The 111347-nt window shown below is 70.8% G+C and carries 104 protein-coding genes and 2 pseudogenes (2 of these 106 only partly in view); 37 read left to right on the forward strand and 69 right to left on the reverse strand.

The window, feature by feature from the left end; all coding sequences use genetic code 11:
* The 3 genes from R9Z33_RS23625 to hydA all read right to left on the reverse strand — a co-directional run.
* On the reverse strand, window positions 1-4396 hold the 5' portion of the coding sequence (locus R9Z33_RS23625; RefSeq protein WP_318649033.1) for an FG-GAP-like repeat-containing protein. It extends 3176 nt beyond the left edge of the window; only the first 4396 of its 7572 coding nucleotides appear in the window; the start codon lies at window positions 4394-4396; the stop codon falls past the left edge of the window.
* A gap of 210 nt (window positions 4397-4606) precedes the next feature.
* Window positions 4607-5575: a helix-turn-helix domain-containing protein gene (locus R9Z33_RS23630; protein WP_318649034.1), complete on the reverse strand. Its 969-nt coding sequence runs from the start codon at window positions 5573-5575 to the stop codon at window positions 4607-4609.
* 54 nt (window positions 5576-5629) lie between these two features.
* Window positions 5630-7081, reverse strand: a complete 1452-nt coding sequence (gene hydA, locus R9Z33_RS23635) for a dihydropyrimidinase (protein ID WP_318649035.1) — start codon at window positions 7079-7081, stop codon at window positions 5630-5632.
* 91 nt (window positions 7082-7172) lie between these two features.
* Here hydA and hemN point away from each other — a divergent pair, with 91 nt between their 5' ends.
* Entirely contained in the window at window positions 7173-8513 is a 1341-nt protein-coding gene (hemN, locus tag R9Z33_RS23640) for an oxygen-independent coproporphyrinogen III oxidase (RefSeq protein WP_318649036.1), read from the forward strand.
* Window positions 8514-8566: 53 nt separating this feature from the next.
* Here the strand turns inward: hemN and R9Z33_RS23645 are convergent, their stop codons facing one another.
* The 7 genes from R9Z33_RS23645 to R9Z33_RS23675 all read right to left on the reverse strand — a co-directional run bounded on the left by R9Z33_RS23645 (window position 8567) and on the right by R9Z33_RS23675 (window position 15560).
* The gene (locus R9Z33_RS23645; protein WP_318649037.1) at window positions 8567-9205 is read right to left on the reverse strand and encodes an MBL fold metallo-hydrolase; all 639 of its coding nucleotides are present in this window, start codon (window positions 9203-9205) and stop codon (window positions 8567-8569) included.
* 53 nt (window positions 9206-9258) lie between these two features.
* Window positions 9259-10686 (reverse strand): ATP-binding protein, encoded by a 1428-nt coding sequence (locus R9Z33_RS23650; RefSeq protein ID WP_318649038.1) that lies wholly within the window; start codon window positions 10684-10686, stop codon window positions 9259-9261.
* Window positions 10687-10699: 13 nt separating this feature from the next.
* Window positions 10700-11461, reverse strand: coding sequence for a response regulator (locus tag R9Z33_RS23655; protein ID WP_318649039.1), 762 nt, complete (start codon window positions 11459-11461; stop codon window positions 10700-10702).
* A gap of 57 nt (window positions 11462-11518) precedes the next feature.
* The gene (locus R9Z33_RS23660; protein WP_318649040.1) at window positions 11519-12271 is read right to left on the reverse strand and encodes an SDR family NAD(P)-dependent oxidoreductase; all 753 of its coding nucleotides are present in this window, start codon (window positions 12269-12271) and stop codon (window positions 11519-11521) included.
* Between the two features lie 75 nt (window positions 12272-12346).
* Complete coding sequence (locus tag R9Z33_RS23665; RefSeq protein WP_318649041.1) at window positions 12347-13849, reverse strand: tripartite tricarboxylate transporter permease; 1503 nt, start codon at window positions 13847-13849, stop codon at window positions 12347-12349.
* Between the two features lie 23 nt (window positions 13850-13872).
* Window positions 13873-14475, reverse strand: coding sequence for a hypothetical protein (locus tag R9Z33_RS23670; protein ID WP_318649042.1), 603 nt, complete (start codon window positions 14473-14475; stop codon window positions 13873-13875).
* Window positions 14476-14564: 89 nt separating this feature from the next.
* Complete coding sequence (locus R9Z33_RS23675) at window positions 14565-15560, reverse strand: Bug family tripartite tricarboxylate transporter substrate binding protein (RefSeq protein WP_318649043.1); 996 nt, start codon at window positions 15558-15560, stop codon at window positions 14565-14567.
* A gap of 113 nt (window positions 15561-15673) precedes the next feature.
* Between R9Z33_RS23675 and R9Z33_RS23680 the strand changes: the two genes are divergently transcribed.
* The 3 genes from R9Z33_RS23680 to R9Z33_RS23690 are packed head-to-tail and all read left to right on the forward strand — an operon-like array spanning window position 15674 to window position 18590.
* Window positions 15674-16876, forward strand: a complete 1203-nt coding sequence (locus tag R9Z33_RS23680; protein WP_318649044.1) for a M20 metallopeptidase family protein — start codon at window positions 15674-15676, stop codon at window positions 16874-16876.
* A complete protein-coding gene (locus R9Z33_RS23685; protein ID WP_318649045.1) occupies window positions 16873-17652 on the forward strand; it encodes a creatininase family protein in 780 nt (259 codons plus the stop codon). The genes R9Z33_RS23680 and R9Z33_RS23685 overlap by 4 nt, the downstream gene beginning before the upstream one ends.
* Entirely contained in the window at window positions 17649-18590 is a 942-nt protein-coding gene (locus R9Z33_RS23690; RefSeq protein ID WP_318649046.1) for a ketopantoate reductase family protein, read from the forward strand. Before R9Z33_RS23685 ends, R9Z33_RS23690 begins: the two co-directional genes overlap by 4 nt.
* Here the strand turns inward: R9Z33_RS23690 and R9Z33_RS23695 are convergent, their stop codons facing one another.
* From R9Z33_RS23695 to R9Z33_RS23705, 3 genes are read right to left on the reverse strand one after another with little or no spacing between them, the layout of a single operon-like run.
* Window positions 18591-19073 (reverse strand): YybH family protein, encoded by a 483-nt coding sequence (locus tag R9Z33_RS23695; protein WP_318649047.1) that lies wholly within the window; start codon window positions 19071-19073, stop codon window positions 18591-18593.
* On the reverse strand, window positions 19070-19564 hold the full coding sequence (locus R9Z33_RS23700) for a hypothetical protein (RefSeq protein WP_318649048.1): 495 nt from the start codon (window positions 19562-19564) through the stop codon (window positions 19070-19072). The genes R9Z33_RS23695 and R9Z33_RS23700 overlap by 4 nt, the downstream gene beginning before the upstream one ends.
* Before the next feature lie 11 nt (window positions 19565-19575).
* Window positions 19576-20553: an adenosine kinase gene (locus tag R9Z33_RS23705; protein WP_318649049.1), complete on the reverse strand. Its 978-nt coding sequence runs from the start codon at window positions 20551-20553 to the stop codon at window positions 19576-19578.
* Between the two features lie 153 nt (window positions 20554-20706).
* On the opposite strand from R9Z33_RS23705, the gene R9Z33_RS23710 reads away from it, so the two are divergent.
* The 5 genes from R9Z33_RS23710 (at window position 20707) to R9Z33_RS23730 (ending at window position 25022) form a co-directional block, all read left to right on the forward strand.
* Window positions 20707-21264: a bactofilin family protein gene (locus tag R9Z33_RS23710; RefSeq protein WP_318649050.1), complete on the forward strand. Its 558-nt coding sequence runs from the start codon at window positions 20707-20709 to the stop codon at window positions 21262-21264.
* Between the two features lie 74 nt (window positions 21265-21338).
* On the forward strand, window positions 21339-21839 hold the full coding sequence (locus tag R9Z33_RS23715) for a hypothetical protein (protein ID WP_318649051.1): 501 nt from the start codon (window positions 21339-21341) through the stop codon (window positions 21837-21839).
* A gap of 30 nt (window positions 21840-21869) precedes the next feature.
* Window positions 21870-22796: an AEC family transporter gene (locus R9Z33_RS23720; RefSeq protein WP_318649052.1), complete on the forward strand. Its 927-nt coding sequence runs from the start codon at window positions 21870-21872 to the stop codon at window positions 22794-22796.
* A gap of 73 nt (window positions 22797-22869) precedes the next feature.
* The gene (locus R9Z33_RS23725) at window positions 22870-23976 is read left to right on the forward strand and encodes a GGDEF domain-containing protein (RefSeq protein WP_318649053.1); all 1107 of its coding nucleotides are present in this window, start codon (window positions 22870-22872) and stop codon (window positions 23974-23976) included.
* Between the two features lie 74 nt (window positions 23977-24050).
* Complete coding sequence (locus R9Z33_RS23730) at window positions 24051-25022, forward strand: Bug family tripartite tricarboxylate transporter substrate binding protein (RefSeq protein WP_318649054.1); 972 nt, start codon at window positions 24051-24053, stop codon at window positions 25020-25022.
* Window positions 25023-25070: 48 nt separating this feature from the next.
* On the opposite strand, the gene phbB is transcribed toward R9Z33_RS23730, so the two are convergent.
* The 4 genes from phbB to metX form a co-directional block, all read right to left on the reverse strand.
* Window positions 25071-25793, reverse strand: a complete 723-nt coding sequence (gene phbB / locus R9Z33_RS23735; protein WP_318649055.1) for an acetoacetyl-CoA reductase — start codon at window positions 25791-25793, stop codon at window positions 25071-25073.
* A gap of 113 nt (window positions 25794-25906) precedes the next feature.
* Entirely contained in the window at window positions 25907-26506 is a 600-nt protein-coding gene (gene metW, locus R9Z33_RS23740; RefSeq protein ID WP_318651693.1) for a methionine biosynthesis protein MetW, read from the reverse strand.
* Between the two features lie 35 nt (window positions 26507-26541).
* Window positions 26542-27078 carry a DinB family protein gene (locus R9Z33_RS23745; RefSeq protein ID WP_318651694.1) on the reverse strand — a complete coding sequence of 179 codons (537 nt, stop codon included), beginning with the start codon at window positions 27076-27078 and terminating at the stop codon, window positions 26542-26544.
* A 14-nt stretch (window positions 27079-27092) separates the two neighbouring features.
* Window positions 27093-28241, reverse strand: coding sequence for a homoserine O-acetyltransferase MetX (gene metX, locus R9Z33_RS23750; RefSeq protein ID WP_318649056.1), 1149 nt, complete (start codon window positions 28239-28241; stop codon window positions 27093-27095).
* Between the two features lie 78 nt (window positions 28242-28319).
* Between metX and R9Z33_RS23755 the strand changes: the two genes are divergently transcribed.
* Genes R9Z33_RS23755 through R9Z33_RS23765 form a run of 3 tightly spaced genes read left to right on the forward strand, consistent with a single transcriptional unit; the run spans window position 28320 to window position 31117 of the window.
* Window positions 28320-29099: a chorismate mutase gene (locus R9Z33_RS23755; protein WP_318649057.1), complete on the forward strand. Its 780-nt coding sequence runs from the start codon at window positions 28320-28322 to the stop codon at window positions 29097-29099.
* A gap of 2 nt (window positions 29100-29101) precedes the next feature.
* The gene (gene hisC, locus R9Z33_RS23760) at window positions 29102-30190 is read left to right on the forward strand and encodes a histidinol-phosphate transaminase (protein ID WP_318649058.1); all 1089 of its coding nucleotides are present in this window, start codon (window positions 29102-29104) and stop codon (window positions 30188-30190) included.
* A gap of 39 nt (window positions 30191-30229) precedes the next feature.
* A complete protein-coding gene (locus R9Z33_RS23765; RefSeq protein WP_318649059.1) occupies window positions 30230-31117 on the forward strand; it encodes a prephenate/arogenate dehydrogenase family protein in 888 nt (295 codons plus the stop codon).
* Between the two features lie 358 nt (window positions 31118-31475).
* Here the strand turns inward: R9Z33_RS23765 and R9Z33_RS23770 are convergent, their stop codons facing one another.
* The 5 genes from R9Z33_RS23770 to groES form a co-directional block, all read right to left on the reverse strand.
* Window positions 31476-33650 carry a putative bifunctional diguanylate cyclase/phosphodiesterase gene (locus tag R9Z33_RS23770; protein WP_318649060.1) on the reverse strand — a complete coding sequence of 725 codons (2175 nt, stop codon included), beginning with the start codon at window positions 33648-33650 and terminating at the stop codon, window positions 31476-31478.
* Between the two features lie 73 nt (window positions 33651-33723).
* A complete protein-coding gene (locus R9Z33_RS23775; protein ID WP_318649061.1) occupies window positions 33724-34458 on the reverse strand; it encodes a VIT1/CCC1 transporter family protein in 735 nt (244 codons plus the stop codon).
* A gap of 114 nt (window positions 34459-34572) precedes the next feature.
* A complete protein-coding gene (locus tag R9Z33_RS23780) occupies window positions 34573-34776 on the reverse strand; it encodes a cold-shock protein (RefSeq protein WP_318651695.1) in 204 nt (67 codons plus the stop codon).
* A gap of 325 nt (window positions 34777-35101) precedes the next feature.
* Window positions 35102-36748, reverse strand: coding sequence for a chaperonin GroEL (groL, locus tag R9Z33_RS23785; protein ID WP_318649062.1), 1647 nt, complete (start codon window positions 36746-36748; stop codon window positions 35102-35104).
* Between the two features lie 44 nt (window positions 36749-36792).
* Window positions 36793-37083 carry a co-chaperone GroES gene (groES, locus tag R9Z33_RS23790; RefSeq protein WP_318649063.1) on the reverse strand — a complete coding sequence of 97 codons (291 nt, stop codon included), beginning with the start codon at window positions 37081-37083 and terminating at the stop codon, window positions 36793-36795.
* Between the two features lie 292 nt (window positions 37084-37375).
* Between groES and R9Z33_RS23795 the strand changes: the two genes are divergently transcribed.
* Window positions 37376-37648 carry an usg protein gene (locus R9Z33_RS23795; RefSeq protein ID WP_318649064.1) on the forward strand — a complete coding sequence of 91 codons (273 nt, stop codon included), beginning with the start codon at window positions 37376-37378 and terminating at the stop codon, window positions 37646-37648.
* A gap of 181 nt (window positions 37649-37829) precedes the next feature.
* On the opposite strand, the gene R9Z33_RS23800 is transcribed toward R9Z33_RS23795, so the two are convergent.
* From R9Z33_RS23800 to hemC, 4 genes are read right to left on the reverse strand one after another with little or no spacing between them, the layout of a single operon-like run.
* The gene (locus tag R9Z33_RS23800; RefSeq protein WP_318649065.1) at window positions 37830-39080 is read right to left on the reverse strand and encodes a heme biosynthesis HemY N-terminal domain-containing protein; all 1251 of its coding nucleotides are present in this window, start codon (window positions 39078-39080) and stop codon (window positions 37830-37832) included.
* On the reverse strand, window positions 39080-40234 hold the full coding sequence (locus tag R9Z33_RS23805; protein ID WP_318649066.1) for a hypothetical protein: 1155 nt from the start codon (window positions 40232-40234) through the stop codon (window positions 39080-39082). The genes R9Z33_RS23800 and R9Z33_RS23805 overlap by 1 nt, the downstream gene beginning before the upstream one ends.
* The gene (locus R9Z33_RS23810) at window positions 40231-40932 is read right to left on the reverse strand and encodes a uroporphyrinogen-III synthase (protein WP_318649067.1); all 702 of its coding nucleotides are present in this window, start codon (window positions 40930-40932) and stop codon (window positions 40231-40233) included. Before R9Z33_RS23810 ends, R9Z33_RS23805 begins: the two co-directional genes overlap by 4 nt.
* Window position 40933: 1 nt before the next feature.
* Window positions 40934-41938: a hydroxymethylbilane synthase gene (gene hemC / locus R9Z33_RS23815; RefSeq protein ID WP_318649068.1), complete on the reverse strand. Its 1005-nt coding sequence runs from the start codon at window positions 41936-41938 to the stop codon at window positions 40934-40936.
* Window positions 41939-41963: 25 nt separating this feature from the next.
* Here hemC and tsaD point away from each other — a divergent pair, with 25 nt between their 5' ends.
* The 4 genes from tsaD (at window position 41964) to R9Z33_RS23835 (ending at window position 45953) form a co-directional block, all read left to right on the forward strand.
* A complete protein-coding gene (gene tsaD / locus R9Z33_RS23820; protein ID WP_318649069.1) occupies window positions 41964-43010 on the forward strand; it encodes a tRNA (adenosine(37)-N6)-threonylcarbamoyltransferase complex transferase subunit TsaD in 1047 nt (348 codons plus the stop codon).
* Window positions 43011-43072: 62 nt separating this feature from the next.
* Window positions 43073-44290: an MFS transporter gene (locus tag R9Z33_RS23825; protein ID WP_318649070.1), complete on the forward strand. Its 1218-nt coding sequence runs from the start codon at window positions 43073-43075 to the stop codon at window positions 44288-44290.
* Window positions 44290-44940 (forward strand): trimeric intracellular cation channel family protein, encoded by a 651-nt coding sequence (locus R9Z33_RS23830; protein WP_318649071.1) that lies wholly within the window; start codon window positions 44290-44292, stop codon window positions 44938-44940. Before R9Z33_RS23825 ends, R9Z33_RS23830 begins: the two co-directional genes overlap by 1 nt.
* 11 nt (window positions 44941-44951) lie before the next feature.
* A complete protein-coding gene (locus tag R9Z33_RS23835; RefSeq protein ID WP_318649072.1) occupies window positions 44952-45953 on the forward strand; it encodes an aldo/keto reductase in 1002 nt (333 codons plus the stop codon).
* Here R9Z33_RS23835 and R9Z33_RS23840 read toward each other — a convergent pair.
* The 13 genes from R9Z33_RS23840 to R9Z33_RS23900 form a co-directional block, all read right to left on the reverse strand.
* Window positions 45950-46480, reverse strand: coding sequence for a carboxymuconolactone decarboxylase family protein (locus tag R9Z33_RS23840; protein ID WP_318649073.1), 531 nt, complete (start codon window positions 46478-46480; stop codon window positions 45950-45952). The two genes, R9Z33_RS23835 and R9Z33_RS23840, sit on opposite strands and share 4 nt — an antisense overlap.
* 147 nt (window positions 46481-46627) lie before the next feature.
* Entirely contained in the window at window positions 46628-47203 is a 576-nt protein-coding gene (locus R9Z33_RS23845; RefSeq protein WP_318649074.1) for a peroxiredoxin, read from the reverse strand.
* Between the two features lie 120 nt (window positions 47204-47323).
* The gene (locus tag R9Z33_RS23850; protein WP_318649075.1) at window positions 47324-51604 is read right to left on the reverse strand and encodes a DUF4011 domain-containing protein; all 4281 of its coding nucleotides are present in this window, start codon (window positions 51602-51604) and stop codon (window positions 47324-47326) included.
* Window positions 51601-53169 carry a Na+/H+ antiporter gene (locus R9Z33_RS23855; RefSeq protein ID WP_318649076.1) on the reverse strand — a complete coding sequence of 523 codons (1569 nt, stop codon included), beginning with the start codon at window positions 53167-53169 and terminating at the stop codon, window positions 51601-51603. Before R9Z33_RS23855 ends, R9Z33_RS23850 begins: the two co-directional genes overlap by 4 nt.
* On the reverse strand, window positions 53169-53327 hold the full coding sequence (locus R9Z33_RS23860; RefSeq protein ID WP_318649077.1) for a hypothetical protein: 159 nt from the start codon (window positions 53325-53327) through the stop codon (window positions 53169-53171). The genes R9Z33_RS23855 and R9Z33_RS23860 overlap by 1 nt, the downstream gene beginning before the upstream one ends.
* A 64-nt stretch (window positions 53328-53391) precedes the next feature.
* Window positions 53392-53916 carry a GlcG/HbpS family heme-binding protein gene (locus R9Z33_RS23865; RefSeq protein ID WP_318649078.1) on the reverse strand — a complete coding sequence of 175 codons (525 nt, stop codon included), beginning with the start codon at window positions 53914-53916 and terminating at the stop codon, window positions 53392-53394.
* A gap of 19 nt (window positions 53917-53935) precedes the next feature.
* On the reverse strand, window positions 53936-54895 hold the full coding sequence (locus R9Z33_RS23870; protein WP_318649079.1) for a tripartite tricarboxylate transporter substrate binding protein: 960 nt from the start codon (window positions 54893-54895) through the stop codon (window positions 53936-53938).
* A 75-nt stretch (window positions 54896-54970) separates the two neighbouring features.
* Window positions 54971-55246 (reverse strand): hypothetical protein, encoded by a 276-nt coding sequence (locus R9Z33_RS23875; RefSeq protein ID WP_318649080.1) that lies wholly within the window; start codon window positions 55244-55246, stop codon window positions 54971-54973.
* A gap of 141 nt (window positions 55247-55387) precedes the next feature.
* Complete coding sequence (gene hemW, locus R9Z33_RS23880; RefSeq protein WP_318649081.1) at window positions 55388-56542, reverse strand: radical SAM family heme chaperone HemW; 1155 nt, start codon at window positions 56540-56542, stop codon at window positions 55388-55390.
* A 16-nt stretch (window positions 56543-56558) separates the two neighbouring features.
* Window positions 56559-57140 (reverse strand): glycine zipper family protein, encoded by a 582-nt coding sequence (locus tag R9Z33_RS23885; protein WP_318649082.1) that lies wholly within the window; start codon window positions 57138-57140, stop codon window positions 56559-56561.
* 91 nt (window positions 57141-57231) lie between these two features.
* A complete protein-coding gene (gene hpxZ / locus R9Z33_RS23890) occupies window positions 57232-57621 on the reverse strand; it encodes an oxalurate catabolism protein HpxZ (protein ID WP_318649083.1) in 390 nt (129 codons plus the stop codon).
* Between the two features lie 2 nt (window positions 57622-57623).
* A complete protein-coding gene (locus R9Z33_RS23895) occupies window positions 57624-59012 on the reverse strand; it encodes an AtzE family amidohydrolase (protein ID WP_318649084.1) in 1389 nt (462 codons plus the stop codon).
* Window positions 59009-59218 (reverse strand): DUF4089 domain-containing protein, encoded by a 210-nt coding sequence (locus R9Z33_RS23900; RefSeq protein WP_318649085.1) that lies wholly within the window; start codon window positions 59216-59218, stop codon window positions 59009-59011. Before R9Z33_RS23900 ends, R9Z33_RS23895 begins: the two co-directional genes overlap by 4 nt.
* A gap of 169 nt (window positions 59219-59387) precedes the next feature.
* Between R9Z33_RS23900 and R9Z33_RS23905 the strand changes: the two genes are divergently transcribed.
* Both R9Z33_RS23905 and R9Z33_RS23910 read left to right on the forward strand, forming a co-directional pair.
* Window positions 59388-61010, forward strand: coding sequence for a lysine--tRNA ligase (locus R9Z33_RS23905; RefSeq protein WP_318649086.1), 1623 nt, complete (start codon window positions 59388-59390; stop codon window positions 61008-61010).
* Window positions 61007-62923, forward strand: a complete 1917-nt coding sequence (locus R9Z33_RS23910) for a phosphatidylglycerol lysyltransferase domain-containing protein (protein WP_318649087.1) — start codon at window positions 61007-61009, stop codon at window positions 62921-62923. Before R9Z33_RS23905 ends, R9Z33_RS23910 begins: the two co-directional genes overlap by 4 nt.
* A gap of 32 nt (window positions 62924-62955) precedes the next feature.
* Here the strand turns inward: R9Z33_RS23910 and R9Z33_RS23915 are convergent, their stop codons facing one another.
* Window positions 62956-63477 (reverse strand): cytochrome b, encoded by a 522-nt coding sequence (locus R9Z33_RS23915; protein WP_318649088.1) that lies wholly within the window; start codon window positions 63475-63477, stop codon window positions 62956-62958.
* Between the two features lie 33 nt (window positions 63478-63510).
* Between R9Z33_RS23915 and R9Z33_RS23920 the strand changes: the two genes are divergently transcribed.
* Window positions 63511-64458, forward strand: a complete 948-nt coding sequence (locus R9Z33_RS23920; protein WP_318649089.1) for a hypothetical protein — start codon at window positions 63511-63513, stop codon at window positions 64456-64458.
* Here the strand turns inward: R9Z33_RS23920 and R9Z33_RS23925 are convergent.
* Window positions 64448-64780, reverse strand: a complete 333-nt coding sequence (locus R9Z33_RS23925; RefSeq protein WP_318649090.1) for a hypothetical protein — start codon at window positions 64778-64780, stop codon at window positions 64448-64450. The two genes, R9Z33_RS23920 and R9Z33_RS23925, sit on opposite strands and share 11 nt — an antisense overlap.
* Before the next feature lie 248 nt (window positions 64781-65028).
* Here R9Z33_RS23925 and typA point away from each other — a divergent pair, with 248 nt between their 5' ends.
* Window positions 65029-66873 carry a translational GTPase TypA gene (gene typA / locus R9Z33_RS23930; RefSeq protein ID WP_318649091.1) on the forward strand — a complete coding sequence of 615 codons (1845 nt, stop codon included), beginning with the start codon at window positions 65029-65031 and terminating at the stop codon, window positions 66871-66873.
* A 140-nt stretch (window positions 66874-67013) separates the two neighbouring features.
* On the opposite strand, the gene R9Z33_RS23935 is transcribed toward typA, so the two are convergent.
* The 7 genes from R9Z33_RS23935 to R9Z33_RS23965 form a co-directional block, all read right to left on the reverse strand.
* Window positions 67014-67472, reverse strand: a complete 459-nt coding sequence (locus R9Z33_RS23935) for a hypothetical protein (protein WP_318649092.1) — start codon at window positions 67470-67472, stop codon at window positions 67014-67016.
* 203 nt (window positions 67473-67675) lie between these two features.
* Window positions 67676-68629 (reverse strand): acetamidase/formamidase family protein, encoded by a 954-nt coding sequence (locus R9Z33_RS23940; RefSeq protein ID WP_318649093.1) that lies wholly within the window; start codon window positions 68627-68629, stop codon window positions 67676-67678.
* A 108-nt stretch (window positions 68630-68737) separates the two neighbouring features.
* The gene (locus tag R9Z33_RS23945) at window positions 68738-69718 is read right to left on the reverse strand and encodes a magnesium transporter CorA family protein (protein ID WP_318649095.1); all 981 of its coding nucleotides are present in this window, start codon (window positions 69716-69718) and stop codon (window positions 68738-68740) included.
* A 58-nt stretch (window positions 69719-69776) separates the two neighbouring features.
* Window positions 69777-70439 (reverse strand): acireductone synthase, encoded by a 663-nt coding sequence (gene mtnC, locus R9Z33_RS23950; RefSeq protein WP_318649096.1) that lies wholly within the window; start codon window positions 70437-70439, stop codon window positions 69777-69779.
* A 169-nt stretch (window positions 70440-70608) separates the two neighbouring features.
* The gene (locus R9Z33_RS23955; protein ID WP_318649097.1) at window positions 70609-71148 is read right to left on the reverse strand and encodes a 1,2-dihydroxy-3-keto-5-methylthiopentene dioxygenase; all 540 of its coding nucleotides are present in this window, start codon (window positions 71146-71148) and stop codon (window positions 70609-70611) included.
* On the reverse strand, window positions 71145-71756 hold the full coding sequence (locus R9Z33_RS23960; RefSeq protein WP_404830632.1) for a methylthioribulose 1-phosphate dehydratase: 612 nt from the start codon (window positions 71754-71756) through the stop codon (window positions 71145-71147). The genes R9Z33_RS23955 and R9Z33_RS23960 overlap by 4 nt, the downstream gene beginning before the upstream one ends.
* Before the next feature lie 42 nt (window positions 71757-71798).
* Window positions 71799-72080, reverse strand: coding sequence for a twin-arginine translocase TatA/TatE family subunit (locus tag R9Z33_RS23965; protein WP_318649098.1), 282 nt, complete (start codon window positions 72078-72080; stop codon window positions 71799-71801).
* A gap of 301 nt (window positions 72081-72381) precedes the next feature.
* Here R9Z33_RS23965 and R9Z33_RS23970 point away from each other — a divergent pair, with 301 nt between their 5' ends.
* Complete coding sequence (locus R9Z33_RS23970; RefSeq protein WP_318649099.1) at window positions 72382-73386, forward strand: TerC family protein; 1005 nt, start codon at window positions 72382-72384, stop codon at window positions 73384-73386.
* 140 nt (window positions 73387-73526) lie between these two features.
* The gene (locus R9Z33_RS23975; protein WP_318649100.1) at window positions 73527-73709 is read left to right on the forward strand and encodes a hypothetical protein; all 183 of its coding nucleotides are present in this window, start codon (window positions 73527-73529) and stop codon (window positions 73707-73709) included.
* Window positions 73710-73713: 4 nt separating this feature from the next.
* On the opposite strand, the gene R9Z33_RS23980 is transcribed toward R9Z33_RS23975, so the two are convergent.
* Window positions 73714-74685: a Bug family tripartite tricarboxylate transporter substrate binding protein gene (locus R9Z33_RS23980; protein WP_318649101.1), complete on the reverse strand. Its 972-nt coding sequence runs from the start codon at window positions 74683-74685 to the stop codon at window positions 73714-73716.
* Between the two features lie 110 nt (window positions 74686-74795).
* On the opposite strand from R9Z33_RS23980, the gene R9Z33_RS23985 reads away from it, so the two are divergent.
* The 4 genes from R9Z33_RS23985 (at window position 74796) to R9Z33_RS24000 (ending at window position 80587) form a co-directional block, all read left to right on the forward strand.
* Window positions 74796-75752: a Bug family tripartite tricarboxylate transporter substrate binding protein gene (locus tag R9Z33_RS23985; protein WP_318649102.1), complete on the forward strand. Its 957-nt coding sequence runs from the start codon at window positions 74796-74798 to the stop codon at window positions 75750-75752.
* A 5-nt stretch (window positions 75753-75757) separates the two neighbouring features.
* The gene (locus R9Z33_RS23990; protein WP_318649103.1) at window positions 75758-77683 is read left to right on the forward strand and encodes a hydantoinase/oxoprolinase family protein; all 1926 of its coding nucleotides are present in this window, start codon (window positions 75758-75760) and stop codon (window positions 77681-77683) included.
* The gene (locus tag R9Z33_RS23995; RefSeq protein WP_318649104.1) at window positions 77680-79314 is read left to right on the forward strand and encodes a hydantoinase B/oxoprolinase family protein; all 1635 of its coding nucleotides are present in this window, start codon (window positions 77680-77682) and stop codon (window positions 79312-79314) included. Before R9Z33_RS23990 ends, R9Z33_RS23995 begins: the two co-directional genes overlap by 4 nt.
* A 67-nt stretch (window positions 79315-79381) precedes the next feature.
* Window positions 79382-80587 (forward strand): MFS transporter, encoded by a 1206-nt coding sequence (locus tag R9Z33_RS24000; RefSeq protein WP_318649105.1) that lies wholly within the window; start codon window positions 79382-79384, stop codon window positions 80585-80587.
* On the opposite strand, the gene R9Z33_RS24005 is transcribed toward R9Z33_RS24000, so the two are convergent.
* Both R9Z33_RS24005 and R9Z33_RS24010 read right to left on the reverse strand, forming a co-directional pair.
* Entirely contained in the window at window positions 80547-81758 is a 1212-nt protein-coding gene (locus tag R9Z33_RS24005; RefSeq protein ID WP_318649106.1) for an MFS transporter, read from the reverse strand. The two genes, R9Z33_RS24000 and R9Z33_RS24005, sit on opposite strands and share 41 nt — an antisense overlap.
* A 4-nt stretch (window positions 81759-81762) precedes the next feature.
* Entirely contained in the window at window positions 81763-82410 is a 648-nt protein-coding gene (locus tag R9Z33_RS24010) for a glutathione S-transferase family protein (protein WP_318649107.1), read from the reverse strand.
* A gap of 64 nt (window positions 82411-82474) precedes the next feature.
* Here R9Z33_RS24010 and R9Z33_RS24015 point away from each other — a divergent pair, with 64 nt between their 5' ends.
* From R9Z33_RS24015 to R9Z33_RS24035, 5 genes are all read left to right on the forward strand, one after another.
* A complete protein-coding gene (locus tag R9Z33_RS24015) occupies window positions 82475-83704 on the forward strand; it encodes an Hsp70 family protein (RefSeq protein WP_318649108.1) in 1230 nt (409 codons plus the stop codon).
* A 28-nt stretch (window positions 83705-83732) separates the two neighbouring features.
* Window positions 83733-84470: a dienelactone hydrolase family protein gene (locus tag R9Z33_RS24020; protein WP_318649109.1), complete on the forward strand. Its 738-nt coding sequence runs from the start codon at window positions 83733-83735 to the stop codon at window positions 84468-84470.
* A gap of 17 nt (window positions 84471-84487) precedes the next feature.
* Entirely contained in the window at window positions 84488-85462 is a 975-nt protein-coding gene (locus R9Z33_RS24025) for a Bug family tripartite tricarboxylate transporter substrate binding protein (RefSeq protein ID WP_318649110.1), read from the forward strand.
* Window positions 85463-85534: 72 nt separating this feature from the next.
* Window positions 85535-86503 (forward strand): Bug family tripartite tricarboxylate transporter substrate binding protein, encoded by a 969-nt coding sequence (locus R9Z33_RS24030; RefSeq protein ID WP_318649111.1) that lies wholly within the window; start codon window positions 85535-85537, stop codon window positions 86501-86503.
* Window positions 86504-86519: 16 nt separating this feature from the next.
* Window positions 86520-87401 carry a TauD/TfdA dioxygenase family protein gene (locus R9Z33_RS24035; RefSeq protein ID WP_318649112.1) on the forward strand — a complete coding sequence of 294 codons (882 nt, stop codon included), beginning with the start codon at window positions 86520-86522 and terminating at the stop codon, window positions 87399-87401.
* 9 nt (window positions 87402-87410) lie between these two features.
* On the opposite strand, the gene R9Z33_RS24040 is transcribed toward R9Z33_RS24035, so the two are convergent.
* Both R9Z33_RS24040 and R9Z33_RS24045 read right to left on the reverse strand, forming a co-directional pair.
* Window positions 87411-88781 carry an ABC1 kinase family protein gene (locus tag R9Z33_RS24040; RefSeq protein ID WP_318649113.1) on the reverse strand — a complete coding sequence of 457 codons (1371 nt, stop codon included), beginning with the start codon at window positions 88779-88781 and terminating at the stop codon, window positions 87411-87413.
* On the reverse strand, window positions 88778-90589 hold the full coding sequence (locus R9Z33_RS24045; protein WP_318649114.1) for a M3 family oligoendopeptidase: 1812 nt from the start codon (window positions 90587-90589) through the stop codon (window positions 88778-88780). Before R9Z33_RS24045 ends, R9Z33_RS24040 begins: the two co-directional genes overlap by 4 nt.
* Before the next feature lie 97 nt (window positions 90590-90686).
* On the opposite strand from R9Z33_RS24045, the gene R9Z33_RS24050 reads away from it, so the two are divergent.
* From R9Z33_RS24050 to R9Z33_RS24060, 3 genes are all read left to right on the forward strand, one after another.
* Window positions 90687-92402 (forward strand): AMP-dependent synthetase/ligase, encoded by a 1716-nt coding sequence (locus tag R9Z33_RS24050; protein WP_318649115.1) that lies wholly within the window; start codon window positions 90687-90689, stop codon window positions 92400-92402.
* A gap of 63 nt (window positions 92403-92465) precedes the next feature.
* Window positions 92466-93389 carry an MlaD family protein gene (locus tag R9Z33_RS24055; protein WP_318649116.1) on the forward strand — a complete coding sequence of 308 codons (924 nt, stop codon included), beginning with the start codon at window positions 92466-92468 and terminating at the stop codon, window positions 93387-93389.
* Window positions 93386-94282: a hypothetical protein gene (locus R9Z33_RS24060; protein WP_318649117.1), complete on the forward strand. Its 897-nt coding sequence runs from the start codon at window positions 93386-93388 to the stop codon at window positions 94280-94282. Before R9Z33_RS24055 ends, R9Z33_RS24060 begins: the two co-directional genes overlap by 4 nt.
* Before the next feature lies 1 nt (window position 94283).
* On the opposite strand, the gene R9Z33_RS24065 is transcribed toward R9Z33_RS24060, so the two are convergent.
* Together R9Z33_RS24065 and R9Z33_RS24070 are read right to left on the reverse strand one after the other, a co-directional pair.
* On the reverse strand, window positions 94284-95054 hold the full coding sequence (locus tag R9Z33_RS24065; RefSeq protein WP_318649118.1) for a sterol desaturase family protein: 771 nt from the start codon (window positions 95052-95054) through the stop codon (window positions 94284-94286).
* Window positions 95055-95072: 18 nt separating this feature from the next.
* On the reverse strand, window positions 95073-96074 hold the full coding sequence (locus R9Z33_RS24070) for an NAD(P)H-dependent flavin oxidoreductase (protein WP_318649119.1): 1002 nt from the start codon (window positions 96072-96074) through the stop codon (window positions 95073-95075).
* A gap of 121 nt (window positions 96075-96195) precedes the next feature.
* Here R9Z33_RS24070 and R9Z33_RS24075 point away from each other — a divergent pair, with 121 nt between their 5' ends.
* Window positions 96196-97386, forward strand: a complete 1191-nt coding sequence (locus R9Z33_RS24075) for an FAD-dependent oxidoreductase (protein ID WP_318649120.1) — start codon at window positions 96196-96198, stop codon at window positions 97384-97386.
* A gap of 3 nt (window positions 97387-97389) precedes the next feature.
* On the opposite strand, the gene R9Z33_RS24080 is transcribed toward R9Z33_RS24075, so the two are convergent.
* The 14 genes and pseudogenes from R9Z33_RS24080 to R9Z33_RS24140 form a co-directional block, all read right to left on the reverse strand.
* Window positions 97390-98484, reverse strand: coding sequence for a sulfite oxidase (locus tag R9Z33_RS24080; RefSeq protein ID WP_318649121.1), 1095 nt, complete (start codon window positions 98482-98484; stop codon window positions 97390-97392).
* A gap of 54 nt (window positions 98485-98538) precedes the next feature.
* Window positions 98539-99078 (reverse strand): cytochrome b, encoded by a 540-nt coding sequence (locus R9Z33_RS24085; RefSeq protein ID WP_318649122.1) that lies wholly within the window; start codon window positions 99076-99078, stop codon window positions 98539-98541.
* Entirely contained in the window at window positions 99075-99629 is a 555-nt protein-coding gene (locus tag R9Z33_RS24090; RefSeq protein WP_318649123.1) for a YceI family protein, read from the reverse strand. Before R9Z33_RS24090 ends, R9Z33_RS24085 begins: the two co-directional genes overlap by 4 nt.
* A 135-nt stretch (window positions 99630-99764) precedes the next feature.
* Complete coding sequence (gene rpsO / locus R9Z33_RS24095) at window positions 99765-100034, reverse strand: 30S ribosomal protein S15 (RefSeq protein WP_318649124.1); 270 nt, start codon at window positions 100032-100034, stop codon at window positions 99765-99767.
* Window positions 100035-100090: 56 nt separating this feature from the next.
* A complete protein-coding gene (truB, locus tag R9Z33_RS24100) occupies window positions 100091-101032 on the reverse strand; it encodes a tRNA pseudouridine(55) synthase TruB (protein WP_318649125.1) in 942 nt (313 codons plus the stop codon).
* Between the two features lie 86 nt (window positions 101033-101118).
* The gene (rbfA, locus tag R9Z33_RS24105; protein WP_318649126.1) at window positions 101119-101535 is read right to left on the reverse strand and encodes a 30S ribosome-binding factor RbfA; all 417 of its coding nucleotides are present in this window, start codon (window positions 101533-101535) and stop codon (window positions 101119-101121) included.
* Between the two features lie 72 nt (window positions 101536-101607).
* Window positions 101608-104106, reverse strand: a pseudogene (gene infB, locus R9Z33_RS24110) (translation initiation factor IF-2); the annotation flags it as partial.
* A 111-nt stretch (window positions 104107-104217) separates the two neighbouring features.
* A pseudogene (locus R9Z33_RS24825) lies at window positions 104218-104385 on the reverse strand (translation initiation factor IF-2 associated domain-containing protein); the annotation flags it as partial.
* Between the two features lie 22 nt (window positions 104386-104407).
* Complete coding sequence (locus R9Z33_RS24115; RefSeq protein WP_318649128.1) at window positions 104408-105082, reverse strand: RNA-binding protein; 675 nt, start codon at window positions 105080-105082, stop codon at window positions 104408-104410.
* On the reverse strand, window positions 105048-106580 hold the full coding sequence (gene nusA / locus R9Z33_RS24120; protein ID WP_404830695.1) for a transcription termination factor NusA: 1533 nt from the start codon (window positions 106578-106580) through the stop codon (window positions 105048-105050). The genes R9Z33_RS24115 and nusA overlap by 35 nt, the downstream gene beginning before the upstream one ends.
* Before the next feature lie 9 nt (window positions 106581-106589).
* Window positions 106590-107132: a ribosome maturation factor RimP gene (gene rimP, locus R9Z33_RS24125; protein WP_318649130.1), complete on the reverse strand. Its 543-nt coding sequence runs from the start codon at window positions 107130-107132 to the stop codon at window positions 106590-106592.
* A 111-nt stretch (window positions 107133-107243) separates the two neighbouring features.
* Window positions 107244-108224 carry a Bug family tripartite tricarboxylate transporter substrate binding protein gene (locus R9Z33_RS24130; RefSeq protein ID WP_318649131.1) on the reverse strand — a complete coding sequence of 327 codons (981 nt, stop codon included), beginning with the start codon at window positions 108222-108224 and terminating at the stop codon, window positions 107244-107246.
* Window positions 108221-109177: a beta/alpha barrel domain-containing protein gene (locus R9Z33_RS24135; RefSeq protein ID WP_318649132.1), complete on the reverse strand. Its 957-nt coding sequence runs from the start codon at window positions 109175-109177 to the stop codon at window positions 108221-108223. Before R9Z33_RS24135 ends, R9Z33_RS24130 begins: the two co-directional genes overlap by 4 nt.
* Complete coding sequence (locus R9Z33_RS24140) at window positions 109174-110370, reverse strand: CaiB/BaiF CoA transferase family protein (RefSeq protein WP_318649133.1); 1197 nt, start codon at window positions 110368-110370, stop codon at window positions 109174-109176. Before R9Z33_RS24140 ends, R9Z33_RS24135 begins: the two co-directional genes overlap by 4 nt.
* Window positions 110371-110606: 236 nt before the next feature.
* On the opposite strand from R9Z33_RS24140, the gene R9Z33_RS24145 reads away from it, so the two are divergent.
* On the forward strand, window positions 110607-111347 hold the start of the coding sequence (locus R9Z33_RS24145; protein WP_318649134.1) for a DEAD/DEAH box helicase. It continues 978 nt past the right edge of the window; the window shows 741 of its 1719 coding nt (coding positions 1-741); the start codon lies at window positions 110607-110609; the stop codon falls past the right edge of the window.

Consider the following 111347-nt stretch of genomic DNA (forward strand, 5'->3'; position numbering starts at 1 on the left):
CCTCCAGCTCGTAGACATTGTCGCGGTTCGCATCGCGCGGCGCCTCGAAGTCGAGACCGTAGGAGCCGAGCCTGCCGCGCTGCCCTGGCTCGTTGAACATGTAGAAGGCGCCGCTGTCCGGCCCCACCGGCCGGAAGGTCACCTGACCGCCCTCGGGATCGAAGGCGCTGAAGATGACATCCGTCCAGAGGGCGCCCTCGCGGACGGTCAGGTGGGTGACGGTCTGGCTGATGACCGGCGGGTCGTCCTGCGGCGTGACGTTGACCGTGATGCTGTTGCCCGGCGCGGTCTGCACGAGGGAGCGGAAGCTGCCGGTGCCATTGCCCGTCACCACATCCACGAGACCGTCGCGGTTGATGTCAGCGGCCGCGAGGGCCCAGGCGGCATTCCCGCTGAAGGCAGCCAGCGGATTGGCCGTGCCGGTCAGCTGCACATAGCCTTCGCCCGTGTTGCGCCACACCTGGGGCGGCCCGCTCACCATGCCGATCGCGAGGTCGAGGCGGCCATCCTGGTCGAAATCGACGAAGACCGGCGCCCCGATGCCGCCCACCTGGCCCGCGGCGAAAAGCGGGTTGAGCCCATCGGCCAGCCGGACGAGGCCCTCGGGCTTGTTGAGCCAGACCCTCAGATCCGGCGACAGGACCAGGTCCTTGCGCCCATCACCGTCGATATCCACGAAGGCAGGGGCACCCTGCGCGTTGCCCCCCACGGTGATGCCGGCCACCGGGCTCTCGGCAAAGGGGACGAAGCCGTCGGCGGTGTTGCGCCAGGCCAGCAGCGGCTGGTCCGACGAGCCATAGGCGAGGACCAGATCTTCCCGCCCATCGCCGTCGAGGTCGCCGAAAGCGGGCCGGGTGTAGATCCCGGGCGCCGAGATGTGGGCGAAGGGATTTTGCGCGGTGGTCGCGGGGGTGAAGCCGGTCTCGGTGGCGAGGAACACCCGGAGGCCGTTGTTGGAGCCGCCGCTGACCAGGTCGAGCCGGCCATCGCCGTTCACGTCGAAGAATGCCGGCGCGGAGAGGCCCGCGCCGACCGAGAGCCCCGCCACGGGATCGGCCGATGGCGTCGCGAAGACCCGCGCCTCACCCGGCTCGACCAGGTCGAGGCGAAGCTGGCGCGTGGCCGTCGGCGTATCATCCGTCGTCGCGTAGGTGAGCGAGCGCAGCACCGCCTGCGCGGCCGCCTCGGTGACGCCGGTGGTGAACAGCACGGTGAACCGGCCGCCGCCATTCTCGGTGACGATGCCGACCTGCGTGCCGCCGAAGCGGATCGTGGTGCCGTCGAAGCCCAGCTGCCCGGGGCCGTCGCCGGTGTGGAGGATGCCGATCCGGTCTTCCGCCAGCAGGCCCGAGAGCTCGAGCCGCGCGCCGCGCAGGTCGTCGCCCGCCGCCAGCGTCGCGCTGCCGAACAGCACGGCCGGCGCCGCATTCACGGCGTTCTCCGCGAGCGTCACCTGTGCCGGCAGGGCACCGAGCTGCGCCTGCTCGACCGCGTTCTGCACCGTGACGGCGATGCTGGTGCGCGAGCCGCCGGAGACGGCCGTCACCTCGTGGATGTTGTCGCCATCCGCGTCGCGCGGGCGCTCGAAATCGGGCGCGGCGCGGAACCGCAGCGCACCGGTCGCCGGGTTGATCTCGAACAGTGCGGCGTCGGCCCCCTCCAGGGACCAGCCGCCGGCGTTCGGCAGGCCGGGCTGCCAGAGGGTGGTGCCGGTGTTCTCGACCGTCGCGAGCGTCACATCGGCAAGGGGCGGTGCCGGCGGCAGGCTGGCCACCACCGCCACCTCGATGATCCGCGACGTGACACTGCCATCGCGGTCCAGCAGGCTGACCTGGAGATCGCGCGATCGGGGGGGCACTTGCGCCGTGCTGTCAAAGGCGAGGCTCTCGATGAGCGCCTCGATCGCCGCATCGGTGACGCTGGGCAGCAGCGTCACCGTCAGCCATGCGCCGGCACCGCCCGACCAGGTGCCGATCGCCGTCCCGGCGAAGCTGACCTGCGCGCCATCCAGCGTGATGCCGCCCGGCGTCGGCGCGATCATCACCCGGTCGCCCGCCAGCTGCCCGGTGACCACCAGCTGCCGCGGCGCATCGTCCCCCCGCTGAAAGCTGACATCGGCGTCCAGCCGCTGCGGCCCGCCCCGGACGGCGCTCTCGAGGAAGTTGACCCGGCTCTCCACGCCGTCCAGCCGCGCATAGTCCCGGTTGTCGGTGACGGTGATGGTGACGGCCTGGGTGGTGGTCACGCCATTGGCGGTGGCGAGGATCTGCAGGTCATGGACATTGTTGCCGCCGGCATCCCCCGGGACCTCGAAATCCGGCGGGGCGCGGAACCGCACCGCGCCCGTCGCGTCGATCGTGAACAGGTCGCGGTCGGCCCCGGCGAGCGAATAGGTCACGGCCTCGCCCTCCGGGTCCACCGCCTGCGCCTGCAGGACGATGCCGGTGGCGTTCTCCACGAAGCTGACCGCATTGGGGGAGAGGAAGCGCGGCGCGTCATCCTCGGCCGTCACCGTCAGCGTGACGCGCGCGGCACCCGGCGGCCCGTCATTCCGCAGCACGGTGAAGCCGCCGGCGGCGGAGCCCACCACCAGATCGGCATAGCCGTCGCGGTTCAGGTCGACCCCTGCCGGCGTGCTGGATGCGCCCACATCGACGCCGGCGAAGGGATTGGCCGCGCCGGCCCATTCGACGAAGCCGGTGGAGGTGTTGCGCCAGGCGCGCAGCGTGCCCTCCAGGTTGCCGACGACCAGGTCCATCCGCCCGTCGCCATCGACGTCGAGCAGGGCGGGGGCGGCATGCGCGCCGACATCGATGCCGGCGAAGGGATTGGCGCTCCCGGTCAGCGGCACCCAGCCCTCGGCCGTGTTGCGCCAGGCGAGGAGCAGCCCCTCCTGGTTGCCGACCACGAGGTCCGGCCGGCCATCGCCGGTGACATCACCGAAGGCCGGCTTCGCGTAATCGCCGACATCCACGCCGCGGAGGTTCCACAGCCCGGTCGCGTCGCTGCCGACCAGGAAGAAGCGATCGGGCGTGGCGCCCACGCCATTGCTGCCGGAGTGGTAGGTGACGAAGAGCGTTCCATCGAGCCAGCCGAACACCATGTCGGGCAGGCCATCGGCGTTGAGGTCGGTGAAGGCCGGCGCGGCATTGGCGCGCGTGAAGGAGAAGTCGAAGACCTCGAACGGATTGCGGCCCGACCAGGGCTGGAACGCGCCGTCATTGTTCTGGCGGCTCTGGATCCGCCCGGCGCCCTGGCCCCAGATCAGGTCGGCATCTCCATCGCCGTCGAGATCGGCGAAGGTCGGTGCGCTGTCACTTCCGGGGACGAGGGCGGCCAGCGGTTCGTCGGCGAGGGTGGTGAAGCCCGGCGTCCAAGGGCTGCCCAGGCTGCGGCCTGCGGTGTCCACCAGATCGATCGTCAGCACCCGCGTCGCTGCCGGCGTGTCGCTGGCGGTGCGATAGCCGAGGCGGTTGACCAGCGCCTCCACCGCCGTGCCGGTGGCGGCGCCGTTGAAGGTGACGACCAGCGGCGCACCCACGCCGCCGCTGATGGTGCCGAACGGCACGCCGCCGAAGCGCACCTCGCCATTGCCGCCCAGGCTGATCTGCCCCGGCCCGCTCCCCTGCCCGACCACGCCCAGCACATCCCCCGCCACCAGGCCGGAGACGACGAGGCGTGCGGGGATGGCGCCGTTCCCCAGGTTCAATTGCGAGTCGAGAGACAGCAGAACCAAGGCGTCATCCGCCGCGTTCTCGGCCAGGGTCAGGCGCGGGATGAACCCACTCAGGCTCGACGCGTCGTTCACATCCGTCACCGTGATCGCCACCGCGCGGCTGCTGGACAGCGCCCCGTCGGAGGCGGTGACGATCAGGTCATAGACGTTGTTGCCCCCGGCATCGCGCGGGCTTTCGGCATCCGGCGGCTCGACGAAGAACACCGCGCCGGTGGAACTGACCTTGAAGCGCGACGCGTCGGTGCCGCTGAGCGTCCAGCGCAGCGAATCCCCCTCCGGGTCGGTCGCCCGCGCCTGATAGGCGACGACGGTGCGGCCCTCGGCGAAGCTCGCGGTGGCGCCCGAGGTGAAGACCGGGGCCTCGTTCACGTCGAGGACGGTGATGGTGATGTCCCGGCTGTCCTCGCCGAAGGCGTTCTTGGCGGTGACCGTCAGCTGATAGACGTTGTTCCGGCCCTCATCGCGCGGCGCCTCGAAATCCGGTGCATCCCGGAAGCGGATCGCCCCGGTGGCATCAATGACGAAATCACCGCTGTCCGGCCCGAACAGCGCCCAGGACTGGACATTGATCCCAGCGGCTCCCTGATAGGCGATCCCGTTGCCCTCCTCGTCGAATTTGACGGCGCTGGGCGAGGTGAAGACAGGGCGGGAACCGGACATGGGGCGTGCCTTCGGCCTGGAGCAGGACGGATGACGCAACAAGCAGGACGGGCCGCCCCGGGCGCCGCGGGCGCGCCCAAGCGGCCCGTCCTGGCCGATGCTTAAAACTTCGATAAGCTAGCGTTCGCGCCAAAGATGCCTGGAGATGCATCGCAATGCATGCTTATGCATCCGCATGCGTGCGAAGACGCGGCAGCGCCCTGGCATGCGCTACGCGGCGGGGCCGGGTCCGTCCGTGTCGGAGGGCACGAGCAGGCCCCGGACCGCGGCGAGGGCGGCCGCGGCCTCGGGGGCGAGGCCCCGCGCGATGGCCTCGGCATCACAGGCGAGACTGTTCCCGGCGCCGACCGTCAACACCATGGCGCGCTCCGGGCTGGTCGGGCCGAGAAGGAAGCGCCCGACCAAGGAGGCGGGCAGGATATCCCCGAGGCCGCGGCCATTTTCCCAGGCGAGACGCCGCATCGCCTCGCCCTTCCAGGCGGGCTCTGGCTCGTCATCCAGGCGCAGCCCCATCAACCGCGTCGCCGCCACGGGACCACGAAGCGAGGAAGCGGCGGAGGATCCGATGCCATCGATCACCATGGCCTGGCCGGTGATGACGCCGTTGAGCACGCCGAAGGCCAGGCTGTCGCCATGCGCCTCCTCCTCGAGAGCCAGGTAGAGCAGGTGGTGCAGGGGAATGAGCGGCCCCTCGGCCCGCCAGGTGCCATGCAGACCGCCCTGCGCGGCCATCCGCAGCCCCCCCTCGCGCTGCCCGACACTGGCGAGGTAGCCGACCAGGCTGGGCCGTTCCGGCATCAGCACGCTCGCATGCAACAGGAGCCACAGGCCACCATACCGGGCCGTGGCGCTAGCGCCCGCCTCGGCGGCGGCGAAGCCGGGCAGCAACGACCGGGGCGGGGCGGCCGGCGCCTCCGTCGCCCGGGCGTAGCGCGCGGTGAACACGGCCACCGGCAGGCGCCAATCCGCCCGGGTGAAGCCCGGAATGACCTCCGCGATCGCCGCGGTCAGGGCCACCAGGCTGCTGGCGCCCGGCTGGATCTTGCCGGCCACCCAGCGCTGGGCCACCGACTTGTCCACGCCCACGCGCTGCGCGAGCGCCGCGCGGCTCCAGTTGAGACGGTCCAGCAGGACGCCGATCTTCTGCGCGAAATCCTGGATCTCGGTTGCAGGCCCCATGCCTCAACATGACACAATGGACAGGTCTGCCGGAAGGCCCGGCCCCCCCCCGGATCAGGCCTGGAACGGCGGCGCCGCGTCGAAGCCATTGGCCAGGATGCCGCGCGGCTTCACCATGTCATAGGGCCCGCGCGGCAGGTATTGCGCCGTCCCCGGCTCGGCCTGGACCACGCCATCACGCATCACCACCTCGCCCCGGCGGATGGTCATGACCGGCCAGCCCGTCACCTCCATCCCCTCATAGGGCGTGTAGTCGATGGCGTGCTGCATCAGCGCGTTGGTGATGGTGCGCTTCGCCTTCGGATCCCACAGCGCCAGGTCGGCATCGGCGCCGATGGCGATGCTGCCCTTGCGCGGGGCAAGCCCCATCAGCCGCGCTGGATTGGTCGCCGTCAGGCGCACGAAATCATCCAGGCTGATGCGCCCCTTGGACACACCCTCGCTGAACAGGATGGGCAGGCGGGCGGCGAGACCGGGAATGCCGTTCGGGATGTCCCGGAAGGTCGCGTCGCGGCCGTTCTGCGCCTTGCCCCTGTCGCCGCCGAAGCTGAAGGCGCAATGGTCGGAGGAGACGACGTCGAGCACGCCGCGCCGGATCATGTCCCAGATGCGCGCATGCTCGTCCTTGTCGCGCGGGGCGGGGCTGCACATGAACTTCGCGCCCTCGAAGCCGGGCTGGTCCATCTGGTCGGCGGTGAGCGCGATGTATTGCGGGCAGGTCTCGCCCCAGACCTTCACGCCGCGGGTCTGCGCGCGCGCGATCTCCTCCGCCGCCTCGGCGCAGCTGACGTGGAAGACCTGGATCGGCTGGTCCACCAGCTCGGCCAGCGCGATGGCGCGGTGCGTCGCCTCTCGCTCCACGACCGGCGGGCGAGACCAGGCGTGATACTTCGGCGCGGTCATCCCGGCGGCGAGCAGCGCCTCCGTGCGCCAGTTGATCGCCGCGTAGTTCTCGCAATGCACGGTGACCAGACAGCCATGCTTGCGCGCGGTCACCAGCACCTTGATGAAATCCGCGTCGCTCACGTGCAGCGGCTCATAGGTCAGGAACACCTTCAGGCTGCGCACGCCCTTCGCCACGAGTTGCGGGATCTCGCGCTCCAGCACCTCCTCCGTCGCGTCGCTGATGATCTGGTGAAAGGCGTAGTCCACCATGCCCTTCGCCGCGCGCGCCGAGCTGTCGGCGAAGCGCTCCAGCACCCCATGCCCCTTCCATTGCGGCACGAAGCAGACGACGGAGGTGGTGCCGCCGGCGAAGGCCGCGCGGCTGGCACTCTGGAAGCTTTCCTCGTTCACGCCGGAGGGCGAGGGCTCCTCGATGTGGCAATGGCTGTCCACGCCGCCCGGCAGGACGAGCAGCCCGGCCGCGTCCACGCTGGCGCCGCCCGCGGGCAATTGCTCGGCCAGGGCCACGATGCGCCCGCCCTTCACGCCGATGTCGCAGCGCGTGGTGCCGAAGCCCGTCGCCACCGCGCCGCCGCGCACCACCAGATCGTAATCCGTCATGAAGCCGTCTCTCCTCTTGCGCGGCCAGCATGGCGCGGGGAATTGATCCGGCGCAAGGACAGGCGGCGCTGGCCGCGCGCACCCTCCGGGCATGGACACCCTCGCCCGCCCCGCCCCCCCTGTCGCCCTCACGGCGAACCTGCCGCGCTACACCAGCTACCCGACCGCGCCGCATTTCGGGCCGATGGAGGAGGGTCTCTACCGCGAATGGCTCGCCGCCATGCCGCCCGGCTCGGCCCTCTCGCTCTACGTGCACATCCCCTTCTGCCATGAGCTCTGCTGGTATTGCGGCTGCCACACTTCGGTGACGCGCAATGATGCGCGCGTCGCGCGCTATGCCGCCGCGCTGGAGACGGAGGCCGGCACGCTGGCCCGCGCGCTGCCCGCCGATGGCATCGTGCAGCACCTGCACCTGGGCGGCGGCACGCCGAGCGCGCTGGGCGGCCCGCGGCTGACGAAGCTCATGGGCCGGCTGCGCGCCCTCTTCCCCTTCGCGCCCCAGGCCGAGCTCTCCGTCGAGCTGGACCCGCGCACATTGACACAGGAGGTGGTGGACGCGCTGGCCACGGCCGGCTTCAACCGCGCCTCGCTCGGCCTGCAGGACGCCAATGCCGAGGTGCAGGAGCGAATGGGCCGCGTCCAGCCGGCCGAGATGGTGGCCGCCGCCGTCACGCGGCTGCGCAACGCCGGCATCAGCCGCATCAACCTCGACATGATGTACGGCCTGCCCGGCCAGGATCGCGACCATGTGCGCGCGACCGCGGCCTTGGCGGCCGAGTTGGGCGCCGACCGCGTGGCGGTCTTCGGCTACGCCCATGTGCCCTGGATGAAGCCCTCGCAGAAGGCGATCCGCCCGGAGGATCTGCCCGGGCCCGAGGCGCGGCTGGAGCAGGCGGAATGCGCGGCGGAAGCGCTGCGCGCGGCGGGCTTCGTCAGCATCGGCCTCGATCATTTCGCGCGGCCCGGGGATTCCATGGCCCGCGCCAGCAAGGACGGCCGGCTGCGCCGCAACTTCCAGGGCTACACGACCGACCAGGCGGATCACCTGCTGGGCCTCGGCGCCTCCTCCATTGGTGCCACGCCGCGCGGTTATGCGCAGAACATTCCCGATGAGCGCGGCTATGTCGCGGCGGTGGAGGCCGGGCGCCTGCCCATCGCGCGCGGCCTGACGCTGACGGCGGAGGATGTGGTGCGCCGCACCGCCATAGAGCGCGTGATGTGCGACCTCGCCCTCGACCTCGATGCCCTGCCAGCCGCCGTGCTGGCCACCGCGCGGCCGGCGCTGGAGGCGCTGGAGGCGCAGGGCATGGTGCGCCTCAGCGGCGCCTGGCTGACCGTGCCCGAGGAATCACGCCCCTATCTGCGCCATGTGGCGGCCTGCTTCGATGCCTATCTGGGCCAGGGCAAGGGGCGGCACAGCGCGGCGGTGTAACTTGTCGAGAGGATGATTCACCGCTTCGGCGTGCCGCCTTTACGGATCATGCTCTAACCCTGGAGGAAGGGATTGGAGCGCCGCTCCGTCCCGAAATCCGAACCCGGGCCGTGGCCGCAGACGAAGGCGATGTCATCGCCCAGCGGCAGCAGCTTCGTCGTGATCGCGGTGATCAGCGCGTCATGGTCGCCATAGGGGAAGTCGGTGCGGCCGATCGAGCCCTGGAACAGCACATCGCCCACGAAGGCCACGCGCAGATCCTTGCTGACATAGACGAGGCTCCCCGGCGAATGGCCGGGGCAATGCAGCACGTCGAAGGTCTCGCCGCCGATGGTGATGCTCTCGCCCTCCTCCAGCCAGCGGTCGGGCACGAGGTTGCGCGCGCCGCGGATGTCATAGGCGCGGCCCTGCTGCTCCAGGTGGTCGAGCAGGATGGCATCGGCGCGGTGCGGGCCGGTCACGGCGATGCCCGTCTTCTCGCGCAGCTCATCCGCGCCGCCGGCATGGTCGATATGGCCATGCGTCAGCAGGATCTGCGTAAGCGTGACGCCGCGGGCGGCGATCTCCGCCTCGATCCGCGCCACATCGCCCCCGGGGTCGATCACCGTGCCCTGCATGCTCTGGTCATCCCAGACCAGCACGCAATTCTGCTGGAAGGGCGTCACGGGGATGATGCTGGCCTTGAGCGGCATGGTGGGCCTCCTTGGAAGCGCGCGCTGTATCATCCGCACAGGCGCGCGACAAACTACCCGGGCAGCCTGGCCACCACCCGCAGCCCGCCGCCTTCGCGGTTGGAGAGCGTCACGTCGCCGCCATGCGCGCGCAGGATGCTGCGCGCGATGGTGAGGCCGAGGCCGGTGCCGCCCGTCTCGCGGTTGCGGCTGGCCTCGACGCGGCGGAAGGGCTGGAACACCGCCTCCTGCTCCGCCTCGGGGATGCCGGGGCCGTCATCATCCAGGATCAGCACCGCGCCATGGTCGCGCTGCTCCAGCGTGAGCCGCGCCGCATCGCCATACTTCAGCGCATTGCCGACGAGGTTCGCCAGCGCGCGCTTCATCGCCACCGGGCGCAGCTGCAGCACCAGGTGCTCCGGCCCCGCATAGGCGATGCGTCCCGCATGGTCGGGCGACATGTCCACCGCCTCGTCCAGCACCGTGCGCGCGAGGCTCGCGAGGTCCACCGCGCCGGCCGGCTCGTTCGCCGCGTCGTCGCGCGCGAAGGTCAGCGTGGCGGCGATCATCGCCTCCATCTCCGCGAGGTCGGCCAGCATCTTCGCGCGCTGGTCGTCATCCTCCAGGAATTCGGCGCGCAGCCTGAGGCGCGTGATGGGCGTGCGGAGGTCATGGCTGATGGCGGCCAGCATCTGCGTCCGGTCGGCCACGAAGCGGCGGATGTTGCTCGCCATGGTGTTGAAGGCGGCGGCCGCGGTCGCCACCTCGCGCGGGCCATTCTCCGGCAGGGGCGGCGCGTTCACGCCCCGCCCCAGCCGCTCGGCCGCGGCGGCGAGGTCCGTCACCGGGCGCGTCAGGCGCCGCACCGCCCACCAGGTCATCAGCGCGGCGGCGAGCGACATGGCGAGGAAGGCGACGAGGAAGTTATCAGAATGCCAGGGGCGCGGCGGCGGCATCCGGATGGTGAGGTTCAGCCAGCCTTGGTCCGCGAAGCGCATGGAGACGGCGAAGCTGCTGCGCCCCAGCGCGCCCGAATGCACCTCGATGGGCCGGAAGCGGCGCGGCGGTGGCGGCAGCCCGCCGCCATCCAGCCGAAGCCCCGGCGGTGGCGGCCGCGGCGGCCCCTCCCCATCGGGGCGGCCACCCGGTGGCCGCGGCGGGGGGGGTGGGGGCGCGCCATCCAGGCGGAACCAATGCGCCAGCGGCAGCGGCACATGCGGCAGGCCCGGCGGCAGGGTGGAATGGGCGTCATAGGTGGCGATGAGCGTGGCGGGCAGCTCGGCCTCGGCGAGGATGGCGGGCCGGCGTTCGGGCGGTGCGGTCACCAGCGCGCGCCACAGCGCGAAGCTGCGCAGTGCGGTCTCCCGCGCCTCGGCCGCGCGCTGGAGTTCCACCCGGTCGAAGGCATGGATGGTCAGACCCACCGCCTGCACCACCATCAGCCCGAGGATCAGGACCAGCGCGGTGCGGCCGGCCAGGCTGCCCGGCCAGAGCCTCTTCATCGCAGGGGGCGCCTCATTCGGCGGCGCGCTCGGCCGTCTGCTCCGCGGGCGGGCCACGCTCGACCGTCGCCGAGAGGACATAGCCCCCGCCGCGCACCGTCTTGATGACCGAGGGGTTGCGCCCGTCATCCTCCAGCTTGCGCCTGAGGCGCGAGACGGCGACGTCGATGGCGCGGTCGAAGGGCCCAGGCTGCCGGTTGTGCAGCAGGTCCATCAGCATGTCGCGCGTCAGCACGCGGTTGGGGCGTTCCAGCAGCGTCGTCAGCAGCTCGTATTCCCCGCCGGTCAGCGGGACTTCCGCACCCTGCGGGTTGATCAGGCGGCGGCGCGCGGGCTCCAGCAGCCAGCCGGCGAAACGGATCTGCGCGCTGGCATCCTCGCTGTTCTGGGCCTGCGCCTGGGCGCCCTCGGCGCGGCGCAGCACGGCGCGGATGCGGGCCAGCAGCTCGCGCGGGTTGAAGGGCTTGGCCATGTAGTCATCGGCGCCAAGCTCGAGGCCCACGATGCGATCCGTCTCCTCGCCCATCGCCGTCAGCATGACGATGGGGATGTTGGACTGCCCGCGCAGCCAGCGCGCGACATCGAGGCCGGATTCGCCCGGCAGCATGAGGTCCAGCACGACCAGGCTGTAGCGCGCCAGCGGCCAGACCTTCCGCAGCTCCCGCGCGTCCCGCGCGAGGGTGACGCGCAGGCCCTGCTTCTCGAGGAATTTCCCGAGAAGCTCACGGATCTCACGGTCGTCGTCGAGGACAAGGATATGCGGGGCGGGTTCCATGGCGACGATTGTAACAGCCGCCCCCGTGTCAGTCCGTCGCCAATTGTAACGGCGTGATCAATGCGGAAACCGCCGCGTCCCGCCATCCACATGGATCACCTGCCCCGTGATGTAGTGCGCGAGCGGCGAGGCGAGGAAGGTGGCGAGCACGGCCAGGTCCCGCGCCTCGCCGATATAGCCCACCGGCACCTGGCTCTCGGCCCAGGCGCGGCGCGCCTCCTCGGTCGGCAGGATGCGCTGGTCGATCTGCTCGGAGCGGATGCGGCCGGGCGGGATGGAGTTCACCGTGATGCCGTCCCGCCCCAGGGTGCGGCTCAGCGCCTTGGCCCAGATATGGACCGCGCCATTGGGCGCGTTGGCGGCATTGATCATCCAGGCCTCGTCCTGGCCGGTGAGGTTGATGATCCGGCCGAATTTCTGCGCCTGCATCATCGGCACCAGGGCATGGGTGATGCGGCGGCCCGCGTGGAAGTTGATCTCCATCGCATCCATCCAGGCCTCGTCGCTGCCCAGCCCCTCCTGCGGGCGGGAGGAGCCGGCATTGTTCACCAGGATGTCGCAGCGGCCGAAGCGCGCCTGCATCGCATCGCGGATGCGCTCGCCCGCATCCTTCGCGGTGAAGTCCTGCTCGAGGATGAGCGGCTCGGCACTCGCCGGCAGCTCGGCGGCGAGCGTCTCCAGCAGCGGGCGGCGGCGCGCCAGGATGGCGAGGCGGCAACCCTCGGCCGCCAGCTCCTTCGCGATGGCGCGGCCTAGACCGGCCGAAGCCCCCGTGACCAGCGCCACCTTGCCCTGCAATTGAAGATCCACGGCGAATATCCCCCCAAAACGAAAAACGCCGCGGAGGTTGCCCTCCGCGGCGCGTTTGGGGAAGAGCGCCCGGCCTTACTCGGCCAGAGCCTTGTCCTTGCCCTTGCGGATGTTCGGCATGAGCATGAGCGCCAGCGCGAAGGCGGCGATGCCGAGCATGGTCGCCGAGATCGGGCGCTGGATGAAGACCGCCCAGTCGCCGCGCGAGAGCAGCATGGCGCGGCGCAGGTGTTCCTCCATCATCGGGCCGAGCACGAAGCCGATCAGCAGGGGCGCGGGCTCCAGCTTCAGCTTGTTGCACATGTAGCCGAACACGGTGAACAGCACGGTCATGTACACGTCGAACACGTTGTTGTTCAGCGAGTAGACGCCGATGCAGCAGAACACCAGGATCGAGGGATACAGGAAGCGGTAGGGCACCTGCAGCAGCTTCACCCACATGCCGATCATCGGCAGGTTGATGACCAGCAGCATGAGGTTGCCGATCCACATCGAGGCGATCAGGCCCCAGAACAGGTCGGGCTGCGCTTCCACCATGCGGGGGCCGGGCTGGATGCCCTGGATGATCAGCGCGCCCACCATCAGCGCCATCACGGCGTTGGAGGGGATGCCCAGCGTCAGCAGCGGGATGAAGCTGGTCTGCGCCGCGGCGTTGTTGGCCGCTTCCGGACCGGCCACGCCCTCGATGGCGCCCTGGCCGAACATGTGCCGGCCCTTCGACATCTTCCGCTCCATCATGTAGGAGCCGAAGGCCGCGAGCGAGGCGCCACCACCCGGCAGGATGCCGAGGAAGGAGCCGACGACCGTGCCGCGCAGCACCGACGGCGTCGCGCGCTTGAACTCCTCCTTGGTCAGCCAGAGCGAGCCCACCTTGGAGCTGAGCACCGAGCGCGATTCCGGGCGCTCCAGGTTCAGCACGATCTCGGCGATGCCGAACATGCCCATGGCGATGGGCACGAAGCCGATGCCGTCCGAGAGTTCAGGAATGCCGAAGGTGAAGCGCTGCTGGCCGGTCTGCACGTCGGTGCCCACCAGGCCGAGGGCCACGCCCAGCACCACCATGCCCACCGCCTTGATGATCGAGCCCTGCGCGAGAACGCAGGCGATGATCAGGCCTAGTAGCATGAGTGAGAAGTAGTCGGCCGGTCCGAAGCTCAAGGCCACCTGCGTCAGCAGCGGGCCGGAGGCAGCGACCAGGATGGTCGCGACGGAGCCGGCGAAGAAGGAGCCGAGTGCCGCGGTGGCGAGTGCCGCCCCCGCGCGCCCGTTGCGCGCCATCTTGTAGCCTTCGAGCGTCGTCACCACCGACGACACCTCACCCGGCAGGTTCAGCAGGATGGCCGTGGTCGAGCCACCATACTGCGCGCCGTAGAAGATGCCCGCCAGCATGATGATGGCGGTGGTCGCAGGAAGCCCGAAGGTGATGGGCAGCAGCAGCGAGATCGTCGCCACCGGGCCGATGCCCGGCAGCACGCCGATCGCGGTGCCGATCAGCGCGCCCAGCAGGGCGAAGCTGATGTTCTGCAAGGAGAGCGCAACGCCGAAGCCATGCGCGAGGTTGGTCAAAAGCAGTTCCATGGTCGCTATCCCCTATCCCGCACTCAGCTCTGCGGCCACAGATTCACACGGATGTCGAGTTCGTAGATGAAGACCCAGTAGCAAAGCACCAGCAGGAAGACGAGGAGGCCGGCGACGCCCTTCTTGGTGTGGGTGTGTTCGGCCGCGCAGCTCACCAGGATCACCGCGGTCAGCGCGGCGAAGAAGCCGCCCTTCTCGAGGATGAGCCCGAACAGCGCGACGGCGGCGCAGATGATGGCGAGCAGCTTCCACCCGGCGGAGATCGCCAGCACCAGGAAGCCCACGATGATGCCGAGGCCGACCGCGTTGTAGGTCTGGCCGAAGAAGCCCCAGACGGAGGGCGAGAGCTTCCAGGCCAGCGTGCCGGCGGCGATGCCCAGCGCCAGGCTGCCCCAGTCCAACTTCGTCCACTTCTCCAGCGGATCGGGCCCGCTGAACAGGCTGAAGAAGATCACCAGCGCGCCAAGACCGGCCTGGATATAGAACACCATCATGGGCATGTAGCCCGGGCCCATGCGGCGGGCCGTGCCCAGGCTGTGATCCTGGTTGAGGTAGAGCCCCACGAGCGCGACCAGCACCAGGAAGATTCCTGAGGCCAGATCCTTGGCGTTGATCTTCAACTGCATAAGCCAGACTCCCAATCGTCGTGCCGGACCTTCCGGCATTTCGAACGAACTGCCAAGCGCCAAGCGCGCCTGGGACCAAATCTTACGAATCAGTCAGGTTGCGCGCCACTTTCGCGAACCAGCACGGCCCAGCTCGCGACCTCGGCGGTGACAAAGGCCGCATATTCCTCAGGCGAGAATTCCCCCGGCGTGCCGCCGATTTCAGCAAACCGCGCGCGGACCTCCGCCGTCGCGAGGATCGCGCGCACCTCGCGCGAGAGGCGCTCAACCACGGGTTGCGGCATCCGCGCGGGCCCCGAAAGTCCGAACCAGGAACTGGTGACCAGATCGTAGCCCTGCTCGCGCAGCGTCGGCACATCGGGGAAGGAGGGATGGCGCTCGGCGCTGCTCATCGCCACCGCGCGCACGCTGCCCTGGCGGATATGCGAGGCGGCGGAGGGCAGGCTGTCGCTCATCAGCGGCACCTGGCCGCCGATCACCGCCGTCATTGCCGGGCCCGCGCCACGGAAGGGGATGTGGTTGATCTCGCGCCCCAGGATCTGACCCATGCGGACGATGAGCAGGTGGTTGGAGCTGCCCGCGCCGCTGCTCGCCATGTCCAGCCCGCGCGGGCTGGCGCGGTGGATGCGCGCGAAATCCGCCATGTTGGAAATGCCCGCGCGCGGATTCGCGACGAAGACCGAGGGGTTGAGCGTCAGCAGCGCGATATGGCTGAAGTCACGCACCGCATCGTAGCGCATGTTCGGATAGAGCGTGGGCGAGATGCCGTGGCTCGCGATGTTCGAGAGCACGAGCGTGTAGCCATCGGGTGCGGCCTGTGCCGCCAGCAGGCTGCCCACCGTCGCCCCCGCGCCGGGCCGGTTCTCGATGATGATGGGCTGGCCCAGGCGCTCCTGCAGCGGTGTCGCCACCAACCGCGCGATGAGGTCGGTCGTCCCGCCGGGCGCGAAGGGGACGATGAGGCGGATGGGCTGGGCGGGCCAGGCCTGCGTGGCCGAAGACTGGGCAAGCGAAGGCGGCGCCGCCAGCGTCGGCGACAGGCTCGCGGCCATCAGCGCATGGCGGCGCGTCAGCTTCCCGGACATCCTGCACCCCCGTGATTGTGGCCCGATTGAGGCCGATCGTTGCGGGCGCTATCGCACGCGGCCCGGCGCGATACAAGCGGCATGGCTGGACAGCCCGTGAGGCCGGGGAGAGGATGCCGCAACGCAGCGAGGCCCCGAACATGCTCACCAATGATCCCGCCACCCGCATCCGCGAACAGGCCGCAGCCCTGGAGCCCCGCCTGATCGAGCTGCGGCGCGACATCCACAGCCATCCCGAACTCGCCTTCGAGGAGGTCCGCACCGCCGGCATCGTTGCTGCCGAACTCACGCGCATGGGCATCGCGCACCGCACCGGCGTGGGGCGCACCGGCGTTGTCGGCATCATCGAGGGCGCGCGGCCCGGCCCCACGCTCGGCCTGCGCGCCGACATGGACGCGCTGCCGATCCATGAGGAGACCGGCCAGCCCTTCGCCAGCAAGCTCGACGGGAAGATGCACGCCTGCGGGCATGACATCCACATCGTCACCCTGCTGGGCGCGGCCGAGATCCTGAACGGGCTGCGCGAGAATCTCGCCGGCCGCATCGTGCTGATCTTCCAGCCGGCGGAGGAGGTGCTGGAAGGCGCGCCGGCCATGATCGCCGATGGCGCGGCGGATGGCCTCGACATGGCGATCGGCTTCCACAACCACCCGGACAAGCCGGTCGGCAGCTTCGGCTTCGTGCGCGGCCCCTCGCTCGCCGCCTCCGACCGCTTCGACATCATCCTGCGCGGCAAGTCCGGCCATGCGGCGCACCCCTATGCGGCGGTGGACCCGATCGTGGGCGCGGCCCATCTCATCACCCAGTTGCAGACGGTGGTGGCGCGCGAGCAGAAGCCGCTGCATCCCTGCGTCGTCACCGTCGGCATGTTCCAGGCCGGCACGACCTACAACATCATTCCCGAACGCGTTCACCTGAAGGGCACGGTCCGCACCCTGCATGCCGAGGCGCGCGACGTGGCGGAAAACGCGATCCGCCGCCTCGTCGAGCACACCGCCGCCGCGATGCGGATGGAGGCCACCATCACCTATCGCCGCATGGTGGCGAGCCTGGTGAATGACGACCGCGTGCTGGAGCCCGCCATCGCCAGCGTGCGCGCCCATTTCGGCGAGGTGGTGAGCGAGGGCGTGCCCTCCATGGGGGCCGAGGATTTCTCGGCCTTCGCCGAGCGCGTGCCCGCCTTCCACCTCGGCGTCGGCGCCGGCGCGCCGGGCCGCGACGACAAGCTGCACAATGCCAACTACCAGCCGGATGAGCGCTGCATCGCGCTCGGCGTGCAGGCGCTCTCCCGCATCGCGGTGGACATGCTCTCGTGAGGATCGCGGAGCTTTCCGCCCCCGAGGTCGCGGCGCGGATCGCCGAGGGCTGCGCGGTGCTGCTGCCCATGGGCAGCACGGAGACGCATGGACCGGCCCTGCCGATGGGCGACTATCTCTTCGCCGAGGGCATCGCGATGCACATCGCGCGCTCCGCGGGCGATGTGCTCGTGGCGCCGCCGCTGGCCTTCGGCGGCGCGGATTTCTTCCGCGGCGTGCCGGGCGGCGTGGCGCTGAGCACGCCCACCCTCACCGCGCTGGTCACCGAGATCCTGGTGGCGCTGCATGAGGGCGGCGCGCGGCGCATCCTGATCATCAACGGGCATGGCGGAAACATCCCCGCGATCGAGGACGCGCAGCGCGCGCTGCGCCACCGCCATGGCGCCATCATCCCCGTGCTGCACCTCTGGAAATCCGCCGGCGCCTGGCAAACGGAGCTGGGCGGATCGCCCGATGCGCTGGGCCATGGCGGCGATCCGGTGGCCTCGGTGGGCATGCATCTGCGGCCCGATCTCTGCCAGCCGGCGCTGCTGCGCCCGCGCGCCGCGCCCGAGCCTTTCCTCGGCCTGCCGGTCAGCGGCTTCGGCACCATCCGCGCCCCGGCGGGGGATGCGGGCGTGGATTTCGGCGTGCCCATCGAATTGCCGGAGATCGCACCCGGCGGCGTCCAGGCGAAGGATCCCTCGGGCGCCAATCCGGAGCTGGGCGCGCGCATCGTGGCGCGCCATGTCGCCGCCGCCACCGCGCTGCTCGCCGCCATGAAGGCCCCCGCATGAAGGTCACGATCTTCGGCGCCGGCGCCATCGGCAGCCATGTCGCCGCGCGCCTCGCTTCGCGCGGGCGGTCCGAGGTCAGCGTCATCGCGCGCGGTCCGCAGCTGGAGGCGATCCGCGCGCGCGGCATCACCGTCGAGGCGCCGGACGCCACCTTCACCGCGCATCCCCGGGCCGAGCAGGACCCCGCCGCGCTCGGCCCGCAGGATGCGGTGATCGTTACCGTGAAGGCGCCCGCCGTGACCGGCGTGGCGGAGGCCATCGGCCCGCTGCTGGGGCCCGAGACGCCGGTCGTCTTCGTCATCAACGGCATCCCCTGGTGGTGGGGCGAGAACCTCACGAGCCTCGATCCCGGCGGTGTGGCGCGGGCGCGCATCGGCCTGCCGCGCACCATCGGCGGCGTGGTCTGGTCCGCCTGCACCGTGACGGAACCCGGCGTGGTGCGGGTGCAGAGTGCCGCCAACCGCGTGATCTTCGGCGAGCTGGACAACCGCATGTCCCCGCGCCTCCAGGCGCTGGCGGACGCGCTGGAAGGCCCCGGCATGGGCGGCGTCGCCACCACCGACATCCGCACGGCGATCTGGACCAAGCTGCTCAACAACCTGACCAACGGCCCGATCTGCCTGCTGACGCGGCAGGACATGAAGACCACCTTCAGCGACCCGGCGGTGCTCGCCGCCGCCAAGGCCGTGATGCATGAGGGGCTGGCCATCGCCGCAGCCCTCGGCCACCCGGTGCCGGGCGACCCGGAGGCGCAGATCCTCCGCTCGGTCGCGCTCGCGCACAAACCCTCGATCCTGCAGGATCTGGAAGCCGGGCGGAGCCTGGAATTCGAGGCGCTGCTCAGCGTCCCGCTGCAATTGGCGCGCGAGGCGGGGGTTGCGACCCCCACCTTCGAATTGCTGGTCTCCCTCGCGCGCCAGGCGGCGCGCTTCGGGTGATTACCGCGCCTTGACCGGCCGGTTCGCGTGGCTGTCCGCCGGCACGCCGCGCGCCAGCGACATGTGGCTGTGCACCGCGATCCAGGGCTCGGGGCCATCCCCGGGCACGAGGATGAGCGTGGTGCGGCCCGGCCGGTCGAAGCGTGCGCCGTCCGGCGCATAGCCGGTCGAGGTGAAGGGCGCGATGGCGACGGCCATCTTCCCGTCCGGACTGGCCAGAACGCGCGTCACGTCCAGCCGGAAGGTGAAGTCGGTCGTCTTGGGCCAGACCGATTCCCATTGCCGGTCGCGGAACACCTCCAGCCCCTCGACGATGGGCTGGACCGTCCCGAAGGCGATGATGCGCGGGTGCCAGAACGGGTAGGCGCTGCGGTAGTCCACCTCGCGCACCGTGGCCGAGAAGCGCGCGAGCCAGTCCAGGATGGCGTCGCGGATGGCGGGCGGCGCCTCCGGCAGGGAGGGGGTGGGCAGGGCCGCTGTCACGGGCGGGCCCGGCGGGCGGGGGCGGGCCGGTTCAGCGCCGCGAGCGCGGCCTCGATTTCCGACTGCGCCTTGCCCCGGTCATTGGCGAAGAGGGCGGCCCGCGCGGCGGCGATATGGCCCACCGGCCCGGTCTGCACCGGCTGGCCCGCCTGGGCGGGGACGGTGCTGCGGGTCAGCAGGCGGGATTCCGCGCGCTCCAGGAATTCATTGGCCTGGCCGGCGCGGCCGGCGCGCAGCGCGGTGCCGGCCGCGCGAAGCTGCGCCGCCGCGTCATCCAGGCTCGCCGCATCGGCATCCGCCGCGTCCCGGCGCTGGGCCTGCACGCCCGGCGGCACATCCGGGTTGCGGCGCTGGCGCTGCAATTCCTGGATGGAGTCGGGCACCGTCGCCTGCGCCATCAGGTTGGGCGCCGGGTGGTTTTCCCCGTGATGGGCCAGGGCCGGCACGGAGACGGCCAGCAGCAGCGCGGCGGCCAGCGGGAGATGACGCATGGGTGAAGTTCCTATCCGACAAGCGCCTTGAGATCGGCCTGCGGGCGGGCCCCGTAATGGCTGATCACTTCGGCGGCGGCGATGCTGCCCCAACGCCCGGCCTCGGCCAAGGGCTTGCCCATGGTCCAGGCGGCAAGGAAGCCGGCGGCATAGGCGTCGCCCGCGCCGGTCGTGTCCACCACCGTGGTCGGCTGCGCCGGCACCACATGGCGCTGCCCGCCCGAGAGGATGACGGAGCCGTGCTCGCTGCGCGTCAGCGCCGCGATCTCGACATCCTGCGCCACGCGCTTCGCCGCGACCTCGAAGTCATCGGTCTCGTAGAGCGCCAGGATCTCGGCCTCATTGGCGAAGAGGATGTCGCATTCCTCGGCCACGAAGGCGCGGAAGGCGTCGCGGTGGCGGCCGACGCAGAAGGGGTCGGAGAGGGTCAGCGCCACCTTGCGGCCGGCGGCATGGGCGGCCTTGGCCGCGGCGCGGAAGGCGGCCTGGGCGGCCGGCGGGTCGAAGAGATAGCCCTCGAGATAGACCACCTTGGCACGCGCGACCTCGGCCGCATCCACATCCGCGGGCCCGAAGGTCACGCAGGCGCCGAGGAAGGTGTTCATGGTGCGCTGGCCGTCCGGCGTCACCAGGATGAGGCAGCGCGCGGTGGGCGCGCCGGACGCGAGCGGCGCGGTCGGGAAATGCACGCCCGCCGCCTTGATGTCGTGCGCGAAGACCTGGCCCAGCTGGTCGGCCGCGACCTTGCCGAGGAAGCCGACGCGGGCGCCCAGGGCGGCCGCCACCGCGCAGGTGTTGGCGGCCGAGCCGCCCGAGCTTTCCACGCCCGCCGGCATGGCGGCGTAGAGGGCCTCGGCCTGGGCGGTGTCGATCAGCTGCATCCCCCCCTTGGGCAGGCCACGCCCGGCCAGGAAGGCGTCATCAGTGGGGGCCAGGACGTCCACGATGGCATTGCCGATGCCGAGGATGTCGAGGGAGGTGAGGCTCATGCGGGCTGTCTTCCTGGTGAAGCGGAGCCCCCCGGGTAGCCTCCCGCTCCGGGAAATGCAAAGCAGGGCCGGAATCTTCACAGACGGACGTTGCCCGGCCACGGCGGCGCGTTATACACCCCGTCTTCGCTCGGATATTGAAGGAACGCCTGCATGTCGATCTTCGGTCGCAAAAAGGATGACACCCCCGACTCCAACCAGGAGGGGACGAACGGGCCCGCGCAGCGCGATTCGGAACTGACGATGCCGAGCTACCGCGCCCCTGCCGCCAACAGCGCGCCCATGGGCCTGCCGCCCAAGCCCAGCAACGCCCCGGTCCGCCCCGGCGTGCCGGCCCCGGCCGCCATGCCGGCCCGTGGCGGCCCGGTGACGACCAACGCGAATGAGCGCCGGACGCTCATCGTCGGCCGTGGCATCAGCCTCCAGGGCACGGTCGCCGATGCCGAGCGCCTCGTCGTCGAGGGCACGGTCGAGAGCCAGATGATCCAGGCGGCCGAGCTCTCGGTGGCGCAGACCGGCGTGTTCCGCGGCGAAGTCCAGGTCGAGGACGCCGAGATCGCCGGCCTGTTCGACGGCACGGTCACCGCGCGCGGCAACCTGATCGTCCGCGCCACCGGCAAGATCAAGGGCATGGCGCGCTACAAGAAGCTCTCGGTCGAAGAAGGTGGGCAGATCGTCGGCAGCATGGAAATGCTGCAAGGCGAAGGCTGAACCACTTCCTGCCCCGCCGCCCCCGCGGCGGGTTTCCCTGACTTCAGGACACCCCCCGCTCAGGACCCTCGGGCATGGCGCGCCGCCTGATCCTATCCCTCTTCGCGCTCTCCGCCTGCACCGGCGGGCCGGAGCGGGAGCGGGAGGCCGCCGAGGCCATCCTGGACTCGCACCGCGCCAGCCTCCAGGCGCTCGGCGCCCCAGCCCCCGCATCCCGGCCGCGCGCGGCGCCCCTTCCCGTGGGGCATTCCCACGCCGCGGCCTCGCTCCTCGGCGCCTCGCCCGAGGCCGTGCGCGCCGCGTTGGGCGAACCCATGCTGCGCCGCACCGAAGGCCCGGCCCAGGTCTGGCTCTATTCCGGCGGCGGTTGCCAGCTCGACATCGTACTCTACGCCGGCGAGGCCGGGCCGCGCGTCGCCCATGTGCAGGCGCGGGCCGGCGGCCTGGCCCAGCGCAGCGAGACCTCCTGCCTGCGCGACATCTCGGCCCAGGCGGCGAATCCGCGCCGTGCGGCCCCGCCCAGCATCCCCCCCGCGCCCGCCCCTCTCGCCGAGGAAGCCGGGTCGGACGCCTGACCCGGAGCCCATGAAAGGGAATCGGGCGCGATGATCGCCTACCTCGATGCCTTCGTCCCCGCCTTCGGCCTGCTGGCGCTCGGTGCGCTGCTCAAGCGCCGCCTGCTGCGCGAGGACGCCATCTGGGCCGGGATCGAGCGGCTGATCTTCTGGGTGCTGCTGCCCGCGCTGCTGGTCGCCGCCATCGGCTCGGTCAAGCTGGGCGAAGTGCCGGTCTTCGGCATGATGGCGGCGATCTGGACCGCCCTCGGCCTCGGCACCGCCGCCTCCCTGCTGATCGCCCGCGCCTTCCGCCAGCCCCATGCCTCGATGACGAGCGTGCTGATGGGCGGCATCCGCTTCAACAACCTGATCGGCTTCGCCGTGGCGGGTGCGCTGTTCGGGGCGCCCGGCATCGCGCTCGGCGCCGTCGCCACCGGGCTGATCGTGCCCTTCGTGCAGTTCGTGACCAACACGGCCTTCGCCGCGGGGGGCGGGCGGCGCTTCCAGCCCTGGCCGGTGCTGCGGCAGATCCTGATGAACCCGCTGATGCTGGCCTGCGTTGTCGGCTTCGCGGTGGCCTGGGCCGGCGGCCTGCCACCCGGGGTGAAGCCCCTGCTGGAGGCGCTGGGCCGCGCCTCGGTGGCGCTCGGTCTGCTCGCGGTGGGCGCCGCGCTCTCGGTCGGCGCCATGACGGACCGGCTGCCGCTGCAACTCGTCACCGCTGCGCTCAAGCTCATCGTCATGCCGGCGCTGACGCTCGCCTTCTGCCTCTGGCTGGGGCTGGAGCCGCTCTCCATCGCCATGGCGGTTCTGTTCATGGCGCTGCCCACCGCCGCCACCTCCTACGTCATGGCCCGCGCCATGGGGGGCGACGCGCCGCTGATGGCCGCCATCACCTCGACCGAGCATGTGCTGGCCATCGTCAGCCTGCCGCTCTGGCTGCTGCTGGTGAAGCACCTGACGGGGCTGGGCTGAGGGCGGCCGGGCAACGCAATCTTCACGCCTCCGCCGCTAGGGAAGGTTGCGAGAAGAGGATCCGCCGCCGCCCATGCCAAGCACCGCAACCGCCCCCGCCCCTGCCCTTGCCGCAACCAGCGGCACCAGCCCCGGCCGCCCTCTGCCGGCGCCGCGCAAGGATCCCACGCTGCTCCATGCGCATGCCGCCATGGCCTCCATGCTGGAGCATGGCCTGGCGCCCAGCCCGGCCAATTACCTCGTCTGGTTCAGCTTCCACAGCGATTCGGCCCCCGGCCTGCGCGCCGAGGTCGAGCGCCGGCTCGCCGCCCAGCCCCGCGTCACGCAGGAGATGATGGAGGAGCTGCATCTGCAATTCTTCACGGCCGACCACGAGGCGCTCTCCCTGCGGGAGGTGGCGTCGCGGCTGGAGGTGGCGGTGCACGAGGCGATCGGCCTCGTGCAGGACACGCGGGAGGATGCGCTGCGCTATGGCGGCACCCTGGCCCAGGCCTCCGACCGCATGGGCGGCGAGCCGGAATCGCTCAACGCCCTGCTGCGCCGGCTGGCGGCCGAGACGCTCGAGGTCTCCCGCCGCAGCGAGGCGGCGGCCCGCAACCTGGCCGAGACCGCCCGCAAGACGCAGGAGTTGCGCCACGAGCTGGCCGAGGCGCGGCGCCTGGCCGGCACGGACCCGCTGACCGGCCTCGCCAATCGCCGGCATTTCGACCAGGCGCTGCGCGAACAGCTGGGCGAGCGGCGGTCCACCGCGCTGCTCATGGTGGACCTCGATCACTTCAAGGCGGTGAACGACACCCATGGCCACCCGGCGGGCGACCAGGTGCTGTGCCGGCTGGCGGACATCCTGGCCGAGGCGGCCCCCGAGGGCGCCGTCGCGGCTCGCTTCGGCGGCGAGGAGTTCAGCCTCATGCTGCCCTGCGCGATGCTGCGCGAGGCGATGGCGGTGGCCGAGCAGATCCGTGGCCGGATCGCGCAGGCCGCGGTGCAGCTGCCGGGCGGCGCGCAGTTCATCAGCGTCACCGCCTCGCTCGGCGTGGCGATGGCCCAGCCGGGCGAGCGGCCGGCGCAGCTCATCGCCCGCGCCGATGCCGCGCTCTACGAGGCCAAGCGCGGCGGGCGCAACCGCGCCTGCAGCGACCCGCCCTCGCCCTCGCCCAAGGCGGAAAGCGTCTGGAACTGAGGGAAACACCCTTGGAAGGGCGCGGCGGGGGTCGCATGATGGCGCCTGCTGTCCATCGCATGAGAGAGCCCGCCATGCCCTTCACCCGACGCCGCCTCGCCCAAGCCGGGCTGGCGCTTCCCCTCGTGCCCGCCGCCGCGGCCGCCCAGACCTTTCCCGACCGGCCGCTGCGCTGGGTGGTGGGCTATCCGCCGGGCGGCGCCTCGGACACCTTCGCGCGGCTGATCGGCGCGCAGATGGCGACGCGCCTCGGCCAGAGCGTGGTGGTGGAGAACCGCCCCGGCGGCGGCGCGCTGCTGGCCAGCGAGATGGTGGCCCGCTCCCCCGCGGACGGCCACACCTGGATGCACGTGGACAACGGCATCCTGACCTACAACCCCGCGCTGTTCTCCCGCCTGCCGATGAACCCGGACACGGATTTCACCGGCGTGGGCTTCATCGGCCGCTTCCCGCTCTACATCGTGGTGCGGCCCGAGGGTTCGCCGCGCAGCTTCGCCGATTTCCTCGCCGCCGCGCGCACCCGGGCGCCCACCTATGGCACGCCCGCGGTCGCCTCGCCGCATCACCTGGCCATGGAGCTGGTGCGCCGGCGCACCGGGCTCGATGCCACGCATGTCCCCTATCGCGGCGGCCCCGCCGCCATGCAGGACCTGCTGGCGGGCAATGTGGATTCGGTGGTGATCGACACCGCGACCGGCCTGCCCTTCATCCGCGACGGGCGCGTGCGCGCCCTGGCGGTGCTGAGCGACGCGCGCAGCCCGCAGGCGCCCGATGTGCCCACCATGGCCGAGCTCGGCCACGCCAACACGGTCGCCTATGGCTGGCAGGGCATGTCGGTGCCGGCGGGCACGCCGGGCGCGATCATCCAGCGCCTGTCCACCGACATGATCGCCGCCATCCAGTCGCCCGAGATCCAGGCGCGCATGACCACGCTCGGCATCGAGTACCAGCCCTGGACGCCCGCGCAGTTCAACGCCTTCGTCCAGGCCGAGAACGCGCTCTGGCGCCCGCTCATCCGCGAGCTGGGTATCCGGCTGGACGGCTGAGACGGGCGTGGCTGCGGGCGCGTGACAAGGCCACGCGCCCGCACCGCCTCAGTACATGTGCTGGCCGCCGTTGATGGACAGCGTCGAGCCGGTGATGAAATCGGCCTCGTCCGCCGTCAGGAAGACGACGCCCCGCGCGATGTCCTGCGCGGTGCCGAGGCGCCCGCGCGGGATGCGCGCGATGATCTTCTCCAGCACGTCGGCCGGCACGGCGCGCACCATCTCGGTGTCCACATAGCCGGGCGCGATGGCGTTCACCGTGATCTGGTTGCGGGCCCCCTCCTGGGCGAGCGCCTTGGTGAAGCCATGGATGCCGGACTTGGCGGCGGCGTAGTTCACCTGGCCGAGCTGACCCGCCTGGCCGTTCACCGATCCGATGTTCACGATGCGGCCGAACTTCGCGGCGCTCATGTTGTCCCACACGGCCTTGCACATGTTGTAGCAGGAGCCGAGGTTGGTATCGATCACGTCATCCCACATCTGGCGCGTCAGCTTGCGCATCATCGCGTCGCGCGTGATGCCCGCATTGTTGACCAGGATTTCGATCGGCCCGTGCTCCTCCTGCACCTTGGCCACGGCGGCCAGGCAGGCGTCGAAGTCGGAGACGTCGAACTTGATGCAGGGGATGCCGGTGCGCTCGGTGAACTCCGCCGCCGCCGCGTCATTGCCGGCATAGCTCGCGATGACACGCCGCCCTGCGGCCTTCAGGCCCTCGCTGATCGCCGCGCCGATGCCGCGCTGGCCACCCGTGACCATTGCCAAACGTGCCATGTCCAACCCTCCCTGGGATGCGTCCTGCTGTGACGGATGAGCGCGCCGTCCGCCTTGATCTGTAACAAGCGCCGCGGGCGCGCGCCACAGAAACCGGCCGGAAGGCAGGCCGGCTACTTGCGCCGCAACTGGAACAGCGCCTGCTGTCCGAACAAATTGGCGAGGCGCACCGAGCGCTTCCAGGGCGCCTTCAATCCGCGCTCATCCACGGCGAGCCAGCGCTCGATCACATAGCCCTCCATCTCCGCCAGGGCGAAGAAGTCGAGGATGGTGCAGGGATGGATGTTGGGCGTCTCGTACCAGGGGCGGGACCAGGTCTCGGTGTCCGGCATGCGGCCGCCCAGCAGCAGTTTCCACCGCACCTCCCAATGGCCGAAATTCGGGAAGCTCACGATCGCGTGCTGGCCGATGCGCAGCATCTGGCGCAGCACCTCGCGCGGCTTTTCCACGGCCTGCAGCGTGCGGCTCAGCACCACATAGTCGAAGGCGCCGTCGGGGTAGAAGGCAAGGTCGTTATCCGCGTCGCCATGGATGACGGCGAGGCCCTGCGCCACGGCCTCCGTCGCCTCGCGCATGTCGATCTCGATGCCGCGCGCATCCACATTCTTCTCGGCCGCCAGATGCGCCATCAGCGCGCCATCGCCGCAGCCGATGTCGAGCACGCGGGCACCCTCGGGGATCATCTCCGCGATGAGGCGCAGGTCGAGCCGCATGTTCTTCGCGACATACTGGATCGTGCCGTCGCGCATCATCGCCGCTCCGCCCAAAGGTCATCCTCGCTCCAGCCGAGCGCCGCGAATTCCGGCGCGCGCAGATGCGCCTCGCCCCAGCAGTAGAATTCGTCGAGCTGTGGCGCCGCGCGGCCCAGCATGGCGTGTGCCTGGCCGCGATGATGGATCTGGTGCTGGAAGAGATGCAGCAGCAGCCGATCCGTCCGCTCGCGCTGCACGCGATGGCCGCGCTGCACCTCGATGATGCGGCCGAGATCCTTCTCCCGCAGCGCCTCGCACCAGGCGATCAGCCGCCGGTCCACCGCCGCCTGCGCGGCTTGCAGCGAAGCCACGTCCCGGCAGGGCTCGCGATCCGCCCAGGCGGCGGGGCCCAGCGTGCCGCCCTCCAGCGCGTCCACATAGAAGTGATCGATGATGAGGATGTGGTTCAGCGTGGCGCGGAGCGAGGGGAAGAAGCCCGTGCGCTCCTGCTCGAACTCCGCCTGTGAAAGTCCCGCGCAGAATCCCAGCAGGCGATGATTGGCCCAGGCATTGTTGCGCGCCTGCGCGCGCATCAACAGCGCGCCGCTCATACGCCGAGCGCAGCGGCTGCGCCCGCGAGAAACCCGCCCAGCGCACGATGGAATTCCGGCTCGTCCAGCAGGAAGGCGTCATGCCCCTTGTCGGTCGTGATCTCGACGAAGCTGACCCGCGCGGCGGCCGCGTTCAGCGCGCGCACCAGGGCACGGCTCTCGCTGGTGGGGAAGAGCCAGTCCGACGAGAAGCTCGCCACGAAGAAGCGCGTGGGCGTGCCGCGGAAGGCGTTGGCGACGGTGCCGTGCTCATTCGCCAAGTCGAAATAATCCATGGCGCGCGTGATGGTCAGGTAGGAATTCGCGTCGAAGCGGCGGACGAAGGTGCTGCCCTGGTGGCGCAGATAGCTCTCCACCTGGAACACATCCTCCAGGAAGGTCAGCGCGCTCGCGCCCTGCAGGCGGCGGCCGAATTTCCGCGTCAACGCCGCCTCGGAGAGGTAGGTGATGTGCGCCACCATGCGCGCGACCGAGAGGCCCTGCGCGGGGATGCGCCCATCCTCCCAGTAGCGCCCGCCCTTCCAGTCCGGGTCGGAATGGATGGCGGCGCGGCCCACCTCGTGGAAGGCGATGTTCTGCGCCGAGTGATGCGTGGCGCAGGCGATGGGCGCGGCGGCGAAGACGCTCTCCGGGTAGGTCGCCGCCCATTCCAGCACCTGCATGCCGCCCATGGAGCCGCCGATCACCGCCAGCAGCCGCGCGATGCCCAGATGCTCGATCAGCTTCTTCTGCGCGCGCACCATGTCGCGGATGGTGACGGTCGGGAAATCCGTGCCCCAGGGGCGGCCCTGGGGCACGCCGTTCTCGTCCGTCATCTCCTCGCGCGGGCCGGTGGAGCCCATGCAGCCACCCAGCACATTGGCGCAGATGACGAAGAAGCGGTCCGTGTCCACCGGCTTGCCGGGGCCGATGATGGCATCCCACCAGCCATCCTTGCCGGTCACCGGCTGGCGCTCGGCCACATACTGGTCGCCCGTCAGGGCGTGGCAGACCAGGATGGCATTGCTGCGCGCCGGGTTCAGCCGGCCATAGGTGCGATAGGCGACCGCCAGCGGCCGGATCACGGCGCCGCAATCCAGCGTCAGGCCCTCGGGCAGGACTGCGCGCTGGTGCTGGACCTCCGGGAAGGGGGCGATTTCGTTCATGGAAGGCCAGAGATAAGGCCTGCCTTGCCCCGGGGCAACTTGGCGCGCGGCGCCGGCGCCGCTATGCCTCTCGCACCCATGTCCGAACCAAAACCCGACCCCGACACGCTGGAGGCGCTGCGCGCCGAGATCAACAGCCTCGACGACGCGATGCATGACCTGCTGATGCGCCGGGCCGAGGTGGTGCACCGCCTCAGCGCGAGCCAGGCCAAGCCGGCCGGCACCGTGCTCCGGCCGGGGCGCGAGGCGGCGATCCTGCGCCGGCTGCTGGCCCGGCATGCCGGCCCCCTGCCCCGGCCCGCCCTGGTGCGGCTCTGGCGCGAGCTCTTTGCCAGCTCCGTCGCGCAGCAGGGCAATTTCAGCGTGGCCCTCCCGGCCGACCCGGCCTTGGCTCGCCTCGCCGCCGAGCATTTCGGCGTCACCACGCCGCAGCGCCAGCACCCCTCGCTCGGCGCCGCGCTGGCCGCGCTGGGCCACCGCGAGGCGAGCATCGCCGTCCTCCCCTGGCCACGCGAGAGCGACAACGCGGCCGAGGAATGGTGGACGCGCTTCGACGCGCAGCACCTCTCCGTCATCGCCCGCCTGCCCTTCGTCTCCGACCGCGAGCCGCCGCTGGAAGCCGCCGTGATCGGCCTGCACCCGGCCGACCCTTCGGGCCGCGACGCGACTTTGCTGCGCGTGGAAATGCCGGGCGAGCCGAGCCGCTCCGCCCTGGCCGCGCATTGCGGCGCGGGCCGCGTGCTCATCATGCGCCGCGGGCCGGGCTTCACCCGCGCCCTGGTCGAGACGCTGGAGACGCCGCCCGCCGGCGCCACCATCCTCGGCCGCTACGCCATTCCCGAACGAGGGACCAAGTGACCATGAACGCCCTGCTGCCGCGCCCCTCCATCCTCTCCATCGAGCCCTATGTGGGCGGCGAGTCGAAGATCCCGGGCGTGAACCGGATCATCAAGCTCTCCTCCAACGAGGGCGCCTTCGGCCCGCCGCCGATGGCGCAGGAGGCGATCATCGCCAGCGCGCGCGAGGCGCATCGCTACCCCGATGGCGGCGCCACGAAGATCCGCGAGGCGATCGGCGCCAAGTTCGGGCTCGACCCCGCGCGCATCGTCTGCGGCAATGGTTCGGACGAGCTGATCGCCTACCTGATCCTTGCCTATGGCGGCGAAGGCACCGAGCTGATCATGCCGGCGCACGGCTTCGTCATGTATGACCTGACCGGCCGCTATGCCGGCTGCCGCGTCATCAAGGTGCCCGAGAAGAACCTGCTGGCCGATGTGGACGCGATGCTCGCCGCCGTCGGCCCGCGCACCAAGCTGGTCTGCCTGGTGAACCCCAACAACCCGACCGGCGCGCTGCTGCCGCAGAGCGAGGTGAAGCGCCTGCGCGCCGGCCTGCGCGACGACATCCTGCTGATCCTGGATTCCGCCTATGCGGAATACGTGACGGACCCCGATTACGACCCCGGCCAGGCGCTGGTGGATGCCTCGGGCAACACCGTGATGACGCGCACCTTCAGCAAGATCTTCGGCCTGGGCGGGCTGCGCTTGGGCTGGGCCTACATGCCGCCGCAGGTGGCGGACGTGCTGGCGCGCATCCGCGGCCCCTTCAACGTGAACGCGACGGCCATGGCCGCCGGCATCGCGGCGCTGGCCGAGCCGGGCTGGATCGAGCGCAGCGTCGCCCACAACACGGAATGGCGCGCCAAGACCGTGGCCGGCCTGCAGGCCGCGGGCATCAAGGTCTGGCCGAGCGCCTGCAACTTCATCCTCGCCGATTTCGAGGATGTGGCGAAGGCGAAGGCCGCCGATGCGGCGCTGCGCGCGCGCGGCATCATCGTCCGCGGCGTGGGCGGCTACAGCCTGCCCACCTGCCTGCGCATCACCATCGGCACGGCCGAGGAGTGCCAGATGGTGATCGAAGGCCTGACCGAATTCATGAAGAATGTTTGACGCCCTGGCGCGACGTGCGCGTTCGTCGGATCCGCACGCGTGACCGAACCCCTCTTCGACCGCCTCTGCCTGATCGGCGCCGGCCTCATCGGCGGTTCCATCGCGCGGCGCAACCGCGAGGGCCATGCGCTCGCGCGCGAGGTCATCGTCACCGCCAACAGCCAGGCGACGCGTGACCGCGTGCGCGAACTGGGCTTCGCCGACCGCGTCGAGGATGACATCGCCGCCGCCGTGCGCGATGCCGATTGCGTCATCCTCTGCGTGCCCGTCGGCGTCTACGCGCAGGTGATGGCGAAGATCGCGCCCCACCTGAAGCCCGGCGCCATCCTCACCGATGTCGGCTCCACCAAGGGCTCCGTCATCCGCGACCTCACGCCGCTGCTGCCGGCGGGCGTGCATCTCGTCCCCGCGCATCCCATGGCCGGCACCGAGTATTCGGGCCCGGATTCCGGCTTCCCCACGCTCTTCGAGGGCCGCTACGTCATCGTCACGCCCACCGAGGGAACCGACCCCGCGGCGGTGGAGAAGGTGCGCGAGCTCTGGCGCCGCTGCGGCTCCATGATCGAGAGCATGGACCCCGTCACGCATGACAAGGTGGTGGCCATCGTCTCCCACCTGCCGCACCTCATCGCCTTCACCATCTGCGGCACGGCTGACGACCTCAGTGAGGAAACGCGCGAGAGCGTGCTGAAATTCGCCGCCTCCGGCTTCCGCGACTTCACGCGCATCGCGGGCAGCGACGTGAACATGTGGCGCGACGTCTTCCTCAACAACCGCGAGGCGGTGCTGGAAATGCTCGCCCGCTTCACCGAGGACGCGCAGGCCTTCGGCCGCGCCATCCGCTGGGGCGAGGCCGGCTTCATCGAGGACCGCATCAAGCGCGGCCGCAAGATCCGCCACAGCCTGATTGAGCGGAAGCAGGCTTAGTTCACGCCCTCAAGCGCCGGGCGCCGCCTCCGGCGGCTTGGCTTCGCCGCGCCATGGGCGCGCTGGACCATGAGCCCGGTTGGGCGGCGCCGGCCGCGTTGCGGCCGGATGGTTTTGCTGAGCGGCCCCAAGCGCCGGGCGCCGCCTCCGGCGGCTTGGCTTCGCCGCGCCATGGGCGCGCTGGACCATGAGCCCGGTTGGGCGGCGCCGGCCGCGTTGCGGCCGGATGGTTTTGTTGAGCGGCCCCAAGCGCCGGGCGCCGCCTCCGGCGGCTTGGCTTCGCCGCGCCATGGGCGCGCTGGACCATGAGCGCCGGCCGCGTTGCGGCCGGATTCTCCGAGCATGCTGCCTGTCTTGATCACGCCCGCGCCAACAGCTTCGGTGCCGGCGGCACCAGTTCCTCCGGCCGCATCGGCCGTCCCACCAGCCAGCCCTGGATGATGTGGCAGCCCGCGCGGCGCAGCGCGAAAGCCTGGCCCTCCGTCTCCACCCCCTCGCCGATCACCTCGATCCCCATGCCACGCGCCAGCGCCATGGTGGCGCGCAGCACGGCGTAGGATTTCGGATCATCCGGCAATCCCGCCGTGATGGAACGGTCGAGTTTCAGCCGCTGCACCGGCAGGCGCACCACATGCGGCAGGCCGGAATGACCGCCGCCGAAATCATCGAGCGAGAGCGGCACCCCCACCTCCCGCAGCGCGGCCAGGGTCCGCGCCACGCCGGGCAGGTCGCGAATGGCCAGGTCCTCCGGGATCTCGATTTCCAGCCGCGCGGCCTCCACCCCGGCCGCGGCCAGCGCCTCCGCCACCTCGGTGGCGAAGGCCGGGTCATGCAGCGTCGCGATGGAGATATTGATGCCAAGATGCGCCGGCGCCTCCGGCCGCGCGCCCCAGCCGGCCAGCAAGGCCACCGCGCGGTTGAGGACGAAGCGGTCGAGCTGCAGCATCAGCCCCGATTCCGCCGCCGCGACGAGAAGCTCCGCCGGCGGCACGCTGCGGCCGAGCCGCGCACTGTCCCACCGGATCAGCGCCTCGGCGCCGATCAGCCGTCCGCTCTCGAGGTCGAGCTGCGGCTGCACATGCAGCTCGAGCTCGCCGCCCACCAGCGCCTCGCCGAATGCCTCCCGCAGCTCCGCCCGCTGCTCGGCCCGCGCACGCAGCGCGGGCTCGAACAGCGCCACCGCATCGCCGGAGGCCGCCCGCGCCTCGAACAGCGCGAGGTCGGCGGCGCGCAGGAGCTGGTCCGCCTCCTGCCCGTGTTCCGGCGCGCAGGCGACGCCCAGGCTGCCGGACAGCGGCAATTCCGTGCCGCCGATCTCGATCGGCCGGCGCAGCGCCTGACGCAGGCGTTCGGCCAGCGGGGCCGCGCTTTCCGCCCCGGCGCCGAAGGCCAGGACGGCGAATTCATCCCCGCCCAGCCGGCTCACCAGGTCGCCGGGGCGCACCGCCTCGCGCAGCCGCCGCCCGGCCTCCACCAGCAGCGCATCGCCCATCGCCTGCCCGTGGCGGTCATTGGCCGCCTTGAACTGGTCGAGGTCCACCAGCACCAGCACGCCGCGCTGCTCGGCGGCCAGCATCTCCTGCAGGGCCGCGCGGAAGGTGCCGCGGTTGATCAGCCCGGTGAGCGGGTCGCGCTCGACCAGATGCTCGATCCGCTCCTGCGCGGCCTTGAGCGGCGTCACATCCACCACGGAGAGGATGCAGCCCCGCAGCCCCTGGGCCGAAAGCCAGGGCGAGGCGGTGATCCGCAGGCGCCGCTCCGTCTGGCAGGGCAGGGCGAGCTGCGCCTCGCTCTCCACCTCCGTGCTGAAGCCGAAGGGACCCTCCGGATCGGCGGGCGAGGTGAGCACGAGGCCGGATTCCGCCAGCGCCGGCGGGGCCTGGGCGCCGAACAGCGCCGTCAGGCGGCGATTGGCGAAGATCGTCCGCCCCTCGTCATCCAATTGCCAGATGCCGACGGGCGCCATCTCCAGCAGCGCGCGCAGGCGGCCCTCGGATTCCGCCAGGGCCAGCTCGCCGCGCTTCACGGCGGAGATGTCCACCGCGAAGACCGCGACCTCGCCGCCCGGCAGGCGCGTCTGCCGCATGCGCTCCCAATGGCCCTCGGCGGTGAGGATCTCGAAGGGCTCGCCATCGGCGCGGGCGTGCTTCCCCATCCGGCGGGCCATCTCGGCGGCGCGCTCATGGGGCGGCAGATGGGCGAGCAGCGCCTGCATCACGGCGCCCAGATGCGGCCGTGGGCCGAGCGGCGCGACGCGGCGCGTCCATCCCTGCTCGGGCCGCCCATTGTGCCAGACCAGGCGTTGATCGGGCGCGTAGATGGCGACGCGATAGGGCGTGGCGGCCATCACCTGCCGCCAGAGCGAGCCCTCACGGCGCAGGCGGCAGGCCCACCAGCCGAGCAGCCCGAGCGGCAGGACCAGCAGGAGAGCCCAGGGCGGCGCCGGCAGCCAGGCAAGGCCGAGCATCAGCGCCGCGGCCAGGGCGGTGCCCAGGCACAGAAGCGGGAGGTTCAGGCGCGGCGGATGGGGCATGGCACTCTCTTCCAAGGGAAGATAGCGCCGGGGCCGGTTAAGCCTTCCTTGCGGCTCCGCCGGAAAAACCGATTCAGATCAGCGCGATGAGCGCCAGCGCGGCCAGGGCGCCGCCGCCTGTCAGCAGCGCGGCGCGCAGTGCGCCACCCGCGGCCACCTGCCCTTCCGCGCGGGCCAGCAGCCAGCCCGCCGCCGCCACGCCGCCGAGCGTGAGCAGCAGCGAGGGCCAGGCGCCCGGCGCGGCCAGCAGCATCAGCGGCAGCAGGGGCAGGAGTCCGCCCAGCGCCTGGCCGACCGCCAGCGCCGCCGCCTCCTGCGCCGCACGCGCCGGCTGCGGCTCGATGAGGTCGAGTTCGAAGCGCATCATGAAGTCCACCCAGCGGCGCTTGTCGGCGGCGATCGCTTCCACCGCGCGGGCCAGCGTGTCGCCGCGCAGCCCGTAGCGATGCAGCACGGCCGCCACCTCCCAGCGCTCGCGCTCGGGATAGGTCTCGGTCTCCTCCTCCTCGCGGCGGCGCTCGGCCGCGTAGCGTTCGGTGGCGCCGAGCACGGCGAAGTAGCGCGCGAGCGCCGCGACCACGGCGCCAGCCCCCAGCGCGGCCACGCCGCCCGCAAGCAGCGCAGGGCCGGTGACGCCCAGCGCCATGAGCCCGATGACCACCGCGAGCGGCAACACCGGCCCCTGCGCGAGGCCTGTGAGGAAGGGCACCTCGGCACGGCTCAGCAGGGCATGCTGCTCCCCCTCCGGGGGCCCTGGCGGTGCGGGCGGCAATCCGTCGCGATAGGGGTGGGGGGCAGGCTGATCCATGGGGCGATCCTACCTCATCCGGGCATCGCGGCGAAACCTCCGCATGGCGCAACAAAAAAGGGCGCCCGGTGAGGGGCGCCCTTTCGGCTCGACAGTCCCGTGGGACCGTCGAATTCAGCTGGCCTTGAGGTTGACCGCGGACGTCTTGCCGCGCTCTTCCGCCAGTTCGTAGGAAATCTGCTGGCCATCCTTGAGGCCCTGCAGGCCGGCGGCCTGAACCGCCGTGATGTGCACGAACACATCGGAGCCACCACCGGCCGGCGAGATGAAGCCGTAACCCTTGGTCGCGTTGAACCACTTCACGGTGCCAGAAGCCATCCGCTTATTCTCCAAAAGCATGCGCGCGGGAATCTCCGGCGCATTATCACCCACTCCAGCCGGACTTCGCAGGACATGCGCTTCACGCCCACACCTTTCCCGGCAGGGGCACGCGATGTCCGGCGGGTACACATCCAGCGGGTCTGAAGAGAGCTTCTGGGGTCGGCACGGCAAGACGAAGGTGGGAGCACAAGCGCAGATCGGCCGGGGGAAGTCAAACAAAACCGGCAGGCCTTCTGCCATGCACCGGACGCGTGGCGCGCAAAAAGAAAGGGCGGCCCTTGCGGACCGCCCCTCCCGTTACGCGAACCGAGGTGACCTGGACTTAGAAGTCCATGTCGCCCATGCCGCCCATGCCGCCACCGGGGCCACCGGCGGGCGCCGCGGCCTTCGCCGGACGCTCGGCCACCATGGCTTCCGTGGTGATCAGCAGCGAGGCGACCGAGGCCGCATCCTGCAGCGCCGTGCGCACGACCTTGGTCGGGTCGATGATGCCGGCGGCCACCAGGTCCTTGTACTCGTCGAGCTGCGCGTCGTAGCCGAAGGTCCACTCGCCCGAGCGGAGCACTTCACCCGCGATCACCGCGCCGTCCTTGCCGGCGTTGGTGGCGATCTGCTTGACCGGCGCCTGGATCGCCTTGCGGACGATCTCGATGCCGACCTGCTCGTCGCTGTTCAGGCCCTTGAGGCTGCCCAGGTTGGTCGAGGCGCGCAGCAGCGCGGTGCCACCACCCGGAACGATGCCTTCCTGAACGGCGGCGCGCGTCGCGTGCAGCGCGTCGTCCACGCGGTCCTTGCGCTCCTTCACTTCCACTTCGGTGCTGCCACCGACGCGGATGACGGCCACGCCACCGGCGAGCTTCGCCAGGCGCTCCTGCAGCTTCTCGCGGTCGTAGTCCGAGGTGGTCTCCTCGATCTGCGCCTTGATCTGCTCGCAGCGGCCGTTGATCTCGTCCTTCGAGCCGGCACCATCCACGATCGTGGTGTTCTCCTTCTCGATGCGGATGGTCTTGGCCTTGCCCAGCATCGCCAGCGTGACGGTCTCGAGCTTGATGCCGAGGTCCTCGCTGATCAGCTGGCCGCCGGTCAGGATCGCGATGTCCTCGAGCATCGCCTTGCGGCGATCACCGAAGCCCGGCGCCTTCACGGCGGCGATCTTCAGGCCGCCACGCAGCTTGTTGACCACCAGCGTGGCCAGGGCCTCGCCTTCCACGTCCTCGGCGATGATGACGAGCGGACGGCCGCTCTGCACCACGGCCTCGAGCAGCGGCAGCATCGGCTGGAGCTGGGAGAGCTTCTTCTCGAAGATCAGGATGTAGGGCTGATCCATCTCCGCGATCATCTTCTCCGCATTCGTGATGAAGTACGGGGAGACATAGCCGCGGTCGAACTGCATGCCCTCGACGACGTCGAGCTCGGTCTGGATGCTCTTGGCTTCCTCGACCGTGATCACGCCCTCATTGCCGACGCGCTCCATGGCGGAGGCGATCATCTCGCCGATTTCCTTCTCGCCATTGGCGGAAAGCGTACCGACCTGGGCGACCTCGGCGGAGGTGGTGATCTTCTTGGTCTTGGCCTCGAGCTCCGAGACGACCTGGGCCACGGCCTTGTCGATGCCGCGCTTGAGGTCCATCGGGTTCATGCCGGCGGCGACAGCCTTGGCGCCCTCGCGGACGATGGCCTGGGCCAGCACCGTCGCGGTCGTCGTGCCGTCACCGGCGGTGTCGTTGGTCTTCGAGGCCACTTCGCGCACCATCTGGGCGCCCATGTTCTCGAACTTGTCGGCGAGCTCGATTTCCTTCGCGACGGTCACGCCGTCCTTCGTGATGCGGGGCGCACCGAAGGACTTGTCGATCACCACGTTGCGGCCCTTGGGGCCCAGCGTCACCTTCACGGCATCGGCCAGGATGTCCACGCCACGAATCATCTTCTCGCGCGCGGAAGCGCCGAACTTCACGTCTTTGGCAGCCATTTGATCACCTCATATGGGGTTGAAAGCGATGGTCGTTCGGGCCTTTAGGCCTCGACGATGCCCATCACGTCGGATTCCTTCATGATCAGCAGCTCTTCGCCGTTGACCTTCACCTCGGTGCCGGACCACTTGCCGAACAGGATGCGGTCACCCGCCTTCACGTCGAGCGGGCGGACCTTGCCCTCTTCATTCACGGTGCCGGCGCCGACGGCCAGGACTTCACCTTCCTGCGGCTTCTCCTTGGCGGTGTCGGGGATGATGATGCCGCCCGCGGTCTTTTCCTCGGCCGTGATACGGCGAACGAGAACGCGGTCGTGCAAGGGGCGGAACTTCATGTCGGTTCTTTCCTCCTGATGAGTCAGGCTATGGGAACCTCCCCGCGTGCGGCGCCTGTTGGCACTCACTGGCGAGGAGTGCCAGCGACTTAGGCTTGGCCTCAGGCAGAGTCAAGACAGATGGCAGCACTCTCTGAGTGCGAGTGCTAATCCGCTGAATCAACAGAAGATTTTTCTGGCGAAGCCGCTTCCGATCATGTCAGCCTCATGACGTGACCAGCCCGTCGGACGGGCCGGCAGGAGGATCAGCCGGTCCCGCGGGTTGGAAAACGACCCCGAAGGAGGCTGCTTGATGCTGGATGTACTCTCCCCGATGGTCCGCCAGAAGGACTGGAGGCTCACCACCGCGGAAATCCTCTACCACATGCCCGACCACCCGGGCGTCCTGCAGACCTTCATCTGGCAAAAGCACGACCTGGCCCCGAGTTTCCCCGAACTCACCCGCTTCCTCGACTTCTGGAAGCGCGAGATCGAGGGGCCGCTGCATTCCGTTCGAGTCGCGAGCGCGGCGCTGATCCGCCCGGCGGACCTGAAATACGCGAACGGGGTGTTTTTGTTGCATTAATGCCCTCAAGCGCCGGGCGAAGTTTTTGACGCCCTCAGACGCCGGGCGCGGCCTCCGGCCGCTTGGCTTCGCCGCGCGACGGGTGCGCTTGGCCGCACGGGCAGTTGGGCGGCGCCGGCCGCGGTGCGGCCGGATTCGTCAGGGTTCGGCCTGACCTGATGTGTTCGGCGAGCTTGGGGGCTTAGCGGGCGGCCCCGCTCCAGGTGATCGCACCCGCCGTCCCGCAGGCCCCACAAAGCGGCTTCCACGCCGAATGCTCCGCCCCGCAATGCCCGCAGCGCCAGACCGGCTCGACCGGCGCGGCCGCCGCCTCGCGCAGCCAGCCCGCCTCGCGCTCGCGCGCCGCATCCGGCCCGTGCTCGGCGCGCTCCACCTCGCCCAGCAGGGCGTAGCAGCGCCGGTCGGCCTGGCCGGTCTCGCGCCAGAGGTTCAGCTCATGCCGCGCCCGGCCAGTCAGCCCGGCCTCGAAGGCGATGCGCGCACGCAACAGCCGGCTCTCCGGATGGGCCGGGGTGTGGCGGGTCAATTCCTCCACCAGCCGCACCCGGCGGATGCGGTCCGTGTCCAGGCCCAGCAGCAATTCCGCGATGCCGGGATGCGGCGCGGCGTTCCAGCCCTGCTGCAGCACGCCGCGCGCCCGGCGCGGGTGCCCGGTGTCCAGCAGCCGGCTGGCATGGGCGATCACGCCCGGCGCGAAGCCCGGCTCGGCCAGGAAGGCCTGGCGCTCCAGTTCGGCCGCGCGGAGTGGGTCCTTCTCCTGCAGGGCGGCCGCCAGGCTGAGCGCCGCGCGGGGCCCGTCGGCGCCCGAGAATGCCAGCGCCTCGCCCCAATCCTGCCGGCGCCGCGCCACCTCCGAACGCTCGGCGCGCAGCCATTCGGCGCTGGGCTCGGCCGATTGCGCCTCGGCCGCAATCTCGCGCGCGGCGTCCCAATCGCCCCGCGCCTCGGCTTGCCGCAGCAGGCCGCGCAGCCCCAGGAAGCGTGCCTCGGGCTGTGCCGCCAGGGCCTCGAAGGCCTCGGTGGCGGCGGCCTCGTCCCCCTCGGCGCGGGCGGCCTCGGCGGCCAGCAGCAGGAGCTGCGGGCTGTCCCCCATCAGGCGGCGGGCGCGCGTCACCTCGATGCGCGCGGCCTCCGCCCGGCCGGCGGCCAGCGCCACCAGGGCGCGGGTCAGCGCCAATTCGCCCTCGGCCCGGTGCTGCCGCTCCAGGCGCAGCCGGCGCCGCGCTGGCCAGGCCAGCAGCCAGGACCACAGGCGCAGCAGCGCGTGCAGCAGCAGGAAGCCCAGCGCCGCGGCCAGGATGCCAGCGGCCAGCGGCAGCCCGATCCAGAGGTCGCCATGGCGGATCTCGACGCTGCCGCCGAGATCCATCAGCGCCATCACGCCGGCGAAGCCCGCCAGCAGGACCAGCAGCAGCTTGAGGACCAGCCGCATCAGCCGCCGGCCAGGGCGCGCAGGGCGAAGCGCGCCTGGGCGAGGGCCTGGGCCTCCTCCAGCCAGGCGCGCATGCCCTGGCGCAGCGGCTCGGGCAGGCGGCCGAGATGCCCGAGCGCACCCTCCACATCGCCCGCCTCCAGCGCGCGCCGGGCGCGTTCCACATTGGCCTCGGTCGCGTCGCCCCAGACCACCTCCTCGCCCCGGCGGATGGTGAGCAGGCTGTTCAGCCGCGGCAGCGTCCCCTCCTGCGCGGCGGCGCGCGCCTGGCGCAGCGCCTCCTCGAAACCGAGGCGCAGCGCCGGTTCGGTCGGTGGCGGGCTGGTGGCGAAGCGCGCGAGGGCGGGCGGCGCGGGCTGGCCGAGCCGGGCCAGCGCCGGCGCCAGGGGCTGCCCGGCATCGAGCAGCGCGCGCAGGGCATCAATGGCCGCCAGCCGCTCGGTCCGTGCCTCGGCGGCGGAGAGACGCTGCAGGGCCTGCTCGACGGGGGCAAGGCGTTGCGCCGCCAGCGCCTCGATCGCGGCCACGCGCTGGGCGACCAGCGCCTCCAGCGCGGCCAGCCGCTGCAACAGCCCGGTCTCCAGATTGGTCACGCGCTGGCCGAGGCTCGCCTCGCCCGCCAGGCGCGCCTGGTCGAGATGCGCCACGCGCGCGGTGAGCGCCTGCTCCGCCGCCTCCCGCCGCGCCGTAGCATCGGCCATGCGGCCCGTGACGGCCGCATCCAGCGCCGCCGCGCGCTGGTCGAGCCGCGCGGTACCCGCCGCCTCCACCGCTGCCGCCGCCTCGGTGATGCGCTGGCCGAGCGCCGTCTGCAGCGCGGCGATGCGCTCCTGCAGGGCGGCCTCGCCCGCCGTGCGATTGGCCATGACCTGCCGCTCCAGCGCGGCGAGCGCCACCGGGTCGCCCGCCGGACGGTCGCTGAGCAGGCGGATGGTCGCCTCGGCGGCGGCCAGGCGGGTCAGTGCGGCTTCCAGGGCGACCGGCTCCACCACGGGCCGCGCGGCGAGTTGCTGAATGGCAGCCTCAGCCATCGCCACGCGGGCATCCGTGCGCGCGGGGGGCGTGCGGCCGCCGAGCAACCAGAGGATGGCCAGCACCAGCAGCAGCCCCGCCCCCAGCAGTGCCACCCAGGCGGGATCGAGCTTGCGGGTCATGGGAGCAACTCCAAGAGATGGTCCTGGTCGGGCCGCCGCGCCACGCGGATGCGTCGCCAGCGCACCGTCTCCAGCGCCGCCGCCACGCGCGGGCTGATGGCCAGCGCCTCGATGCCCTGGAGCGCCGCGCCAAGCCCGGTGCCCGCGAGCAGCGCCACGCTACACGCGGCGCTGCGCGGGGAGAAGAACATGGCGTGTGACACCTGACCGGCCGCGATGGCATCGCGCGCCGCCTCCGGCAGCGAAGGCGCCTCGCGCGCCGCATAGACGACGCGGCGGATCACGCGGAAACCCCGCGCCCGCAGCAGGGCCGTGAGGTCGAGCGAATAGGCCGCGCCCACCGCCAGCAGCAGCGGGCCCTCCGCCGGGCGCAGCGTCGCGGCGCAGAGTTCCGCCAGCGCCGCCGCATCGCCGCCGGCCGCCCGCACATCGGCGAAGCCCGCCGCGCGCGCCGCCTCCGCCGTCGCGGCGCCGACGGCCAGCACGGGGATGGGCCAGGGGATGAGCGCACGCGCGGCGGCGCGGCTGGTCAGCAGCAGGGCCTGGGCATGGGCCGGTGGGGCGAGCGGGCGGGGGGTCAGCAGCAGCGCCGGCGCGAGGACTGGCGTGAAGCCCAGGGCAGCGAGGCGGCTGGCGGTCTCGGCCGCGCCCGGCTCGGGCCGGGTGACGAGAACGCCCCGGGGGACGTGCCCGGTCATCTCAGCCGAAGATGTCGGCCGGGCTGTCCGCCCGCAATTCCTCGCCGAGCGTGGTGCCGAGCCGCGCCGCATCCTCCGCCGCGCCCTCGATCTCGCGCTTGAGCAGGAAGCTGCCATCCTCGCGCGCCACCAGCCCGGTCAGCCGCAGCGTGCCATCCGGCAGCAGCCGCGCATGCCCGCCGATCGGCGTGCGGCAGGAGCCGTCCAGCGCCGCCAGCAGCGCGCGCTCGGCCTTGGAGACGGCGGCCGCCTCGCGATCCTCGATGCCGGAGAGCAATTCGCGCAGTTCGACATCGTCGGCGCGGGTGGTGATGCCGACGATGCCCTGGCCGGCGGCCGGCACCATCGCCTCGGGCGGCAGCACCACCGCCGCGCGATCCTCCAGCCCCAGGCGGCGCAGGCCGGCCAGCGCCAGAAGCGTGGCCGTCACCTCGCCGCGCGCCACGCGGTCGAGCCGCGTCTGGACGTTGCCGCGCAGGGTCACAACCTTCAGGTCCGGCCGCGCGGCCAGCAATTGCGACTGCCGCCGCAGCGAGGAAGAGCCGACCACGGCGCCCGCGGGGAGGCAGGCATAGGGGTCGGCCGGATCCGGCGTGCCGCAGCCGGGGCCCAGCACCAGCGCATCCCGCGCATCCTCGCGCCGCAGGGTGCAGGCCAGAACGATGCCGGCGGGCATCTCGGTCTCCAGGTCCTTCAGGGAATGCACCGCGAAATCCACCCGGCGGTCCAGCAGCGCCTCATGGATCTCCTTGGCGAAGAGGCCCTTGCCGCCGATCTCCGCCAGGCGACGGTTCTGCACCAGATCCCCCGTGGTCGCGATCGCGTGCTCCTCGAAGGCGTTCACGCCGCGCAGCACCGGACAGAAGCCGGTGATGATCTCGAGGAAGTGCCGCGTCTGCCAGAGCGCGAGCGGCGAGGCACGCGTGCCCACGCGCAGCGGCAGGGCGCGCATGCGGGAGTGCTTGGCCGCTTGGGGAGCGGGAGGGGCGGACGTGGCGGAAGACATCGGCGCGTCATATAGGGCGGGAGTGATGAACGAAACCCGCCCTGATGCATTGCCGATCCTCGGAATCGAGAGCAGCTGCGACGAGACCGCCGCCGCCCTCCTGGATGGGACCGGACAAATCCTCGCCGAGGCGGTCTTCACCCAATCGGCCGAGCATGCGCGCTTCGGCGGCGTGGTGCCCGAAATCGCCGCCCGCGCGCATCTCCAGCGCCTCGCGGGCATGGTGCAGGGCGTGCTGGCGGAGGCGGGCCTCACGCCGCGCGACCTCGGCGCCGTGGCGGCGACCTCGGGGCCGGGGCTGATCGGCGGCCTCATCGTCGGCGCCAGCCTGGGCAAGGGCCTGGCGCTGGGCGCGGGCATTCCCTTCCTCGGCGTGAACCACCTGGAGGCGCATGCGCTGACGGCGCGGATGCCCGGGCTGTTCGAGACGCCGCCCGCATACCCCTTCCTGCTGATCCTGGTCTCCGGCGGGCATTGCCAATGCGTGGCGGTGGAGGGGATCGGCCGCTACCGCCGCCTCGGCACCACGCTGGACGATGCGGTGGGCGAGGCCTTCGACAAGGCGGCCAAGCTGCTCGGCCTGCCCTGGCCCGGCGGCGCGCATCTGGAGCGGCTGGCGGCCGGCGGCGATGCCGGCGCCGTGCCCCTGCCCCGCCCGCTGCTGCGCCGGCCGGGCTGCGACTTCTCCTTCTCCGGCCTCAAGACCGCGGTCGCCCAGGCCGTCGGCAAGGGCTACCGGCGCGAGGACATCGCGGCGAGCTTCCAGGCCGCGGTGGCCGCCGTGCTGGCCGACCGCGCCCGCCACGCCGCCGCGATGCTGCCCGAGGCGACGGCGCTGGTGGTGGCAGGCGGGGTCGCCGCCAACCAGGCGGTGCGCGCGGCGCTGGCCGAGGCCACGCCCCTGCCCCTGCTGGCACCGCCGCTGCGCCTCTGCGGCGACAACGCCGTGATGGTGGCCTGGGCCGGGCTGGAGCGGCTGCGCGCCGGGCAGCGGGACGCCCTGGGCCTCGCCCCGCGCCCGCGCTGGCCGCTCGGCGATCTGGCGCCACCGGCCCCTGCGCCCCAGGCATGAAATGGCCGTAAACCCTGACGCGCCACATTGACGGGGCCCGCCGCCGCGCTCAGTTTCCGCCGATGAGCGAAGCCACCCTCTCCGCCCGCCGCGACTATCAGATCTGCGCCCTGATCGGCACGGGCCACTTCCTCAGCCACTTCTACATGCTCTGCCTGCCGCCGATCTTCCTGCTCTGGCGCGCGGAATTCGACGTCTCCTTCGCGATGCTCGGCGCCTCGCTCGCGCTGATGAGTGGCACGACGGCGCTGCTGCAGACCCCCGTGGGCTTCCTGGTGGACAAGTATGGCGCGCGGCGCTTCCTGGTGGGCGGCACGCTGCTCATGGCGCTTTCCATCAGCGCCATGGCCTTCGTGCAGGATTTCCGGCTGATCCTGGTGCTGGCCGTGCTCTCGGGCATCGGCAATTCGGTGATCCATCCGGCGGACTACGCCATCCTCGCCGGCTCCATCCGCAAGGAATTCGTGGGCCGCGCCTTCGCGCTGCACACCTTCACCGGCAATCTCGGCTTCGCGCTCGCCCCCCCGGTCGTGGCGCTGCTGCTGCTGGTGATGGATTGGCGCGGCGCGTTGCTGCTGGTCGGGCTGCTCGGCGTGCCTGTCGTCGGCCTGATCCTCTGGCAGTCGCGCATCCTGAGCGACCAGCCCAAGGCACGCGGGGCCAAGAAGGAGGGCGGCGTCAGGCTGCTCACCAGCAAGCCCATCCTCGCCTTCTTCGCCTTCTTCCTGCTCTCCGCCATGGCGGGCTCGGGCATGACGGCCTTCCTCATCACCGTGCTGGGCAAGCTCTGGGGCACGCCCATCGCCGTCGCCTCGCTGGCGCTGACCGGGTACATGGCGGGTGCCACGGGGGGCACGCTGGTGGGCGGCTGGTGGGCCGACAAGAAGGGCGGAAACCTGCTCGGCTTCGTCAGCGTGCTGACGCTCTGCGCCGCCGGCCTGATCCTCTCGCTCGGCTTCCTGCCCATGGCGGAATGGCTGCTGGCGCCGGTGGCGCTGGTGGCCGGCCTCTGCCTCGGCTCCTCGCGCACGCCGCGCGACGTGATGCTGAAGGAAGCCTGCCCGCCCGGCGAGATCGGCAAGGTCTTCGGCTTCGTCAGCGCCGGCCTGCCGCTCGGCTCCGCGCTCATGCCGGTGCCCATGGGGCTGCTGATCGATTTCGGCCTGACCTGGCTTGTGCTGCCGGTGGTGGCCAGCCTGCTCGTGCTCTCGCTGCTCTGCGCCGGCAGCGCGCGGGCGATGGCGCCGGTGGCCGCCCCGCGCGTGCAGCCGGCCGAATAGTGCCCGCCTTCGACGCCTGGCTGTACTGGATCGACCACGCGGCCATCGCGGTCTTCGCCATCTCGGGCGCGCTGGTCGCCTCGCGCAAGCAGATGGATGCGGTGGGCTTCATCCTCATCGCCGTCGTCACCGGCTTCGGCGGCGGCACGCTGCGGGACCTGCTGCTGGGCCGCACGCCCGTCGCCTGGCTGAAGGCGCCGGAACTCGTCGCCGTGGCGGTGGTGGCGGCGATCCTCGTCTTCTTCATCGCGCATCTGGTGCAGAACCGCTTTCGCGCGCTGCTCTGGGCCGATGCGGTGGGGCTTTCCATCTATGCCGTGCTGGGCGCCGAGATCGCGCTGCTGGCGGGCGCGCATGCCTGGGCGGCGGTCATCCTCGGCGTCATCACCGCGACCTTCGGCGGCATCGCGCGCGACGTGATCTGCAACGAGATCCCGCTCATCCTCCGGAAGGAGATCTACGTCACGGCCGCAGCGGCCGGCGCCACGGTCTTCATCCTGCTGCGGCTGGAAGGCATCTGGCGCGAGCCCGCCTTCATGGCCGGCGTGCTCACCTGCTTCCTGATCCGCGCGGCCGCGCTGCGCTATGGCTGGAGCCTGCCGGGGTATCGCGCGCGTCCGGGCCGGGACTATCCTGAAGCCGACAGGTGAAGGGAAACGCCATGGAATATCGTGTGCTCGGCCGCAGCGGGATGCGCGTCAGCCGGCTCTGCCTGGGAACCATGATGTTCGGCGGCCCGGCCGATGCCGCGACCAGCGCCCGGATGATCGCTACCGCCAAGGAGGCCGGCTTCAACTTTCTCGACACGGCGGATGTCTATTCGCGCGGCGCCTCGGAGGAGGTGGTGGGCCAGGCGCTGGCCGGCACGCGGAATGACTGGGTGCTGGCAACCAAGCTCGGCAATGCGATGGGCCCGGGCGCGAATGAAAAGGGCCTCTCCCGCGCCTGGATGATGCGCGCGGTGGAGGGCAGCCTGAAGCGCCTCGGCACCGATCACATCGACATCCTCTACCTGCACCGCGAGGACCATGACACGCCGCTGGAGGTGACGGTGGCGGCGCTGGGCGATCTGATCCGCGCGGGCAAGATCCGCGCCTTCGGCCTCTCCAATTTCCGGGCCTGGCGCATCGCGGCGCTCTGCGAGGCCTGCGACCGGCTGGGCGTGGACCGGCCGATGGTGAACCAGCCACTCTATCACGCGCTGAACCGCATGGCGGAGGTGGAGGTGCTGCCGGTCTCGGCGCATTACGGCCTGGGCGTCTTCCCCTACAGCCCGCTGGCGCGCGGCGTGCTGACCGCGAAATACGACCCCGACGCGCCGCCCGCGCCGGACAGCCGTGCAGGCCGCGGCGACAAGCGCATGCTGGAGGCGGAATGGCACCCGGCCTCCATCGCCATGGCGCAGAAGCTGGCGCGGCACGCGGCGGCGCGCGGCGTGGCCTCCGCGCATCTCGCCATCCAATGGGTGCTGAAGAATCCGATCATCACCGGGGCCATCGTCGGCCCGCGTACCGAGGCGCAACTGGCCGACTACATCGCCGCCCTCGACTGCCCCTGGACGGCGGAGGACGAGGCGGTGATCAGCGGCCTGGTCACGCCGGGCCATGCCGCGACGCCGGGCTACAATGACCCGGCCTATCGCATCGAGGGGCGGCCGGCTTAAGCCGCCGCCGCTTCCTCGGCTTCGATCGTCACCGCCGCCGCATGGACGACGGAGGCGATGCGGACCGCGGCCTGCACCTGCTCGCTGGTCAGGCCGGCATGCTTCACCACCTTCTCATGGCTCTCCATGCACATGCCGCAGCCATTGATGGCGGACACCGCGAGCGACCAGAGCTCGAAATCCGCCTTCTCCACGCCGGGCTTCGCCATGATGTTCATGCGGAGCTTCGCCGGCATCGAGGGGTAGTCGCCGCCCACCAGGTGGGTGAAGCGGTAGTAGATGTTGTTCATGCCCATGATGGAGGCCGCGCCCTTGGCGGCGGCGAGCGCCTCGGCGCTCAGCTGCGGGCCGAATTCGGCGAGGATGGCGCGCGTCACCGTGGCGTTGCGGCTGGCCAGGGCGGAGACGATGAAGGTGCCGGCGCGCTGCTGCACGGTGAGCGAGGGTTCGGCCGCGAGCGAACCGAGGTTCAGCTTCTGGTCCTTGGCGTATTCGGGGAGGGCATTGCGCAGGGCTTCCAGCGACATCACGCGGGCTCCAAACAGGTCAGATTGTGGGAAAGGAATGCCCCCGTCGCGCAGCGATCGGGGGGTCCAAAGGGGGGCTGCATGCCCCCCCTTTTGCTGGCCGCGATAGGGCTGGTGTGGCGGCTACCGCGGCAAGCGACAGATCACTCAGGCCGCCTTGGCGAAGAGCTCTTCCGGCTTCAGGGCCTCTTCGCCCTTGGTCCAGTTGCAGGGGCAGAGCTCGTCCGTCTGCAGCGCGTCGAGGATGCGCAGCGTCTCCTGCGGGTTCCGGCCGACATTCAGGCCGTTCACCGAGACGTGCATGATCGTGCCCTCGGGGTCCACGATGAAGGTCACGCGCAGCGGCACGCCGGCGGCCTTGTCGAGAACGCCCAGCGCCGTGCTCAGCTCACGCTTCACATCGGCCAGCATCGGGAAGGGGAGGTCCTTGATGTCGGCATTGTGGACGCGCCAGTTGAGGTGCACGAACTCGCTGTCGGTCGAGACGCCGTAGATCACCGCGTCACGGTCGTTGAACTCGCCCTGGAGCTTGCCGAAGGCGGCGATTTCGGTCGGGCAGATGAAGGTGAAGTCCTTCGGCCAGAAAAAGACGACCTTCCACTTGCCGGCATCGCTCTGGTCGGTGACCTGGATGAAGGACTTGCCCGGGCCCTTCAGGCCCTCGGGGCCGCCCTGCACGGCGGTGAGGTCGAAGCTCGGGAACTTGTCGCCGACGGTCAGCATGGGGGTATCTCCTGCGCGAATGTGGTCACAGGCCGGTCGTTCCGGCCTCGCCTCGATATATTGCGGCGCAGCATGACTTTTCCAATGAATTGTTTTGGATTTTTTGATCGAGGAAGGCGATCATGCCCCCCGCATGAGCACCAGTTGACCCGAACCGACCAAAATCGCGACACGCGCCGCCAGCGCCGGCACCGCCGAGGGGTCGAGGCCCAGCAGCCGCGCGAGGCCCTGGGCCAGCTCCTCCTCATCGGCCTGCGGGTCCAGCTCCAGCACCAGGCGCGCGGCGGCCGCCACCTCCTCGGCATGGATCATGGCTGGGCGGCGCAGATGGGCGGCGGCGGCGGAGCGGTCCCGCGCGATCACGAGGCCGCGCTCCTCCGGGAACCAGAAGCCTGACGCCTCGGTGATTCCGTGCAGCAGCCGCGCCTCGTTCAACGCGCCGGGGAAGCCCTTGGCGTCGGGCGCGGCGGGGCCGAGCAGCAGGCGCAGGCGTTCCTGGATGGAATCGCCATGCACCGGCGCCTCGGTCGCCACGATGGCCGCGATCAGCCCGGCCAGTTCGGCGCGGTTGGCGGGCGGCTTGTCCAGCGTCGCCTCGACATAGGCCGGCGCGAGGCGCGCGGCGGTGACCGGCGCCGCCACGGGCGCAGCGAGGCCCAGCGCCGGGCGCAGCTTTGCCGCGGCGGCCTCGGGCTGGTTCAGCCAGTCGAGCGACCAGCTGCGCGTCAGCGACCAGCCCATGCCCTCCAGCGCCATCTGCCGCCCGCGATCGCGGTCCCGCGCGCAGCGCAGGCCGGACCAATCGGCGCCATCCACCTCCACGCCAAGGTCGAAGCCCTGCGGCCCGCGCGCCGCGACATCGAGGAAGAGCCCCGAAAGCCCCACGCGCGGCACCGCCTCGCGCCCCGACTGCCCGATGAGCTCGCCGATCAGGCCGGCGATGGCCGAGCCCTCGCGCGCGGCCACGCGCAGGCTGGCGCCGCCCGCGGCGAAATCGAGGAAGGTCTTGAGCGCGGCCACGCCGCGGCCCTTGGCGCGCTCCAGATCCACTTCCTCGGCGCCGATGCCGGAGAAGACGATGCAGCGCTTCTTGGCGCGGGTGATGAGCACGTTCAGCCGCCGCTCGCCGCCCTCATTGGAGAGCGGGCCGAAGCGCATGGCGAGCTTGCCATCGCCGCCGCGGCCATAGCCCACGCTGATCATGATGCTGTCGCGCTCGTCGCCCTGCACGTTCTCGAGGTTCTTCACGAAGAAGGGCTCGGCCGGATGGGCGGTGAAGAAGGCTTCGGTCTCCGGGCTCTCGCGCCGCAGCGCCTCCACCGCCTCGGCGATGGCGTCGCGCTGCGTGACGGAAAAGGCGGCCACGCCCAGCGTATCGCCCGGCGTCTCGCGCGCGTGGCGCAGCACCGCCTCGGCCACCGCGCGCGCTTCCACCACATTGGCGCTGCCCTGGAATCTCCCCTCCACGCGCACCAGCGAAAGGCCCAGCGAAGGGCTGCGCGGGCGCGGCGAGGGCAGGACCAGCAGGCGGTTGCCATAGAATTCCGCGTTGCTGGTCGCGATCAGGCTCTCATGCCGGCTGCGGTAGTGCCAGCGCAGCATGGCGTTCGGGATTCCGCGCGCATTGGCGAGGCCGAGGATGCTCTCCACGTCGCGCGCCGCCAGCGCCGTCTCCTCCTCGGGCGCGTCCTCCTCCACTTCTTCCGTCATGCGCTGGAAGAAGCGGGTGGGCGGCATCTGCTTGTCATCGCCCACCACCACCACCTGCTTCGCGCGCGCGATGGCGCCCAGCGCATCCACCGGCTCGATCTGGCTCGCCTCGTCCATCACCAGCAGGTCGAAGAGGGGAAAGCCCGGCTGCGTCGCGTGATGCGGATTGGCCAGGAATTGCGCGACGCTCAGCGGGCTGAGCATGAGGATGGGCTTGGCCTTTCGCACCAGCGGCGCGGCGCGGGAGAGCAGCGTGCGCAAGGGCGCATGGCCGCGCTTGCGCTCGAACTCGCCGCGCAGGAAGGCGAGGCTCGCGGCCTCTTCCCCGTTCCGCAGCGCCTCGACGCGCGCCGCATGAATGGCGGCGGCCTCGGCGCGCGCGAGCCGCACGCGCGCCGCATCGGCCGCGCGGAAATCCAGCACCCAGCGATCCGCGGCCGCACCATCAAAGGCGGCGAGTCCGGGATGCTCGCGCATGGCCATACGCAGCAGCGCTTCCAGGATGGCGAAGTCCAGCGCGCCCTCGGCAGCATCGGGCGGCAGGGCGCCGCTGGCCAGGGCTTCGGCGAGCGGCGCGAGGCTCGGCTCCATTGCCTCGGCCCGCGCCCAGGCCTGCCAGGGCGAGAGCGCCTCAGGCTCGGCCGCCATGGCCGCCAGGCGCTCGGCCGTCGCGGCGAAACTCGCCTCGGGGGCAAGGCCCGTGGCATCGCGGATCACCCCCCAGGCGGCGAGGGCCGCGCGCTGCGCCTCCGTCACGGCGGGCGTGGCGAAGGCGGCGGCGTGCCGCGCCATCCAGGCGAGCTGCGCCTCCAGCGTGGCCGCATCCGGCCCGGCGCCGAGCCGTGCCTTCGCCGCCTGCGCCGTCAGCAGCGCGTCAAGTGCGGGCCCATCCTCCGGATCACGCAGCGCCACGGCCAGGCTCGCCTTCGCCGCGCGCCGCCCGCCATCGAGAAAGCCCAGCATGCCACCGGGCTTCGCCAGGACCTCACGCGCGGCGGCAAGGCCGGGCACCTCCAGCGCGCCGGGCAGCCACCGCGGATCAGGCGTGGCGAGCAGGCGCAGATCGGCGAGCCGCGCCTCCGCCGCCGGCACATCCTCCGGCCGCATCGGCGCCTCGGCGCGCAGGGCTTCGGCCGCCAGCGCGGCCTCGGCCTCCGCCACGCCGCCCGGTGCGGCGGCCAGCGCGCGGATGGCGCGCGGCAATTCTGCGAGCAACCGCTGCGCCGCGATGGCATCAAGCGGCGCCGTCACGCCGCGCCACGGGCTGCGTGCGCCGCCCAGGCTGGCCGCCAGATTCCGCGCCGCTTCGCGCAGCGCACGCAGCCGCGCCGCATCCCAGCCCGTGGGGTCGAGCCGGAAGGGCGGCGGGACCGCGCCCGAGGCGCGCAGCGCGGCGAGCCGCCCCACCACCTCCTGCACCGTCACCCCCGTCTCGCCCACCACGTCGCGCATGGCCGCCGCATGGCGGTTCAGCCGGCCGCGCAATTCGCCCAGGCGTTGCACCGCCGCCTCGCGCTGCGGCGGCACGGGGGGCGGCAGCGCGAGCGTCGCGCGCAGCTCGTCCAGCACCACGCGCTTGGACTGCTTCTCGCTGTGCAGCTCCAGCACGGCAGCACCCAGGCCGAATTGCTCGAGGCGCCGCTTCACCACTTCCAGCGCCGCGGCCTTCTCGGCCACGAAGATCACGCTGCGCCCATCCATCACCGCCTGCGCCAGGATGTTCACGATGGTCTGGCTCTTGCCCGTGCCCGGCGGCCCCTGGATCACCAGCGAATGGCCGCGCCGCACCGCTTCGGCGGCAAGCGCCTGGCTGCCATCCACCTCCACCACATGATCGAGCTTCTCGACCGGGATGGCCGCATCCACATCCGCGTCGTCGGCGAAGGGTGGCGGCTCGGCCACCGCCTGTGCGCCATCCAGCAGGCGCTGCAGCGGCGCATGCGTCAGCAGCCCCGGATGCGCCGCGGGGTCGAGGTCGCGCCACATCAGGAATTTCGCGAAGGCGAAGATGCCGAGCGCCAGCGCATCCACCTCGACGCGCCAGCCCTCGCGCCCCTCGCCGAGGGCGGCCTGCATCCGCGCCGCCCAATCGGCCGGCCCCTCGCCCGCGAAATCCGGCAGCGTGATGCGGAAATCGGTGGCGAGCTTCTCGCGCAGCGAGAGGTTCTCCACCGCATCCTCCGGGCTCGCGCGCAGGCGGAAGCGGGTGCTCACGCCATCGCGCTCCAGCGTCGCGGGGATGAGAGCGAGGGGCGCCATCCGCTCCGTGGCCGGCGTGCCCGGGTCGCGCCAGACCAGCGCGCCGACGGCGAGGAAGAGGCTCGGCACGCCGCTTTCCTCGCGCGCGCTGCGCGCATCGGCCATCACATCCCGCAGGCGGCGCGTCAGCTCCTCGGGCGCGAGCGCGACGCGGAGCTGCGTGTCGCGCCGCCATTCCTCGCGCGTGGCGCTGCCGCTGGCCGTCACCACGCCCTCGGCGCGCTTGCGCCCCTTCGCCTCGCCCGCCACCGCCGCCTCGAAGCCGAAGCCCCGGCCGGCGGCCAGTTGCTGCACGACGAAGCCCGCATCCTCATCCTCGATGCGGATCACGCCGCGCGAACGCCCCTGTGCCGGCAGGCTCAGCAGGCGGTTGCGGGTGGAGAGATCGATCAGCGCGCGCCGCGCTTCTTCCAGCTGTGCCGCGATGCTCATCCCAGCGCGTTCCTCAGGCGGTTCTCCTCGAAATCCAGCTCCTGGCTGAGCTTGGTCAGGAGGTCCTCGGCCAGCCCCTGCTCGGCCCGCAGCGTCAGGATGGCGGTGCGCGCGGCTTCCAGCCCCTCCAGCCGCACGGCACGGCGCGCGGCGCGCTCGGCTGCAACCGCGGCCCCGCCCTGGGTGACGCGCTTCAGATGGCCCGCGCGGTCCACATGCTCGGCCAGCAGGTCCTGCGCGATGGGGCCGTAGAGCACATCGCCCGCGCGGTGCCGGATGGCGCCCAGCATGGCCTCGGCGGCGACATGCCGCGCATGCGCCTCCTCGGGGTCGATGCCATGCGGATGCGGCTGCTGCACCAGGCCGAGGCGCTTGATCAGCCATTCCAGCGTGGTGCCCTGCAACACCAGCGTGGCGAGGATGGCGCAGAAGGCGAGGAAGATGATGAGGTCCCGCTCCGGAAAGTTCAGCGGCAGCGCGATGGCCGCGGCCAGCGAGACCACGCCGCGCATCCCCGCCCAGGAGATCACGACCAGATGCGACATGGGCGGCAGCGGGTCTTTCCGCTGAATGCTCGGGATCAGTCGCGGCAACGCCGCAGCCGGCAGCACCCAGATGAAGCGCGAGACGATGAGCGCGAACGAGATGACAAGCGCCAGCCCCGCCAGCTCCAGTGCGCCACGGTCCCCCAGTCGGTTCACGATGTCATTCAGCTGCAGCCCGATCAGGATGAAGACCAGGGAGGTCAGCACGAATTCCACGAATTCCCACACCGCGCGCGCCTCCAGCCGGGTGCGGGCCGAGAAGACGCGATGCTGCGCCTGCCCCATCATGATCCCGGTGGTGACCACGGCCATGACGCCCGAGAGGTGCAGCGCCTCCGCCGCCAGGAAGGAGGCGTAGCAGGCGAGGAAGGAAAGCGCCGTCTCGAGCAGCGTGTCTCGCAGCCGCGCAATGGCCCAGAGCGTGCCGCGCGCCACAGCCCAGCCCATGGCGATGCCGCCCAGCCCCAGCAGGAGGAAGCTGCCCACCGCCTCATGCGGCACGAAGCTGCCGGCGGCCATGGCGGCGATGGCGAAGCGGTAGATGACGAGGGCGGAGGCGTCATTCACCAGGCTCTCGCCCTCCAGCACCGTCACGATGCGGCGCGGGAGGTTCAACCGTTGCAGCACGGCGGCGGCGGCCACGGCATCGGGTGGTGCCAGGATGGCGCCGAGTGCGATGGCGGCCGCCCAGGGCATTTCCGGGATCAGCAGCCGCGCCACCCAGCCGATCAGGAAGGCGGTAAAGAAGACGCAGCCCACCGCCAGCAGCAGGATGGGCCGCAGATTCCGCCGGAAAGCGTTCCAGTCGGTGCGGAAGGCGCTGCCCTGGAGCAGCGGCGGCAGGAAGAAAGCCAGCGCCAGTTCGGGGCTCAGCGAGATGTCCGGCAGGCCTGGGATGAAGGCGATGGCCGAGCCCGCGAGGATCAACACCACCGCATAGGGCAGCCCCGCGAAGCGCGCCATGACGGCAAGCGCGACGCAGGCGGCCATCATGGCCAGGACGGCCTCGACGAGGGGCATCAGCGCCGCTTGATCAGAGCCGCGGCGATGACGCAGGCGGCGATGATCGCCACCGTCATCATCCCCTGGACGACGGTGTAGTTAGGCGCATCGGGCGCCACGAACCAGGCGGCCACCGCGCCACCCGCCATCATCGCAATCCGCAGCAGCCAGGTCATCGCGGCACCTCCGGTCACAGGATGCCACGGCATCCGCGCCGATGCCAACGCGATGCGCGTGTCTTCAGAGCTTGCGCTTGCCCAGGCCCACCTTGTCGTAGATCGAGTTGATGTGGTCCTTCACCGCCTGGGGGGTGTCGTCCCGCGCGGGGGTGTGGCGCCAGCCCAGCTTCTCGCGCGCGTAGTTCCCCATCACCTCGTCCTGGTCCGAAGTGCCGCCGCTGATGCCATAGGCGCCGACCATCTCATTGCCCTTGAAGACCGGCGCGGCGCCGCCCGAGATGAAGATCTTGCCGCCGGTGAAGACGGCCGCGTTGACCGCAAGCTGCGGGTTGCGCTCGCGCAGCCATTGCTGCGTGACGAGGCCGTCCTGGAAGCGCGGGCTCATCGAGCGGAAGGCCGCCATGGTGAAGGCCTTGGCCGAGGCGGTCTCGGGCGTGATCCAGCCCGCGTCATCCATCCGCTCCATCGCGATGAGGTGACCCTCCGGCCCCACCAGCGCGACGGAGACCGGCACCTGCATCTCCTCCGCCTTCTCCATCACCGCACGGATGAAGCGCCGGCACTCGGCGAGCTTCAGCTTGGCCATGTTCCTGTCTTTCCTCGTCTCAGTTGTTGCGCGCGCCGGAGGCTTCCACCACCCGCGCCCATTTCGCGGTCTCCTCGGCGATCAGCCGCGCGAGGTCGGCGGGCCCGCCCTCCAGCACGTCGAAGCCCTGCGCCGCGAGTTGCGCCCGCGTCTCGCCCGTGTTCATCGCGACCCGCACCGCCTCGGCGAGGCGCGCGATGATGGGTGCGGGCGTCGCGGCCGGCGCCATCAGTCCGAACCAGACGGCGCTGACGAAGCCCGCCAGCCCGGCCTCGATCATGGTCGGCAGCTCGGGCGCGGCCGCCGTCCGCGTGGCCCCGGTGGAGGCGAGGCCGCGCAGCCGCCCGGCGCGGACATGCTGGATCACGGTGGAGGCGGGCGAGAACATGACGCCAACGCGCCCGGCCAACAGGTCCGTCACCGCCTGACCGCTGCCGGGATAGGGCACATGCGTCATCCGCGTGCCCGTCATCAGGTTGAACAATTCGCCCGAGAGATGCGGCGCCGTGCCAATGCCCGAGGAGCCGAAGAAGAGCTGCCCGCCACGCGCCAGCGCCACCAGTTCCGCCACGTTCTGCGCTGGGACGGAAGGATGGACCACCAGCAGGTTGGGCACGCTGACCAGCGGGGCGATGGGCGCCAGGTCCCGCGCGAAGTCGAAGGGCAGGTCCCGCTGGAGGCTCGCATTGATCGTGTTGGCGACCGAGCCGAGGAAGAGCGTGTAGCCGTCCGGCGCCGCGCGCACCGCCTGCTCGGTCGCGATGTTGCTGCCGGCGCCGGGCCGGTTCTCCACCACGATGGATTGACCGAGCGCGGTGCCGAGCGGGGGTGCGATCACCCGCGCCGCCGCATCGGCCGCGCTGCCGGGCGGGAAGCCTAGCAGCAGGCGCGGCGGGCGGGCCGGGTATTCCTGCGCCTGCGCCAGGCCGGCCGGCAGGGCGGCGGCGAGGGCAAGGGCGGTGCGGCGCGGCAAGGGCATGGCGAGACTCCCGGGACGTGGCGCGATTCCCGCGCTCCGCCAGGGACTAGACCAGCGCCGCGCGCGAGCGTCCAGTCAGGCGGCTTCGCGCAGCGCCTCGCGCCGGGTCTCCGTCACGCGGAGCACACCGATCACCTGGCCGAGATTGCCGGCGACGAGATGCACCATTTCGGCCGGCATCGCCGCCATGCCGAGTTCCACGCGCAGCAAATCGCCCTCGCGCCGGGCCAGCATGTGGTCGGGCGTCAGGTCGCGCTTGGCGAAGGGTTGCAACAGGCAGGGCAGCATGCCGGGCTCGGCAAGGGCGTCCACGGTGAAAAGCACATCAGCGGTGCTGGGGGCGGTCGTCATCGGATGGGTTCCTGGAAAGGGGTGTCGCGAAGGCCCGGCGCGGCGGCGCGCCACGGCATCGCGGCGCGGATCAGCCGGCCGGGCGCGTAATTCGCGGAAAGGTCGCCATCAGGAACATGCAGCCAGGATGCACAGGCGCGATCAGCGAAGCAAGGCCGGAAGCAGCGCATCGAGGCGCACCCGCCCCTCGGAGGTGGCGATGAGCCGGCCCTCCCGCCACTCCAGATACCCCTCCTCCAGGCAGGCCGCGAGCATGGCGGGGTCCACCGTGTCCACGAAGCGCAAGCCGCTGCGCGCCTCGATCCGCGCGGGATCCACGCCCTCGGCGAGGCGCAGGCCCATCAGCAGCGCCTCACGTCCGCGATCGCGTTCGGAGAGGGCTTCCTCCTCCACCGCCGCATGGCCGGTCTGCTCCACGCGTATGGCCCATTCCTCAGGGCCGCGATGCCGGCGCGTCGCCCACATCACGCCCTCGCGCAGCAGGCGCTGATGCGCGCCCGGCCCGATGCCGAGATAGTCGCCATAGCGCCAATAGGCGAGGTTGTGCCGGCTCTCGGCGCCAGGCTTCGCGTAGTTGCTGACCTCGTAGGGAAGCAGCCCGAAGCGGCGGGCTTCCTCGGCCGTCGCCTCGTACATGCGGGCCGCGTCATCCTCCTCCGGCAAGGCGAAATCGCCGCGGGCGTATTGGGTCGCGAAGCGCGTGCCGGGCTCGATGGTGAGCTGGTAGAGGCTGAGATGATCGGCCGCGAGCGCCAGCGCCTGGCGCAATTCCGCGCGCCAGCTGGCTTCGGACTGGCCGGGTCGGGCGTAGATCAGGTCGAAGGACAAGCGGGGAAAGATCTCGCGCGCCGCCTCCAGCGCCGCGATCGCCTCGCCCACATCATGCCGGCGGCCCAGGAAGCGCAGCGCCTCCACATCGAGCGACTGCACGCCAAGCGAGGCGCGGTTCACGCCGGCGGCGGCGAATGCGCGCAGCTTGCCGATCTCCACGCTGGTCGGGTTGGCTTCGAGCGTGACTTCCATCCCTGGCTCGGCGTCGAACAAGGCGCGCGCATCGGCGATGAGGGCGGCCACCGTCTCCGGCTCCATCAGGCTCGGCGTGCCGCCGCCGAAGAAGATGCTGGCGAGCGGCCGGCGGCCCAGGCGCGCCGCTTCATGCGCCAACTCCCGGCGGAGTGCGGCACGGAAGCGCGCATGGTCCACGCCGCCTTCCCGCACATGCGAGTTGAAGTCGCAATAGGGGCACTTCGACGCGCAGAAGGGCCAATGGATGTAGAGGGCGAGGGGCTCGGTCACGCGCCCATTGAGCCCATCACCAGCGCCGATAATAGCCCCCATAGGGCCGGCCCCAGCCCCAGCCATATCCCCAGCCCCAACCCACGCGGGGCCCGACATAGACGCCGTAGGGATAGGGCGCGGGATAGACGGGGGGCGCATAGACCGGAACCGGGACGCTCACCTGCAAGGGCTGCACGGTGTTGCCGTAGCTCGCCATGCATTGCGAATAGGTGACGTCGTAGCGGCCTTGCATGCTGAGATTGGTGTTCTGCGCCGCCCCCGCGCCCACCACGCTGCCGGCGATCAGGCCGGTGCCGGCACCGATCGCCGCGCCTGCGCCGGCATTGCCCGTGGCCGCGCCGATCAACCCGCCCGCGACCGCGCCGACCGCCGTGCCGATCGCCGCCGAGCCGATGGCCGCCTGCGCCGGCGCCTGCTCGCTGTTCAAGCCGAGGCTGTTCATCGCCGTCTGCTGGCAGAAGGCGTCCTCGCGCTGGAACTGCCCGAAATCCTTGCCCTGGGGCGGCATGGCGACGACGCTCGGGCCCTGCGGCGGCCCGATGGTGCAGGCACCAAGGCCGATCGTCACCAATCCCAGGATCCAGATGCGTGTCATGCCCAACCTCCGGGTGTCCTTTGGCCCGGAGATATGGCGGTTCCGTGGCGGGGTGCGAGGCCCCGAATTGTAACGCCCCAGTCCGGCGCGCCTACGCCACGCCGGGCGGCAGCAGCGAGACATGCGCGGCGACGATGCGCCACCCCTCGGGCGTCCGCAGCCAGGTGTGGCTCTGCCGGCCGATCCGGTCGCTCCCCTCGCGGCGGAAGCTGGTATTCGCCACGCCGAAATCCCGCCCATAGGTGGTGATGACGGTGCGGATCAGCTCCCGCGCCAGGCCCTGGCTGGGGCGCGCGGCGCGGAAGGCCGCGATCTCGGCATAGGAGAACAGGTTCTCGGTCACGCCGAAGCGCAGCGTGTGCTCGTTGTTGTAGAAGAGCTCGTCCAGCACGGCGACGTCATTGCTCACCAGCGCCTTTTCGTAACGGTAGAAGGCGGCGGAGACCTCCGCATGCACTTCGGGGATGTTGATCTCGTACATGGTCAGGCCTTCACGTCAGGGGCTTTGCAGACGCCGAGTTTCTCCAGCGCGGCGGCGACGCGGAACAGTTTCTCCTCGGCCCAAGGGGCGGCGATGAGCTGCACGCCGATGGGCATGCCGCCGGGGGTGCCGAGCGCCGCCGGGTCAGCGATGGGCGCCGCGATCACCGGCAGGCCGATGCAGGAGATCGGCTGGGTATAGACGCCGAGATTGGGTCGCACCGGGATCATCACGCCGTCCACCTCGATCATCTCCTGGCCGATCTTGGGCGCCACATAGGGCGTCGCGGGCGCGATGATGACATCCACCTCGTCGAAGAGCCGGAGCGCGCGGGCGCGATAGGCGGCGCGCACGCGCTGGGCCTGTTGCAGCCAATGCGCCGGCAGCAGCGCCCCGGCCAGGAAGCGATCCCGCGTCGCGAAGTCGAAATCCTGCGGCCGGGTGCGGAGGTTGGGCAGATGCAGGTTGGCGCCTTCGGCCATGGTGATGAGGAAGGCCGCGGCCCGCCCCAGCGCCGCATCCGGGATGGTCACGCCGCGCGTCGCGCCCAGCGCCTTGGCCACCGCCTCCACCGCCGCGAAGGCCTCGGCATGGCCGCCCTGCGCGAAGTGATCCCCCGCCACCGCGATCCGCAGATCGCCGATCCCGGGCGCCAACTGGACCGGCGCCTCGCCCACCCAATGCTGTGCCGGGTCCTCCGGGTCTTCGCCCTGGAGGGTGTTGTAGGCCAGCGCCAAGTCGGCCAGTTCGCGCGCGAAGGGGCCCAGATGGTCGAAGCTCGCGGCGAAGAGGAAGCCGCCCGAACGCGAGAGCCGGCCATAGGTCGGCTTCAGTCCCCAGATGCCGCAGAGCGAGGAGGGCACGCGGATCGAGCCATTCGTGTCGCTGCCGAGCGTGATGGGAACCAGCCCCCCCGCCACCGCCGCCGCACTTCCGCCCGAGGAGCCGCCGGCGATGCGCGTCAGGTCATGCGGGTTGTGGCAGGGGCCGAAATGCGCGTTCTCCGTGGTGAAGCCATAGGCATATTCATCCATGTTCAGCGCGCCGAGCATGACGGCGCCCGCCGCCTGCATCCGGCGCACCAGGAAGGCGTCGCGCGTCGCGGCGGGCGCATCGCGCTCGATCTTGGCGCCGGCGAGGGTGGTGATCCCCTCCAGGTCGAACAGGTTCTTCACGGCCACCGGCACACCGGCCATGGGGCCGGGGTCCTGCCCGGCCGCCACCTTGGCGTCCACCGCCGCCGCCTCGGCCCGGGCGCGGGCGGCGGTCACCTCGGTGAAGGCGTTGAAGCGCGGATCGCGCGCGGCGATGTCGGCCAGGCGCTCTTCCACCACATCGGCGGCGCGGCGCCGCCCGGCGCGGATCTCGGCCGCGAGGCTGCTGGCGCTCATGGCGCCTTCCGCGCGACATAGACCGGCGCCGCCTCCTCCGCCGGGGAGAGCTTCATCTGCTCGATCAGCCCGGCCATGCGCTTGGCAAGCGCCAGATTCATGGTGATGCCGGGCAGATGCGCAGGGTTGAGCGGCAGGCCGATGGCGGCGGCCGCCTGCTTCGCATAGGCCGCCGGTTCGAAATCGGGCTGGTCGAAATCAGGCATGGCTGGTCCCTCCAGGCCCAGAAGTGACGCAGGCGGCGGGGCGGCGCCAGGGGTTGCGGGCGGTTCATTTCGGCCCGGCCGCCGGCTCTGCGCGCCGCCGGGGCAATCCTGCCCGGGGCTTGGGCATGTCAAGATTGACCCCGCCCGCCGCCCCTGCCATCCCCTGCCCATGACCGCCGATCCGCAATTCCAGAACATCCGCGCCTGGCCCTTCGAGGAGGCGGCCAAGCTCGCAAGCCGCATGGAAGCCACCGGGAAAACCGAGGCGCTGTTCGAGACGGGCTATGGCCCCTCGGGCCTGCCGCATATCGGCACCTTCGGCGAGGTCGCGCGCACCTCCTGGGTGCGGCGCGCCTTCACGAAGCTCACCGGCCTGCCGTCCAGGCTGATCGCCTTCAGCGACGACATGGACGGGCTTCGCAAGGTGCCGGACAACATCCCGAACAAGGAGATGCTGGTCCCGCATCTCGGCAAGCCGCTGACCCGCATCCCGGACCCCTTCGGCACCCATCCGAGCTTCGGCCAGCACAACAATGCACGGCTGCGCAGCTTCCTTGACGAATTCGGCTTCGAATACGAATTCGCCAGCAGCACCGACTACTACGCCTCGGGCCGTTTCGACGCGGCGCTGCTGCGCATGCTGGCGCTGCATGACGAGGTGCGGGAGGTGATCCTGCCCACCCTGGGCGCCGAGCGCCGCGCCACCTATTCGCCTTTCCTGCCCATCCACCCGAAGACGGGCATCGTCATGCAGGTGCCAGTGGAGGCCACGAATCTCGAGGCCGGCACCATCCTCTGGACCGACCCCGAGACGGGCGAGCGGTTCGAGACGCCGGTGACCGGCGGGCATTGCAAGGCCCAGTGGAAGGCCGACTGGGCGCTGCGCTGGCACGCGCTCGGCGTGGACTACGAAATGTCCGGCAAGGACCTGATCGATTCCGTGAAGCTCTCGAGCCGCATCTGCCGCGTGCTGGGCAGCGAGCCGCCGGTCTCCTTCACCTATGAGCTGTTCAACGATGCCCAGGGCCAGAAGATCAGCAAGAGCAAGGGCAATGGCCTGACCATCGAGCAGTGGCTGGAATACGGCCCGCCCGAGAGCCTGGCGCTCTTCATGTTCGCCTCCCCCGGCTCGGCCAAGCGCCTCCACAAGGAGGTCATCCCCCGCGCGGTGGATGAGTGGATCAGTCACCTCACGAAGCTGCGCGCGCAGAACGACCCGGCGAACCCGGCCTGGCACATCCATGCCGGGCAGGTGCCGAACTTCGCCCCGCCGCCTGTCTCCTACGCCACGCTGCTCAACCTCGCCGGCATCGCCAACACCGATGACCCGGAGCGCCTCTGGGCCTATCTGCGCAAGTATCACCCGGGCCTGACCCCCGAGGGCGAGCCCGTGCTGGACCGCATGGTCCGCAATGCCTGCGCCTATTGGCGGGACTTCATCGCCCCCGAGCGCAAGTTCCGCGCGGCCACGCCCGAGGAAGCCGAGGCGATGCGCGGCCTGGCCGCCATCCTGCTGGAGCGCGCGCCGGAATTCGCCGCGCTGCCCGCGGGGGCGGAGCGCGAGGCGGCGATGCAGAACGCCGTCTATGACGCGGGCCGCCGCCCGCCCTTCGCCGTGCCCAATAAGGACGGCTCGATGGGCGTCGGCCGCGCCTGGTTCCAGGCCCTCTACGAGGTGCTGCTGGGCAAGAGCGAGGGGCCGCGCTTCGGCGGCACCGTCGCCGTCATGGGCGTGCCCGAGACGGTGGCGCTGATCGAGAACGCGCTCTCGCGGGAGAATGCGCCGGCGTGAAAGGCGCGCTCGGTTTCCTCAAGCGGCATGGTGCCACCGCCTTCGGCCTGCTGCTCCTGGTCGGCGCGATCTGGGTGGTGCACCGCGAATTCCGCAACCTCTCGGTCGCGGATGTCGAGCGCGCCATGCAGGCCATCCCGGTCTGGGCGCTCTGGTGGGGCGCGGGGCTCACGGTCCTCGCCTATCTCGTGCTCGCCATCTACGACTGGCTGGGGGCGCGCTATGCCGGCCGGCCATCGAGCTGGGGCCGCGCGCTGCTCGCCTCCTTCTGCGGTTATTCCCTGGCGCATAACCTGGGCTTCGCCGCGGTCTCGGGGGCCGCGGTGCGCTTCCGGCTCTACTCCGCCTGGGGCTATACGCCGCTGGAGATCGGCAAGGTGGTGGGCTTCACCTCGCTCACCTTCGGCCTCGGCGGCATGGCGCTGGGCGGCATGGTCCTGCTCATCGAGCCCGAGGTGCTGCCCTGGGCGGGGGACCACCTGCCGCGCTGGCTGCTGCAGCTGGCCGCGGTGCCGCTGTTCGGCGTGGTCATCGCCTATGTCCTGCTCAGCCGCTTCCGCCGGAGCATCCGCGTCTTCGGCCATGACGTGGAGCTGCCGGGCGTGCGCATGGCGATCGCGCAGAGCCTGCTCGCCACCGTGGATGTCGCGGTCACCGCGGCCATCTTCTACGTGCTGCTGCCGCCGGCCGAGGGGCTCACCTTCCTGCGCTTCATCGGCATCTACCTCGCGGCCTATGCGCTCGGCATCACGGCCTCGGTGCCCGGCGGCCTCGGTGTCTTCGATGGCGCCATCATCATCGGCCTCGCCCCCTACATGGGTGCCGCCGAGGTGGTGGGCGCGCTGCTGGTCTTCCGCCTCTACTACTACATCGTGCCGCTCTTCATCTCCGGCGCGCTCTTCGCGAGCTTCGAGATCGGCCAGCGGCGCGATTCGCTGAAGGCGCTGAGCCGTGGCGCCATGCCGCTGGAGGTGCCGATCCTGGCCGGCCTCGTCGCCCTGGGCGGCGCGCTGCTGGTCTTCCTCGGCTCGCTGCCGGTCTCGGCCATGGTCCTGAAGGAATGGGCGGGGTACGAGGCCGCGCTCGCCTCGCAATTCGCCGCCTCCATCGTGGGGTCGCTGCTCCTGGTGATGGCCTTCGGGCTTGCGCGGCGGCTGCGGCTCGCCTGGGGCATGGCGCTCTTCCTGCTGGTCAATGGCGCGCTCATCGCCAGGCTGCGCGAGGAGGCCTGGTGGACCTGGGGCCTCTTCCTGCTGGTCGCGGCCCTGCTCACCACCATGCGCGCGGCCTTCTACCGGGAGAGCCGGCTGCGGCGGGAGCCGCTGTCGAACGAGATGCTGCTGCCGCTGGCCGCCGTCGCGATCTGCGGCCTCGCGCTGGCCACGCTCGCCAATGCCAGCCGCCTCCAGGGCGAGACCTGGTGGGAGCTGGTGCTGTTCGCCGGCGCGCCGGTGCAGCTTCGCTTCACCGTGGGCGTCATGGTGCTGCTGCTGCTGGTGGGGATGGTTCGGCTGCTGCGGCCGGCCCGCATCCGCCCCGGCCCCCTCGACGAGGGCAACCGCACGCGCCTCGAATCGCTTGGCGCCTGCCTGCCCGCCCGGGCCGATGGCGTGATCTGGGGCGAGGCGGGGCGCGCCGGCTTCGCCTTCACCCGCTGCGACGATGTCTGGATCGCCCATGGCGACCCGGTGGGCGACCCGCGGGACGCCGTCTCCGCCATCTGGCGCTTCCGCGACTATTGCGAGCGCAAGGGCGGGCGCCCCGCCTTCACCGGGGTGGGGAGCGAGTTCCTGCGCTTCTACGCCGATATCGGCCTTCAGGCCCTGCCCGAGGAAGGCGCGCCCGGCCGCTTCATCGCCTGCGATGCCGAGCATGACGCGGCCCGCCTGCTGCAGGCGGCGAAGGGCGGCTGAGGGCCGAAGCCACGCCCCCCGGGCGACCGGGATCACACCATCCGGATCAGCGTCCCGTCCTTGCGGATCGCCTGGTGGAAGACCACGGCCCCCACATGCGCCGCCAGCAGCGCCACGATGGCCCAGCCCAGCGTCTGGTGCAGCCAGAGCAGCACCCGGGCCAGCCCCTCCCAGGCGGGCATGAATTTCGGCAGGTCGATGAAGCCGAGATAGGCGGTGGCGCCCTGCATCGGGAAGCCGAAGGCATTGGTGGCGAAGAAGCCCAGCAGGGGTTGCAGGATCAGGGCGCCGTAGAGCGCATGATGCACGCCCGTGGCGGCCCGGCGCATTGGCGCGGGCAGGCTCGCCTCCACCGGCACGGGATTCTTGATCCGGTACCAGAGGCGCAGCGCCGCCACGATGAGCAGCGTCAGGCCCGCGCTCTCATGGATGGCGTAGAAGCCCATCTTGCTCGCGTCCTTGATGTGGCCGATCACGAAGCCGGTCGGCAGCGCGACCAGGATCAGCACCACCGTGATCCAGTGAAACCACTTCGCCAGCGGGGAATAGGCCATGCGCGCCTCCATCCAGGGTCGGGCCATCCTGTCATGGAGATGATCGCCGCGCACGCGGATTGGTCGGTGGCGCCGGGCAAGCGCTGGGCCGCGGTCGCGCGGCGCGGCGCGCAAGGCTGGCAGCTGGAGGCGCCGCGCCCGGTGGGCGACCCCGCCGGCTTTGCCGCCGCCCTGCTCGCAGAGGGGGTCCCGGTGGCCCTCGGGCTCGACCTGCCGCTCGGCGTGCCGCGCGCCTATGCGGCGCAGCGGCCTGAGGCGGGGTTCCTCGAATTCCTGCGCGGCCGGGCCGGCGATGCCCGTTTCTTCGCGGTGAACGAGACGCTGGCCGGCATCGGGCTGGAGGCTCCCTTCTATCCGATGCGCGGCGTGAAGGGCATGACGCGCGCCTCCCATGCCGCCGCCCTCGGCCTGCCCGGCGCCGAGGCGCTCCACCGCTGGTGCGACCGCGCGACGGCCAGCCGCCCGGCCGGTGCGCCGCCCTTTTGGACGCTGGGGGCGAACCAGTCGGGCAAGGCCGCCATCACCGCCTGGCGGGACTGGCTGGCCCCGGCGCTGGCGGCCGGCGCCCCCCTCTCCCTCTGGCCCTTCGAGGGCGCGCTGCACGCGCTGCTGCGCCCGGGCCGGATCGCCCTGGCCGAGGTCTATCCGGCCGAGGCGCTGCGCCAGCTCGGCCTTCGCCTCGCCGGCAGCAAGCGGGAGCGCGCGGCGCGGCTCGCCCTCGCCGAGGCGCTGCGCGCGGTGCTGGCGGGGCTGCGGATCGCGCCCTCGGCCCCGGCGCTCGCGATGATCCGGGACGGGTTCGGCGCGGATGCGGCGGGAGAGGACCGGCTGGACTGCACCCTCGGCCTCGCTGCGCTGGTCGCCGTGCTGGATGGCGTTCAGCCGGATGCGGTCCCGGCGGATGACATGGTGCGGCGATGGGAAGGCTGGGTGCTGGGCCAGGTGGAATGGCCCCGGGGCGTGCCGCCGCTCAGCAGATGAGGGTCACGCCCATGCGCACCCGGGTGGCATCAGCGCGGGCGCGCCCATTCGCCAGGGGAATGACGAGGCTGCCGCGGGGGGCCACCTGGAACATCGTGCTGGCAAGGCGGGGGTCCGGAATGGCGCCGGTCATCTGGAACTGCGCCCGGAAGCGGACGGCCTGGGCGGTGAGGTTGCTGACCTGGACCATGTAGTCATAGCTGCCGGCGGCCGCGTCACGCGAATAGGCGGCATCCACCTGGAGCATGTTGCGGGTGAGGCAGGTGCCCTGTTGCGCCAGGGCGGGGGCGGGGCCGGCCAGGAAGGCCAGGGCCGCGGCCATCATCCATCGGAACATCCGACAAAAGGCCTCCACGCCATCGGTTCCGAGAAAATGCTACACGAAGCCCCTCCCCCGCGGAAATCCCCCGAATCGGGGCGCCCCAACATCTTCGCTGGCAATTTGGCGCGCTTGCGCCTATGTGTGCGCCGCACACACGCTGCCTGTGCCCGCAACCCAATCAATTGATCGCCACGCCGCCCGGCCCGACCACGGTCCCGGGCCTCACACTTGCCCGGAAGTCCTGATCCATGCCCATGCGTAACCTCGCCATCATCGCGCACGTCGACCACGGAAAGACCACCCTGGTGGACCAGTTGCTGAAGCAGGCGGGCACCTTCCGCGAGAACCAGCAGGTCGCCGAGCGCGCCATGGACCGCAACGACCTGGAGCGCGAGCGCGGGATCACCATCCTGGCCAAGTGCACCGCCGTCGAGTGGAAGGGCGTGAAGCTCAACATCGTGGACACGCCCGGCCACGCCGATTTCGGCGGCGAGGTGGAGCGCATCCTCTCCATGGTGGATGGCTGCGTGCTGCTGGTGGACGCCGCCGAGGGCGTGCTGCCACAGACCAAGTTCGTGCTGGGCAAGGCGCTCGCGCGCGGCATCCGCCCCATCGTGCTGGTCAACAAGGTGGACCGCCAGGACGCGCGGCCGCACGAAGTCCATGACGAGATCTTCGACCTCTTCGCCAATCTCGGCGCCAATGACGAGCAGCTGGACTTCCCCATGCTCTTCGCCTCGGGCCGCCAGGGCTGGGCGGATGAGACGATGGACGGCCCGCGCCGCAACCTGGACGCGATGTTCGACCTGATCATCCGCCACGTGCCGGAGCCGAAGGTGGCGCTTGACGCGCCCTTCGCGATGAACGCCTCCATCCTCGAATACGACAACTTCCTGGGCCGCATCCTGACCGGCCGTATCGAGCAGGGCACGGCCCGCGTGAACATGCCGGTGAAGGTGCTGCGCGCCGACGGCACGCAGGTCGAGACCGGGCGCCTCACCAAGCTGCTGACCTTCCGCGGCCTCGAGCGCATCCCCGTGGACGAGGCGGTGGCGGGCGACATCATCGCCATCGCCGGCCTGTCGGACAGCACCATCCCCGACACCATCTGCGCGCCGGAGCAGGCCACGCCGCTGCCGGCCGTGCCGGTGGACCCGCCGACGCTCGCCATGACCTTCCGCGTGAATGACGGCCCGCTGGGCGGCCGCGAGGGCAAGAAGGTCACCTCCCGCCAGATCCGCGACCGTCTGGAGCGCGAGACGGAGGGCAATGTGGCCATCAAGGTCACCGTCTCCACCGAGACCGACGCCTTCGAAGTGGCCGGCCGCGGCGAGCTTCAGCTCGGCGTGCTGATCGAAACGATGCGCCGCGAGGGCTTCGAGCTGACCATCGGCCGCCCGCGCGTGCTGATGCGCGAGAACCCGGAGACCGGCGCCAAGGAGGAGCCCTTCGAGGAAGTGTTGGTGGACGTGGATGACGCCTATACCGGCGTCGTCGTCGAGAAGCTCTCGATCCGCAAGGCGCAGATGCAGGACATGCGCCCCTCGGGCGGCGGCAAGACGCGCCTCACCTTCCTCATGCCCTCGCGCGGCCTGATCGGCTACCACAGCGAATTCCTGACGGACACGCGCGGCACCGGCATCATGAACCGCCTGTTCCACGGCTACCTGCCCTGGGCCGGCGTGATGGAAGGCCGCCGCAACGGCTCGCTGATCTCCAACGTGGATGGCGAGACGACGCAGTATGCGCTGTTCGCCCTGCAGGAGCGCGGCACGCTCTTCGTGGACCCCGGCGCCAAGGTCTATGTCGGGCTCATCATCGGCGAGAATTCGCGCGGCGATGACCTCGAGGTGAACCCAGTCAAGGAGAAGAAGCTCACGAACATCCGTGCCGCCGGCAAGGATGACGCGCTGCTGCTGATCCCGCCGCGCAAGCTCACCCTCGAGCAGGCGATCGCCTATATCGAGGATGACGAGCTGGTGGAGGTGACGCCCTCCGTCGTGCGCCTGCGCAAGCGCCACCTGGACCCGAACGAGCGCAAGCGCGCGTCGCGCCGCGCCGAGGGCCTGCCGGTCAAGGGCGAGGCGGCCTGAGCCTCACCGGACTCCGGTCATGATGGATCCGGCCGCAATGCGGCCGGGTCCGCCCAACCAGGCGCATCACACAGCACAACCGTGCCGCCGCGAAGCCAGGCGCGCGGCGCGCACGCCCGGCGATTAAAAGCAGCCAGAAGCTACCAGCGTGAGGTGATCGAGACGAGGATCTCGGTCGATGAGGCGAAACCGCGGCTGTCCTCGCGCCGCAGGCCGACCACCGCGCGCTCCAGCGTCCATGTCTGGAAGGAGCCGCGGTCGTTGCTGTCCACCGCCGAGGCCTGGGCCTGGGGCAGGCAGCGGTTGATCTCGGTTTGCAGGCTGCGCATCCGCTGCTCGGCGAGGGTGAAGGCGCGCGGCGAATCATCGCGCAGCATCACGGCATAATAGACGGCGCGCGGCGGCAGCCCGTTGCCCGGAGGCGCCACGCCGCGCCGCTCATTCACCGAGCCGTGCAGGTAATGGTTGCCCAGGGGCAGCTCGACGAAATCCTGCGCGGCCGCCTGCACGATCTGGCGCAGGCCCTGGCAGAAGGCGTCCTGCGCCTGGGCGGTTCCGAGAGGAGCAAGCAGGGCGACGGCGAACAGCAGGCGGCGCATGGACGTTCCTTGGCGAAAAAGACACTCCATGAAACGCCATCGGCCGGGGAAATCCAATCCCCGGGCGTGGTACGGCGGCCCTGGACGCCGCTCCGCCCAGAAAAAGGCGGGCCAAAGGAGGATCCGGCCGCACGCGCGGCCGGCGGATTGCTTCAGCAATCCGAAGCCTAGGCGGCGGAGCCGCCGCCCGGCCTTTGAGGGCGTTAAAACAACAACCCCTTCTTCAGCAGGCCATGCACGCCCTTCTCGCCGTTCACCGTCTGCGTCACGTGGAAATCCACGGCCAGCGAGCAGAACTGATAGGCATCGGCGGCGCTGAGATTGGTGCGGCTGGTGATGAAGCCGATCATCTCCCTGAGCGCCTTCTTCATCGCCTCGTCCAGATCCTCATGCATGCCCATGGTGATGTAGTGCGTGGCGGTCTCGGCGCGCGGATAGGCCAGGTTCGCGCCCTTCATCAGCGTCAGGCGGAAATGGCCGGTCAGGCACATCTCCAGCGCGTTGATGCAGACCTCGCCATCGCCCTGCACGCCATGGCCGTCACCGGCCGAGAAATTGCCGCCCGGGACATGCACCGGCAGGAAGAGCGTGGCACCCTCGCCGATCTCCTTGTTGTCGAGGTTGCCGCCATGGGCGCGCGGCTCCTTCGTGCTGATCGCGCCCCACTCCACCGGCGGCGCCACGCCCATCACGCCGAAGAAGGGGCTGAGGGGCAGGGTGATGCCGCCGCCGATCGGCACATGGCCGGTGCGCTTCTCGTGATCCACCGGGATGTGCAGCATGCGGCGATAGGGGAAATCCTCCGGCAGGGTGCCGCCCAGCGGGCGGAAGCCGCAGAAGCCCCATTCGGCGCCGAGCTCGATCTTCTCGATATCCACGCGCAGCACGTCACCCGGCACGGCGCCCTTCACGGCGACGGGGCCGGTGAGGATGTGCGGCCCAAGGCGCGGCGGGTTGCTGGCGTGGATGGCCGCCAGCGCGGGCGGGATCTTCAGGCCCAACGCCTCGGCCTCGGCCACCACGTCCGGCGCGCCGGAGACGCATTGCAGGATGACGAGGTCCCCGCTCTCCACCTCGGCGACAGGCTTGTAGCTGCCGTCGAAGGTGCCCCAGCGGATGGTCTCGGGGGTGGCGGGAATGCGATGGGTCGCGGGCATGGCAGGCTCCTGAAGGGTCGGCCACACATGCCAGTCTGCGGCGATTGGTCAAGCGGTCGGGACAGGTGCCGCGCGCGCGTCCGGTCCGGATTGCCCAAAGCCTGGGCGCTACAGCAGCCCTTTGCGCTTGAAGAACCAGATGGGCAGCACCGCCGTCGCCACCATCAGGCCGAGGGCCAGCGGATAGCCGAAGGTCCATTCGAGCTCAGGCATGTGCTGGAAGTTCATGCCGTAGATGGAGGCGATCAGGGTCGGCGGCATCAGCGCCACGCTCACCACCGTGAAGGTCTTGATGATGTTCGTCTGCTCGACATTGATGATGCCGAGCACGGCGTCGAGCAGGAAGGTCGCCTTGCTGTTCAGGAAATTCGCGTATTCCACGAGGGAGCGCACGTCCCGCACGAGGGTCTTGATGGTGCCCTGGTTCTCCTTCCGCACGGCCATCGCCTTCTCGGCGCTGACGAAGGTGAAGATGCGGTTGAGGCCAAGCAGCGTTTCCGAGGCGCGGGTCGTCACCTCGCCCACCTGGCCCAGCGTCAGCAACGCTTCCTTCAGGTTGCGGTCGCGCTTGTTGGCGGGGTCTTCGACGCCGCGCTGGAAGATGTTGTGGCTCGCGCGGTCCATGTCGCTGCTGATGCGCTCAAGGATGTCGGCGAGGCGGTCCACGATCTGCTCAAAGAGATGCAGCATCACCGCATCCCCGCTGCTGACGAGCGCGGGCGATTTCTGGCAGCGGGCGGTGAACACCGGGAAGGCCTTGGGTGTGGCGTAGCGCACCGTGATCAGCGCGGTCGCGGTCAGCACGAAGGAGATGGGCGTGGAACCGAAATTCCCGGTATCCGCGCCATGCAGGAAGTTCGCGGTGAGCACCAGCGAATCGCCCTCGCGATACAGTCGCGACGAGCTTTCGACCTCCTGCATCTCCTCGCGCGTCGGTACCTCGATGCCGAGCGCCGCCTGCACCGCGTGCTCTTCCTCGAGCGAGGGCTGCAGCAGGTCGATCCAGACCGCACGGCGCAGCGCCTCCGCGTCGCGCACATGGTCGCGGACCGCGAGGTGGCCGTTCTCGACGGTGTAGGTCGTCAGCATGGGCGGTCCTCCGCGGGGATGCCGGTGCGGCCGGTTCTAACGGCGCGCCCGCCACCTGTCACGCCGCGAGAAGGCGGTTCACAGCTTTGAAATCCGCGGCCTCGGGATGGCGGCCGGAGGGCTTTGTCCCATCCTCCGCGCGCACCAGCTGGCAGGTGGCGAAGCCGGCCGCACGGGCCGCATCGAGCTCCTCCGCAACGTCCGAGAGGAAGAGGATGCGGGCGGGTTCGGCGCCCCAGGCTTCCGTGATGCGCGTGTAGCTCTGGGCCTCGCGCTTGGCGCCCATGCGGGTGTCGAAGAAGCCTTCGAAGAGCGGCTCCAGGTCGCCCGCCTCAGAGTGGCGGAAGAGCAGCCGCTGCGCCTGCTCGCTGCCCGAGGAATAGATGGCGAGGTGCAGGCCGCGCGCGTGCCAGGCGCGCAGTTCCACCGCGACATCGGGCCAGAGATGCCCGCGCAGCGCGCCATCGGCGTAGCCCTGGTTCCAGATCAGCCCCTGCAGCGCCTTGAGCGGCGTGACCTTCGCATCCGCCGCCATCCACTCGCGCAGCGTGGTCAGCGGATCGCCCGGCACATCGGCGAGAATCGCCGCGACCTCCGGCTCCTCGCCATGCCGTGCCAGGAACTCCTCCAGCGCCGAGGCCGCGTAGGGGAAGAGGCTGCGATGCACGAAGGCGATGGCGGTGGTCGTGCCCTCGATGTCCGTCAGGATATGCGTGATCATCGAGCGACCCTCTCAGGACGAAGTGGCCCCCCGATCGGCGCCGCGGCTTTGCCGCGGCAACGGAGCAGGCCCATCAGAATCAGCGGAATGGCGCCCCCGCGAAGATTTCGGCGGTGCGGCCGCCGCAACGCGGCGGTTGAGCCGCCGATAGCTTCGCGGGGAGTGGGCGTCAGCCCACCACGACCGGGAAGCGTTCCGCCATGTCGGTGCCGGTGTAATGCGGCGTCCAGCCGCTGGTGTCGGTGAAGACGCGCAGCACGGTGAAGTCCGGCGCATCGCCACTGTCGAACCAGTGCTGGGTATTGGCCGGCACGCTGATCAGGTCGCCCCGGGTGCAATGCGCGTCATAGACGCGGCCGTTCAGGTGCAGCACGAAATTGCCGGCACCCTCATGAAAGAAGCGCACCTCATCCTCGGTGTGGATGTGCTCCTTCAGGAACTTGTCCCGCAGCGCATCCTTCATCGGGTGGTCGGGCGTCAGCTGGATCACATCGGCCGTGCCGGCGGCGGTCTCGGCCAGGAAGGCGTCGAGATGCGGCTTGTAGGCGGCCAGCACCGCATCGGCCGGCGCGCCCTTGGGCAGCGGCGCCACCGGCCAGCGCTCGAAGCGCACGCCCACTTCCTTCAGCGTGGCGGCGATCATGTCCGCGTCCTCGGTGCGGAGGATCTCCTCCTTCGTCGCGGCGTCCCAGACGGTCAAACGGCTCATCGCGGCAATCTCCGTGCTTCCAGCTCGCATGCGAGCATGAATTCCAGGGCCTCCAGGCGCAGCAGCGCGCCCGGCATGTCCTCGGCCCATACATAGACACCATGGCCGCGGATCAAATAGCCGGGCGGATGGGCGGGGTCGGCGTCCCAGGCCTCGGTCACGCGGGCCTGCAGCCGTGCAATGTCCTGGTCATTTTCCAGCACGGGCAGGCGGATCGCCGCCTCATGCGTGGGCAGGCCGGGAAAGGCCTTCAGCAACTCATAACCGGCGAGCGTGACCTGCGGGCCGGCCAGGCGCGAAAGGACGGTCGCCGGCACGGAATGGCCGTGCAGGGCGGCGCCGGCCTGCGGGAAGCGGCGATAGATGCCGCAATGCAGCCCCGTCTCGGCCGAGGGCCGGAGGTTGGACTGCTCCGGGCGACCATCCAGGTCCACGGTCATGACGCCGTCTTCCGGGATGAAACCCTTGTGGAAGCCGGAGCGGGTGATGGCGATGCGGCCATCGGGCAGACGGACCGAGATGTTGCCCGCCGTCGCCGGCACCCAACCACGTGAATCCATCCGGCGCCCGGCCGCGCGAATCGCCTCGGTCGCTTCGGAAGGAATCACGCCGGTCTCCAGGGAGACGCCGGGCCAGGCCCGGCGCGCCGCTCAGGCCGCGGGGCGGCCGGTCGCGGGGGTCGTGCCGCTGGCGGGCTCGGCCGTGGCGGCCGCCGTCGTCGCGCCTTGCGGGCCGGCGATGGTGCCGGCCGGCGGGGCCGATTCGGCCGCCATGGAAGCGTCGGCGGGCTTCTCGTCTTCCTTGATGTTCGCCTTGAAGGATTTGATGCCCTTCGCGACGTCACCCATCAGGCCGCTGATCTTGCCGCTGCCGAACAGCAGCAGAACGACCAGCAGAACCACCAACCAATGCCAAATGCTGAAAGAACCCATCGTCGCGCCTCGATCCCGTGGTGCTTATACTGGCGGGAACCTAGTGTGCGCCCGCTCCGAGCGCAAACTCCCCTCCCGACATGGGCCCTATGTGGGCCGGGGGCGGCCTCGCCGCAATGGGAATTTCATTCAGGTGCCGTTCAGGGCAATCTTGCGTGCCCGTAAGAAATACGCCATATGGCGCTCGTCCGGGCCCCTCTGGCGCGGGTGAAGCGAAACTTCGCCCGCGTGATGTCGGATGTTTTTGCCATCTCGCGGGGCAAAACCATCACGGCCCCGCCCCAGAGGAGTTAGAGATCACATGGAATTCCTGTTGCTCGAATGGGTCGGCAAGCCGATCTGGATGTGGGGTGGCTTCCTGGCCATCGTCATCGCCCTGCTCGCCTTCGACCTGGGCGTCCTCCACAAGGAGGACAAGGAAATGGGCATCCAGGAGAGCCTCTGGCTGTCCGCCTTCTACATCGCCTTCGCCATGGTCTATGGCGCCGCCATCTGGTGGGCCTATGACGCCGGCCACATCACGACGAGTGACGGCACGCATGCCGGCATCACCTACTTCACGGGCTATTTCATCGAGAAGGCGCTCTCGATCGACAACGTCTTCGTGATCAGCCTGATCTTCGGCTATTTCGCCATCCCGCGGAAATACCAGTACCGCGCGCTGGTCTGGGGCATCATCGCGGTCATCATCCTGCGCGGCATCATGATCGCGGTGGGTGCGGCCCTGGTGCAGGAATACTCCTGGATCCTCTTCATCTTCGGCGCCTTCCTGATCGGCACCGGTATCAAGATGCTGATGGTGCCGGAGACCGAGCCCGACATCTCGAAGAACCCCGTCGTGAAGTTCATGCGGAAGCACATGCGCGTCTCCGACACGCTGCATGACGAGAAGTTCTTCGTGCGCGAGCCCGACCCCAAGACCGGCAAGCTGGCGCTGACGGCGACCCCGCTCTTCCTGGCGCTGATCATCATCAACATCGCCGACCTGATCTTCGCGGTGGACAGCGTGCCGGCGATCTTCGCCATCACGACCGACACCTTCATCGTCTACACCGCGAACATCATGGCCATCCTCGGCCTGCGCGCCCTCTACTTCGCGCTGGCCGCCATGGTGCACCGCTTCGAATACCTGAAGTACGCGCTGGCGATGGTGCTGGTGTTCATCGGCGTGAAGATCTTCTGGAACCAGATCTTCGGGAAGCTGGACCCGGCCTTCTCGCTCGGCGTCACCGGCGCGCTGATCGCGGGCGGCATCGTCTTCTCGCTCTACAAGACGCGTGACCAGGCGGGCGGCGCCCACAAGTAACGGGACATCCGGTCCTGAACCGGGGGCGGCGCCGAAAGGCGCCGCCCTTTTTCTTTGCGCGGGGCTTTTTTTGCGCGCACCGCAACCCGGGGCGCGAGGCGACGTTCCTGACCGGGCACTTCGCCCCAAGGCCATCCCCGATGCTTCGCACCCTCCTGCTGCTCCCCCTGCTCGCGCTCGCCGCCTGCGACCCTCCTGCCGGCCCTGCCGAGCGCGCCGGCCAGAGCCTGGATCGCGCCGCCCAATCGCTGCGCGATACGGTGGACCCGCCGAGCGGTCCCGCCGAACGCGCCGGTCGCGCCCTGGACCGCGCGACCCAGTAGGCCCTCAGCTCTCCGGCCGGATGTTCAGCCGCCGGATGATCGGCCCCCAATGCGCCACCTCCGACTGGATCAGCGCCTGGAGCAGGGCGGGCGGCGTGCCCAGCGGCTCGAAGCCCGCCGCCTCCAGCGTCCGTCCCGTCTCGGGGTTGGACAGGGCGCGCCCCGCCTCCTGGGAGATCCGCGCCACGCGATCCGCCGGCATGTTGGTCGGCGCGAAAAGGCCGATCCAGGCATAGATGCCGGCCCCCGGCTCACCCGCCTCGGTCAGCAGCGGCACGTCGGGCAGCTGCGCCATGCGCGCATCGCCCGAGACCGCCAGCGCCCGCACCTGGCCGCCCCGCGCCTGGCCGAGCACCGCGCCGGCCGCCGCCGCCATCAGCTCGATCCGCCCGGCGACGATTTCGGTCACGCTCTGCGGCACCGAGCGGAAGGGGATGTGCGTCATGTCCAGCCGGTGGCGCGCCGCCATCTCGGCCACCAGCATGTGGCCCGTGCTGCCCGCGCCGACCGAGCCATAGTTCAACTTGCCGGGATTGGCCCGGGCATAGGCGATCAGCTCCGCCACGTTGCGCACCGGCACATTGGGGTTCACCGCCAGCACGAAGGGCATGCGCGCCAGCAGGGAGACGGGCTGCAGATCCGTCACCGGATCATAGGCCAGGCCCGGATTCAGGATCTTCGCGATGGAGCCGGGGCCGCCGATCGTCACCCCCAGCGTGTGCCCATCCGTGGCGCGCGCCGCGGCCTCGGCGCCAATGGTCCCGCCGCCGCCCGCGCGATTGTCGATCACGAAGGGCTGGCCGAACACCTGCTGGAGATGCGTGGCGACCGCGCGCGCCGCGATGTCGGGCGTGGAACCGCCCGGGAAGCTCACGATGATCCGCACCGGGCGGTCGGGCCAGGCGGGCTGGGCCTGCACCACGACGGGGGCCGCGAGGGCGGGCAGCGCCAGGACGGCGCGACGAGAGGCTGGCATGGGAAATCCTCCAGGGCTTTGCGCCAGCTTATAGCCGCTCCACGCGGCGCTTGCATGCCGTGACGCGGGTGGCCAGACTTGTCCGAACAGCTTTGCAAGGTGAAGGCAGAATGAACCGACGCGCCCTGGTGCTGGCCACGCCCTTCCTCGCCCTCGGGGCCCAGGCGCAGGAGCTGCCCGCCCGGCCCATCCGCCTCATGGTTCCCTTCACCACCGGCGGCACGACGGACATCCTGGCCCGCATCCTCTCCGAGCATGGCCAGGCCGAATTCGGCCAGCCCATCATCGTCGAATCGCGGCCCGGCGCGGGGGGCGTGACGGGCACCGCCCAGGTGGCGGCCGCCGCACCCGACGGCACCAGCCTGGTCATGGGAACGCCGGGGCCCATCGCCACCGCGCCCGCCCTCATGTCCAGCCTCCCCTATGAGCCGCTGCGGGACCTCGCCCCCGTCATGCTGGTGGCGAATGTGCCGAACCTCGTCGTCGTCAGCCCCTCGAGCGGCATCACCAACATCGCGCAGCTCATCGCCGCCGCGCGCGCCCGGCCCGGCGCCATCCACTTCGGCTCGGCCGGCATCGGCGCCACCACGCATCTGGCGGGCGAGCTGTTCAAGCTGATGACGGGCGTGGACATCGTGCATGTGCCCTATCGTGGCAGCGTGCCTGCGCTGACCGACCTGCAGGGCGGCCAGATCCAGCTCATGTTCGAGAACATGCCGGGTGCCATCGAGCTGGTGCGCTCGGGCCGCCTCACCGGCCTCGCCGTCACCTCGCCCGCGCGCGCGGTGGCCGCACCCGACATTCCGACGGTGGCCGAGACGGTGCCGGGCTATTCCGTCGTCTCCTGGTTCGCGCTCTTCACCGGAGGCCAGGTGCCGGCCCCGGTGGTGCAGCGCCTCAATGCCGGCTTCCGCCGCATCATGGCGCGGCCCGCCGTGCGCCAGCGCATCCTGGAACTCGGCGCCGAACCCGCCGATGGCACGCCCGAGGCGCTGGGCCAGCTGGCGCGCGAGGAGACCGAGCGCTGGGGCCGCGTGATCCGCGAAGCACGCATCAGCGTGCAGTAAGGGGCATGCGTTCGGTCGGAATCGAGATCGGCGGCACCTTCACGGATCTGGTGAGCATCGGCCCCGAGGGGGTGCGCGTCACGAAGGTGCCGAGCACGCCCGCCGCCCCCGATGCGGCGGCCTTCGACGCGCTGGCGGCCGCCGGCCTCGCGCCGGATGCGATGGATGAATTCGTCCATGGCTCCACCGTCGCGACGAATGCGGTGCTGGAGCGGCGCGGCGCGCGCCTCGCTCTGCTGGTGACCGAGGGCTTCCGCGACGTGCTGCTGCTGGCACGGCAGGACAAGCTGCAACTCTTCAACCTGCGCTATCGCAAGCCCGTCCCGCTGGTGGCGCGCGAGGATTCGCTCGACGTGCCTGAGCGCATGCTGGCCGATGGCTCGGCCGCACGCGCCTTCGACGCCGAGGGCTTCGCGCCGCGCCTCGCCGCCTTCCTGGCCGCGACGCAGCCCGGCGCCGTCGCGATCTGCCTGCTGAACGCCTATGCCAACCCGGCGCATGAGCAGGCACTGGCGGCGCTGGTGCGGCAACTGGCCCCCGGGCTTCCCGTCACCGCCTCGCATGAGGTGACGCAGGAGTTCCGCGAATATGAACGCGCCAGCACCACCGCCCTCGCCGCCTATGTGCAACCGGTGCTGGACGCCTATCTCGGCCGGATGGAAACGCGCCTGGCGGAGGGCGGCTTCACCGGCGCCTTCTCGGTCATGCAGTCCAATGGCGGGCGCGTGCCCGCCGCCGCCATGCGGCGCAATGCGGCGAGCGCGCTGCTCTCGGGTCCCGCGGCCGGCGTCATGGGCGCGGTGCGGCAGGCCGGGCGCTCGGGTGTGCGGGACATCATCACGCTGGATGTCGGCGGCACCAGCGCGGATGTGGCGCTGATCGCGGATGGCAGGCCGGAACTCGCGCGCGAGGCGCGAGTGGATGGCCTGGTCGTGCAGATGCCCATGCTCGACATCACGACCGTGGGCGCGGGCGGCGGCTCGCTCGCCTGGATGGATGAGGGCGGCATGCTGCGCGTGGGGCCGCGCAGTGCGGGGGCGGTGCCGGGGCCTGCCTGCTACGGGCGCGGCGGCACGCGACCCACGCTGACGGACGCGCAGGTGATCGCGGGGCGAATCCCCGCCGGGAAGCGATTGGCGGGCGGGCTCGTCATGGATGGCACGGCAGCGCGCGCGGCCTATGCGCCGCTCGCCGCGCAGCTCGGCCTCTCCGTGGAAGCGACGGCGGAGAGCGTGATCCGCATCGCCGTCGCGCATGTGGTGGCGGCCGTGCGCCTCGTCTCCACCGAGCGCGGGCGCGACCCGCGCGACCATGTGCTGGTGCCCTATGGCGGCGCCGGCCCGCTGCTCGCCGCCGCCGTGGCCGAGGAACTCGGCATGGCACGCGTGCTGGTCCCGCCGGGTGCTGGCGTGCTCTCCGCCTATGGATTGCTCGCGGCCGATCACAGCCTGCTCGCCGCGCGCACGCGCCGCCGCACCATCGCGCCGGGCGCCGCCGCCGAGGCGATGGCCGCCATCGCCGAGATGCGCGCCGAGCTGGAGGCGCGCTTCGACGCGCATGGCGTGACCGGCGCGCGGCGGCTGGAGGTGAGCCTCGACATGCGGCTCGTCGGCCAGGCCTTTGAGATCAGCGTGCCGCTGCCCGACGCGGCCTTGGACGAGGCCGCCCTCCTCGCCGCCTTCAACGCGGCGCATGAGCGCATCTACCGCATGCCGGTGGACCCGCGCCGCGCCGTCGAGATCGTCTCCTACCGCGTCGGCCTGCATGTGGCGCGAGAGGAATTGCCCGGCCTCGCCGGGCCGCCCCGCCTCGCCGGCCCGGTGCGGGGCCCGCTGCTGATCGAGGACAGCACGGCAAGCCTCTGGGTGCCGCCCGGCTGGCGTGCGGAAGAAGACGCCGCGGGCAACCTGCTGCTGACGAGGGATGCATGATCAGCCCCGCCGACCAGGCCGTGATCGGCCAGGCCCTCATGTCCACCGCGCGCGAGATGGGGGCCAAGCTCTACCGCTCCGCCTTCTCGCCCATCGTGCGCGACGGCAAGGACGCCTCCACCGGCATCATGGATGCAAGCGGCGCGGCCGTGGCGCAAAGCGATGAGCTGATCCCCGTCCTCGTCGGTTCGCTTTCGATCACGCTGCGCCACTGCATGGCGGCCTGCCCGCCGGAGCGGCTGGAGGAGGGTGATTTCTACATCACCAACCACCCCTATCGCGGCGCGCACCACCTGCAGGACATCCTGATCTTCATGCCCATCTTCGTGGAGCAGCGGATCATCGGCTATGCGGCGGCCGTGGCCCACCACCTCGACATCGGCGGCGGCGCGCCCGGGCTCAATTCCTCCGCGACCGATCTCTATGGCGAGGGCCTCATCATCCCGCCCGCCCGCTGGAACCACCGCCGTGACTGGCTGGAGGGGAATCTGCGCGGGATGATCGCGGCCAATATCCGCGTGCCCGAGCAGACCATCGGCGACATCGAGAGCCAGTTCGCCGCCTGCTTCACCGGCATCGCCCGCGTGCGCGAACTCTGCGCGCGGCACGGAACCGCGACGGTCGAAGCCGCCATGGCCGGGCAGATCGCCTATGTCGAACGTCGCCTGCGCGCCGCCATCCGCGAGCTGCCGGACGGTACCTATGTGGGCGAGGATTTCGTGGATGATGACGGCATCAGTGCCGAGCCGCTGCGCATCCGCGCCACCGTCACCATCGCGGGCGATTCCCTGGCGGTGGATTTCACCGGCACGGCGCCGCAGGTGCGGACGCATCTGAACGCGCCCTATGCCTCTGTCGTTTCCGGCACGCTCGCCGCGCTGAAATCCTTCCTGAGCGACGACGACGTACCCTTCAACGAGGGTGCCGCGCGCGCCGTCACCATCACCGTGCCCGAGGGCACGCTGCTCAATCCACGCTTTCCCGCGCCCGTGCGCGCGCGGATGGAAGCGACCTATCGCGCCTATGACGCGGTGCTGAAGGCGCTCGGCGCCTCCACGCCCGAGCGCGCGGTGGCGACGGGCTTCGACAGCACCACCTCCTTCTGCCTCACCCAGCTGAAGGAAGGCCGCTACCGCGTCTTCATCGAGCTGCGCGACGGCGGCTATGGCGCATCCTCGGAGAATGACGGCTGCGACGCCGTGGCCGGCCCGCTCTCCAACTGCACCAATGTCCCGGTGGAGGCGGCGGATGCCGACTATCCCTTCTTCCGCATCGAGGAATATCGCCTGCTACCGGGAACGGGTGGCCAGGGCCGGCATCGCGGTGGCAACGGCTCGATGCGGCGCTACCGCATCCTGGAGGAGGGGGTGCGCCTCGCCATCTATTGCGACCGCTTCCGCGTGGCCGCGGAGGGCCAGGCCGGCGGTGAGCCGGGCGCGCTGGCCGGCTGCCGCGTGATGCGCGGGGACGCGGTGATCGCCGTGCGCTCCAAGGATGACCTGGTGCTCCAGGCGGGCGACGTGATCGAGATGTGGACCGGCGGCGGTGGCGGCCATGGCCCGGCGGCCGAGCGCAGCGCCGCCCTGCGTGCGGCGGATACGCGGCTGGCGGGCCTTCCCACCATCCCCTGAAACCCGCAACATCACCGGCAAGATTCAGGGCGGAAACGCGAACCAATGACGATCACGACCGAGGCCCATGGCCCGGCCTGATACCGCGACCCTGTTGCGCCTGCTGCGCACGCCGGATTACCGGCGCCTCTGGATGCTGGGCGGCATCGCCAATGCGATGCGCTGGCTGGAACTGCTGGCCGCCACGCTCTGGACCTTCGAGATGACCGGCTCGGCGCTGGCCGTCTCCATCGTCGCCATGGTCCGCGCCTTGCCCATGATGCTGCTGGGTGCGATCGCCGGCGCCCTCGCCGAACGCATGGACCGCCGCCGCCTGCTCATCGCCCTGCAGACCAGCTCGGCGCTGGGCGCGGGCGGCGTCGCCGTGCTTGCGGTGCTGGGCGCGCTGGCGCCCTGGCATTTGATGGTGCAGGGCCTGCTCGCCGGCCTTGCCTGGGCAGGCGAGATGGCGACGCGGCGGCGCATGGCCGCCGATGCCGCACCGCCGGGCGACCTGGTGCAGGCCGTGGCGCTGGACACGCTGACCGGCAGCACGACGCGCGCGGTGGGCCCGCTGCTGGGCGGCGTGATCTATCAGTTCGCCGGTATCTCGGTCGCCGCCGCCATCGCCTGCGCGCTGCACCTGGTGGCGCTGCGGCTGGCCCTGGGCGTGACCACGCCGCCGCGCCGCGTGGTGAGCGGCAATCCCTTCGCCGGCATCGGCGAAGCGGTGCGGCTGGTGATGAGCCTCTCCGCGCTGCGGATCGTGCTCGGCGTGACCTTCGTGATGAACGTCTTCGCCTTCAGCTACAATTCCATCCTGCCCGCCTTCGGCACGCTCGCCTTCTCGGCCTCTTCCGCCGCCATCGGCCTGCTTGCGGCGGCCGAGCCCTTCGGTGCGCTGCTGGGTGGGCTCTGGCTGGCGCTGGGGCGCCGCAACCCGCCCGGCCCGGCGCCGCTCGTCGTGGGCTCGCTGATGTTCATGGTCCTGTTGGTCCTCGTCGCCTTCAGCGGCAGCTATGCGCTGGCCTGGCTGCTGCTCGCCATCGGCGGCCTCGGCACGGCACGCTTCGCCGCCATGCAGACCTCCGTCGTCATGACGGCGGCGCCGCCCGAAATCCGCTCGCGCGTGCTCGGCCTCGTCACAACCTGCATCGGCATGGGGCCGCTCGGCGTGCTGGCGATGGGGGCGCTGGCCGATGGCGTGGGGCCGCGCCTGGCCATCGCGCTGATGTCCGGGATCGGCATCGCCCTCATGGCGCTGCTGCTGCTGAACGAGGCGCGGCGGCGCTGACACGCCGCAGCAGGAACAGTCCCGCCAGCGTGACCAGCGCCAGGTGCCCGAAGGCCAACGCCCAGGCCGCCGGATTGCCGGGGCCAAGCAGGTCCAGCGCCAACCCCACGCCGACCGGACCGACGAAGCCGCCCGCATAGCCGCACATGCTGTGCAGCCCCATGGTGGCGCCCCGCAATTCCGGCCCGGCCGCCTGGACCGTGCCCGCCGTCAACGCCGAGGAATCGAGGTAGATCGCCGCGTTCCACAGCAGCACGGCCAGGGCTGCGAGCGGCGCCGAGACCCAGGCCGACAGCCCCGTCAGCACCGACATCAACGCGCCCGCGGCCATCGCCCAGGCCACCACGCGCGCGCGCCCGAAACGCTGCGCCGTCTCGTTCCCCGTGATCGAGATGGCGATGCCCGCGAGCCCCGCCGCGGTGAAGAGCGCTGTCGGCCCCGGCAGCCAGTCCGGCGCGCCCATGCGCGCGATGGCGAGCGTCAGGAAGGTCACCGCCCAGGCACGCAGCGCGGCCAGTTCCCAGGTGTGGACGGTGTAGCCGATGATCCATCCCGTGGCGGCCCGGTTCCGCAGCACCGGACGGAAATCCAGCAGCCGGCGCGGCACGGCGGGCGGGCGCGGCGCGTTGCGCGGCATCACCACCGCGCCGATGGCAAAGGCGACCAGCGCCGCCATGCCGCTGAACAGGAAGGCCGCCTCCGCGCCCCCCAGCATCGCCCAGAAGCCCGCGACGGCGAAGGAAACGGCGCCCGCGATCCCCACCCCCGCCGCATGCCAGGAGACGGCGCGGGATTGCGCGTCGCCCTCCAACCGCTCGGCGATGACCTTCAGCCCCGGCATATAGCAGCCCGCCCAGCCCACGCCCGCCATGGCGCGCAGGATGAGCCCGCTCCAGAACCCGTCGGCGACGAGCGCGAAGCCCAGATGCGAGGCCGCCGTCAGCCCCGTGCCCAGCAGGTAGATGCGCCGCGCCGGCAGGCGATCGGTCAGCGAGACCAGCACCGGCACCACCACCACATAGGCGGCGAAGAAGGCGCCGATCAGCCAGCCCGCCTCGGTGGCGGAGAGGTTCCAGCGATCGAGATACTCCGGCAGTAGCGCGGGCAGGGTGAAGGCGCCGATCTGCGTCAGCACCTGCGCGGCGATGACGGCGATCGCGAAGCCGCGCATGGGGTCAGGGCAGCCCGTTGCGGATATGCGCGCGATAGGCCGGCCGCTCCGACAGTCTCTCGTAATACGCCTCCAGCGCCGGCATCGGCGTGCGCTCGATGCTCCTCATCGAGAACCAGCGATGCACCACGAAGCCGGCCGGGATGTCGGCCAGGGTGAAGGCCGCGCCCGCCAGGTAGGGCACATCGCGCAGCGCCACGTCGAGCTGCCCCATGCGCTTCGCATATTCCGCCCGCCCCATCTGCACGAAGGAGGCGCGGTTCCAGGGCGTGAGCCCCAGCTCGCCCCCGAGATAGGCGCCGCGCATGGGCATGGACATCTCATAGGCCACCCAGTCCATCCAGGCCTCGACCTTCGCGCGCGCGGCGAGCGGCGTGGGATACAGCGCCTCCGCCCCGGCCCGCGCCGCGAGGTAGCGCAGGATGACGTGGGATTCGCGGATCACCGCCTCCCCATCCACCAGCACTGGGACGGTGCCGAGCGGGTTCAGGGCGAGGAATTCCGGATCATCCGTCGAACGGAAGCCGCGCCCCCAATCTTCCTGCGCGAAGGGCAGCGCCAGCTCGTCGAGGAGCCAGAGCACCTTGCGGACGTTGAAGGCGTTGTGACGGCCCAGGAGCTTCAGAGCGGGCGGGCGAAGCGTGGTTTCCATGCCCCGGAGCGTCACGGCAAAGCCGCGCCTTGCCAAGAGGGCGCCAGGCGGGTTCAAGCGCGCGATGCGCCCCATCATCGGCATCGACTTCGGCACCACGAACTCCGTGGTGACCGCCCTTGGCCCGACGGGCGAGGCCCGCGTACTGCGCCGCGCGACGGAGGAGGTGTTCCGCTCCATCCTCTGCTTCTGGCGCGATGGCGCCGGCCACCTGCGCCACGCCGCCGGACCGGACGGCATCGCCGCCTATCTGGAGGACCCGCTGGAGGCGCGACTGATCCTCTCCATGAAGAGCTACCTGGCGCAGAAGAGCTTCCAGGAGACGCGGATCCTGGGCCGCCCCTATGGGCTGGAAGCCCTGGTCGGCCTCTTCCTGCGCGAACTGCTCGCCCCTTTCGCGGCCGAGATGGCGGGCGCGCGCGTCATCGTCGGCCGCCCCGTGCGCTTCGTGGGCGAGACGGCGGATGACGTGCTGGGCGAGGCGCGGCTGCGCGCGGGCTTCGCCGCCGCAGGGCTCGCCGATGTGCAGGTGGAGCTGGAACCCGCCGCCGCCGGCCACCGGTTCGCCACCAGCCTCACCGAAGCGGCCACCGTGCTGGTCGCCGATTTCGGCGGCGGCACCAGCGACTTCTCCCTGCTCCGCTTCGAGCCCGGCCGCGTCACGCCGCTCGGCCATGCCGGCGTCGGCGTGGCAGGCGATGCCTTCGACTTCCGCATCATCGATCACGTCGTCTCCCCCCTGCTCGGCAAGGGCGGCAGCTACACCGTCATGGGCACGGAACTTCCCATCCCGCCCGGCTGGTACATGAGCTTCGCGCGCTGGCACCTGCTCTCGCTCATGCGCGCGCCGCGCACGCTGCGCGACATCGCCGATGTGGCGCGCAATGCGGCCGAACCCGAACGCCTGCACCAGCTCATCCAGCTCATCGAGGATGAGGTGGGCTATGAGCTGTACCGCGCCATCTCCGGCGTGAAGGCCGCGCTCTCCGCCAAGCCGCGCGCGCGGCTGCAATTCCGCCACGCGGATTTCAGGGTGGATACCGAGATCGCCCGCACGGATTTCGAGGCCTGGATCGCGCCAGAACTCAGGCAGATCGGCGCGGCGGTGGACGCGGCGCTGGCTGATGCGTCCCTCCCCGCCAAGCAGGTGGACCGCGTCTTCCTGACCGGCGGCTCCTGTCTTGTGCCCGCCGTGCGCCGCCTCTTCGAGAAGCGCTTCGGCAAGGCGCGCGTGGTGGCGGGCGGCGAATTCGTCTCGGTGGCGGAGGGACTGGCCCTGATGGGCCGCGGGTGAGAGGCTCTCCCGAAACGGGAGGAAGCCCATGATCGAACACACCCTCGACATCGCGACGCGCGACGGCGCGATGGAGAGCTTCATCTGCCACCCCGAACGGCACGGCCCGCACCCTGCCATCCTCATGCTGATGGACGCGCCCGGCATCCGCGAGGAGCTGCGCGACATGGCCCGCCGCCTGGCCAGCATCGGCTTCTATGTGGTGCTGCCCAACCTCTATTACCGCGCAGGCCGCGACAGCGTCTTCGGCCCCGGCGTGCTGACGGTGGGCGACCCGGAGCGCGACCGCATGCGCGCCATCCGCACGAAGATGACCATCCCGCCCGTCATGTCCGATGTGGCGGCCATGCTGGTCTTCCTCGACACGCAGCCGGCGGTGAAACCCGGCGCCGTCGGCACGCATGGCTATTGCATGAGCGGTCCCTATGCGCTGGCCGCCGCCGCGCGCTTCCCCGGCCGCATCGCCGCCGCCGCCTCGATCTACGGCACCTGGCTGGTCAGCGAGGCCGAGGAAAGCCCGCATCTCACGCTCGGCCAGGGCCGGGCCGAGCTCTACATCTGCTGCGCCGAGCACGACGAATTGGCGCCCCTGCCCATGGTGGCCGAACTCCAGGCGCTGTTGGATGCCTCCGGCGCCGCGGGCGAGCTGGAAATCCACCCCGGCGTGCATCACGGCTTCGCCTTCCCCGAGCGCTGGTGCTTCGACAAGCCCGCCGCCGAACGTCATTGGGAACGGCTGATTTCCCTGTATCGTCGCAGGCTCTGAACGGGAGGAACAAGAACATGACCATCCGCATCCCGCGCCGCGCGGCGCTGATGCTGCCGCTCGCCACGCCCGCGCTGGCGCAACCGAACTGGCCCGACCGGCCGATCAACATGATCGTCCCCTTCCCGCCCGGCGGCACGCCCGATATCGGCGCACGGCTGGTGGCGCCGAAGATGAGCGAGGCATTGGGCCAGGCCGTCACGGTTGAAAACCGCGGCGGCGCGGGGGCCACCATCGGCACGCGCGCCGTAGTCCAGGCGCGGCCCGATGGGCACACGGTGCTGATGGGCTCCATCTCCTTCCTCACCTCGCCACTCACCATGCGGCCCATGCCCTATGATCCGGTGGCGGATCTGCGAGTCATCAGCCTGATCTCCACCTCGCCCTACATCCTCGTGGTGCGGGCGGATGCGCCGCCGCGCGACATCGCGGGCTTCCATGCCTGGACGCGGGCGGAAGGGGCGCGGCTGAACTACGGCTCGGCCGGCATGGGCACGCCGCTGCATCTGGGGGCGGAGCTCTACAAGATGATGATGGGCGTGCAGCTGACGCATGTGCCCTATCGCGGCAGCGGCCCCGCGCTGACGGCCCTGCTGGCGGGCGAGGTGAACATGGTGTTCGCCGATGTGCCCGGAGCGGCCGCGCATATCCGCGCCGGCACGGTGCGGGCACTCGCCGCGATGACCGAGGCGCGCATCAGCCAATTCCCGGATGTGCCGACCATGGCGGAGAGCGACCGGCGCCTCGCGGGATATGACGTCTATACCTGGGCCATGCTGGCCGCCCCCAAGGCGACGCCCGATGGCCCGGTCAACCGCCTGCACGAGGCCGCCATCCGCGCCGCCCGCGCCGAGGATGTGGCACGCCGCTTCGGTGAGTTGGGCTTCGACTATGTGGGCAGCACGCCCGCCGCCGGCGATGCCCGCCTGCTGCGCGAGCGCGACAAATGGCGCGAGGTGATCGAGCGCGGGAATATCCGCGCCGAGGGGTGAGCCGCGCAGCTTCGCCTTGACATGGCGGCCCCCGCGGCGTGACGCTTCGCGAAATTCCCCGGGAGGGAGCCCATGCGAAGCCACCCACGCCGCATCCTGGCCGTTCTGATCCCGCTTGCCCTGGCCACACCGGCCTGGGCCGCCTTCCCCGAACGCCCGCCGCGCATCGTCAGCGGCTTCGCGGCCGGCGGCGGCTCGGACACGCTCTCCCGCCTGGTCGCCGAGGCCATCTCGCCGCTGCTCGGCCAGCGCGTGGCGGTGGAGAACCGCACCGGCGTGAACGGCGCGATCGGCGCGGAGCTCGTCGCGCGCAGCGCGCCCGATGGCTACACCGCCTTCCAATGCCCGATGAGCACGCTCTCCATCACGCCACAGCTGCAAGGCGCCAATCTCCCGCTCGATCCGGGGGCGGAGCTGCTGCCCGTCTCCAATGTGGCGCTCTCCTCCTACGCACTGGTGGTGGCCGCCGGCAGCCGCTTCCAGAGCGTCGCGCAGATCCTGGAGGAGGCGCGGCGCCGCCCGGGCGAGATCACCTTCGCCAGCCCCGGCCCCGGCTCGGCCCAGCACCTCGCGGGGGAACTGATGAAGCGGCTCGGCCAGGTGAACATGCAGCACATCCCCTATCGCGGGGCGGCGCCGGCGGCGGTGGACATCATCGGCGGCCGCGTGGATTTCATGATCACCAATATCGGCGATGTGGCGGGCCAGGTGCGCGACGGAACGATGCGCTTCGTGGCGCAAGGCGACCCGACGCGCGTCACCGGCTACGAGAACCTGCCCCGCATTGCCGCGACGCTGCCCGGCTTCGAGGTGACAGGCTGGTTCGGCCTTTGCCTGCCGCGCGGCACGCCCGCCGATGTGATCGCCCGCTGGGATGGCGCGGTGCGCGCCGCCATGGCCGACCCCGCCTTGCCGCGCCGCCTCGTCGCGGCCGGCTTCACGCCGCTCTACGAACCGCCCGAGGCCTTCGCCAATCGCCTCGCGGCCGACCGCGCCAAGTGGCGCGAGGTGATCCGCGCCGCCGATGTCCGCGCGCAATGAGACCGGAGAACACGCCATGCTGACCGTCACCCCGCTCAAGCCCACATTCGGCGCCCGCATCGAGGGCGCGGATCTCCGCCGCCCGCTGACGGACGAAGAATTCGCCGTGATGGACGCGGCCATCGCCCGCTACGGCGTGCTGGTCATCCCCGGCCAGGACATTGATGACGACCAGCAGATGGAATTCGCCGCGCGCTTCGGCCCCATCGAGCAGACGCGGGCCACGGTGGATGTGGACAAGCAGCGCCTCAAGCATTTCGCGATGAACGACATCTCGAACCTGGACGAGAAAGGCGAGATCCTGGCAGCGGATGACCGGCGGCGCTTCTTCTCGCTCGGCAACCGGCTCTGGCATTCGGACAGCAGCTTCAAGGCCACGCCCGCCAAGCATTCCCTGCTGCACGCCCGCAGCATCCCGCCCGAGGGCGGCGAGACCGAATTCGCCGACACGCGCGGCGCCTGGGAGGCGCTGCCCGCCGCCATGCAGGCGTGCGTGCGGGACATGATCTGCGACCATTCGCTGATCTATTCCCGCGCCATGCTGGGCTTCGCCGAATGGACCGAGGCCGAGCGCCGGCAATTCGCGCCCGTCCCGCAACGCCTGGTGCGCCGACACGCGGAATCCGGCCGCACGGCGCTGTTCCTCTCCTCCCATATCGGCCGGATCCACGGCATGCCGACGCCGGAGGCGCTGATGCTGATCCGTGACCTGCTGGAGCACGCGACACAGCCGCGCTTCGTCTATTCCCACCGCTGGGCGGTGGGGGACCTCGTCATGTGGGACAATCGCTGCACGCTGCATCGCGGCCGCGCCTATGACGACCAGCGCTACAAGCGGGACATGCGCCGCGTCACCCTCTCCGACGTGGCGCCGACGCTGGAGCAGCAGGCGGCCTAGCCCAGGCCCTCAGATCGGCCCCGGCACCCGCGCCTCAGCCAGCGCGGCCGCCTGGCGCTGCGCCAGCTTCTCCTCGCTGTAGTCGGCGATGAGCTCGTTGAACATGCGGTGCCAGTTGCGCTGCGCCTTGAGGCGGAAGAAGACGCTGCCGAGGCCGATCGCCGCACGGTCCATCAGCGGGAATTCGCGCGGGATCTTCACACCGCCGGTGCGCTTCAGCCCCTCATGCACCGCCTGCGCGACCTTGCGGCCATGCGTCGGGTCATCGGATTGCTGGATGAAGCGGACCTTATCCTCCAGCAGCGGCTCGTAGAGGAAATCCGCCCAGGATTTCAGCACCAGCATCGTCTCGCGCGAGAGATTGCGGAAACCCCAGGATTCGAAGGCGTGGTGCGCCTTGTCGTCATCGCCGTCGCGCACCGCCTCGTAGAGGGTGATGACGCCGGTGATGAAGCTCGGCGGGAAGATCCGCACCACGCCGAAATCGAGCAGGCTGATGCCGCCCACCTCGTCATGCACGCCCGGCTGGCGCACCTGGTAATTGCCCAGATGCGGGTCGCCATGAATCACACCATAGCGATAGACCGGTTTGTACCAGGCCTGGAACAGCGCCTCGGCATAGAGGTTGCGCTCCTCCAGCGAGGGCTCCTCGTCCAGCCGCTTCAGGATGGAGCCGCCCTTCAGCCAGGTCATCGTCAGCAGGCGGCGGGTGGTCAGGTGGTCGATCGGCGTGGGCACATGCACGCGCGGTTCATCGGCCAGGATCAGGCTGTAGAGGCGCTGGTGCGCGGCCTCGCGTGTGTAGTCGAGCTCCTCGCGCAGCCGCTCGGCGATCTCGGCATAGGCGTCCTCATTGTCGAGCGCGCTGTCCATCTTGCGATAGAGCTGCATGCCGAGCTTGAGCTGCTTGAGATCCGCCTCCACCACGGAATTCATGTCCGGGTATTGCAGCTTGCAGGCGACCTCGGTGCCGTCCTTCAGCTTCGCGCGATGCACCTGGCCGAGCGAGGCGGCGGCCGCGGCCTCACGCCCGAATTCCGCGAAGTTGGATTGCCAATTGGCGCCCAGCTCCGTGCCCATGCGACGGTTCACGAAGGCCCAGCCCATGGGCGGCGCGTTGGATTGCAGCGTCGCCAATTCGCGCGCGTATTCCTCGGGCAGCGCATCCGGAATGGTGGCGAGGAACTGCGCCACCTTCATCATCGGCCCCTTCAGCCCGCCCAGGATCGCCTTCAGGTCACCCGCATGGGCATCCTTGTTGGTCTTGATGCCGAGGAAGCGCTCACCCGCCACGCGGGCCGCGATGCCGGTGACGGCGCCCGAGGTGCGCGCCATGCGCCGCACCTCGCCGAAGAAGGAGGAGCTTTCGCGGTCGCTCAAGAGGTCTGCTCCAGTTCATCGATGAAGCCGGAAATCACGTCCAGCCCGCGCTTCCAGAAATCCGGGCGCGAGGCGTCGAGGCCGAAGGGCGCCAGCAATTCCTTGTGCCGCAGCGTCCCGCCGGCCTTCAGCATCGCCATGTACTTGCCCTCGAAGTCCGGAACGCTGCCGTCGCGATACACGCCGTAGAGCGCGTTCACCAGGCAATCCCCGAAGGCATAGGCGTAGACGTAGAAGGGCGAGTGCACGAAGTGCGGGATATAGGCCCAGTAGCAGGCGTAATCCGGCGTGAAGTCGAAGATCGGCCCCAGGCTTTCCGTCTGCACCTGCATCCAGATCTCGCCGATGCGCTCGGCCGAGAGCTCGCCATGGCGGCGCTCGTCGTGCACGAGCGTCTCGAACCGGTAGAAGGCGATCTGCCGCACCACCGTGTTCAGCATGTCCTCCACCTTCCCGGCCAGCAGCAGGCGCCGCTTGGCGGGGTCCGTCTCGGCATCCAGCAGGGCGCGGAAGGTCAGCATCTCGCCGAAGACGCTGGCGGTCTCGGCGAGCGTCAGCGGCGTGCTGGACATCAGGTAGCCCTGCTCGGCGGCGAGGCGCTGGTGGACCCCATGGCCCAGCTCATGCGCCAGCGTCATCACGTCCCGCGCCTTGCCGTGGTAGTTCAGCAGCAGGTAGGGGTGCGCGCTCGGCACCGTCGGGTGGGCGAAGGCGCCGCCCGACTTGCCGGGGCGGAGTGCGGCATCGATCCAGGGCTTGTCGAAGAAGGGCGCCGCCAGCTTCTCCATTTCCGGGCTGAAGCCGGCATAGGCGGCGCGCACCTGCTGCACGGCCTGGGGCCACGGGATGGTGCTGTCCGCATCGCGCGGCAATGGCGCGTTGCGGTCCCAATGCATCAGCTTCTCGAGGCCGAGCCACTTGGCCTTCATGCTGTAGTAGCGGTGCGAAAGTCGGGGAAAACTCTCGCGCACGGCGGTCACCAGCGCGTCCACCACCTCGTCCTCGACCATGTTGGCGCGGTTGCGGGAGGAGCCGGGGCGGGGGTGGTTGCGCCACTTGTCCATCACCTCCTTGTCCTTCACCAGCGTGTTGGTGATGAGGGAGAAGAGGCGGATGCGGCTGCCAAACGCCTCGGAGACACCCTTGGCCGCCGCCGCGCGCACATCCCGGTCACTGTCGGAGAGCTTGTTCAGCGCGGCGCTGACCGAGAGCTCTTCGCCGCTCACCGTCACTGTCATGTTCGCCATGGTCTCGTCGAAGAGGCGGTTCCAGGCGGCGCGGCCCGTCACCTCCTTCTCGTGCAGCAGGCGCTCCATCTCGTCCGAGAGCTGGTGCGGCAGCCAGACGCGCAGGTCGCGCAGCCAGGGGCGGAAGCGGGCCAGGGCGGGGCTCGCCTTCAGCTTCTCCTCCAGCGTCGCTTCTGCGATGTGGTTCAGTTCCAGCGTGAAGAAGACGAGGTGGGAGGAGATGCCCGTCACCCGCTCCTGCATGGTCTGGTAGAAGCGGCCATTCTCGGCATTCTGCGCATCGCCCGCGAAGAGCAGCTGCGCGAAGCTCATCACCCGGCCCAGAACCTCCTCGATCGCCTCGTATTCCCGCAGCGCCGCGGCCAGGGCATCGCCCGAAAGCCCGGCGAGCTTGCCGGACAGCCGCTCCTGGAAGGCGCGGGCCTGTTCCTCGGTGCGGGCGAGGTCGGCCGAAAGGGCGGCATCCTCCGGCCCCTTGTAGAGATCGGAGAGATCCCACGAAGGCAGGGAGGCATCGCCGCCGGCGGCGGGGCCAGAGGCATCGAGGGGGGAGCGCAACATTTCAGGGGCGCGGCCTGGGATCATTCGCATCCTTCTCATATATGCGGGTGAGCGCCGCGTCCAAGCGGCCCCACGTCCAAGTTCCGGGATCCATTGCATGCCGCACACCGTCGAACAGGCGACGAGCCTGCCCGGCCTGATCTTCACCCTGGCCGTCGAGGCGCCGGACCGGCCCATGCTGGGCTATTGGCGGGAGGGGGCCTGGCACAGCATGAGCCGCGGCGAATTCTGCCAGAAGGTCGCTGACCTGGCCGCCGGGCTGCGCGCCCAGGGCATCATGCCCGGGGACCGCGTTCTGCTGGTGAGCGAGAATCGCCCGGAATTCATGATCGCGGACAACGCCATCATGGCCATCGGCGCGGTGACCGTGCCCACCTACGTGACCAACACGGTGGCCGACCACGCCCATGTCCTCCGCGACAGCGGGGCGCGGGCCGCCATCGTCTCCACCCATGCGCTGGCGGAGCGGGTGCTGGCCGCGGCCCCCCTGGACCTGCTGGTGGGCATGGAAGAGCTGCCCCCCGCGCCGGCCGAGACGCGGGCCCTCAGCTGGGCCGAGATGACGGCCACGCCCGGCGACCTCGCCATGCTGATCGCGGAGGTGGAGCACATCCCGGCCGGGCGGCTGGCCTGCCTGATCTACACCTCTGGCACCGGCGGCAACCCCAAGGGCGTGATGCTGCCGCACCGCGCCATGCTGACCAATTGCGCCGGCGCCAAGGGCCTGATCGACCGGATCGGCGTCAGGCACGGGCGCTACCTCTCCTTCCTGCCGCTCTCGCACAGCTATGAGCACACGGTGGGCGGCTTCCTCATGCCGGCCTGTGGCTACCAGGTGATCTTCTCGCGCGGCGCGGACAAGCTCCTGGCCGATTTCGCCGAGCACCGGCCGCACCTCATCACCACCGTCCCGCGCCTTTTCGAGGTGATCCGCGAGCGCATCATGGGCGCGCTCGAAAAGGAGGGCGGGCTGCGGCTCAAGCTGTTCCGGCGCGCCATCGCGCTCGGCCTGCGCAAGCTGGACGGCCCGCCGCTCGGCCTGTTCGAGCGCGTGCAGGACGCCCTGCTGGACCGGCTGGTGCGGCAGAAGGTCCGCGCGCGCTTCGGCGGCGCGCTGGAGGCGCTGGTCTCGGGCGGCGCGCGGCTCGACCCGGAGCTGTCCGGCTTCTTCATGGCGCTCGGCGTCACCATCATCCAGGGCTACGGGCAGAGCGAGGCCGGGCCCGTCATCAGCGTGAACCTGCCCTGGGACAATGACCGCCGCAGCGTGGGCAAGCCGCTGCCAGGGGTGGAGGTACGCCTCGCCGAGGATGGCGAGCTGCTGGTCAAGGGCGGCCTCGTCATGGACGGCTACTGGAACAACCCCGACGCCACCGCCCAGGCGCTGCGCGTCCCGGAGGGCGAGAGCGAGCCCTGGCTGCACACGGGCGACGTGGCGGAGCTGCGCGACGGCCGCATCCACATCACCGACCGCAAGCGCGACTTCATCAAGCTGAAGGGCGGCGACATGGTCGCCCCCTCCAAGATCGAGGCGATGCTGGCGGGCGAGGCCGAGGTGGCGCAGGCCGTGGTGGCGGGCGAGGGAATGGCGGGTGTCGTGGCCCTCATCGTCCCCGCCGAGGGCCAGGCGGAGCGCGTGGGCGAAGCGGTGAAGCGCGTGAATGCGCGCCTCTCCAACATCGAGCGCATCCGCCGCGTGCAGACCCTGCCCGAGGCCTTCACGGTGGAGAACGGGCTGCTGACGCCGACCATGAAGATCAAGCGGCGGCAGGTGCTGGAACGCTACGGCGCGGAGGTGGCGGCACTGGGGTAGCGCTTGCCCCGGCGCGAATCCGGCCGCTAGCCTCACCGCGGCCATGGGCGCCGGAGGGCTGGGATGAAGCGATCGGGATGGCTGCTGGTGGCGGCCCTGCTCCTGCCCATGGCGGGTTTCGCCCAGGGTGGTTCCACGCTCCGCGTCCTCCTCCCGCCCGAGGGCACCGCCGGCCTGGAGGCGGGCGCCGATGTGCAGGTGCTGGGCCTGAAGGCCGGCACCGTCCAGCGCATCAGCTTCGCGCCCGGCCGCCGCCTCGTCGCCGAGATCCTCCTGACCGAGCCGGGCGCGCGCGACTTCATCCGCCGGGATTCGCCCATCACCATCCGCAGCCGCATGGGCGGGGTGGGCGCGGGCTTTCTCTTCATCGGCCGGGGCGAGGGCGCCGCGCTGGACTGGAGCGCCGCCACCCTGGAAGCCACCACCGAGCCCTCGCAGCTCCAGGTGCTGGAACAGCTGCGTGACCGTGCCTTGCCGGTGCTGGAGGATCTGGGCCGCGTCTCCCGCTTCGCCGTGCGCTTCGTGGACGGGGTGGAGCGCGGCGAGGGTTCGCTCGGCCGCCTCATGGCCGATGACCAATTCGCCCGCAGCGCCGAGGCCGCGGCGCAGGAGTTGACCAGCCTGCTGCGCGGCGGCGCGCAGCTCGTCCAGCGCTTCGACGGGCTCGCCGCCCAGGCCGAGCGGCTGATGGCGGAGAGCGGCCCCAACGCCACCCTGCCCGCCCTGATGCGCCGCGTGGACCAGGCGCTGGCCAATCTCCAGCAGGCGACGCGCGACGTCTCCCGCGCCACGCAGCGCCTGCCGCAGACGGTCCGCAACGTCGAGGAAAGCACCGGCAACGTCCCCGGCCTGCTGCTCCAGACGCAGCAGACGACGCGCGAGCTGGAACTGCTGCTGACCCAGCTGCGCGGCATGTGGCTCCTGGGCGGCGGTGGCCCGCCCCCGCCCGAACCGCGCCGGCCGGCCGCCGAAAGGCTGCGCCCGTGAACCGCAAGCTGTGGCTGGCCTTGCCGCTGCTGGCGGCCTGCGGCGGTACGCCGCCCCCCGCCCCCCCACCGCCCGACGAGACGCTGGGCCGCGCCGCCCGCGCCGGGCGCCTCGCCCTCGAACTCGACCGCCCGGCCGAGGCCGCGCGGCTCTATGGCATGGCGCTCAACCGCGCGCGGGAGCGGGACGACACCGCCGCCATCGGCGATGCGGGCATCGGCCTTGCGGCCGCCCAGCTCGCCCGCCCGAACCCGGCCGCCGCGCTGGCCACGGCGCGGGAGGTGCAGGCCGAGCTGCTGCGCCGCAACGCGCCCATCCCCGATGCGCTGCGCCTGGTGGAGGCGCTGGCCCTGTATCGCGGCGGCGACCTGGCCGGCGCGGAAGGGGTCGCGGCCGGGATCGGCACGGAGGATGCGGATGTCGCTCTCCGAGGCTGGTTCCTGCGCGGGCTGATCGCGGCGGCGCGGAATGACCCGGCGGCGCTGGCCCAGGCGCGCGCCGCGCTCGGCACGCCCGAGCGCCGCGCCTTCCGCGCCGATGCGGAGGAACTGGCCGCCGCCGCCGCGCTGGCCGGGGGCGACCTGGCCGAAGCCCGGCGCCTCGCGACCGAGGCCGCCCGGCTGCGGCGCGAGGGGCTGGATTATCGCGGCCTCGCCCGCGCGCTGGCGCTGGAGGCCGAGGCCGCGCGCCGCCAGGGCGAGATCCCGGTCGCGGCGGACCTGCTGCTGCGCGCCGGCCGCAGCGCCGCCGCCCGCCAGGAATTCCCGGAGGCGCGGCGCTGGCTGCAGCAATCCGAGGCCCTGGCCCAGCAGGCCCGCGCGCCGGAGATCGCCAATGCCGCGCGGCGCGCGCTGCGCGACCTGGCGGAGCGGGAGCGGGACGCGGGGGCCTGAGCTACCGGAAGGGTTGCGTCAGCAGCGGCAGCACATGCTGCTCGCGCTCGGCGCGATAGCCCCGTATGCCCAGCACCAGCTCTCCCGCCCAACTGCCGCGCCAACTGCCGAAAAGCCGGTCCCACACGGAGAGGCAGAATCCGTAATGGCTGTTCGTCTCCTCCTCGCGCTCCGAGTGATGGATGCGGTGCAGGCTGGGCGTCACGATCACCCAGCCCAGCGCGGCATCCAGCCGGGGCGGGATGCGGATGGCGGCATGCTCGAAGAGGCTCGCCGCGTTCAGGATGATCTCGAAGGCCACCACGCCCTCCGGTGGCGCGCCCAGCGCGATGGCGGCCGCGATCTTCACCCACATGGAGAGCCAGATCTCGATGGGATGGAAACGCAGCCCGGTGCTGGCATCCATCTCCGGGTCGGCGTGATGGACGCGGTGCAGCCGCCAGAGCCAGGGCACCACATGGAAGATCCGGTGCTGCCAGTAGATCAGCAGGTCGAGCAGCACGACCGTGAGCGGAATCGCCAGCCAGGCGGGCGCCTCGAGCCAGTTGAGCAGGCCCACGCCCCGCGACTGCGCCCAGAGCGCGGCGCCGACAGCCGCCAGCGGCATCAGGAAGCGCACCGTGACCGCGCCCAGCGCCACCAGCCCGAAATTCGGCAGCCAGCGCCGCCAGCCCAGGGGGCGCGGCACCTGCCAGGGGATCAGCCGCTCGGCTGCCAACAGCAGGGCCAGCACGCCGAGGAAGGCGCCGAGGCGGAGGGTGGCTTCACTCATGGCCCTGGATATGGGGCCTCAGGCGGCCTCCGCCAGTTGCGTCCAGTTCGGGTTCACCAGCGGCGAGGCCCCGCCCAGCCTCTGCCGCGCCTCCAGGTATTCACGGTGCAGCCGCGCCACGAGATCCGCCGCGGGCACCACCTCATGGATGCCCGAGACGCTCTGCCCCGCGCCCCAGATGTCCTTCCACTTCTTGTTGCGGCCCTGGGCGAAGCTCATCGCCGACTTGTCGGAGGTCTCGAGATTGTCCGGGTCGAGCCCCGCATTCCGCACCGAGGGCTTCAGGTAGTTGCCATGCACGCCGGTGATGAGGTTGGTGTAGACGATGTCGTCCGCACCCGCTTCCACCAGCATGTGCTTGTATTCATCCACCGCGCGCGCCTCCTCGGTGGCGATGAAGGCGGAGCCCATATAGGCGAAGTCGGCGCCCATCGCCTCGGCCGCCAGGATGCTGCGGCCATGCGCGATGCTGCCCGAAAGCGCGATCGGCCCGTCGAACCAGGCGCGCGTCTCCTGCATCAGGGCGAAAGGGCTTTGCGCGCCGGCATGGCCGCCCGCGCCGGCCGCCACCAGCACCAGGCCATCGGCGCCCTTCTCGATCGCCTTGTGGGCGAAGGTCTGGTTGATCACGTCATGGATCACATGGCCGCCATAGGAGTGGATCGCGTCATTCACCTCGGGCCGCGCGCCGAGCGAGGTGATGACCAGCGGCACCTTGTGCTTCACGACGAGCTTCAGGTCCTCCTCCAGCCGGTCGTTGGAGCGATGGACGATGAGGTTCATCGCATAGGGCGCGGAAGGCCGGTCGGGGTGGGCGCGGTCATGCTCGGCGAGGCGCCCGCTGATCTCGTAGAGCCAGTCATCCAGCTGCTCCAGCGGCCGCGCGTTCAACGTGGGCATGGAACCGATGACGCCCGACGTGCATTGCGCGACGACGAGGTCGGGCACCGAGATGATGAAGAGCGGCGAGCCGATGAGCGGCAGGCGCAGCCGGCCCTGAAGCTTCTGGCGCAGATCCATGATGGGGCGTTCCTTTCCTGTCGCGCGAGGCTAGAGCAGGAATGGGCGGGGTGGAATTGCACCCCTTCACAGGTCCCGATTTTGCGCCAACTGTAACGAGCTCAGGGGGATTTCGAACCGCATGGCCCAGCCCAAGCCCGTCCTCATCGCCGGCGCGGGGCCGGTCGGCCTCGTCGCCGCCGCCTCGCTCGTCCGCGCCGGCATCCCGGTGCTGGTGCTGGAAGCCGGCCCCGGCATCTCGGAGGAGATGCGCGCCTCCACCTTCCATGCCCCCACGCTCGACATGCTGGACGATCTGGGCGCGGCGAAGGATATGATCCGCCAGGGCATCATCGGGCCGCGCGTGCAGTATCGCCGGCGGGACCAGAGCGTGATCGCGGAATTCGATTTCGGCCTGCTGGCCGATGTGACGCGCCACCCCTATCGGCTGCAATGCGAGCAGTTCAAGCTGACGCGCATCCTGCACGGCATGCTGCGGGAGAACCCGCTCTACCAGGTGCGCTTCCACAGCGCCGTGGCCGCCGTGCGGGACGAGGGCGACCATGTGAGCGCCGAGCTGGAGGACGGCACGCGCCTGACCGGCAGCTGGATCATCGGCGCCGATGGCGCGCGCAGCGCCGTCCGCAAATCCGCCGCCATCGCCTTCAACGGCTTCACCTGGCCCGAGCGCTTCCTGGTCCTCTCCACCGAATTCGACTTCGCCAGCATCATCCCGGGCCTGGCCGACGTCTCCTACTACGCCGACCCGGAGGAGTGGTTCTTCCTGCTGCGCGTCCCCGGCGTGTGGCGCGCCATGTTCCCGGTGAAAGCTGAGGTCTCCGACGAGGAGGTGATGACGCCGGAATTCGCCCGCGCCCGCTTCGCTCGCGTGGTGGCGGGGCATGGCGACTACCCGATCAAGCACACCACGCTCTACCGCGTGCACCAGCGCGTAGCCGAGACCTTCCGCAAGGGGCGCATCCTGCTGGCGGGCGATGCCGCGCATATCAACAACCCGCTGGGCGGCATGGGGCTGAATGGCGGCGTGCATGACGCGGTGAACCTGGTCGAGAAACTCGTCCAGGTGATGCGGGGCGAGGCGGAGGAGGCCCTGCTCGACCGCTACGACCGGCAGCGGCGCGGCATCACCGAGGAGGTGGTGCAGCGCACGACGATCCAGAACAAGAAGAACCTGGAAGCCGCCACCCCAGAGGACCAGGCCGATTTCCAGGCCCGCATGGCCGAAGCCGCGGGCGATCCGGCGAAGGCCCACGCGCACCTGCTCGGCATGTCCATGATCAACAGCCTCCGCCGCGCGGCCGAGATCGCCTGAGGCTCAGCCGGCCCGGCCACGGACGCGGTGGACGGCGTTGTTCAGGTAGCCGCGCGGATTCCAGCGCGGCGCCAGCGGCTGGGCGTTGCCCGCCCTGTCCGTCGCGCGCGCCATGACCTCCATCTCGTCCCGGCCGGGCAGGTCCAGGACGGCGCGGAAGCGGCGCCAGGCCCAGCGGCCCTCGCCCGGCTCCAGTGTCGCCGGTCGCCAGGACGCCCCTCGATCGCCCGAGACCTCGACGCGCTCCACCGGGATCGCCCCGCTCCAGGCGAAGCCCGCGACCGGGACCGGGCCGCTGGCGCGGAAATCCGCGGCGGGCTCGGTGATCAGGCATTTCACGGGCATGTCGGTGATGACGTCGAAGATCGCGGGGTCCGGCGTTTCACCCGGCCGCACGGGATGGCGCGGCATCCGGTAGTCGAGGCCGGTCATCTTCGCGCCGTCATGCTCGCGATCCAGCACCAGGATGCGCCGCAGCCATTTCTGCCAGGCCGCCCCCGGGAAGCCCGGCGCCACCACGCGCAGCGGGAAGCCATGCAGCGGATCGAGCGGCGCGCCATTCATGCCGAAGGCCAGCAGGGTCTCGGGTGCCAGCGCCTTGGCGATGGGCAAGCCGCGCGAAAGCGCCGGCTGGCCCGGCGCGCCCAGCGCGTGGTCGGGGCTTTCATGGCCGACATAGACGGCATCGGCCGCGACGCCCGCCGCCGCCAGCACATCGGCCAGCCGCACGCCCGTCCAGCGCGCACAGCCCACGGCGCCATGGCCCCAGGCGAGCCCGGGGACGGGCGGCGCGAAGCCACTGCGGCCATTGCCCGCGCATTCCAGCACCGCCGTCACCTCGACCTCGGGGAAGCGGGCGCGCAAATCGCCAAGCCGCAGCGCCAGCGGCCGCGCGACGCGGCCGGTCACCTCCAGCACCCAATCCTCTGCGGCCTCGGGCGGCACCAACGGGAGGGAGCCGTTGTTGCGCACGAAGAAAAGCGCGGCGGGTGTCACGGGATCGCGCAGCAGATGCGGCGGGGTTTCCTGGTTGAGCGCCGGATCGGCCAGGCTGGTCAGGCCGGGCTTGGGGGTTCCGCGCGATTCCTGTCTCGACATGCTCGGCTCCCTGATCGAGTGATGAACCAGCCCGGCGCCTCCGCGTTGCGCGGCCTAACCCCAGATGCGCCCCAGCACCGGCAGGCCCTGCCGATGATGCCACAGCGCAAGGGAGGCGTGTGCGGCCGCAAGCACAATCAGGCTCCAGGCCGCGATCTGGTGGGTGGGGCGGAGCCAGGCATAGAGCGCAGGATCGGGGTCCAGCAGATGCGGCACCGGGATCACCAGGAACAGCGTGGTCGGCACCGGCCCCGCCGCCGCCTGGGCCGTCAGGTATCCCAGCAGCGGCACCACCAGCAGCAGCGCATAAAGCACCCCCTGCCCCCAGCGCGCCGCGCGCTGCCGCCCGGGCGAAAGCCCCGTGAGGACCGGCGCCGGCCGCGCCAGCCGGAAGCCGAGCCGTGCCAGCGTCACGATGAGCACCAGCAGGCCGAAGGTCTTGTGCAGCTGATAGGCCAGGAACTTCGCCAGCAGCTGCGACATGGGCAGCGCCACCATGGCCAGCGAGAGCGCCAGCGTCAGCACCACCAGCACCGCCCCCCAGGCGTGCAGACGCCGCTGCGGGCGGGACCAGCGTTCGGGCGTGCCGCTCACACCGCGATCCGCACATCCACGCTGAGCCGGATCGCGTCCGAGATCAGCGTGCGGTCCGCCACCATGCCGAATTCGCCCCGGCGCATCTCGCCCTCCGCCTGGAAGCGCGCGACGCCGCCCTCGCGCTCGATCAGGCGCGCGGTCATGCGGAAGGGGCGGGTGATGCCACGCACGGCCAATTGCCCGGCGATGGGAAAGCCCCCCGCCTCGGTCAGGCCATTGGCCTCGCCGGCGAAGCGCGCGGTGGGGTGGCGGGCCACGTCGAAATAGGCCTCGGAGCGGAGCAGGTCGGTCGCGCCGGGAAAGGGGATGCTGACCTCCCCCGTCTCGACCACGCATTCCACCGAGGCGTTCTGCGGGTTATCCGGATTGATCAGCAGGGTCGCCTGGAAACGGTCGAATTGCCCCTGCGAGGTAAACAGACCGAGATGGCGCGCGGAAAAGCCGATGCGGCCAACGCTCTGGTCGAACACATAGCGCGTGCGGGTCTGACCCTGCGCCGGCAGGGCGGGCAGGGCAGCAAGGGCCAGCAGGGCGCGGCGACGAATCACGTCCCTTATGTGGGGCGATGATGCTTCAGCGGAAGAGCCCAGGCCGGCCAGCGGCCCAAGGGGCAAAGGACCCGGGCCGACGTGCGGCCCAAGGGGGAAACGACCCGGGCCGGGGTGCGGCCCGGGCGTCTTGGTTCAGCGGCGCAGGCCGAGGCGGGCGATCAGGGCGTCGTAGCGCGCCTTGTCCTTGCGCTTCACATAGTCCAGCAGGCCACGGCGCTGGCCGACCATCACGAGGAGGCCGCGGCGCGAATGGAAATCCTTCGCGTGGGTCTTCAGGTGCTCGGTCAGGTTGGAGATCCGCTCGGAGAGGATGGCCACCTGCACTTCGGGGCTGCCGGTATCGCCGGGCTTGGTCGCGTATTCGAGAATGAGCGCCGCGCGGCGCTCAGCGGTGATCGACATCGGAGGATCCCTTCAAGGTTGGAGAAAAGAACCGGCTCTGGGCGGAAAGCCCCGGCTCAACCGGGCGCCATCAACCGTTCGGGCCGCATCATCCCCTCTTCGAGACGACACAGGCCCACAAACCGCTCCGCTGCCATCGCGCGGACCAGGCCCCCATCGGGGCTGGCCTCGGACGGAACCCGGCCCATCAGCTCGACCAGGCTGATGGCCTGGCCGAAATTGAGGCGGGCGGCCTCGGCTTCCGAGACGGCCAGTGCCGGGATGTCGGCCAGCGCGGTCGTCAGGGGGAGCAGAAGGTCCAGTGAAGGGGGCGGGGTATCGCCTGTTACGGCGATCTTGTCCAGGGGCACGGCATGCGCCTCGGTGAAGGGGCCGACCCGCAGGCGGCGCAGGGCCGCGATATGGCCGACCGTGCCGACGGCACGCGCGAGGTCCCGCGCCAGCGAGCGCATATAGACCCCCTTGCCCGACTGCACCTCGAAGATGGCGCTGTCGGCATTCGGGCGGGCGATGAGTTCGAAGCGGTCCACCCGGGCAGGGCGGGCCTCGAGCTGCACGGCCTGGCCATCGCGCGCCAGGTCATAGGCGCGCTCGCCATTCACCTTGATGGCGGAATAGACGGGCGGGACCTGCATGATGTCGCCGGTGAAGGCAGGCAGGGCGGCGCGGATCTGCTCGTCGCTCGGGCGGGCGTCGCTGGTCTCGGTCACCGCGCCGTCGGAGTCATCGCTGTCGCGCGCTTCGCCGAAGGCGAGGGTAAAGTGATAGACCTTCGTGCCGTCCATCACATAGGGCACGGTCTTGGTGGCGTGGCCGAAGGCGATGGGCAGCAGGCCGGTGGCCAGCGGGTCGAGCGTGCCGCCATGGCCGGCCTTCTGCGCGTCATAGGCGCGCTTGACGCGGTTCACGACATCCGTGCTGCCGATGCCCGTGGGCTTGTCGATGATGAGCCAGCCATCAATGGGCCGGCCCTTGGGTTTTCTGTGGTGGCGGGGCATCAAATCCTGCGTGCGAAGCGAGGCTGCGTTCTAGGCGGTTTCGGGCGGGCCGGAAGGCCGATGGGCGCAATCCTGATGCGCCCCGCTCACTCCCCCTTGTCGTCCTTCTCGGCCACGAGATCCTGCGCCACCTGGGGTTGGCGCAGCAGCTGGTCGATCTTCATGGCGTAATCCAGCGCGCTGTCCGGCTGGAAATGCAGGTCGGGCGCGAATTTCAGCCGGACATTCTTCGCCACCTGGCCGCGCAGGAAGGCATGGGCGCGCTTGAGGGCGGCGAATTGCTCGGGCGGCACATCCTTGCCAAGGCCGCTGATGAAGGCGGTCATATGGCGCAGGTCGGGGCTGGCGCGCACTTCCGTCACGGTGATGCGGGCATTGGCCAGGTCCGGGTCGCGGAAATCGCCGCGTTCGAAGATGGCGGCGAGGGCATGCCGCACCTCCTCCGCCACGCGAAGCTGGCGCTGGCTGGGCGCGCCGGGATTGTCAGTGTGGCGCTTGGCCATCTCTCAATTCTCTCGAAATGCAAAGGGCGCGGCGGGCTGCCCCGCCGCGCCCCCTATCAGAAACACGGAAACTCAGGCCGCCGCGACGGTCTCGGTTTCGAAGCACTCAATCTGATCACCCACGCGGATGTCGTCGTAGTTCTTGAAGCCCATGCCGCATTCGTAGCCGTTGGTGACTTCCTTCACGTCGTCCTTGAAGCGGCGCAGCGTGCTGAGCTCGCCCTCGTGGATGACGATGCCGTCGCGCAGGAGGCGCACGCCGCAGCCGCGCTTCACCACGCCCTCGGTCACGCGGCAGCCGGCCACATTGCCCAGGCGCTTGACCTCGAAGACCTGCAGGATCTGCGCGTAGCCGATGAAGCTCTCGCGCTGGACGGGGGCGAGGCGCGACTTGAAGATCGCCTCGATGTCGTCCGACACCTGGTAGATGATCGAGTAGTAGCGGATATCCACGCCGTCGCGCTGCGCCATCTCGCGCGCCTGGCTGGTGGCGCGGACGTTGAAGGCGACGACCACGGCGTTGGACGCCTTGGCGAGCTGGATGTCGCTCTCGGTGATCTGGCCGACCGCCGAGTGCAGCACGCGCACGCGCACCTCCTCGTTGCCGAGCTTGCCGAGCGTGACGTTGATCGCCTCGGCCGAGCCCTGCACGTCCGCCTTCACGACGACGGCCACTTCCTTCTGCTCGCCCGCCTGGATGCGCGCCAGCATGTCGTTCAGCGTGCCACGGCCCGCGCCGAGGGCGGCGGCCGCCTTCTCACGCGCACGGCGCTGGCGGAATTCGCTGACTTCGCGCGCCTGGCCTTCATTCTCGACCGCGACGAAGTTCTCGCCCGCGGACGGCACGCCAGACAGGCCTAGCACCTCGACCGGCACGGAGGGCCCGGCCGCCTTGAGGGGCTTACCCAGGCTGTCCACCAGGGCGCGAACGCGGCCCCATTCGGCGCCGGCGACGACGATGTCGCCCTGCTTCAGCGTGCCCTTCTGCACCAGCACCGTGGCGACAGGGCCACGGCCGCGGTCGAGCTTGCTCTCGATCACGGTGCCCTCGCCCGGGCGGTCCGGGTTGGCGCGCAGGTCGAGGATCTCGGCCTGCAGCAGGATGGCTTCCAGCAGCTTGTCGAGGTTCGTGCCCTTGGTGGCCGAGACCTGGATCTCCTGCGTCTCGCCACCCAGGCTTTCCACCACGATCTCGTGCTGCAGCAGCTCGTTGCGCACGCGGTCGAGGTTGATGCCCGGCTTGTCGATCTTGTTCACGGCCACGATGATCGGCACATCCGCCGCGCGGGCATGCTTGATGGCCTCGATCGTCTGCGGCATCACGCCGTCATCCGCGGCCACCACCAGCACCACCATGTCGGTGACGCCCGCGCCGCGCGCGCGCATCGCCGTGAAGGCCTCGTGGCCCGGCGTGTCGATGAAGGTGACGATGCCCGACGCCGTCTGCACCTGATAGGCGCCGATATGCTGGGTGATGCCACCCGCCTCGCGCGCTGCCACATCGGTCTTGCGCAACGCGTCGAGCAGCGACGTCTTGCCGTGGTCCACATGGCCCATGATGGTCACGACGGGCGGGCGCGGCAGCAGCGCCTCTTCCTCGTCCACCGTGCCTTCCAGCGCCAGCTCCACGTCATCCTCGGCGACGCGCTTCACGCGGTGGCCGAATTCCTGCGCGACCAGTTCGGCCGTGTCGGCGTCGATGCTCTGGGTCAGCGTCGCCATGACGCCCATGCGGAACAGCGCCTTCACCACCTCGCCACCACGGGCGGCCATGCGGTTGGCGAGTTCCTGCACGGTGATCGTCTCGGGGATCACCACGTCACGCACGACGCGCTCCTGGCCGGCGCGCAGGCGCTGCAGCTCGGCCTGGCGGCGCTCGCGCTCACGGGCGCGGCGGACCGACGCCATCGAGCGGCTGCGCTCATCCTCGCCATCCATGGCGGCGGCGACGTCGATGCGGCCTTCGCGGCGGCCAGCGGCGAGCGGCGCCTTCTTCACCGGCGCGGGGGCCGGGCGCTTCACGCCACCAGGGGCGGCGCCACCGGGGCGGCGCGCGGGACCGCGGCGGTCATCATCCTCATCCGCGCGGGCGCGCGGGTTGAGGGAGAGCTTGGCCGAGGGGCTGGAGGGCGGCGGGTTGCTCGGCCGCAGGGCCGGGCCCTGCACGGCGCGGGCGGCGAGCGGCGTCACGCGCGGCGCGGCAGGGCGCGGCGGCTCGGCCGGGGCGTCCTGCCGCGCGGCGGGAGCCGCGACCGGGGCAGGCGGCGCCTCGCTGGGCGCCGGGGCGGATTCGGCGGCACGGGCGGCTTCGCGCGCGGCGGCCTCGGCGGCTTCGCGCTGGCGGGCCTCCTCCTCGGCGCGGCGGGCGGCTTCCTCGGCCGCGCTGCGGACCATCAGGGCCTGCTGCTCGCGCTGCTCACGCTCGCGGGCGGCCTCGACGCGGCGCTGCTCCTCCAGCACGCGCTGGCGGATGGCCAGCTCGGCCGCGGTCAGCGGACGGCCCGAAGGGCCGGTGGCGGGGCGCGGCGCGGCCGGGCGCGCGGGGGCGCTGGCGGGCGCGGCGGGAGCCGGGCTGGGAGCGGCGGGCGCGGCGCTGGCCGGCGCGGGTGCCTGGGGCGTGCGGGGCGCGCCGGGGCGCACCGGGGCGGTCGGCGCGCGGAGCGTCGTTCCCGTGCTGCCCGGGCCCGGGGCGCGCTTCTTCACGACCTCGACCTGGACGACCTTGCTGCGGCCATGGCTGAAGCTCTGGCGGACGCTCCCCGCATCCACCGTCTTGCCCATCTCGAGCCGGCCTGCCGGGCGGAGGCTCAATCGGCTCTTGGCCGCATCCTGTTCGTTCTGGTCGCTCATTCGTCGTTCCGAACTCAATCCTTCACCCTCGAACCGCCGCGAAGCCGGCCAAGCGTGCCGCCTCCGCCTGCAGCGAGGAAACCATCCGACCGGGGGAGATCGCCACGTGAACCGCGCGCTCCCTCCCAAAAACTCCACCCAACTCCGCGGCCGTAAGCGGTGTCAGGACCGGAAAACCCAGCCCATCGGCACGCCCGCCGACCAACCGACTCCGTTCGGCGGGGCTGCCATCCGAGGCCTGGATGAGCAACGCCACCTTGTCATGACGGAGCCAGTCCAGGACCGCTTCCCGCCCGGCCACCGCCTCGCCACTGCGCCGCGCAAATCCCAGGAAATCCAGGACCCGCTGGCGCAAACCAGAGACGACCAGGGCGTGAAGATCGCCAGGAACCCCGACGGACCCCCGGGCGGCCTTGGCAAAGGCGCCCTGCTTCAGCGCTTTGCGCAACACATCATCCTGCGCGACCAACCATAGGCCCCTGCCCGGCAAACGTCCACCCGGATCGGGCACCACCTCACGCATGGGGCCGATGACGAAACGCAGCATCTGCTCCTTCGGCAGGGTCTGCCGGGTGACGATACAGCGCCGCAACGGCCCCCGCTCGCGGGCGATGGCATCGTCCGGCAGGGCGTCCGGGTCAGGCGCGGCCTGGAGGGCGGGGTCAGCCGGCGGCAGCTTCGCCGTTCCCTTCCTCATCGAACCAATGGGCGCGCGCGGCCATGATGACGGCATTCGCCGTCTCCTCGTCCATGGTCTCGGCGCCGAAGATCTCGACCAGCTCGTCGCCCGCCAAGTCCGCCAGGTCGTCCAGCGTCTTCACGCCGGCCTCGCCCAGCTGCACCAGCATGGCGGGGGTGAAGGTGCCGATCTCGGCGATCGCGTCCTCCACGCCCAGCTCCACGCGGCGGGTCTCGAACTCGGCATCCTTGGCTTCCAGGAAGGCGAGGCCGCGGCGCTTCAGCTCGGCCGCGATGGCCTCGTCGAAGCCTTCGATGCCGGCCAGCTCCTCGTCATCCACCTCGATGATCTCCTCGATGGTGGAATAGCCCTCGGTCACCAGCAGGCCGGCGATCACGTCATCCACGTCCAGCGCCTCGACGAAGAGGCTGCTGCGCTTGCGGAAGTCTTCCTGGCGGCGCTCGCTCTCGCCGGCCTCGGTCATGATGTCGATGTCGTAGCGCGTGAGCTGCGAGGCGAGGCGCACATTCTGCCCGCGGCGGCCGATGGCGAGCGAGAGCTGCTCGTCCGGCACCACGACCTCGACGCGCTTGCTCTCATCGTCCAGCAGCACCTTGGCCACCTCGGCCGGCGCCATCGCGTTCACGATGAAGGTCGCGATGTCCGGGCTCCAGGGGATGATGTCGATCTTCTCGCCCTGGAGTTCGGCCACCACCGCCTGCACGCGGCTGCCGCGCATGCCGACGCAGGCGCCGACGGGGTCGATGCTGGAATCGCGGCTGATCACGGCCATCTTGGCGCGACTGCCGGGGTCGCGCGCCACGGCCTTGATCTCGATGATGCCGTCATAGATCTCAGGCACTTCCTGGGCGAAGAGCTTGGCGAGGAAGCCCGGATGGGTGCGGCTGAGGAAGATCTGCGGGCCGCGCGGCTCCTCGCGCACGTCATAGATGTAGGCACGCACGCGGTCGCCATTCTTGAAGGCCTCGCGCGGGATGGTCTCGTCGCGGCGCAGCAGCGCCTCGGCCTTGCCGAGCTCGACCATGAGGTTGCCGTATTCGGTGCGCTTGACCGTGCCGTTGATGATCTCGCCCACGCGGTCCTTATACTCGTCGTACTGCTTCTTGCGCTCCACCTCGCGCACGCGCTGCACGATCACCTGCTTGGCGGTCTGCGCCGCGATGCGGCCGAAATCGATCGGCGGCAGCGGGTCCACGATGAACTCGCCCACGGTGATGCCGGGCTTCACCTTGACGGCGATACGCAGCGGGATCTGCGTGTCCTCGTTCTCGACCGGTTCCTGCTCCACCACCTCGGTCCAGCGCGAGAGGCGGACCTCGCCGGTCTTGCGGTCGATGGTGGCGCGGATGTCCTTCTCCAAGCCGTATTTCTGCTTGCCCGCCTTGCCCATGGCGAGCTCCATGGCCTCGAGAACCTCTTCCTTCTCGATCATCTTCTCGCGGGCGACGGCTTCGGCCACCTGCAGGAATTCCGGGCGGGGGATCGCAACATCCATGGCCATGGTTCAGTTCCCTTGGTTCGCCGCGGACGCGGCCTTGGTCTGCGCTGCCGTGGCAGCGATGAGTTCATCGGTCAGGACGAGCTTGGCGCGGCGCATCTGGTCGCGCGGCAGCGCGATCTCTGGCCCCTCGTCGAGGCGCAGCCGCCCAACTTCGGCGTCTGCACCGAGGACGACGCCGCGGAAGCGCTTGCGGCCCTCGATGGGGATCAGCATCTCCACCTGCGCCACATGGCCGGCGTAGAGGTTCCAGTCCTTCGCGCGGGTCAGCGGGCGGTCGATGCCGGGGGAGGAAATCTCCAGCATCCACTCGGCCTTGATCGGGTCCGCCACGTCCAGCACGGCGCCGACGGCGTGGCTGATCTCGGTGCAGTCCTCGACGGTGAAGGGCGCGCCATCGGCGCGATCCGCCATGATCTGCACGGTCGGCTTTTCCTTGCCGCTGACCTGCACGCGGACGAGCTCATAGCCCATGTGCTCGATCGTCGGCGCCACCAGGTCGGCGATGCGGGCGTCGAGCCCTTCGTGGCGTGGTCTCTCGATGGTCAAATGCCGGCCTGTGAAATGCCAAGAGGGCGGCCCCGGAAGGCCACCCACCTCTTGATGAAGTTGGTTTGGAAGACCCCTGTTATGGCGCGCCAGGGGTTCCGATGCAAGTGTTCAGAATTCGATGCGGATGCCGCTCTCCCGCAGGAAGCCCTGCCAGAAGACGCCGCTCTCCCGCACGAACTGCGCGAAATCGGCCGGCCCCAGCGCGAGCAGGTCCACCCCCAGCGCCTCGAAGCGGGGCTTGGCGTCCGCGCTGGTGATGGCCGCCAGGATCACCTCGCTGAGCTGCGCGATGACCGGCGCCGGCGTCGCGATGGGGGCCCCGATGCCGAACCAGGCGTCAATGACCGTGCCCGGCATGCCGCTCTCGATGAGCGTGGGCACATCGGGCAGTCCGGCGAAGCGTGTGGGCGAGGTGACGGCCAGCGCCCGCAGCTGCCCGCCGCGGATCAGCGGCAGCGTCGCGGCCAGCGAGTCCGAGCCGAAGAGCACCTGGCCACCGATGATGTCCGCCATCGCCGCTCCGCTGCCGCGATAGGGCACATGGGTCCCGGTGACCCGCGCCTTGTGCAGCACGATCTCGGAGGCGAGATGCGTGATGGTCCCGGCGCCGGAGGAGGCGAAGGTGCCATGCGCGCCCGGCTGGCGCAGGCGCTCGATCAACTCGGCCAAGGTCTTCGGGGCGGCGGCGGTGTTGGCGGTGACCAGCACGTAGAAGCTGCGCCCGATGCCCACCACGGGGGCGAAGTCGCGCTCGAAGCTGTAGCCCGCGCGGGGGTTCAGCGCCGGATTCACCAGGAAGGTGCTCGTGGTGCCAAGCGTGATCGTATAGCCGTCCGGCGCGGCGCGGGCGCCCTGCTCCGTGCCGGTGATGCCGCCGCCGCCCGGCCGGTTCTCCACCACGATGGGGTGCGGCAGCCGGTTGCGTGTCTCATGCGCCACGATGCGCGCGATGGCATCGCTGCCCGTGCCGGGCGCGAAGGGCAGGATCAGGCGGATCGGCTGGCGCGGGAAATCCTGGGCGCGGGCGAGCGCCGGCAGGGCGAGCAGGGCGGCGGCGGCGCGCAGCCGGTTGCGGATCGCGGTTCTCATGCGGATGTCCCCTGTTTCGCGGCCAGCTTGGCGCGGCCATGGGCCAGCGCCTCCGCCCGGTTGCCATGCTGCCCCGCGCGGCTCGCCAATGGCAGGGCGAGACGCGCCGCGATCTCCCGCGCGGCGGCGATCACGGCGCCGGATTCCAGCCCGGTCTCCACGCCGCAGAGTTCGAGCATCTGCGTCAGGTCCTCGGTCGGCATGTTGCCGATCGCCTCGGGCGTGGCCACGCCGCCGCCCAGCCCGCAGATCGAGACCTCGAAGCGCGTCACCCCCGCATCCAGCGCGGCCAGCACATTGGCGGACGCGATCCCCGCCTGGTCATGCACATGGTAGCAGAGCGTCATCCCCGGATGCCGGTCGAGGATGCGCGCGAAGCGGGCGCGGACCGTGGGCGGGTCCTCGAAGCCCAGGCTGCCGGCCAGCATCAATTCGCGGAGCCCCGCGTCATGAAGCCGCGCCACGATGGCCATCACCCGCTCCTCCGGGATCAGCCCGTCCAGCGGGCACCAGAAGGCCATGCCGAGGCCGAGCGAGAAGCGCTTGCCCGCGCGCTCGGCCACGCGCAGCGCCAGGATGGCCTGCTCCAGCGCGCCCTCGATCGTCGTGTTCTGGTTCAGCGCGGAATAGGCGACGGACGCGGTGATGAGGCCCACCATCTCATCCACACGCGTGGTCGCCGCACGCTCCGCGCCGCGTGCATTGGGAACGAGGCCGCGCAGGTTCACGCCGGGCAGGGGCGGCAGGCGCTCCAGCACCTCCTCCGCGTCCCGCAGGTCGGGGATGAAGCGCGGGTGGGCGAAGGAGACGGCCTCGATCTCGGTGATCCCAGCCGCGGCCAGGCGCTGGACCAGCCAGATCTTCTCGTCGGTTGGCACCCAGCGGCCGAGGGACTGCAAGCCATCGCGCGGGCCGACCTCGGTGACGACGGCGCGGGGCGGGAGCGCGATCACGCCTCGATCCCCGCCGCGCGGAGTTCCGCTTCGGTGAAGCCGAGGCGGCCCAGCAGGATATCCCGATTGTGCGCCCCGGCCGGCGGCCCGGCATGCTGGATCTCGGGCGGCGTGCGGGAGAAGCGGCCGGAGGGCGCCTGCATCCGCATGGGGCCGCCCAGCTCCGCATCCTCTACGGAAATGATCGAGCCCCGCGCCACGATGTGGGGGTCCAGCATGATGTCCGCCACGCTGTTCACCGGTGCCACCACGGCATCCGACGCCTCCAGCAGCGCGATCAGGTCGGCGCGGTCGAAACGGCCGATCAGGCGGGACAATTCCGCATCCAGCGCCTCCACATGCGCGACCCGCCCAGCGTTTTCGGTGAAGCGCGGATCGGTGGCCAAGGCCGGCTCGCCCAGCGCCGTGCAGAGCCGCACGAAGGTGCCGTTGGAGGAGGCGCTCAGGCTCACCCAGGCGCCGTCCCGGCACTGATAGGTGTTGCGCGGCGCCACCCAGGGCAGGCGCGAGCCGATGCGCTCCTGCACCACGCCCAGCTGGTCATATTCCACGACGAAGGGGCCGAGCATGGCGAACATCGCCTCATAGAGCGCGAGATCCACCACCTGGCCCTTGCCCGAGGCATCCCGCTCCCGCAGCGCGGCCAGCGCCAGGAAAGCGCCGCAAAGGCCGGAACTGGCGTCGGAAAGCCCGAAGGGCGGGAGCAGGGGCGGCCGCTCCGGCTCGCCATTGATGTAGACAAAGCCGCCATAGCCCTCGAGCGCGGTGCCGAAGCCGGGCTTGTGCGCGTTCGGCCCCTCCTGCCCGTAGCCCGTGACCCGCAGCATGACGAGGCGCGGGTTGATGGCGGAGAGCACGTCATAACCGAGCCCCCATTTCTCCATCGTGCCCGGGCGATAATTCTCCACGATCAGGTCGGCATCGCGCACCAGGCGCTTCACCGTCTCCACCCCCAGGGGCGTGCGGAAATCCGCCGTGACCGAGAGCTTGTTGCGGTTCACCACCTTGTAATAGAGCGCGATATCGTCCCGCCGCCGGCCCCAGTTGCGGAACTCGTCGCCGCCATTCGGGCGCTCCAGCTTGATCACCTCGGCCCCCATATCGGCCAGGTGCATGGAGACGGTGGGCGCGGCCAGGAAATTCGAGGCGTCGATCACGCGGAGGCCGGCGAGCGGCCCTTTTTTCTGGCTCATGCGCCCTCCTTGTCCGGACAAGTCTTGCCCGGCGGCGCGGGGGCGTCAACGGCGCCCGCCTGTGCTGTCATGTCCGGTGCGGACCCCTCCCCCCCAACTTCCGCGCTTTCCTTTGGCCTCCCGCGGGCTTATCCACAGGCCGCCGCGCCCGGGCGAACCCGTTGCGCGCCATGCCCGATCACGGGCTTAACCTTTGTTTTCTCGCAGTTTTGCGATGCCAGGCGGTTCCGCCTGGCTTGAATACGCTTTACCAGGATTTCTTCATGCCCTTCCCCGACCTCGCCGGCCCGCTGGCAACCACCCTGGCCGAACGCGGCTATGCCGAGCCGACCGCCGTGCAGGCCGCCGTGCTGGAGCCCGAGACCGCCGGACGGGACCTGCTCGTCTCGGCGCAGACCGGTTCGGGCAAGACCGTCGCCTATGGCCTCGCCATCGCGGGCGAGGTGCTGGCCGGCGCGGAGCGCCTCGGCCATTCGGCCACCCCCCTCGCCCTGGTCGTCGCCCCCACGCGCGAGTTGGCGCTGCAGGTGCAGGTCGAGCTGACCTGGCTCTACGCCAAGGCGGGCGGGCGCATCGTCGCCTGCGTCGGCGGCATGGACCCGATGGCCGAGCGGCGGCAGCTCGCCCATGGCGCACATATCGTCGTCGGCACGCCCGGCCGCCTGCGCGACCATCTGGAGCGGGGCAACCTCAAGCCGCAGACCATCCGCGCCGTGGTGCTGGATGAGGCGGATGAGATGCTGGACCTCGGCTTCCGCGAGGACCTCGAAGCCATCCTGGAGACCATGCCGGCCGAGCGCCGGACGCTGCTGTTCTCGGCCACCGTGCCGCGCGGCATCGCCCAGCTCGCCAAGGGCTTCCAGAAGGACGCGCTGCGCATCGCCGCCACGAACGAGGGCAAGCAGCACAGCGACATCGAATACCGCGCCCTCTCGGTCGCTCCCGGCGAGATGGAGCGCGCGGTGGTGAACACGCTG

Origin of the sequence: Sediminicoccus rosea, assembly GCF_033547095.1 — a bacterium.
Classification (GTDB): Bacteria; Pseudomonadota; Alphaproteobacteria; order Acetobacterales; family Acetobacteraceae; genus Roseococcus; species Roseococcus rosea.

Bases quoted from the DNA above. Each gene is read 5' to 3' on its own strand.
- R9Z33_RS24020 (WP_318649109.1), top strand. From the start codon at position 83,733: ATGATCGAACACACCCTCGACATCGCGACGCGCGACGGCGCGATGGAG.
- R9Z33_RS23650 (WP_318649038.1), bottom strand. From the start codon at position 10,686: ATGAAGAGGCTCTGGCCGGGCAGCCTGGCCGGCCGCACCGCGCTGGTC.
- R9Z33_RS23985 (WP_318649102.1), top strand. From the start codon at position 74,796: ATGAACCGACGCGCCCTGGTGCTGGCCACGCCCTTCCTCGCCCTCGGG.
- R9Z33_RS23755 (WP_318649057.1), top strand. From the start codon at position 28,320: ATGTCCGAACCAAAACCCGACCCCGACACGCTGGAGGCGCTGCGCGCC.
- R9Z33_RS24070 (WP_318649119.1), bottom strand. From the start codon at position 96,074: ATGGATCTGCGCCAGAAGCTTCAGGGCCGGCTGCGCCTGCCGCTCATC.
- R9Z33_RS23810 (WP_318649067.1), bottom strand. From the start codon at position 40,932: ATGACCGGGCACGTCCCCCGGGGCGTTCTCGTCACCCGGCCCGAGCCG.
- hpxZ (WP_318649083.1), bottom strand. From the start codon at position 57,621: ATGTACGAGATCAACATCCCCGAAGTGCATGCGGAGGTCTCCGCCGCC.
- R9Z33_RS24025 (WP_318649110.1), top strand. From the start codon at position 84,488: ATGACCATCCGCATCCCGCGCCGCGCGGCGCTGATGCTGCCGCTCGCC.
- R9Z33_RS23835 (WP_318649072.1), top strand. From the start codon at position 44,952: ATGGAATATCGTGTGCTCGGCCGCAGCGGGATGCGCGTCAGCCGGCTC.
- tsaD (WP_318649069.1), top strand. From the start codon at position 41,964: ATGAACGAAACCCGCCCTGATGCATTGCCGATCCTCGGAATCGAGAGC.
- typA (WP_318649091.1), top strand. From the start codon at position 65,029: ATGCCCATGCGTAACCTCGCCATCATCGCGCACGTCGACCACGGAAAG.
- nusA (WP_404830695.1), bottom strand. From the start codon at position 106,580: ATGGATGTTGCGATCCCCCGCCCGGAATTCCTGCAGGTGGCCGAAGCC.
- R9Z33_RS23745 (WP_318651694.1), bottom strand. From the start codon at position 27,078: ATGCGCGCGCAGGCGCGCAACAATGCCTGGGCCAATCATCGCCTGCTG.
- metX (WP_318649056.1), bottom strand. From the start codon at position 28,241: ATGAACGAAATCGCCCCCTTCCCGGAGGTCCAGCACCAGCGCGCAGTC.
- R9Z33_RS23845 (WP_318649074.1), bottom strand. From the start codon at position 47,203: ATGCTGACCGTCGGCGACAAGTTCCCGAGCTTCGACCTCACCGCCGTG.
- R9Z33_RS24075 (WP_318649120.1), top strand. From the start codon at position 96,196: ATGGCCCAGCCCAAGCCCGTCCTCATCGCCGGCGCGGGGCCGGTCGGC.
- R9Z33_RS23805 (WP_318649066.1), bottom strand. From the start codon at position 40,234: ATGACCCGCAAGCTCGATCCCGCCTGGGTGGCACTGCTGGGGGCGGGG.
- R9Z33_RS24030 (WP_318649111.1), top strand. From the start codon at position 85,535: ATGCGAAGCCACCCACGCCGCATCCTGGCCGTTCTGATCCCGCTTGCC.
- R9Z33_RS23825 (WP_318649070.1), top strand. From the start codon at position 43,073: ATGAGCGAAGCCACCCTCTCCGCCCGCCGCGACTATCAGATCTGCGCC.
- hisC (WP_318649058.1), top strand. From the start codon at position 29,102: ATGAACGCCCTGCTGCCGCGCCCCTCCATCCTCTCCATCGAGCCCTAT.
- R9Z33_RS23905 (WP_318649086.1), top strand. From the start codon at position 59,388: ATGACCGCCGATCCGCAATTCCAGAACATCCGCGCCTGGCCCTTCGAG.
- R9Z33_RS23840 (WP_318649073.1), bottom strand. From the start codon at position 46,480: ATGTCGCTGGAAGCCCTGCGCAATGCCCTCCCCGAATACGCCAAGGAC.
- R9Z33_RS23670 (WP_318649042.1), bottom strand. From the start codon at position 14,475: ATGCAGTTGAAGATCAACGCCAAGGATCTGGCCTCAGGAATCTTCCTG.
- R9Z33_RS23945 (WP_318649095.1), bottom strand. From the start codon at position 69,718: ATGCTGACGACCTACACCGTCGAGAACGGCCACCTCGCGGTCCGCGAC.
- R9Z33_RS23980 (WP_318649101.1), bottom strand. From the start codon at position 74,685: ATGCCAGCCTCTCGTCGCGCCGTCCTGGCGCTGCCCGCCCTCGCGGCC.
- metW (WP_318651693.1), bottom strand. From the start codon at position 26,506: ATGCGGCTCGACCTGCGCCTCATCGCGGAGATGATCCCCGAGGGTGCC.
- R9Z33_RS24055 (WP_318649116.1), top strand. From the start codon at position 92,466: ATGAAGCGATCGGGATGGCTGCTGGTGGCGGCCCTGCTCCTGCCCATG.
- truB (WP_318649125.1), bottom strand. From the start codon at position 101,032: ATGCCCCGCCACCACAGAAAACCCAAGGGCCGGCCCATTGATGGCTGG.
- R9Z33_RS23775 (WP_318649061.1), bottom strand. From the start codon at position 34,458: ATGGATCAGCCTGCCCCCCACCCCTATCGCGACGGATTGCCGCCCGCA.
- R9Z33_RS24115 (WP_318649128.1), bottom strand. From the start codon at position 105,082: ATGAGGAAGGGAACGGCGAAGCTGCCGCCGGCTGACCCCGCCCTCCAG.
- R9Z33_RS23860 (WP_318649077.1), bottom strand. From the start codon at position 53,327: ATGACCTGGCTGCTGCGGATTGCGATGATGGCGGGTGGCGCGGTGGCC.
- R9Z33_RS23935 (WP_318649092.1), bottom strand. From the start codon at position 67,472: ATGCGCCGCCTGCTGTTCGCCGTCGCCCTGCTTGCTCCTCTCGGAACC.
- R9Z33_RS23995 (WP_318649104.1), top strand. From the start codon at position 77,680: ATGATCAGCCCCGCCGACCAGGCCGTGATCGGCCAGGCCCTCATGTCC.
- R9Z33_RS23955 (WP_318649097.1), bottom strand. From the start codon at position 71,148: ATGAGCCGTTTGACCGTCTGGGACGCCGCGACGAAGGAGGAGATCCTC.
- R9Z33_RS23700 (WP_318649048.1), bottom strand. From the start codon at position 19,564: ATGCGTCATCTCCCGCTGGCCGCCGCGCTGCTGCTGGCCGTCTCCGTG.
- R9Z33_RS23850 (WP_318649075.1), bottom strand. From the start codon at position 51,604: ATGAGCATCGCGGCACAGCTGGAAGAAGCGCGGCGCGCGCTGATCGAT.
- hemN (WP_318649036.1), top strand. From the start codon at position 7,173: ATGGACACCCTCGCCCGCCCCGCCCCCCCTGTCGCCCTCACGGCGAAC.
- R9Z33_RS23970 (WP_318649099.1), top strand. From the start codon at position 72,382: ATGGAATTCCTGTTGCTCGAATGGGTCGGCAAGCCGATCTGGATGTGG.
- R9Z33_RS23990 (WP_318649103.1), top strand. From the start codon at position 75,758: ATGCGTTCGGTCGGAATCGAGATCGGCGGCACCTTCACGGATCTGGTG.
- R9Z33_RS23665 (WP_318649041.1), bottom strand. From the start codon at position 13,849: ATGGAACTGCTTTTGACCAACCTCGCGCATGGCTTCGGCGTTGCGCTC.
- R9Z33_RS23680 (WP_318649044.1), top strand. From the start codon at position 15,674: ATGCCGCAACGCAGCGAGGCCCCGAACATGCTCACCAATGATCCCGCC.
- R9Z33_RS23915 (WP_318649088.1), bottom strand. From the start codon at position 63,477: ATGGCCTATTCCCCGCTGGCGAAGTGGTTTCACTGGATCACGGTGGTG.
- phbB (WP_318649055.1), bottom strand. From the start codon at position 25,793: ATGGCACGTTTGGCAATGGTCACGGGTGGCCAGCGCGGCATCGGCGCG.
- R9Z33_RS23875 (WP_318649080.1), bottom strand. From the start codon at position 55,246: ATGACGACCGCCCCCAGCACCGCTGATGTGCTTTTCACCGTGGACGCC.
- R9Z33_RS23940 (WP_318649093.1), bottom strand. From the start codon at position 68,629: ATGCCCGCGACCCATCGCATTCCCGCCACCCCCGAGACCATCCGCTGG.
- R9Z33_RS23855 (WP_318649076.1), bottom strand. From the start codon at position 53,169: ATGCCCCTCGTCGAGGCCGTCCTGGCCATGATGGCCGCCTGCGTCGCG.
- R9Z33_RS23770 (WP_318649060.1), bottom strand. From the start codon at position 33,650: ATGCCCCATCCGCCGCGCCTGAACCTCCCGCTTCTGTGCCTGGGCACC.
- R9Z33_RS24065 (WP_318649118.1), bottom strand. From the start codon at position 95,054: ATGAGTGAAGCCACCCTCCGCCTCGGCGCCTTCCTCGGCGTGCTGGCC.
- R9Z33_RS24050 (WP_318649115.1), top strand. From the start codon at position 90,687: ATGCCGCACACCGTCGAACAGGCGACGAGCCTGCCCGGCCTGATCTTC.
- R9Z33_RS23655 (WP_318649039.1), bottom strand. From the start codon at position 11,461: ATGGAACCCGCCCCGCATATCCTTGTCCTCGACGACGACCGTGAGATC.
- mtnC (WP_318649096.1), bottom strand. From the start codon at position 70,439: ATGATCACGCATATCCTGACGGACATCGAGGGCACGACCACCGCCATC.
- R9Z33_RS23925 (WP_318649090.1), bottom strand. From the start codon at position 64,780: ATGGCCGCGGCCCTGGCCTTCCTGGCCGGCCCCGCCCCCGCCCTGGCG.
- rpsO (WP_318649124.1), bottom strand. From the start codon at position 100,034: ATGTCGATCACCGCTGAGCGCCGCGCGGCGCTCATTCTCGAATACGCG.
- R9Z33_RS24045 (WP_318649114.1), bottom strand. From the start codon at position 90,589: ATGTTGCGCTCCCCCCTCGATGCCTCTGGCCCCGCCGCCGGCGGCGAT.
- R9Z33_RS23900 (WP_318649085.1), bottom strand. From the start codon at position 59,218: ATGCCTGATTTCGACCAGCCCGATTTCGAACCGGCGGCCTATGCGAAG.
- R9Z33_RS23730 (WP_318649054.1), top strand. From the start codon at position 24,051: ATGCCCTTCACCCGACGCCGCCTCGCCCAAGCCGGGCTGGCGCTTCCC.
- groES (WP_318649063.1), bottom strand. From the start codon at position 37,083: ATGAAGTTCCGCCCCTTGCACGACCGCGTTCTCGTTCGCCGTATCACG.
- R9Z33_RS23870 (WP_318649079.1), bottom strand. From the start codon at position 54,895: ATGCCCTTGCCGCGCCGCACCGCCCTTGCCCTCGCCGCCGCCCTGCCG.
- R9Z33_RS23795 (WP_318649064.1), top strand. From the start codon at position 37,376: ATGCTGGATGTACTCTCCCCGATGGTCCGCCAGAAGGACTGGAGGCTC.
- R9Z33_RS23645 (WP_318649037.1), bottom strand. From the start codon at position 9,205: ATGCCGCTCAAGGCCAGCATCATCCCCGTGACGCCCTTCCAGCAGAAT.
- R9Z33_RS24000 (WP_318649105.1), top strand. From the start codon at position 79,382: ATGGCCCGGCCTGATACCGCGACCCTGTTGCGCCTGCTGCGCACGCCG.
- R9Z33_RS23720 (WP_318649052.1), top strand. From the start codon at position 21,870: ATGATCGCCTACCTCGATGCCTTCGTCCCCGCCTTCGGCCTGCTGGCG.
- groL (WP_318649062.1), bottom strand. From the start codon at position 36,748: ATGGCTGCCAAAGACGTGAAGTTCGGCGCTTCCGCGCGCGAGAAGATG.
- R9Z33_RS23865 (WP_318649078.1), bottom strand. From the start codon at position 53,916: ATGGCCAAGCTGAAGCTCGCCGAGTGCCGGCGCTTCATCCGTGCGGTG.
- R9Z33_RS23725 (WP_318649053.1), top strand. From the start codon at position 22,870: ATGCCAAGCACCGCAACCGCCCCCGCCCCTGCCCTTGCCGCAACCAGC.
- R9Z33_RS23675 (WP_318649043.1), bottom strand. From the start codon at position 15,560: ATGTCCGGGAAGCTGACGCGCCGCCATGCGCTGATGGCCGCGAGCCTG.
- hemC (WP_318649068.1), bottom strand. From the start codon at position 41,938: ATGTCTTCCGCCACGTCCGCCCCTCCCGCTCCCCAAGCGGCCAAGCAC.
- R9Z33_RS23630 (WP_318649034.1), bottom strand. From the start codon at position 5,575: ATGGGGCCTGCAACCGAGATCCAGGATTTCGCGCAGAAGATCGGCGTC.
- R9Z33_RS23710 (WP_318649050.1), top strand. From the start codon at position 20,707: ATGTCGATCTTCGGTCGCAAAAAGGATGACACCCCCGACTCCAACCAG.
- R9Z33_RS24140 (WP_318649133.1), bottom strand. From the start codon at position 110,370: ATGAGCCAGAAAAAAGGGCCGCTCGCCGGCCTCCGCGTGATCGACGCC.
- R9Z33_RS24005 (WP_318649106.1), bottom strand. From the start codon at position 81,758: ATGCGCGGCTTCGCGATCGCCGTCATCGCCGCGCAGGTGCTGACGCAG.
- R9Z33_RS23965 (WP_318649098.1), bottom strand. From the start codon at position 72,080: ATGGGTTCTTTCAGCATTTGGCATTGGTTGGTGGTTCTGCTGGTCGTT.
- R9Z33_RS23885 (WP_318649082.1), bottom strand. From the start codon at position 57,140: ATGACACGCATCTGGATCCTGGGATTGGTGACGATCGGCCTTGGTGCC.
- R9Z33_RS23705 (WP_318649049.1), bottom strand. From the start codon at position 20,553: ATGAGCCTCACCTCCCTCGACATCCTCGGCATCGGCAATGCCATCGTG.
- R9Z33_RS23975 (WP_318649100.1), top strand. From the start codon at position 73,527: ATGCTTCGCACCCTCCTGCTGCTCCCCCTGCTCGCGCTCGCCGCCTGC.
- R9Z33_RS23715 (WP_318649051.1), top strand. From the start codon at position 21,339: ATGGCGCGCCGCCTGATCCTATCCCTCTTCGCGCTCTCCGCCTGCACC.
- R9Z33_RS23920 (WP_318649089.1), top strand. From the start codon at position 63,511: ATGGAGATGATCGCCGCGCACGCGGATTGGTCGGTGGCGCCGGGCAAG.
- R9Z33_RS23895 (WP_318649084.1), bottom strand. From the start codon at position 59,012: ATGAGCGCCAGCAGCCTCGCGGCCGAGATCCGCGCCGGGCGGCGCCGC.
- R9Z33_RS23690 (WP_318649046.1), top strand. From the start codon at position 17,649: ATGAAGGTCACGATCTTCGGCGCCGGCGCCATCGGCAGCCATGTCGCC.
- R9Z33_RS24080 (WP_318649121.1), bottom strand. From the start codon at position 98,484: ATGTCGAGACAGGAATCGCGCGGAACCCCCAAGCCCGGCCTGACCAGC.
- R9Z33_RS23780 (WP_318651695.1), bottom strand. From the start codon at position 34,776: ATGGCTTCTGGCACCGTGAAGTGGTTCAACGCGACCAAGGGTTACGGC.
- R9Z33_RS24010 (WP_318649107.1), bottom strand. From the start codon at position 82,410: ATGGAAACCACGCTTCGCCCGCCCGCTCTGAAGCTCCTGGGCCGTCAC.
- R9Z33_RS24035 (WP_318649112.1), top strand. From the start codon at position 86,520: ATGCTGACCGTCACCCCGCTCAAGCCCACATTCGGCGCCCGCATCGAG.
- rbfA (WP_318649126.1), bottom strand. From the start codon at position 101,535: ATGGCCAAGCGCCACACTGACAATCCCGGCGCGCCCAGCCAGCGCCAG.
- R9Z33_RS24015 (WP_318649108.1), top strand. From the start codon at position 82,475: ATGCGCCCCATCATCGGCATCGACTTCGGCACCACGAACTCCGTGGTG.
- R9Z33_RS24130 (WP_318649131.1), bottom strand. From the start codon at position 108,224: ATGAGAACCGCGATCCGCAACCGGCTGCGCGCCGCCGCCGCCCTGCTC.
- hydA (WP_318649035.1), bottom strand. From the start codon at position 7,081: ATGACGGATTACGATCTGGTGGTGCGCGGCGGCGCGGTGGCGACGGGC.
- R9Z33_RS23800 (WP_318649065.1), bottom strand. From the start codon at position 39,080: ATGCGGCTGGTCCTCAAGCTGCTGCTGGTCCTGCTGGCGGGCTTCGCC.